General features: G+C 66.1%; 97 protein-coding genes and 1 other RNA gene (1 of these 98 only partly in view). 49 read left to right on the forward strand and 49 right to left on the reverse strand.

Features of this window, described 5'->3' with window-relative positions:
• Positions 1-1,864, reverse strand: partial view of an ATP-dependent helicase gene (locus tag ACQR1I_RS01025; RefSeq protein WP_434865334.1) — the 5' portion only. Its footprint begins 239 nt before the window's first position; only the first 1,864 of its 2,103 coding nucleotides appear in the window; its start codon is at positions 1,862-1,864; its stop codon lies off the left edge, out of view.
• A gap of 154 nt (positions 1,865-2,018) precedes the next feature.
• Between ACQR1I_RS01025 and ACQR1I_RS01030 the strand changes: the two genes are divergently transcribed.
• The 9 genes from ACQR1I_RS01030 to ACQR1I_RS01070 all read left to right on the forward strand — a co-directional run bounded on the left by ACQR1I_RS01030 (position 2,019) and on the right by ACQR1I_RS01070 (position 12,047).
• Positions 2,019-4,334: a Tex family protein gene (locus ACQR1I_RS01030; RefSeq protein WP_434865335.1), complete on the forward strand. Its 2,316-nt coding sequence runs from the start codon at positions 2,019-2,021 to the stop codon at positions 4,332-4,334.
• Positions 4,335-4,465: 131 nt separating this feature from the next.
• Positions 4,466-5,110 carry a nucleoside-diphosphate sugar epimerase gene (locus ACQR1I_RS01035; RefSeq protein ID WP_434865336.1) on the forward strand — a complete coding sequence of 215 codons (645 nt, stop codon included), beginning with the start codon at positions 4,466-4,468 and terminating at the stop codon, positions 5,108-5,110.
• 301 nt (positions 5,111-5,411) lie between these two features.
• Positions 5,412-6,488: a cytochrome-c peroxidase gene (locus ACQR1I_RS01040; protein WP_434865337.1), complete on the forward strand. Its 1,077-nt coding sequence runs from the start codon at positions 5,412-5,414 to the stop codon at positions 6,486-6,488.
• Positions 6,489-6,502: 14 nt separating this feature from the next.
• Complete coding sequence (locus tag ACQR1I_RS01045) at positions 6,503-6,826, forward strand: plastocyanin/azurin family copper-binding protein (RefSeq protein WP_434865338.1); 324 nt, start codon at positions 6,503-6,505, stop codon at positions 6,824-6,826.
• A 19-nt stretch (positions 6,827-6,845) separates the two neighbouring features.
• Positions 6,846-8,504, forward strand: a complete 1,659-nt coding sequence (locus ACQR1I_RS01050) for a methyl-accepting chemotaxis protein (RefSeq protein ID WP_434865339.1) — start codon at positions 6,846-6,848, stop codon at positions 8,502-8,504.
• An 88-nt stretch (positions 8,505-8,592) separates the two neighbouring features.
• On the forward strand, positions 8,593-9,276 hold the full coding sequence (locus tag ACQR1I_RS01055; RefSeq protein ID WP_434865340.1) for an alpha/beta hydrolase family protein: 684 nt from the start codon (positions 8,593-8,595) through the stop codon (positions 9,274-9,276).
• A gap of 136 nt (positions 9,277-9,412) precedes the next feature.
• Positions 9,413-10,414: an ABC transporter substrate-binding protein gene (locus ACQR1I_RS01060; RefSeq protein WP_434865341.1), complete on the forward strand. Its 1,002-nt coding sequence runs from the start codon at positions 9,413-9,415 to the stop codon at positions 10,412-10,414.
• A gap of 36 nt (positions 10,415-10,450) precedes the next feature.
• Positions 10,451-11,224 carry an ABC transporter ATP-binding protein gene (locus tag ACQR1I_RS01065; RefSeq protein ID WP_434865342.1) on the forward strand — a complete coding sequence of 258 codons (774 nt, stop codon included), beginning with the start codon at positions 10,451-10,453 and terminating at the stop codon, positions 11,222-11,224.
• Positions 11,217-12,047 (forward strand): ABC transporter permease, encoded by an 831-nt coding sequence (locus tag ACQR1I_RS01070; RefSeq protein WP_434865343.1) that lies wholly within the window; start codon positions 11,217-11,219, stop codon positions 12,045-12,047. Before ACQR1I_RS01065 ends, ACQR1I_RS01070 begins: the two co-directional genes overlap by 8 nt.
• 5 nt (positions 12,048-12,052) lie before the next feature.
• On the opposite strand, the gene gtdA is transcribed toward ACQR1I_RS01070, so the two are convergent.
• A complete protein-coding gene (gtdA, locus tag ACQR1I_RS01075) occupies positions 12,053-13,090 on the reverse strand; it encodes a gentisate 1,2-dioxygenase (protein ID WP_434865344.1) in 1,038 nt (345 codons plus the stop codon).
• Positions 13,091-13,190: 100 nt separating this feature from the next.
• Here gtdA and maiA point away from each other — a divergent pair, with 100 nt between their 5' ends.
• Together maiA and ACQR1I_RS01085 are read left to right on the forward strand one after the other, a co-directional pair.
• Positions 13,191-13,823 carry a maleylacetoacetate isomerase gene (gene maiA / locus ACQR1I_RS01080; RefSeq protein ID WP_434865877.1) on the forward strand — a complete coding sequence of 211 codons (633 nt, stop codon included), beginning with the start codon at positions 13,191-13,193 and terminating at the stop codon, positions 13,821-13,823.
• Complete coding sequence (locus ACQR1I_RS01085) at positions 13,813-14,322, forward strand: MarR family winged helix-turn-helix transcriptional regulator (protein ID WP_434865345.1); 510 nt, start codon at positions 13,813-13,815, stop codon at positions 14,320-14,322. Before maiA ends, ACQR1I_RS01085 begins: the two co-directional genes overlap by 11 nt.
• A gap of 38 nt (positions 14,323-14,360) precedes the next feature.
• Here the strand turns inward: ACQR1I_RS01085 and ACQR1I_RS01090 are convergent, their stop codons facing one another.
• From ACQR1I_RS01090 to ACQR1I_RS01100, 3 genes are all read right to left on the reverse strand, one after another.
• Entirely contained in the window at positions 14,361-15,974 is a 1,614-nt protein-coding gene (locus tag ACQR1I_RS01090) for a benzoate-CoA ligase family protein (RefSeq protein WP_434865346.1), read from the reverse strand.
• On the reverse strand, positions 15,971-17,110 hold the full coding sequence (locus ACQR1I_RS01095; RefSeq protein WP_434865347.1) for an FAD-dependent monooxygenase: 1,140 nt from the start codon (positions 17,108-17,110) through the stop codon (positions 15,971-15,973). The genes ACQR1I_RS01090 and ACQR1I_RS01095 overlap by 4 nt, the downstream gene beginning before the upstream one ends.
• 83 nt (positions 17,111-17,193) lie before the next feature.
• Positions 17,194-18,177 carry a RimK-like protein gene (locus tag ACQR1I_RS01100; protein ID WP_434865348.1) on the reverse strand — a complete coding sequence of 328 codons (984 nt, stop codon included), beginning with the start codon at positions 18,175-18,177 and terminating at the stop codon, positions 17,194-17,196.
• 288 nt (positions 18,178-18,465) lie between these two features.
• Between ACQR1I_RS01100 and ACQR1I_RS01105 the strand changes: the two genes are divergently transcribed.
• The 6 genes from ACQR1I_RS01105 to ACQR1I_RS01130 all read left to right on the forward strand — a co-directional run bounded on the left by ACQR1I_RS01105 (position 18,466) and on the right by ACQR1I_RS01130 (position 24,614).
• Positions 18,466-19,239, forward strand: coding sequence for a ferredoxin--NADP reductase (locus tag ACQR1I_RS01105; protein ID WP_434865349.1), 774 nt, complete (start codon positions 18,466-18,468; stop codon positions 19,237-19,239).
• Between the two features lie 210 nt (positions 19,240-19,449).
• On the forward strand, positions 19,450-21,015 hold the full coding sequence (locus tag ACQR1I_RS01110; protein ID WP_434865350.1) for an acyl-CoA synthetase: 1,566 nt from the start codon (positions 19,450-19,452) through the stop codon (positions 21,013-21,015).
• 246 nt (positions 21,016-21,261) lie between these two features.
• The gene (locus tag ACQR1I_RS01115) at positions 21,262-22,887 is read left to right on the forward strand and encodes an FMN-binding glutamate synthase family protein (protein ID WP_434865351.1); all 1,626 of its coding nucleotides are present in this window, start codon (positions 21,262-21,264) and stop codon (positions 22,885-22,887) included.
• A gap of 80 nt (positions 22,888-22,967) precedes the next feature.
• Positions 22,968-23,669 (forward strand): RNA polymerase sigma factor, encoded by a 702-nt coding sequence (locus ACQR1I_RS01120; protein ID WP_434865352.1) that lies wholly within the window; start codon positions 22,968-22,970, stop codon positions 23,667-23,669.
• A 96-nt stretch (positions 23,670-23,765) separates the two neighbouring features.
• Positions 23,766-24,287, forward strand: a complete 522-nt coding sequence (locus ACQR1I_RS01125) for a DUF4142 domain-containing protein (RefSeq protein WP_434865353.1) — start codon at positions 23,766-23,768, stop codon at positions 24,285-24,287.
• Positions 24,288-24,296: 9 nt separating this feature from the next.
• Positions 24,297-24,614, forward strand: a complete 318-nt coding sequence (locus ACQR1I_RS01130) for a cupredoxin domain-containing protein (protein ID WP_434865354.1) — start codon at positions 24,297-24,299, stop codon at positions 24,612-24,614.
• A gap of 26 nt (positions 24,615-24,640) precedes the next feature.
• Here ACQR1I_RS01130 and ACQR1I_RS01135 read toward each other — a convergent pair whose 3' ends face one another.
• From ACQR1I_RS01135 to ACQR1I_RS01160, 6 genes are all read right to left on the reverse strand, one after another.
• The gene (locus ACQR1I_RS01135; protein ID WP_434865355.1) at positions 24,641-25,942 is read right to left on the reverse strand and encodes an ABC transporter ATP-binding protein; all 1,302 of its coding nucleotides are present in this window, start codon (positions 25,940-25,942) and stop codon (positions 24,641-24,643) included.
• 14 nt (positions 25,943-25,956) lie between these two features.
• Complete coding sequence (locus tag ACQR1I_RS01140; protein ID WP_434865356.1) at positions 25,957-27,690, reverse strand: ABC transporter permease; 1,734 nt, start codon at positions 27,688-27,690, stop codon at positions 25,957-25,959.
• Positions 27,691-28,726: 1,036 nt separating this feature from the next.
• Complete coding sequence (locus tag ACQR1I_RS01145) at positions 28,727-30,037, reverse strand: hemolysin family protein (RefSeq protein ID WP_434865357.1); 1,311 nt, start codon at positions 30,035-30,037, stop codon at positions 28,727-28,729.
• A 462-nt stretch (positions 30,038-30,499) separates the two neighbouring features.
• On the reverse strand, positions 30,500-32,512 hold the full coding sequence (locus ACQR1I_RS01150) for a carbohydrate porin (protein ID WP_434865358.1): 2,013 nt from the start codon (positions 32,510-32,512) through the stop codon (positions 30,500-30,502).
• A gap of 329 nt (positions 32,513-32,841) precedes the next feature.
• The gene (locus ACQR1I_RS01155) at positions 32,842-33,120 is read right to left on the reverse strand and encodes a hypothetical protein (protein ID WP_434865359.1); all 279 of its coding nucleotides are present in this window, start codon (positions 33,118-33,120) and stop codon (positions 32,842-32,844) included.
• A gap of 147 nt (positions 33,121-33,267) precedes the next feature.
• The gene (locus ACQR1I_RS01160) at positions 33,268-34,083 is read right to left on the reverse strand and encodes a creatininase family protein (RefSeq protein WP_434865360.1); all 816 of its coding nucleotides are present in this window, start codon (positions 34,081-34,083) and stop codon (positions 33,268-33,270) included.
• A 92-nt stretch (positions 34,084-34,175) separates the two neighbouring features.
• On the opposite strand from ACQR1I_RS01160, the gene ACQR1I_RS01165 reads away from it, so the two are divergent.
• The 7 genes from ACQR1I_RS01165 (at position 34,176) to ACQR1I_RS01195 (ending at position 40,737) form a co-directional block, all read left to right on the forward strand.
• Positions 34,176-35,201 carry an ABC transporter substrate-binding protein gene (locus ACQR1I_RS01165; protein WP_434865361.1) on the forward strand — a complete coding sequence of 342 codons (1,026 nt, stop codon included), beginning with the start codon at positions 34,176-34,178 and terminating at the stop codon, positions 35,199-35,201.
• 25 nt (positions 35,202-35,226) lie between these two features.
• Entirely contained in the window at positions 35,227-36,027 is an 801-nt protein-coding gene (locus ACQR1I_RS01170) for an ABC transporter ATP-binding protein (RefSeq protein WP_434865362.1), read from the forward strand.
• An 83-nt stretch (positions 36,028-36,110) separates the two neighbouring features.
• On the forward strand, positions 36,111-36,839 hold the full coding sequence (locus ACQR1I_RS01175; protein WP_434865878.1) for an ABC transporter permease: 729 nt from the start codon (positions 36,111-36,113) through the stop codon (positions 36,837-36,839).
• Positions 36,839-37,822 (forward strand): 2-hydroxyacid dehydrogenase, encoded by a 984-nt coding sequence (locus ACQR1I_RS01180; protein ID WP_434865363.1) that lies wholly within the window; start codon positions 36,839-36,841, stop codon positions 37,820-37,822. Before ACQR1I_RS01175 ends, ACQR1I_RS01180 begins: the two co-directional genes overlap by 1 nt.
• A gap of 92 nt (positions 37,823-37,914) precedes the next feature.
• Entirely contained in the window at positions 37,915-38,514 is a 600-nt protein-coding gene (locus tag ACQR1I_RS01185; protein WP_434865879.1) for an AprI/Inh family metalloprotease inhibitor, read from the forward strand.
• Positions 38,515-38,655: 141 nt separating this feature from the next.
• The gene (locus tag ACQR1I_RS01190; RefSeq protein WP_434865364.1) at positions 38,656-40,308 is read left to right on the forward strand and encodes a PAS-domain containing protein; all 1,653 of its coding nucleotides are present in this window, start codon (positions 38,656-38,658) and stop codon (positions 40,306-40,308) included.
• A gap of 99 nt (positions 40,309-40,407) precedes the next feature.
• On the forward strand, positions 40,408-40,737 hold the full coding sequence (locus tag ACQR1I_RS01195) for a hypothetical protein (RefSeq protein WP_434865365.1): 330 nt from the start codon (positions 40,408-40,410) through the stop codon (positions 40,735-40,737).
• 41 nt (positions 40,738-40,778) lie between these two features.
• On the opposite strand, the gene ACQR1I_RS01200 is transcribed toward ACQR1I_RS01195, so the two are convergent.
• On the reverse strand, positions 40,779-42,149 hold the full coding sequence (locus ACQR1I_RS01200; RefSeq protein ID WP_434865366.1) for a PLP-dependent aminotransferase family protein: 1,371 nt from the start codon (positions 42,147-42,149) through the stop codon (positions 40,779-40,781).
• Between the two features lie 154 nt (positions 42,150-42,303).
• On the opposite strand from ACQR1I_RS01200, the gene ACQR1I_RS01205 reads away from it, so the two are divergent.
• The gene (locus ACQR1I_RS01205) at positions 42,304-43,164 is read left to right on the forward strand and encodes a DMT family transporter (protein WP_434865367.1); all 861 of its coding nucleotides are present in this window, start codon (positions 42,304-42,306) and stop codon (positions 43,162-43,164) included.
• A 45-nt stretch (positions 43,165-43,209) separates the two neighbouring features.
• Here the strand turns inward: ACQR1I_RS01205 and ACQR1I_RS01210 are convergent, their stop codons facing one another.
• The 4 genes from ACQR1I_RS01210 to ACQR1I_RS01225 are packed head-to-tail and all read right to left on the reverse strand — an operon-like array spanning position 43,210 to position 47,167.
• Complete coding sequence (locus ACQR1I_RS01210; protein WP_434865368.1) at positions 43,210-44,238, reverse strand: DUF4261 domain-containing protein; 1,029 nt, start codon at positions 44,236-44,238, stop codon at positions 43,210-43,212.
• A 25-nt stretch (positions 44,239-44,263) separates the two neighbouring features.
• Positions 44,264-44,977: a RadC family protein gene (gene radC / locus ACQR1I_RS01215; RefSeq protein WP_434865880.1), complete on the reverse strand. Its 714-nt coding sequence runs from the start codon at positions 44,975-44,977 to the stop codon at positions 44,264-44,266.
• A 52-nt stretch (positions 44,978-45,029) separates the two neighbouring features.
• Positions 45,030-45,575: an MAPEG family protein gene (locus ACQR1I_RS01220; RefSeq protein WP_434865369.1), complete on the reverse strand. Its 546-nt coding sequence runs from the start codon at positions 45,573-45,575 to the stop codon at positions 45,030-45,032.
• A 44-nt stretch (positions 45,576-45,619) separates the two neighbouring features.
• Positions 45,620-47,167 (reverse strand): alpha/beta fold hydrolase, encoded by a 1,548-nt coding sequence (locus tag ACQR1I_RS01225; RefSeq protein ID WP_434865881.1) that lies wholly within the window; start codon positions 47,165-47,167, stop codon positions 45,620-45,622.
• Between the two features lie 142 nt (positions 47,168-47,309).
• On the opposite strand from ACQR1I_RS01225, the gene mddA reads away from it, so the two are divergent.
• Both mddA and ACQR1I_RS01235 read left to right on the forward strand, forming a co-directional pair.
• Positions 47,310-48,095, forward strand: a complete 786-nt coding sequence (gene mddA / locus ACQR1I_RS01230) for a methanethiol S-methyltransferase (RefSeq protein WP_434865370.1) — start codon at positions 47,310-47,312, stop codon at positions 48,093-48,095.
• Between the two features lie 185 nt (positions 48,096-48,280).
• On the forward strand, positions 48,281-49,471 hold the full coding sequence (locus ACQR1I_RS01235; protein ID WP_434865371.1) for an MFS transporter: 1,191 nt from the start codon (positions 48,281-48,283) through the stop codon (positions 49,469-49,471).
• On the opposite strand, the gene ACQR1I_RS01240 is transcribed toward ACQR1I_RS01235, so the two are convergent.
• From ACQR1I_RS01240 to ACQR1I_RS01250, 3 genes are all read right to left on the reverse strand, one after another.
• On the reverse strand, positions 49,472-50,275 hold the full coding sequence (locus ACQR1I_RS01240; protein ID WP_434865882.1) for an intradiol ring-cleavage dioxygenase: 804 nt from the start codon (positions 50,273-50,275) through the stop codon (positions 49,472-49,474).
• Between the two features lie 96 nt (positions 50,276-50,371).
• Positions 50,372-51,196: a type I methionyl aminopeptidase gene (map, locus tag ACQR1I_RS01245; RefSeq protein ID WP_434865372.1), complete on the reverse strand. Its 825-nt coding sequence runs from the start codon at positions 51,194-51,196 to the stop codon at positions 50,372-50,374.
• 101 nt (positions 51,197-51,297) lie between these two features.
• The gene (locus ACQR1I_RS01250) at positions 51,298-52,617 is read right to left on the reverse strand and encodes a mechanosensitive ion channel family protein (protein ID WP_434865373.1); all 1,320 of its coding nucleotides are present in this window, start codon (positions 52,615-52,617) and stop codon (positions 51,298-51,300) included.
• 209 nt (positions 52,618-52,826) lie between these two features.
• Here ACQR1I_RS01250 and ACQR1I_RS01255 point away from each other — a divergent pair, with 209 nt between their 5' ends.
• The gene (locus ACQR1I_RS01255) at positions 52,827-54,620 is read left to right on the forward strand and encodes a potassium/proton antiporter (RefSeq protein WP_434865374.1); all 1,794 of its coding nucleotides are present in this window, start codon (positions 52,827-52,829) and stop codon (positions 54,618-54,620) included.
• Between the two features lie 3 nt (positions 54,621-54,623).
• On the opposite strand, the gene ACQR1I_RS01260 is transcribed toward ACQR1I_RS01255, so the two are convergent.
• Both ACQR1I_RS01260 and mepA read right to left on the reverse strand, forming a co-directional pair.
• On the reverse strand, positions 54,624-55,139 hold the full coding sequence (locus ACQR1I_RS01260; protein ID WP_434865375.1) for a hypothetical protein: 516 nt from the start codon (positions 55,137-55,139) through the stop codon (positions 54,624-54,626).
• Between the two features lie 167 nt (positions 55,140-55,306).
• Positions 55,307-56,251, reverse strand: coding sequence for a penicillin-insensitive murein endopeptidase (mepA, locus tag ACQR1I_RS01265; protein WP_434865376.1), 945 nt, complete (start codon positions 56,249-56,251; stop codon positions 55,307-55,309).
• A gap of 369 nt (positions 56,252-56,620) precedes the next feature.
• Between mepA and ACQR1I_RS01270 the strand changes: the two genes are divergently transcribed.
• Positions 56,621-58,846, forward strand: coding sequence for a putative bifunctional diguanylate cyclase/phosphodiesterase (locus ACQR1I_RS01270; protein WP_434865377.1), 2,226 nt, complete (start codon positions 56,621-56,623; stop codon positions 58,844-58,846).
• 128 nt (positions 58,847-58,974) lie between these two features.
• On the opposite strand, the gene ftrA is transcribed toward ACQR1I_RS01270, so the two are convergent.
• Complete coding sequence (gene ftrA / locus ACQR1I_RS01275) at positions 58,975-59,961, reverse strand: transcriptional regulator FtrA (protein ID WP_434865378.1); 987 nt, start codon at positions 59,959-59,961, stop codon at positions 58,975-58,977.
• Positions 59,962-60,060: 99 nt separating this feature from the next.
• Between ftrA and ACQR1I_RS01280 the strand changes: the two genes are divergently transcribed.
• A complete protein-coding gene (locus tag ACQR1I_RS01280) occupies positions 60,061-60,459 on the forward strand; it encodes a rhodanese-like domain-containing protein (protein WP_434865379.1) in 399 nt (132 codons plus the stop codon).
• Between the two features lie 189 nt (positions 60,460-60,648).
• Here the strand turns inward: ACQR1I_RS01280 and ACQR1I_RS01285 are convergent, their stop codons facing one another.
• Complete coding sequence (locus ACQR1I_RS01285) at positions 60,649-62,616, reverse strand: methyl-accepting chemotaxis protein (RefSeq protein WP_434865380.1); 1,968 nt, start codon at positions 62,614-62,616, stop codon at positions 60,649-60,651.
• A gap of 308 nt (positions 62,617-62,924) precedes the next feature.
• On the opposite strand from ACQR1I_RS01285, the gene ACQR1I_RS01290 reads away from it, so the two are divergent.
• Positions 62,925-63,494, forward strand: a complete 570-nt coding sequence (locus ACQR1I_RS01290; RefSeq protein WP_434865381.1) for a hypothetical protein — start codon at positions 62,925-62,927, stop codon at positions 63,492-63,494.
• A gap of 39 nt (positions 63,495-63,533) precedes the next feature.
• On the opposite strand, the gene lepA is transcribed toward ACQR1I_RS01290, so the two are convergent.
• Positions 63,534-65,345: a translation elongation factor 4 gene (gene lepA / locus ACQR1I_RS01295; protein ID WP_434865382.1), complete on the reverse strand. Its 1,812-nt coding sequence runs from the start codon at positions 65,343-65,345 to the stop codon at positions 63,534-63,536.
• Positions 65,346-65,461: 116 nt separating this feature from the next.
• On the opposite strand from lepA, the gene ACQR1I_RS01300 reads away from it, so the two are divergent.
• Entirely contained in the window at positions 65,462-67,069 is a 1,608-nt protein-coding gene (locus ACQR1I_RS01300; RefSeq protein ID WP_434865383.1) for a glycosyltransferase family 39 protein, read from the forward strand.
• A gap of 209 nt (positions 67,070-67,278) precedes the next feature.
• On the opposite strand, the gene ACQR1I_RS01305 is transcribed toward ACQR1I_RS01300, so the two are convergent.
• From ACQR1I_RS01305 to ACQR1I_RS01325, 5 genes are all read right to left on the reverse strand, one after another.
• Positions 67,279-67,608: an HPr family phosphocarrier protein gene (locus tag ACQR1I_RS01305; RefSeq protein ID WP_434865384.1), complete on the reverse strand. Its 330-nt coding sequence runs from the start codon at positions 67,606-67,608 to the stop codon at positions 67,279-67,281.
• A complete protein-coding gene (locus tag ACQR1I_RS01310) occupies positions 67,605-68,006 on the reverse strand; it encodes a PTS sugar transporter subunit IIA (RefSeq protein WP_006611446.1) in 402 nt (133 codons plus the stop codon). The genes ACQR1I_RS01305 and ACQR1I_RS01310 overlap by 4 nt, the downstream gene beginning before the upstream one ends.
• A gap of 204 nt (positions 68,007-68,210) precedes the next feature.
• Positions 68,211-68,663 (reverse strand): HPr kinase/phosphorylase, encoded by a 453-nt coding sequence (locus tag ACQR1I_RS01315; protein ID WP_434865385.1) that lies wholly within the window; start codon positions 68,661-68,663, stop codon positions 68,211-68,213.
• Positions 68,660-70,477 (reverse strand): stimulus-sensing domain-containing protein, encoded by a 1,818-nt coding sequence (locus tag ACQR1I_RS01320; RefSeq protein ID WP_434865386.1) that lies wholly within the window; start codon positions 70,475-70,477, stop codon positions 68,660-68,662. The genes ACQR1I_RS01315 and ACQR1I_RS01320 overlap by 4 nt, the downstream gene beginning before the upstream one ends.
• Before the next feature lie 270 nt (positions 70,478-70,747).
• Positions 70,748-71,449 carry a response regulator transcription factor gene (locus tag ACQR1I_RS01325; RefSeq protein ID WP_434865387.1) on the reverse strand — a complete coding sequence of 234 codons (702 nt, stop codon included), beginning with the start codon at positions 71,447-71,449 and terminating at the stop codon, positions 70,748-70,750.
• A gap of 216 nt (positions 71,450-71,665) precedes the next feature.
• On the opposite strand from ACQR1I_RS01325, the gene ACQR1I_RS01330 reads away from it, so the two are divergent.
• From ACQR1I_RS01330 to ACQR1I_RS01340, 3 genes are all read left to right on the forward strand, one after another.
• Positions 71,666-72,394 carry a HugZ family protein gene (locus ACQR1I_RS01330; protein WP_434865388.1) on the forward strand — a complete coding sequence of 243 codons (729 nt, stop codon included), beginning with the start codon at positions 71,666-71,668 and terminating at the stop codon, positions 72,392-72,394.
• 396 nt (positions 72,395-72,790) lie between these two features.
• Positions 72,791-75,373, forward strand: coding sequence for a CHAT domain-containing tetratricopeptide repeat protein (locus ACQR1I_RS01335; protein WP_434865883.1), 2,583 nt, complete (start codon positions 72,791-72,793; stop codon positions 75,371-75,373).
• 257 nt (positions 75,374-75,630) lie between these two features.
• The gene (locus ACQR1I_RS01340; protein WP_434865389.1) at positions 75,631-77,244 is read left to right on the forward strand and encodes a phosphoenolpyruvate carboxykinase; all 1,614 of its coding nucleotides are present in this window, start codon (positions 75,631-75,633) and stop codon (positions 77,242-77,244) included.
• Between the two features lie 257 nt (positions 77,245-77,501).
• Here the strand turns inward: ACQR1I_RS01340 and ACQR1I_RS01345 are convergent, their stop codons facing one another.
• From ACQR1I_RS01345 to ACQR1I_RS01355, 3 genes are all read right to left on the reverse strand, one after another.
• Positions 77,502-78,323 carry an acyl-CoA thioesterase gene (locus tag ACQR1I_RS01345; protein ID WP_434865390.1) on the reverse strand — a complete coding sequence of 274 codons (822 nt, stop codon included), beginning with the start codon at positions 78,321-78,323 and terminating at the stop codon, positions 77,502-77,504.
• 230 nt (positions 78,324-78,553) lie between these two features.
• On the reverse strand, positions 78,554-81,061 hold the full coding sequence (locus tag ACQR1I_RS01350) for a glycogen/starch/alpha-glucan phosphorylase (RefSeq protein WP_434865391.1): 2,508 nt from the start codon (positions 81,059-81,061) through the stop codon (positions 78,554-78,556).
• Positions 81,062-81,287: 226 nt separating this feature from the next.
• A complete protein-coding gene (locus ACQR1I_RS01355) occupies positions 81,288-81,590 on the reverse strand; it encodes a GIY-YIG nuclease family protein (RefSeq protein ID WP_434865884.1) in 303 nt (100 codons plus the stop codon).
• 179 nt (positions 81,591-81,769) lie between these two features.
• Here ACQR1I_RS01355 and ACQR1I_RS01360 point away from each other — a divergent pair, with 179 nt between their 5' ends.
• A complete protein-coding gene (locus tag ACQR1I_RS01360; protein ID WP_434865392.1) occupies positions 81,770-82,201 on the forward strand; it encodes a hypothetical protein in 432 nt (143 codons plus the stop codon).
• Between the two features lie 33 nt (positions 82,202-82,234).
• Here the strand turns inward: ACQR1I_RS01360 and ACQR1I_RS01365 are convergent, their stop codons facing one another.
• On the reverse strand, positions 82,235-83,056 hold the full coding sequence (locus ACQR1I_RS01365; protein WP_434865393.1) for a DUF2865 domain-containing protein: 822 nt from the start codon (positions 83,054-83,056) through the stop codon (positions 82,235-82,237).
• 193 nt (positions 83,057-83,249) lie between these two features.
• Entirely contained in the window at positions 83,250-83,807 is a 558-nt protein-coding gene (pyrE, locus tag ACQR1I_RS01370; protein ID WP_434865394.1) for an orotate phosphoribosyltransferase, read from the reverse strand.
• Between the two features lie 191 nt (positions 83,808-83,998).
• Between pyrE and ACQR1I_RS01375 the strand changes: the two genes are divergently transcribed.
• The gene (locus ACQR1I_RS01375; RefSeq protein WP_434865395.1) at positions 83,999-84,625 is read left to right on the forward strand and encodes a glutathione S-transferase family protein; all 627 of its coding nucleotides are present in this window, start codon (positions 83,999-84,001) and stop codon (positions 84,623-84,625) included.
• 22 nt (positions 84,626-84,647) lie between these two features.
• Here ACQR1I_RS01375 and ACQR1I_RS01380 read toward each other — a convergent pair whose 3' ends face one another.
• The 3 genes from ACQR1I_RS01380 to ACQR1I_RS01390 form a co-directional block, all read right to left on the reverse strand.
• Entirely contained in the window at positions 84,648-85,847 is a 1,200-nt protein-coding gene (locus ACQR1I_RS01380; RefSeq protein ID WP_434865396.1) for a glycosyltransferase family 87 protein, read from the reverse strand.
• Between the two features lie 1,369 nt (positions 85,848-87,216).
• Positions 87,217-90,231, reverse strand: a complete 3,015-nt coding sequence (gene polA, locus ACQR1I_RS01385) for a DNA polymerase I (protein ID WP_434865397.1) — start codon at positions 90,229-90,231, stop codon at positions 87,217-87,219.
• Between the two features lie 282 nt (positions 90,232-90,513).
• A complete protein-coding gene (locus ACQR1I_RS01390) occupies positions 90,514-91,566 on the reverse strand; it encodes an acyltransferase family protein (protein WP_434865398.1) in 1,053 nt (350 codons plus the stop codon).
• A 151-nt stretch (positions 91,567-91,717) separates the two neighbouring features.
• Between ACQR1I_RS01390 and ACQR1I_RS01395 the strand changes: the two genes are divergently transcribed.
• The 4 genes from ACQR1I_RS01395 to ACQR1I_RS01410 all read left to right on the forward strand — a co-directional run bounded on the left by ACQR1I_RS01395 (position 91,718) and on the right by ACQR1I_RS01410 (position 97,982).
• A complete protein-coding gene (locus ACQR1I_RS01395) occupies positions 91,718-93,037 on the forward strand; it encodes a UDP-glucose dehydrogenase family protein (protein WP_434865399.1) in 1,320 nt (439 codons plus the stop codon).
• 131 nt (positions 93,038-93,168) lie between these two features.
• The gene (gene hrpB / locus ACQR1I_RS01400) at positions 93,169-95,643 is read left to right on the forward strand and encodes an ATP-dependent helicase HrpB (protein WP_434865400.1); all 2,475 of its coding nucleotides are present in this window, start codon (positions 93,169-93,171) and stop codon (positions 95,641-95,643) included.
• Positions 95,644-95,803: 160 nt separating this feature from the next.
• The gene (locus ACQR1I_RS01405) at positions 95,804-96,301 is read left to right on the forward strand and encodes a TIGR02281 family clan AA aspartic protease (protein WP_434865885.1); all 498 of its coding nucleotides are present in this window, start codon (positions 95,804-95,806) and stop codon (positions 96,299-96,301) included.
• A 181-nt stretch (positions 96,302-96,482) separates the two neighbouring features.
• Positions 96,483-97,982, forward strand: coding sequence for a phosphomannomutase/phosphoglucomutase (locus tag ACQR1I_RS01410; RefSeq protein WP_434865401.1), 1,500 nt, complete (start codon positions 96,483-96,485; stop codon positions 97,980-97,982).
• Positions 97,983-97,998: 16 nt separating this feature from the next.
• On the opposite strand, the gene ACQR1I_RS01415 is transcribed toward ACQR1I_RS01410, so the two are convergent.
• From ACQR1I_RS01415 to ACQR1I_RS01435, 5 genes are all read right to left on the reverse strand, one after another.
• Entirely contained in the window at positions 97,999-99,468 is a 1,470-nt protein-coding gene (locus tag ACQR1I_RS01415; protein WP_434865402.1) for a methyl-accepting chemotaxis protein, read from the reverse strand.
• On the reverse strand, positions 99,465-99,821 hold the full coding sequence (locus tag ACQR1I_RS01420; protein ID WP_434865403.1) for a hypothetical protein: 357 nt from the start codon (positions 99,819-99,821) through the stop codon (positions 99,465-99,467). The genes ACQR1I_RS01415 and ACQR1I_RS01420 overlap by 4 nt, the downstream gene beginning before the upstream one ends.
• A 153-nt stretch (positions 99,822-99,974) precedes the next feature.
• Complete coding sequence (locus tag ACQR1I_RS01425; RefSeq protein WP_434865404.1) at positions 99,975-100,475, reverse strand: Lrp/AsnC family transcriptional regulator; 501 nt, start codon at positions 100,473-100,475, stop codon at positions 99,975-99,977.
• Between the two features lie 136 nt (positions 100,476-100,611).
• Positions 100,612-101,550 carry an NAD(+) diphosphatase gene (nudC, locus tag ACQR1I_RS01430; protein WP_434865405.1) on the reverse strand — a complete coding sequence of 313 codons (939 nt, stop codon included), beginning with the start codon at positions 101,548-101,550 and terminating at the stop codon, positions 100,612-100,614.
• A 3-nt stretch (positions 101,551-101,553) separates the two neighbouring features.
• On the reverse strand, positions 101,554-101,973 hold the full coding sequence (locus ACQR1I_RS01435) for an HIT family protein (RefSeq protein ID WP_434865406.1): 420 nt from the start codon (positions 101,971-101,973) through the stop codon (positions 101,554-101,556).
• A gap of 147 nt (positions 101,974-102,120) precedes the next feature.
• On the opposite strand from ACQR1I_RS01435, the gene ffs reads away from it, so the two are divergent.
• The 5 genes from ffs (at position 102,121) to ACQR1I_RS01460 (ending at position 105,665) form a co-directional block, all read left to right on the forward strand.
• Positions 102,121-102,217: signal recognition particle sRNA small type (gene ffs, locus ACQR1I_RS01440), an RNA gene on the forward strand.
• Between the two features lie 147 nt (positions 102,218-102,364).
• Positions 102,365-104,200, forward strand: a complete 1,836-nt coding sequence (locus ACQR1I_RS01445) for a DNA polymerase III subunit gamma/tau (RefSeq protein WP_434865407.1) — start codon at positions 102,365-102,367, stop codon at positions 104,198-104,200.
• A gap of 78 nt (positions 104,201-104,278) precedes the next feature.
• Positions 104,279-104,599 (forward strand): YbaB/EbfC family nucleoid-associated protein, encoded by a 321-nt coding sequence (locus tag ACQR1I_RS01450; RefSeq protein ID WP_172111653.1) that lies wholly within the window; start codon positions 104,279-104,281, stop codon positions 104,597-104,599.
• A 20-nt stretch (positions 104,600-104,619) separates the two neighbouring features.
• Positions 104,620-105,219, forward strand: a complete 600-nt coding sequence (gene recR, locus ACQR1I_RS01455) for a recombination mediator RecR (RefSeq protein WP_172111652.1) — start codon at positions 104,620-104,622, stop codon at positions 105,217-105,219.
• A gap of 20 nt (positions 105,220-105,239) precedes the next feature.
• A complete protein-coding gene (locus ACQR1I_RS01460) occupies positions 105,240-105,665 on the forward strand; it encodes a hypothetical protein (protein ID WP_434865886.1) in 426 nt (141 codons plus the stop codon).
• Positions 105,666-105,759: 94 nt separating this feature from the next.
• On the opposite strand, the gene ACQR1I_RS01465 is transcribed toward ACQR1I_RS01460, so the two are convergent.
• The gene (locus tag ACQR1I_RS01465) at positions 105,760-107,142 is read right to left on the reverse strand and encodes an AmpG family muropeptide MFS transporter (RefSeq protein WP_434865408.1); all 1,383 of its coding nucleotides are present in this window, start codon (positions 107,140-107,142) and stop codon (positions 105,760-105,762) included.
• 43 nt (positions 107,143-107,185) lie between these two features.
• The gene (locus ACQR1I_RS01470; RefSeq protein WP_434865409.1) at positions 107,186-108,418 is read right to left on the reverse strand and encodes a DNA recombination protein RmuC; all 1,233 of its coding nucleotides are present in this window, start codon (positions 108,416-108,418) and stop codon (positions 107,186-107,188) included.
• Positions 108,419-108,587: 169 nt separating this feature from the next.
• On the opposite strand from ACQR1I_RS01470, the gene def reads away from it, so the two are divergent.
• The 3 genes from def to truA all read left to right on the forward strand — a co-directional run bounded on the left by def (position 108,588) and on the right by truA (position 111,046).
• Complete coding sequence (def, locus tag ACQR1I_RS01475) at positions 108,588-109,115, forward strand: peptide deformylase (protein ID WP_434865410.1); 528 nt, start codon at positions 108,588-108,590, stop codon at positions 109,113-109,115.
• A 140-nt stretch (positions 109,116-109,255) separates the two neighbouring features.
• Complete coding sequence (gene fmt, locus ACQR1I_RS01480; RefSeq protein ID WP_434865411.1) at positions 109,256-110,191, forward strand: methionyl-tRNA formyltransferase; 936 nt, start codon at positions 109,256-109,258, stop codon at positions 110,189-110,191.
• 117 nt (positions 110,192-110,308) lie between these two features.
• The gene (gene truA, locus ACQR1I_RS01485) at positions 110,309-111,046 is read left to right on the forward strand and encodes a tRNA pseudouridine(38-40) synthase TruA (protein ID WP_434865887.1); all 738 of its coding nucleotides are present in this window, start codon (positions 110,309-110,311) and stop codon (positions 111,044-111,046) included.
• Here the strand turns inward: truA and ACQR1I_RS01490 are convergent, their stop codons facing one another.
• The 5 genes from ACQR1I_RS01490 to ACQR1I_RS01510 all read right to left on the reverse strand — a co-directional run bounded on the left by ACQR1I_RS01490 (position 111,047) and on the right by ACQR1I_RS01510 (position 115,237).
• Complete coding sequence (locus ACQR1I_RS01490; protein WP_434865412.1) at positions 111,047-111,430, reverse strand: RidA family protein; 384 nt, start codon at positions 111,428-111,430, stop codon at positions 111,047-111,049. It lies immediately after the preceding gene.
• 18 nt (positions 111,431-111,448) lie between these two features.
• Positions 111,449-112,603, reverse strand: a complete 1,155-nt coding sequence (gene dapE, locus ACQR1I_RS01495) for a succinyl-diaminopimelate desuccinylase (protein WP_434865413.1) — start codon at positions 112,601-112,603, stop codon at positions 111,449-111,451.
• A 17-nt stretch (positions 112,604-112,620) separates the two neighbouring features.
• A complete protein-coding gene (locus ACQR1I_RS01500; protein ID WP_434865414.1) occupies positions 112,621-113,271 on the reverse strand; it encodes a DUF805 domain-containing protein in 651 nt (216 codons plus the stop codon).
• A 68-nt stretch (positions 113,272-113,339) separates the two neighbouring features.
• Positions 113,340-114,185: a 2,3,4,5-tetrahydropyridine-2,6-dicarboxylate N-succinyltransferase gene (gene dapD / locus ACQR1I_RS01505; RefSeq protein WP_434865415.1), complete on the reverse strand. Its 846-nt coding sequence runs from the start codon at positions 114,183-114,185 to the stop codon at positions 113,340-113,342.
• Between the two features lie 356 nt (positions 114,186-114,541).
• Entirely contained in the window at positions 114,542-115,237 is a 696-nt protein-coding gene (locus tag ACQR1I_RS01510) for a pyrimidine 5'-nucleotidase (RefSeq protein ID WP_434865416.1), read from the reverse strand.
• Positions 115,238-115,343: the final 106 nt, after the last annotated feature.

Raw genomic sequence — 115,343 nt, forward strand, 5'->3', positions numbered from 1 at the left:
CGTAGAGCAGTCGGCGCTCCTCCTCGAGCTCGGCGCTGGAGCCGGCGCCGAGATCGGACGGCATGCAGCCGTCGACGACGTTGAGCACGTGCACCGCGTTCCACTCCATGCCCTTGGCGGAATGGATGGTGGAGAGGATCAGGTAGTCCTCGTCGAGCAGGGGCACGCCGGCCTGGTCGGAGGTGGCATCGGGCGGGTCGAGCGTCAGCTCGGTGAGAAAGCGCTCGCGCGACGGATAGCCGCTGGCGATCTGCTCGAGCTGCAGCAAATCGGCGCTGCGGACCTCGGCGTCCTCGTGGACGCGCTCGAGATGCGGCTGATACCATTGCCTGACGCGCTCGATATCGGCCGGCCAGTCCGAGCTGCGCAACTGCTCGACCGTGCGCACGAACGCCGTCCAATCCTCACCGGCGCGCGCCGGCGCCGGCTGTGCGCACAACGCACCGATCGCATCGGCGCTCTCACTGACAGCATCGAGCAGCCGTTGCGCCGACGCGGGTCCGATGCCGGGAATGAGATGCAGCACGCGAAAGCCGGCGATGCGGTCGCGCGGGTTTTCCACGAAGCGCAGCAGCGCCAGCACATCCTTGACATGCGCGGCATCGAGAAACTTCAGGCCGCCGAACTTCACGAACGGAATGTTCCGCCGTGTCAGCTCGATCTCCAGCGGCCCCGAATGCGACGACGTCCGGAACAGCACGGCCTGCTGCTTCAGCACGATGCCTTCCTCGCGCTTCGCCAGCACCTGTTCGACGATGTAGCGCGCCTGGTCGGCCTCGTCGCGCACCGTCACCAGTTGCGGCTTGCGCGTCGCGGTGCGATCGGTCCACAGATTTTTGGTGAAGCGCTCGCGCGCCAGCCCGATCACGCCGTTGGCGGCGGTCAGGATCGGCTGCGTCGAGCGATAATTACGGTCGAGCGTGACGATGTCGGCGCGCGGGCTGAACTGATCGGGAAATTCCAGGATGTTGCGCACGGTCGCGGCGCGGAAGGCGTAGATCGACTGCGCATCGTCGCCGACGACGGTCAGTCCGATTCCGTTCGGCTTGAGGCCGAGCAGGATCTGCGACTGCAGCCGGTTGGTGTCCTGATATTCGTCGACCAGCACGTGGTCGAAGCGCTCGCCGATCTCGCGCGCGATGGTTTCGTCCGCCATCATCTGCGCCCAGTAGAGCAGCAGATCGTCGTAATCGAGCACCGCGTTGGCCTGCTTGGCCTCGACATAGGCGGCGAACAGTCCTTTCAGCTCGTTGGCCCATTCCGCGCACCACGGAAAGTGCCGCACCAAGGCCTCGTCGAGCGCCATGTCGGCGTTGACGCAGCGCGAGTAGATCGCAAGGCAGGTGCCTTTGGTAGGAAAACGCCGCTGCGTGTTGGACAAGCCCCGTTCGTGCCGCACCAGATTCATCAGGTCGGCGGAATCCTCGCGATCATGGATGGTGAACACGGGATCGAGGCCGATGCGCTCGGCATAGTCGCGCAGCATCCGCGCGCCCAGGCCGTGAAACGTGCCCGCCCAGCTCAGGCCCGCGGTGATCGCCTCGGCCTGGCTGCCGAGCACTTTGCGCGCGATGCGCTCGACGCGCCGGCTCATTTCGCTCGCGGCGCGGCGCGAGAACGTCATCAACAGGATACGGCGCGGATCGGCGCCGTTGACGAGCAGATGTGCGACCCGATGCGCCAGCGTGTTGGTCTTGCCGGAGCCGGCGCCGGCGATGATCAGAAGCGGCGGGCCCGGTGCGGCCGACGCACCGCCATGCTCGACGGCGCGGCGCTGCTCCGGATTGAGGTCGTCGAGATATGTCGCAGCTGTGGCCGGCACGAATCGCTCCCAGGCCGGCAGAATCTGCGATTCCCTTTGCATGTGCAACGAAATGGCCGGCCCGCGACAGCGTTTCGCGTGATTCGCAACCGGTCTTTTTTGCCACGGTTGCCCACAGAGCCTCCGCCACCCGCTTGCGCTGGCGCGCGTGCACTCCTATCCCTTCAGCCCCCGTCACGAATCTCGGAAGAACACCGTGTCGAATTTCGCCTCCATCATCGCCGCTGAGCTCTCCGTCCGCGATGCCCAGGTTCAAGCCGCAATCGATCTGCTCGACGGTGGCGCGACCGTTCCGTTCATCGCGCGCTACCGCAAGGAAGCCACCGGCATGCTGGACGATACGCAGCTGCGTAACCTGGAGGAGCGGCTGCGCTACCTGCGCGAGATGGATGCACGGCGCACCGCGATCATCGAGAGCATCAAGTCGCAGGGCAAGATGACGCCGGAGATCGAGCTCGCGCTGGCGACCGCCGACACCAAGGCGCGCCTCGAAGACATCTACCTGCCGTTCAAGGAGAAGCGCCGCACCAAGGCGCAGATCGCCAAGGAGGCCGGGCTCGAGCCGCTCGCCGACATGCTGATCGGCGATCCGATGAAGGCGCCGGAGGTCGAGGCCAAGGCGTTCATCAAGAAGGACGGCGACAATCCGGTCAAGGACGTCAAGGCCGCGCTCGAAGGCGCTCGCGCGATCCTGGTCGAGCGCTTCGCCGAGCATGCCGACTTGGTCGGCTCGCTGCGCGAGGAGATGTGGACCCGCGGCGCCGTCAAATCTTCGGTGCGCCATGGCAAGAAGACCGAGGGCGCCAAGTTCGCCGATTATTTCGACTTCTCCGAGCCGTTCAGCAAGCTGCCCTCGCACCGCATCCTGGCGATGCTGCGCGGCGAGAAGGAAGAGGTGCTGCAGCTCGATTTCGGTGATGGCGAGCCGGAGGATTCGAAGGATCCGTCGCTGTACGAGAACCGCATCGCCGTGACCTTCGGCATCTCGCGGCAGGGGCGCCCGGCCGATCAGTTCCTGTCGGACTCCGTGCGCTGGGCCTGGCGCACCCGCATCAAGACCTCGCTGGCGCTCGATATCCGCATGCGCCTGTGGCAGGAGGCGGAGAAGGAGGCGGTGCGCGTGTTCGCGGCGAACCTGCGCGATCTCCTGCTCGCCGCGCCCGCCGGCGGCCGTGCCACGCTCGGTCTCGATCCGGGCTTCCGCACCGGCGTCAAGGTCGCGGTCATCGACCGCACCGGCAAGTTCGTCGATCACGCCACGATCTATCCGCACGAGCCGCAGCGGCAGTGGAACGAGAGCATGCTGACGCTCGCGCAGCTCTGCATCAAGCACCGCATCGATCTGGTCGCGATCGGCAACGGCACGGCGTCGCGCGAGACCGAGAAGCTGGTCAACGATCTGATGAAGCTGAAGCCGGATCTGAAGCTGACTAAGGCGATCGTGTCGGAAGCCGGCGCGTCGGTCTATTCGGCCTCGGAGTTCGCCGCGAAGGAATTTCCCAACCTCGACGTCTCCATTCGCGGTGCGGTCTCGATCGCACGCCGCCTGCAGGATCCGCTCGGCGAGCTGGTGAAAGTGCCGCCGGCCTCGATCGGCGTCGGCCAGTATCAGCACGACCTCAATCAATACGAGCTGGCGCGCGCGCTCGATGCCACCGTCGAGGACTGCGTGAACGCCGTCGGCGTCGATCTCAACACGGCCTCCGCCCCGCTGCTGGCGCGCGTGTCCGGCATCGGCGAGACCCTGGCGCAGAACATCGTCGCGCATCGTGACGCCAACGGCCCGTTCCCGACGCGCGACAAGCTCAAGGACGTGCCGCGTCTCGGTCCCAAGGCGTTCGAGCAGTGCGCCGGCTTCCTGCGCATCCGCGACGGCGACAACCCGCTCGACGCCTCCGGCGTGCATCCGGAAGCCTATCCAGTCGTGAAGAAGATCCTCGAAGCGACCAAGAGCGACATCAAGGTGCTGATCGGCGAGACCAAGACGTTGAAGGCGCTGAACCCGGCGAAGTTCGCCGACGAGCGCTTCGGCGTGCCGACCGTGACCGACATCATCAAGGAGCTTGAGAAGCCCGGCCGCGATCCGCGTCCCGAGTTCAAGACCGCCACCTTCCAGGAAGGCGTCGAGAAGATCACCCATCTCAAGCCCGGCATGATCCTCGAGGCGACCGTCACCAACGTCGCTGCCTTCGGCGCCTTCGCCGACATCGGCGTGCACCAGGACGGCCTGATCCACATCTCGGCGATGTCCGAGAAGCGCATCAACGATCCGCGCGAGGTGGTGAAGCCGGGACAGGTCGTGAAGGTGAAGGTGCTCGACGTCGACGTGCCGCGCAACCGCATCTCGCTGACGCTCCGGCTGTCCGATCCGTTGCCGGAGAAGGGTGAGAAGCGAACCAGCGCCCGGCCGCCGGCGGGGGCGCGCATGACCACGCGCGAAGAGAAGCCGTCGGGCGGCGGCGCGTTCGCCGCGGCGATGGCCAAGGCCGCGGAGCGGCGCAAGGGCGCCTGATCCCGTCCACAGCGACCTCCAGCCGCGGAATCGATGAAGTTCCGCGGCCGGAACCAAAAAACGTCCCGGCGTCTTCCGGATCGACCTCTTGATGCCTACTTGTCTCATCAGGCGCTGCGTGGGGACTGGGGATGGCAAGCCGCACCGTGATCATCGCTGGAGCAACAGGCCTTGTCGGCCGCGAGCTTCTTCGCGGCCTGCTCGCCGATCCCTCCGTTGATCATGTTCACGCCGTGGGCCGCCGGGCGCCGCCGGTCGAGTCACCCAAGCTGACGGCCCATGTCGTCAACTTCGCCGCGCTGCCGTCGCTCCCTGCGGCCGATGAGCTTTATCTGGCGCTCGGCACCACCATCAAGGTCGCTGGCAGCCAGGCCGCTTTCCGCGCCATCGATCACGATGCCAATCTCGCCATCGCCAAGGCCGCGCTGGCATCCGGCACAAGGCGTGTCGGGCTGGTCAGCGCGATGGGCGCCGATGCCAAGTCGAGCATCTTCTACAGCCGCGTGAAGGGCGAGCTCGAGGATGAGCTGACAGCGCTGCCGTTTGCGGGACTGGTCATCGCGCGGCCGTCTTTGCTCGTGGGCACCCGGGCGGAGCTCGGCCAGCCGACCCGACCCGGCGAGGAATGGGGCACCGTGCTCAGCAACCTCCTCGGCTTCCTGATCCCCGCGAACTACAAGCCGATCAAGGCCGCCGACGTTGCGCAAGCGCTGCTCTCGGGAGTTCCCCGTGCCGCGGGGGCGACCGTGCTGCTCTCCGGGACGATGCGCAAATAGTCCAGATCCGCACCTTGCGGACCAAGTCATTGCTGCTCATTTTCTGAAAATCGAAATCTACGCTTCGGCGGGTTCCTTGTGCCCTGCAATTTTCTGCGCCTAGCCGAGCATCACGGTTCCTGCATCGAAATCGGAGTTCCACCTACGTGTGCGAACTCATTAGTTTCATTAATCCCGTAGTTTTCCGGCGGTACAACGTCGAGGTCGATCAAGTTTTCCTTAATTCGAAGCAGGTGTCATCGCTGAAGCTCAACCGAATGATTCCAGCGTTCGCAGTCGCAAAGAAATCTCAGGAAAACCGATGATGCCGCGCAGCCTCACAGCTCGTTCTCTCTCGCTCGGCTCTGCCCTTGCCCTCATCGTCGGATTCACCAGCGCGGGGCTCGGCGCCGCCCTGGTCGGCGAAACCAAGCAGGTCACGTTGCAGCAGAAGGGACCGTCCAGCACGGATTCGCTGAAGGCGCTGTATCGCCGTCCGTCGACCATCCCCTTCCCGAAGGACAACGCCTACACGCCGGAAAAGGCGGCCCTCGGCAAGAAGCTGTATTTCGACCCGCGGCTGTCGATCTCCATGTCGCAGTCCTGCGCGAGCTGCCACAGCCCGAGCTATGGCTGGGGCGACGGCATGGCGGTCGGCATCGGTAACGGAATGCACAAGCTCGGCCGGCATTCGCCGACCATCGTCAATGCGGCCTGGGGTGCGATCTTCATGTGGGACGGCCGGCTGGCAAACCTGGAGGAGCAGGCGCTCGGGCCGATCCAGGCGGCCGGCGAGATGAACATGCCGCTCGATCAGTTGATGGAGCGGCTGAACACCATACCTGAATACAAGCCGCTGTTCGAAGCGGCCTTCGCCAAGGAAGGCATGACGCCGAAGACGCTGGCCAAGGCGATCGCGACCTACGAACGGACCGTCGTGTCGGATCGGGCGCCGTTCGACGCCTGGATCGAAGGTGACGAAAAGGCGATTTCGGAAGACGCAAAGCGCGGGTTTGCGCTGTTCAACGGCAAGGCCCAGTGCGTCACCTGTCACGAAGGCTGGAACTTTACCAATGACGGCTTCCAGGACATCGGGCTCCCGAGCAAGGACGTTGGCCGTGGCGAATACGCCCCCGGCGTCATCAAGATGCAGCACGCGTTCAAGACGCCGGGGCTGCGTGAGATCACGCGCCGCGCGCCGTTCATGCACGACGGCTCGCTGGCGACGCTCGAGCAGGTCGTCGATCACTACGACAGCGGCGGCGTCGAGCGGCCGAGCCGCTCGGACCTGATGCGCCCGCTCGGGCTGACCGCGCAGGACAAGTCCGACCTCGTTGCGTTCCTGAAGACCCTCTCCAGCAATCTCACCCCGACGGCCGCCCCGGTGCTGCCGCGCTAACAAGGGAATTGAACATGTATCAAGCACGAGCCGCCATCGCCCTCGCCGTCGTCGCCGGCCTGTCCACCGGCGCGCTGGCCGCGACCGAAGTGATCCATCAGCAGGGCCGCGTCTTCTCGTCCGAGAGCGTCACCGTGAAGAAGGGCGATGCCCTGACCTTCTTGAACGACGACACGATTCCGCACAACATCATGTCCGCCAGCAAGGGCAACGAGTTCAATCTCGGCTCCCAGGCGCCTGGCGCGTCCACCGACGTCACCTTCAAGGAATCCGGCGACGTTGCCGTCATCTGCGCGATTCACCCGCGCATGAAGATGATGGTCAAGGTCGTCGACTAAGCTTTCGGAGTAGCTCAAAATGTCGATCCGGTTGAGGATCCTCGCGGTCCTGAGCATCATGCTCACATTGGCTGGTGGCCTGGCGCTCTATGGTCTGCGCGGGATCACCTCGGCCGGCGATCTCGTGGTCCGCCTCTATGACGGGCCCCTGATGGCGATCAATCACGCGCGTTCGATCCACTCCGATCTGAATGCTGCGCTGCTGGTGCTGAGCCGTGCGGAGACGGTGGGAACCTCCAAGACGACGGCCGCCAAGTTCGAAAAGCTCGCCAAGGCGATGTCGGAAAACCTCGACATCGTCCGCGAGCGGGTCAAATCGAGCAGCGTCGATGCCGCGCGCGAACAGGCGGCGAAGAAGCTGGCCGACTGGTCCGATGCTGCGCTCAAGATCCTGAAGCCTGCGCCGGAGGGCGTCACCGAGATTCCAACGGCTTTTCTGCTCAGCAAGCTGGGCAACGAGGCGCTCGCGAGCGTCGACGACCTGGTCGAGCTGGTCGCGGCCTACGGTTACGAGTATCGCGTCCAGGCAGAAGCTCACGTCGCGGATTCCCGCACGATGATGATGACGGCGTCGGGTGCGACGCTGGTGCTAGGCATCCTGCTCGCGCTCGGCTTCGCCTACTCGCTGAGTCGCCCGATCATCTCGCTGGAGAAGGCGATGATCCGGCTGGCCGACGGCGATTTCGACGTCGTTCTCCCGGGCGTGCGGCGCAAGGACGAGATCGGCCACGTGGCGCGCGCCGTCGAGCGCTTCAAGCGGCTCGCCGCCGAGCGCGCGCAGCGTGAGGCGGAGGAGAAGCTCGAGCAGGACCATCGCACGTCCGAGCTGCGCAAGGCTGACATGCGTCGCTTGGCCGATACGTTCGAGCAGGCCATCGGGGAAATCGTCAGGACGGTTTCGGCGACATCGGACACGCTGGAATCCTCGGCGACCAATCTGACGGGGACCGCGGACCGCGGCCGCGAGCTCGCCGAAGTCGTCGCCGGCGCCTCGGAGCAGGCGTCCAGCAACGTCCAATCCGTGGCTTCCGCTACGGAGGAGCTGTCATCGTCGGTGAACGAGATCAGCCGTCAGGTGCAGGAGTCTGCGCGCATGGCTGGCGAAGCCGTCGATCAGGCACGCACCACCACCGATCGTGTGGGTGAGCTGTCGAAGGCCGCCAACCGCATCGGCGACGTGGTCGAGCTGATCAACGCCATTGCCGGCCAGACCAACCTGCTTGCGCTCAACGCGACCATCGAGGCGGCGCGGGCCGGCGAGGCCGGCCGCGGCTTTGCCGTCGTGGCGTCCGAAGTGAAGGCGCTCGCCGAGCAGACGGCGAAGGCGACCGGCGAGATCGGCCAGCAGGTCGCGGGCATCCAGGCCGCGACCCACGAGTCGGTGAGTGCGATCAGTCAGATCAGCACGACGATCGAGCGGCTGTCGGAAGTGTCCTCGACCATCGCTTCGGCGGTGGAAGAGCAGGGCGCGGCGACCCAGGAGATCTCGCGCAACATTCAGCATGCCGCGCAGGGCACCCAGCAGGTGTCGTCGAACATCACGGACGTCAAGCGTGGCGCTGCTGATACGGGGCAGGCTTCGTCCAACCTGCTGTCGGCAGCCAAGTCGCTGGCCAATGACAGCAAGCGGCTGCGAACCGAGGTCGATCGCTTCCTCGCGACGGTCAGGGCCGCTTGATCGGGATGCTGCGCTGCCGGTTCGGCGGCGCTGCAGCGGACCGGGCAGATCTGTTGACGGGACGGGAGACGTGGCCCAAAAGCCGGGCATGACCGAGCACCAGCCGCGTTCCCTCGTCATCCCGTTCGACGGCGCCGGCACCGTATCCGCGCTGCTGATCGTGCCTGCTCGCCCGCGCGCCTGCTTCGTGTTCGCCCACGGCGCGGGCGCCGGCATGACGCACGCGTTCATGACCCGGATGGCTGACGGCCTGGCCGGGCACGGCATCGCAACGCTGCGCTTCCAGTTTCCCTACATGGAAAAAGCCAGCAAGCGCCCCGACCCACCCGCGCTCGCCCAGGCCACGGTGCGCGCCGCGGTCGCGGAGGCCGCGCGGCTCTGTCCGGGGATACCGTTGATCGCCGGTGGCAAATCGTTCGGCGGCCGCATGACGTCGCAGGCGCAGAGCGTGCAGCCGCTGCCGGATGTCGTCGGGCTGGCATTTGTCGGTTTTCCGCTGCATCCCGCCGGAAAGCCCTCCGCGGCGCGCGCCGACCATCTCGACGTGATCGAGGTCCCGATGCTGTTTCTCCAGGGCACGCGCGACAAGCTGGCGGAGATGGAGCTGCTCGAACCGGTCGTGAAGCGGCTGGGACGACGCGCGACGCTGCACTGCATCGCACAGGCCGATCATGCCTTCCACGTGCCTGCGCGCTCGGGCAGGGATGATCGGGCGGTCATCGGCGAATTGGGGCAGGCTTTTGCGTCGTGGCTGGACGCCGCTGGCGTCTGAGCGAAGCCTCGGGAGAGCACGTCGCTTGGCTGCCGATCTCCTGGAAAATTTGCCGCGACATTGGCCTGGAAATATTGCAACAAGTCCGCAGCCCCTTGGAGGGAAGTCTCCGGGCGGCCGGATCTTGGAGAGTTCGATGTTGCGATACGTAAGCGTCATGTTCGCGGCCATTCTGGCGTTGGTGCCGATGTCCACCGCTCAGGCCGATGACGCCAAGCTGCGGATCGGCGTTCTCAGGCTGTCCTCGTCGGCGCCTGTCTTCATTGCGCTCGACAAGGGGTATTTCCGCGAAGCCGGCCTGGACGTAGAGCTGAAGTTCTTCGATGCGGCGCAGCCGATCGCGGTGGCGACCGCGACGGGCGATGTCGATGTCGGCGCCACCGCGTTCACGGCGGGACTGTATAATCTCGCCGGCAAGGGCGCGCTGAAGATCATTGCCGGCATGAGCCGCGATCGGCCGGGCTTTCCGCTGATCGGCTATTTCGCGAGCAACAAGGCCTATGAGGCCGGCCTCAAGACGCCGAAGGACATCGCGGGCAAGCGCGTCGCCATGACTCAGGTGGGGTCGAGCTTCCACTATTCGGTCGGGCTGCTCGCTGACAAATACGGTTTCAAGCTGTCCGACGTGAAGATCGTGCCGCTGCAGTCGATGTCCAACATGGCCGCTGCGATCAAGGGCGAGACCGTGGATGCGGCGCTGATGCCGATCTCCGTTGCGCGCAAGCTGATGGAGGAGGGTGCAATCAAGCATCTCGGCTGGGTCGGTGACGAGACGCCGTGGCAGGTGACAGGCGTGTTCGCCGGCCCGAAGACCCTGGCCAACGCCGCAGCGGTCACGAAACTGCTCGCATCGCTGCAGCGCGCTGAGCGCGAATACCACGACGTCGTACTTGCCAAGGTAAAGGATGGCAACGCTGCCGTCGACGACAAGACGAAGCCGCTGCTCGAGATCATCGGCAAGTACACCAACCTGCCGGTCGAGCAGGTGGCCGGCAACTGCGCCTACATCGATCCCGACGGCAAGCTCGACGTGAAGGACATCGACAGCCAGATCAAATGGCTGCAGGCGCAGGGTTTCGCGGACCAGGGCTACGACGCGGCGGCGATCATCGCGAAGGACTATGTGAAGCCGGACTGATCACGAGAGCCAGCGGAATTCAGTGGTGCGTTCGACATGGACCTGATCGCCGACACCATCAGCCATCGCTTCGATGCGCTTGACGTGCTGCATGAGGTCTCGTTCTCCGTCGGCTCCGGCGAGGTGGTCGCGATCGTCGGGCCCTCCGGTTGCGGCAAGAGCACGCTGTTGTCGATTCTCGGCGGGCTGCTGCAGCCGACGGCCGGACAGGCGCAACTGCGTGGCGCACCACCGGACGGCTGCCTCAATCCCCTGACCTTCGTGTTCCAGGATTTCGCGTTGCTGCCCTGGGCGAGCGTCGAAGACAATGTCGGCTTCCCGCTGCTGCACACCGCGCTATCAACGCAACAGCGCCGCGCCGCGGTCGATGACGCCTTGCGGCGCACCGGACTGATCGATTTCCGCGCCGTCTATCCCAGGCAATTGTCGGGCGGCATGCGCCAGCGGGTCGGCATTGCGCGGGCGCTCGCCGTCCGGCCGGCGATCCTGCTGATGGACGAGCCGCTGTCGGCGTTGGACTCGCAGACGCGCGAGCTGCTGATGGAGGACTTCGTCGATCTGCTCGCGGATGGGACGATGGGCGCTGTCTACGTGACGCATAATCTCGAGGAGGCGGTGCGGCTCGCCGACCGCATCGTCGTGCTGTCACGCCGTCCCGGCCGCATTCGCAAGGTCGTCAGCATTTCGATCGGCCGCCGGGACCGCGGCAACCCAGCAGCCCGCGCGCAACTGCTGGAGCTGCAGAACGAGCTCTGGGCGCTGATCCGGACCGAAGCGATCGATGCGGAGCGCGAGGTCCAGCATGCTTGATCGCGCACCCAAGGTCGCACCACCGGCGACCAACGCGGCCGCGGCGCGGCCGGTCCGCTTCCGCGGCGGCGGCTTCACGCCGGCTGCGAGCCGCTGGGCGGGCCTGCTCGCGCTCGCCGCGGCGCTCGGGCTGTGGCAGCTCATCGGCAGCCTTGCCCTGGTCAATCCGCTGTTCCTCCCGACGCCGCTCGGGATCTTGCGCGCGCTGTATCGGCTCGCCGAGACCGGCGCGCTATGGCAGCACGTCTCGGCATCGCTGCTGCGCATCCTCTCCGGGTGGGCGCTCGGGACGGCCTCGGGCATCGCCGTGGGCTTTGCGATCGGTCTGTGGCGCGTCGCGCGCAGCGTCGGCATCACGTTCGTGTCGGCGCTGTTTCCGATCCCGAAGATCGCGGTGTTGCCCTTGCTGATCCTTTGGCTCGGGATCGGCGAGCAGCCGAAGATTGCGACCATCGCGCTCGGCGTGTTCTTCTCGACGACGATCTCGGTCTACAGCGGCGTCGACGCGGTGCCACGCAACCTGATCCGGATGGCCCAGAGCTTCGACGTGCCGTTCCCGCTGATCGTCCGCAAGGTGATCTGGCCTGGCGCCTTGCCGTCGATCCTCGCCGGCTTCCGCATCACGGCTTCGGTGGCCTTGATGCTGGTGGTCTCGGCGGAGATGATCGGCGCCGAGACCGGCATCGGCACGTTCGTGCTGCAGGCCGGCAACCTGATGCAGACGGACCAGCTGATGGCGGGGATCCTGCTGCTGTCACTGTTCGGCCTCGCGGTCGGCCGGCTGATCAGCCTGCTCGAGGCGCGCCTGTTGCACTGGCGCTGAAGCCCTTAGGCATTGCCGCGATCTTCCCGGAACAGATCGAGCTTCTCCTGCACCGGGCGGTCCGAGAACGAGAACAGCACGGCCTCCTCGTCGGCCTCGTGGCTGACCCACTGCCAGCTCGGGACGACGAACAGATCGCGCGGCCCCCATTCGAAGACCTGGTCGCCGATGCGGCTGCGGCCCTTGCCTTCGATCGCGGTGAACACCGTCGCGTCGGTCGATCGATAGCGGGCAGTCTTGAAGCCCTTCGGCAGCAGCTGGATGAAGGTGCCGATCGTCGGCATCGCAAAGTCGCCGCTCTCCGGATTGGAGAACTTCAGCTTCAACCCATGGCATGCATCCCACTCCTCGCTGCGCTTGGCGCTCTCCAGCGCTTCGCGCGTGTAAGAATACGGATAGCTGAAGATCGGCGACGTCCGCGATTTGCGCTTGGCATCGACCGGCAGCAGATTGTGGCCGTAGCGCGCGAAGCTGTCGCCCGAGGGGCGTGCGACCTTCTGCTGATCTTCCTGGGATCCTTGCGCAAACGAGGCATCGAGGAATTGCACCAGGGGAATGTCGAGGCCGTCGAGCCAGAACATCGGCTCGGAGGTTTCGTTACCGTGATCGTGCCACGTCATCGATGGCGTGATGATGAAGTCACCCGGCTCCATCAGGGTGCGCTCGCCTTCGACGGTCGTGAAGGCGCCTTTGCCTTCGAGCACGAAGCGCAGCGCCGACTGGCTGTGGCGATGGGCCGGCGCGATGTCGCCCGGGATCACCATCTGGATTCCGGCATAGAGCGAGGTCGTGACCTTGGATTGCCCGCGCAGGCCCGGATTTTCCAGGATCAGCACGCGGCGCTCGGCCTCCTTGGCCGTGATCAGCCGTCCGGCCTCGATCATGTAGTCGCGGATCGCCGCGAACTGCCACAGATGCGGACGGCAGGCGCTCTTCGGCTCGGGCGTGATGAGGTCGCTCATCACTGTCCACAGCGCGGTCATGTTCTCGCCGTCGATCTTCTTGTAGAACGCCTCGCGTTCCGGGGTCGAAACTGCGGCCATGCGCGCCTCCCGATCAGATGTCGTTATTAATTGACAGTATACTGTCAATTCGATTACCGTCAATCGTAACCAGAGCTGTCATTTCGGGAGGAGAGCCATGATGAAGCTGCACGGCTATTTCCGCAGCAGCGCATCCTATCGCGTCAGGATCGCGTTGAACCTCAAAGGGCTCAAGGCTGAGCATCTGCCGCATCATCTCCGCAAGGGCGAGCAGCGCGCGCCCGCCTATCTCGCCCTCAATCCGCAAGGCTTCGTGCCGGCGCTGGAGGACGACAGCGGCACAACGCTGATCCAGTCGCTCGCCATCATCGAATGGCTCGACGAGACTCACCCCGAGCCGCCACTGCTGCCCAAGGATGCCTTGCGCCGTGCCCAGGTCCGCGCGTTCGCGCAGGTGCTGGCCTGCGATACGCATCCGGTCCAGAACCTGAAGGTGCTGGCGCGGCTGCGCGAGCTCGGCCTGCCCGAGGACAAGGTCACGGCCTGGGCCGGCTGGGCCAATCGCGACGGCCTCGCGGCCTGTGAGGCGCTCATCAAGCATGAGCCGGGCCCATTCTGTTTCGGCGCCACGCCGACCCTGGCCGATCTCTGCCTGGTGCCGCAGCTCGGCAATGCGCGTCGCTTCGGCGTCGACGTCGCGGCCTTTCCGCGTCTCCTGCAAGCAGAAGCCGCGGCCAAGGCGATGCCGGCCTTCGCGGATGCAGCCCCGGAGCGCCAGCCCGATGCCGAGTAGGCCGCCCGAAATCACGATGGACGCGGTCTATACCAAGCCCGGCTATCTGTTCCGGCGCATGCAGCAGATCGCGGTTTCCATCTTCGTCGAGGAATGCCGGGAGTTCGATCTGACGCCGGTGCAATACGCCGCGCTGGTCGCGATCCAGAATCATCCAGGCATCGATGCGACCCGGCTCTCGGCCGTGATCGCCTTCGACCGCTCCACGCTCGGCAGCGTGATCGAGCGGCTCGAGGCCAAGGGCCATGTCGAGCGCAAGCCGTCGGCCGAGGACAAGCGCGTCAAGCTGCTCTATCTGACGAAGGCCGGTGCTGCGCTGCTGCGCGCCATCATGCCCTCGGTCGACCGTGCGCAGGCGCGCATGCTGGCGCCGCTCAAGGCCGCGGACAGGAAGGCGCTGATGGCGTTGCTGTCGCAGCTCGTCGATCTCAACAACGAGGTCTCGCGCGTGCCGCTGCGTGCCGAGGATGCGCTGGAGCATCTCGGCAAAACCGGCTGATCGCCGGCTGTTGCGGACGAATGGCGGGGCGCTCGTCCTCACAGCCGCATCACCGCCTGACGGTCGATCTTGCCGGTGCCGGTCTTGGGCAATTCGTCGATGAAGACGATCTCGCGCGGATATTTGTAGGGCAGCAGCTTGGCCTTGACGTAGTCTTGCAGGGCCTTGGTCATGGCCGGTTCGTCATGCGACGCGCCATTGGTTACGACGACCGCCTTGAGGCTCATGCGTCGATCGGACAGCTCATGCGCGAATACGGCGCATTCCCGGATGTCCGGGTGTTCGGCAAGGCAGAGTTCGACCTCCAGCGGATAGACCCACTGTCCGGAGATCTTGATCAGGTCATCGGCCCGGCCGCGGAAGAAATGAAAGCCGTCGATGTCGCGGACGAAGCGGTCGCCGGTGTAGATCCATCCGCCGTCGCGGATCGTCTCCGCGGTCTTGTCCGGCCGGTTCCAGTACAACGGCGTGTTGGAGTCGCCGCGAACCCAGAGGATGCCTTCTTCACCGGTCGCGACGTCATGACCGTCCTTGTCACGCAGGGCGATCTCGTAGCCGGGCACGCGCAGGCCGGCCGCGCCGAGCTTTTTCCGATCCTCCCGGTTGGAGAGGTAGACATGCAGCACCTCGGTCGAACCGAGTCCCTCGACGATCTCCAACCCCGTCAGACTCTTCCAGTCGTTGAAGACCTCGGCCGACAGCACCTCGGCTGCGGAGACCGACAAACGCAGTGATGAGAGGTCGGTCTCTCTCGCGCCGTCGGCCTTGGTCAGAGACGTGTAGAGCGTCGGCAGGCCGAAGAACACGGTGGGCCGGAAGCGGGTGATGGCATCGAAGATCACAGCAGGCTTCGGCTGGCCCGGCACCAGCAAAGTCGTCGCGCCCGCGGTGAACGGGAAGGTGATGGCGTTGCCAAAGCCGTAGGCGAAGAAGATCTTCGGCACCGAGAAGCAGATGTCGTCGGGCTTCAGCCGCAGCACGTTCCGCGCGAACGCCTGCTCGCTATAGGCCATGTCGTGCTGCAGATGGACGATGCCTTTCGGACGGCCGGTCGAGCCCGAGGAGTACATCCAGAACGCCATCTCGTTGCGATGAGTGTCGGCTTCGTCCAATTGATCGGCGAAGCCATGCAGCCACTCAGCGCCTGCATGCGTCGCCGGCGCGGCCGTTCCCGGCACCGTGCCGTTGACGACGATGAGCGTCTGCAGCGCCGTATCCGCGCAAGCCTGCGCGTCGAATCGTCCGGCGAACTCGGCATCCGCGACCGCGACCTTGGCGCCGGAATCCGCGAGATAGAACTGCAGCAGGTCCGGCGGTGTCAGCGTGTTGATGAGCAACGGCACGAAGCCGGCGCGGACCGCGCCGAAGAACGCTGCCGGATAGGCCGGTGTGTCGTCGAGGAATAGTAAGACACGGTCGCCGCGGGCAACACCGAGCGAGGCGAAGCCGTTGCCCCAGCGGCAGGCATCGGCGCACAGCTCCGCATAACTGCGTTGACCGGCCGGGCCGATCAGCGCCGGCTTGTTCGCGTTACCCCTGGCGAGGTTGTCGAACAGCACGCAGCTGGCATTGTAGCGCTCAGGGATCGCGAAGCCGATCTCGCGGGCGCCGGCGCTGTCGGGTGGCACGTGATCGGCAATCTCGCTTGTCATGCCTGACTTCCCTGGTCGCGCGATGCCGCGTAGCGCGCCATGAATTGCGGCGCCATCATCCGCAGCCTGTTGTCGTCGATCCGGCCGGAGCGCGTGATGTAGCTGTAGGCGAAGTCCATCAGGTTGAGCTTCATATGTGACGGAAATTGCTCATACCAGTCGGCGCTGGTGCGCGCCGCCGTCACCAGCTTCTTGACGATCGGCTGCCGCTCCGCCTGGTAGCGGGCGAGACCGTCCGACAGATTGCTTTCGGTATCGAGCGCCTTGGCGAGCGCAATCGCGTCCTCGATCGCCAGCCGTGTTCCGGAACCGATGGAAAAGTGCGCAGTGTGAAGTGCGTCACCGATCAGCACCATGTTCCGGTGCCACCAATGCTCGTTCCAGACCCAGGGGAAATTGCGCCACACCGACCGGTTGGACACCAGAGGGTGGCCATCGAGCGTATCGGCAAACACCTGCTCACAGATGCGCTGGGAGTCGTCGACCGACATTTCGGCGAAGCCATAGGCCTGCCACGTCGCGCGGTCGCATTCGACCAGAAACGTGCTCATGTCGGGCGCGTAGCGGTAATGGTGCGCGTTGAAGGTGCCGCGTTCGGTCGCGACGAAGGTCTGCGACAGCGTCGGAAAAGTCTTGCTCGTGCCGTACCAGGCGAACTTGTTGCTGGAGTAGGACACGGAGAAGCCGAAATCGCCTTCGAAGCTGCGCCGGACCAGCGAGTTCAGACCATCCGCGGCGACGATGAGGTCGTAGCCCTGGAGTTGGTCCAGCGACTGGATGGTCGTGCCGTAGCGAGCCATGACGCCGACGCTCTCGGCGCGGGCCTGCAGCAGCTTCAGCAGTTCGAGCCGGCCGATCGCGGAGAAGCCGACGCCATCGATCTCGACGCTTTCGCCACGCAGATTGAGCGTGATGTTGCGCCAGCTTTCCATCCGCGGCGCGATCGCATCGACCGTGTCGGGATCGTCGGCGCGCAGGAATTCCAGCGCCTGGTCGGAGAACACGACGCCAAAGCCCCAGGTCGCGCCGGCCGGGTTCTGCTCGAACAGGTCGACCGTTGCGGCCGGATGCCGCTTCTTCCAGAGATAGGCGAAATACAGCCCGCCAGGGCCGCCGCCGAGCACGGCGATACGCAAGGACGCTCTCCCGATTGACAGTATACTGTTTAATTTGGATCGGAGCCTAATCCCTCATTGTGATCGAGGCCAGAGAAATTTTATTACCGATTCTGATCGGATGAGTTTCGTGTCGGGTAGCCGGGCGGCTCTCCGAAGACCGCGTCCAGCGCGGCGACGTAGGCGCGCTCGACCAGCTCGGGCTCATGCCGGCCAAGCGTCTCCATCTTCACGCCGGAATTGATTTCGAGCACCTGCCAGCTGCCGTCGACCAGCACCACGTCCACCGACGCATAGCGGATGCCGATCGCGCGTGCCGCCGCGGCGGCCAACGCGGCGCAGTCGCTTCGCGGCGCGCCCTCGCCGAGCAGGACCGGGTGGGCGCCGAATTCGAGATTGTGCCGCCAGCTCAGGAGGCGCTGCTCGCCCTCGGGGACCACCGCATCCAACGCCTGCGCATCGATCTCCTCTGCGTGACGCCGCAGCAGCTGCGCATGTTGCCGGGTTGGCACCGTTGCGAGCGCGAGGTCGCGCAGCGATCGAACGCCGTCTCCGATCACGACCGGTCGCTGCTTGCGATAGACGATCAGCGGCGCCTCATCGAGCAGGATGACCCGGACCTCATCCGCGATCTCCAGAAGCGGCGCGATCGCGACGCTGGCGCCGGTCTCGACAATGGAGCTGATGGCTTGTCGTAGTTGAGCAGGAGTCGTCGCTCGCGTCACGCCACGGCCCGAGGTCCCTTCATTGGGCTTCACGACCAAGCCGTTCGGATGCTCATCCAGTAGAGGCAGAATGGTTGCCCAGGCAGGCATGCCTTCGCCTGTCAGCGCCGGCGCGAGGACGAACGAATGCGGGACCACGGGAACCGCGGCGGCCTTCAGCAGGGCTGCAGTGGCGGCCTTGTCGCAGGCAATTCTGTGCGCCACCGCACTGTTCAGGCCGAGGTCGTAACCGAAGATGAGGTGACGCCGGGTGGCATCCTCGAGCACCAGCAGCCAGCCGTCCTCCCGGATGTCGAGGCGAATGCCGCGTCGGCTGCAGTAGCGGCTGACGGCGGCGAGCTGGAGGCGTGGATGGTTAATCATTGCTCAAGAATTGGGCCGATGGCTGTGGAATTAAAGTGCTTCAAGATGAGATCTTGGGCAAGTAAATTACCCGAACCGTTTGTATACGAACGATTGGCGGATCGATGCCGCCGAGCGCGGGTTTGGCATGCGTTTGATCGTGATCAATGGTGCATCCATGCGGGTTGATTATTTGCTGGTTTCACGTACATCAGGCGCGAAAATCGCTGGATCCATAGGGTTTTTGCGATCCCTGCCTCGTCACGACTTGTTTCTTCCATTCTCAGCCCACGTGAAAAAACAAACGACATGAGCGCGTTCTATAAAGAGAAAGTTCTTTCCGTTCAGCACTGGACGGACACGTTGTTCTCCTTCCGGGCGACCCGCGATGCGGGCTTCCGCTTCCAGAATGGCCAGTTCGCGATGATCGGCCTCGAGGTCGAGGGCCGCCCGCTGCTGCGCGCCTACAGCATGGCGAGCGCCAATCACGAGGAGGAGCTGGAGTTCTTCAGCATCAAGGTGCAGGACGGTCCGCTGACCTCCCGGCTGCAGCAGATCAAGGAAGGTGATACCATCCTGGTCGGCCGCAAGGCCACGGGTACGCTGATCCCCGACAACCTGCTGCCCGGCAGCCGGCTGCTGCTGCTGTCGACTGGCACTGGCCTGGCGCCGTTCGCCAGCCTGATCAAGGACCCCGACGTCTACGAGCGCTTCGAGAGCATCGTGCTGGTCCATGGCTGCCGTCAGGTCGCCGAGCTCGCTTATGGCGAGAGCGTCGTCGCCAAGCTGCGCGAGGACGAGCTGTTCGGTGAGCTGCTCGAAGGCAAGCTGCACTACTACCCGACCGTTACCCGCGAGCCGTTCCGCAACCGCGGCCGCATCACCGACCTGATCACGTCGCAGCAGCTGTTCGACGATCTCGGCCAGCATGCGCTCGACATCGCCAAGGACCGCATCATGATGTGCGGCAGCCCGGCAATGCTGGACGAGCTCAAGACCATGTTCGAGTCGCGCGGCTTCCTCGAGGGCAGCGGCAACCAGCCGGGCCACTTCGTGATCGAGAAGGCGTTCGTCGAGCGCTGAGCCGCCGATCATTTGGATCCGAGATTTGTGAAGGAGCGCCTCGACGCAATCGGGGCGCTCTTTTCGTTGGCAATATCCTCCTTGCACGCGTCCTTGCGGCTGTGCGATTTTCGGCCGCAACATCGGACCGCCAGACGTCCGGCACGAAGCAGGGAGGGGACATGGACAGCCGGCAAGGCGGCCATCCCCGTGACAACAAGGGGAACGGCCATGGATTCCATCGTTCGCAGGCAGACGCTCGGTGACCTCCTGCGCCGGAGCGCGGCGCGCACCCCTGGCAAGGCCGCGGTGATCTGCGGCGAAATCAGCTGGACCTACGCCGAATTCAACGCCGTCGTCGACCGCCTCGCGGCCGGACTGGCCGGCCGTGGCGTCGGCAAGGGCGAGCGCGTCGCCATCCTCGCCCGCAACTCGCATGCCTTCGCCGCCCTGCGCTTCGCGCTGGCGCGGCTCGGCGCGGTGCTGGTGCCGATCAACTTCATGCTCAAGCCGGAGGAGGTCGCCTACATCCTCAAGCATGCCGGCGCGCGGCTGCTCGCGACCGACAGCGGCTTTGCCGGTGTCGCGCGCGCCGCCAAGGCGCTGGTGCCGGCGGTCGAGCAACTGATCTGGCTGCCGTCGGAAGGCCCGAGCGAGCAGCAGACCGACATGATCGATTTCGCCGAACTGGCAGCCTCGACCGCCGCGGTGCCTGCGGTCGAGATTGCCGGAAGCGACGTGGCGCAGATCGTCTACACCTCTGGCACGGAGTCGCTGCCGAAGGGCGCGATGCTGACGCATGATGCCGTGATCTGGCAATATGTCAGCTGCGTGGTCGACGCCGGCATCGCGGCAGAGGACGTCACCTTGCACGCGCTTCCGCTGTATCACTGCGCGCAGCTCGACGTGTTCTTCGGTCCATCGATCTATGTCGGCGCGACCAACATCATCACCGCGTTTCCGACGCCGGACAATCTGCTGCCGCTGATTGCAAAGTATCGCATCACCTCGTTCTTCGCGCCGCCGACGGTGTGGATCTCGATCCTGCGCTCGCCGCTGTTCGAAACCATGGACGTGTCGACCTTGCGCAAGGGCTATTACGGCGCCTCGATCATGCCGGTCGAGGTGCTGCGCGAGCTGGCGCAGCGGCTGCCCAAGGTGCAGCTGTGGAACCTCTACGGCCAGACCGAGATCGCGCCGCTGGCGACGATGCTGGGGCCCGACGACCAGCTGCGCAAGCCCGGCTCTTGCGGCCGCGCCGTGCTCAACGTCGAGACCCGCGTCGTCGATGACGACATGAAGGACGTCGCGCCGGGCGAGGTCGGCGAGGTCGTGCACCGCTCGCCGCATCTGATGCTCGGCTATTTCCACGACGACGAGCGCACCGCCGCGGCCTTCCAGGGCGACTGGTTCCACTCCGGCGATCTCGCGACCATCGACGAGGAAGGCTACATCACCATCGTCGACCGCAAGAAGGACATGATCAAGACCGGTGGCGAAAACGTCGCCAGCCGCGAGGTCGAGGAGGCGCTGTATCTGATCCCGGAGGTGTCCGAGGTCGCCGTCGTGGGCCTGCCGCATCCGCGCTGGGTCGAGGCGGTCGTGGCGATGGTGGTCGTCAAGTCCGGCTGCGAGCTCACCGAGGAGGCGCTGCTCAAGCAGGCGTCGAGCCGGCTGGCCTCGTTCAAGACGCCGAAGCGCGTCGTGTTCGTTGATGCGCTGCCGAAGAACCCGAGCGGCAAGCTGTTGAAGCGGCAGCTGCGCGAGGCGCATTCCGGCCTGTTCGCGGAGGGCTGACGCATCGCGGAACCGCCGGGTCAAGTACCCACCCGGGTAGGGCCGACGGCTCGCGGATCCGCTAGAATGTGACGTCGCGGCCGCGCGGCGAGCCCACGGACCTTGTGGCATCGGGGTCGATAGCCGAAGGCTATCGACGATGCGACAGGCGTCGATGGTCAATCGCGCGGGCTTGTGTAACGATTGTTTCGTGATGCGCGTAGTACCTTCATCGTCGACCGTCCACGATCCGCCCCGGGGCTTTACATGGATAAGCTGCTGCTTCCGTTCTCGCCGCGCTACATCGTGCTGACGATGTGCGCCACGGCGACCGCCTTGCTGCTCATCCTCGGCATCTTCGACCGCAAGATCTTCGATATCATTCTCGTTCCGCTGCTGATCCTCGGCGCGCTGACCCTGCTCGGCGTTCGCGACCTGCTGCAGAAGAGCCACGCGGTGCTGCGCAACTACCCGATCTCCGCGCATCTGCGCTTCATTCTCGAGGAGATCCGGCCGGAGATGCGGCAGTATTTCTTCGAGAGCGAGAAGGACGGCATGCCGTTCTCGCGCGATACCCGCGCGGTGGTCTATCAGCGCGCCAAGATGGTGCTCGACAAACGCCCGTTCGGCACCCAGGAGGACGTCTACCGCGAGGGCTATGAGTGGATGCACCATTCGGTCTCGCCCAAGCCGCATGCCGAGGAGAAATTCCGGATTCAGATCGGCGGCCCCGACTGCGCCAAGCCGTACTCGGCGTCGGTGTTTAATATCTCGGCGATGAGTTTCGGGGCGCTCAGCCCGAACGCAGTGCGTGCGCTCAACGGCGGCGCCAAGCGCGGCCACTTTGCGCATGATACCGGCGAAGGCGGCTTCAGCCCGTATCATGCCGAGATGGGCGGCGACATCATCTGGGAGATCGGCTCCGGCTATTTCGGCTGCCGCCATCGTGACGGCAGCTTCGATCCCGACGCGTTCGCGCGCGTGGCGGCGACGGAGCAGATCAAGATGGTCGAGCTCAAGATCAGCCAGGGCGCCAAGCCGGGCCATGGCGGCGTGCTGCCGGCGGCGAAGGTGTCCGAGGAGATCTCCAAGATCCGCGGCGTTGCGATGGGCGAGGACTGCATCTCGCCGCCGGCGCATCGCGCGTTCTCGACGCCTGTTGGCATGATGCAGTTCATCGGCGAGATGCGCCGGCTGTCGGGCGGCAAGCCGGCCGGCTTCAAGCTGTGCATCGGCCATCCCTGGGAGTTCCTGGCGATCTGCAAGGCGATGCTGGAAACCGGCATCTATCCCGATTTCATCGTCGTCGACGGAAATGAAGGCGGCACGGGTGCTGCGCCGCTGGAGTTCATGGACCATCTGGGCATGCCGATGCGCGAGGGCGTCAACTTCGTGCACAATGCGCTGGTCGGAATGAACATCCGCGACCGCGTGAAGATCGGCGCCTCCGGCAAGATCGCCACCGCCTTCGACATGGCGCGCGCGATGTCGATCGGCGCCGACTGGTGCAATTCCGCCCGCGGCTTCATGTTCGCGCTCGGCTGCATCCAGTCGCTGAGTTGCCATACCGACCGCTGCCCGACCGGCGTCGCCACCCAGGATCCGACCCGTGCCCGCGCGCTGGTGGTTCCGCACAAGATCGACCGCGTCTACAACTACCATCACGCCACCCTGCATGCGCTGACCGAGCTGCTCGCGGCCGCCGGCCTGGAGCATCCGCAGGACCTGCGTCCGATCCACTTCTCGCAGCGGACGTCGACCACCGACGTGTCCTCCTTCGCAAAACTCTATCCGTCGCTGCGGCCGGGCGAATTGCTCGAGGGCACCCAGGACGTCCGCTTCCGCGACGCCTGGGCAATGGCGCGCCCGGATACGTTCGCGGCGGTGCAGTAAGGCGCCAGCGCAATCTTTTTTGGGAACCTCTGCGCCCGAATTCCATCTAAGCCATGCGTGCTCAGTTGGGATGATCGACGATGTCTTGGACGACGACGAATTGGACCACGGCGAACGCAGCGTCCGCGGCGGCCGGCCCGGAGGATGACCTGATCCAGCGGGCGAAGGCTCGCGACGAGATGGCCATCCGCGCCATCCTGCAGGCCAACAACCGCCGCCTGTTCCGGATCGCCCGCGGCATCCTGCGCAACGACAGCGAGGCGGAGGACGTCGTGCAGGAGACCTATGTGCGCGCGCTCAGCCATCTGGATGAGTTTCGTGGCCAGTCCAGCCTGTCGACCTGGCTCGTCCGCATTGCGATGAACGAGGCGATGGGACGGCTGCGTGGACAGCGCCCGGCGCTCCCATTGGATGACCAGCGAGAGGACAGGCCAGCGGCCGAGGTGATCCAGTTTCCCTCCACGGCCAGTGATCCGGAGAAGTCCGTGGCGCAGCGTCAGATCCAGTCCGTCGTCGAGCGGGCCATCGATGAATTGTCCGAGCCGTTTCGCTTGGTGTTCATCGCCCGCGTGATCGAGGAGATGAGCATCGAGGAGACGGCGGATCTGCTCGGGCTGAAGCCCGAGACCGTCAAGACGCGCCTGCATCGCGCCCGCGGCATGTTGCGCGAGAATGTCGAGAAGGAGATCGGCCCCGTGCTGCTGGACGCGTTTCCCTTCGCAGGGCCCCGCTGCGAGCGCCTCACCGACGCGGTGCTCGCGCGTCTCGGAATTCCGAACTGAAAATTTCCGGGAACGTCGGCCCCGGTTTTTCATCCAATCCCTGTGCAGCCATTCACGCGCCGGCGACGAGATCCGGCGACACAGGAGATGAAAGCTATGTTCAAGCAACTCGGCACGACGATCGCCGTGCTCTGCCTCACCAGCAGCGTCGCGCTGTCGCAAGGCGCCAAGCTCAGCGACCCGCAGATCGCGCATATCGCCTACACGGCCGGCGAGATCGACATCAAGGCGGCGAAGCAGGCGTTGGACAAAGCCAGCAACAAGGAAGTCAAGGAGTTCGCGCAAGGCATGGTGCGCGACCACGAGGCGGTCAACAAGCAGGCGCTCGATCTCGTCAAGAAGCTGAAGGTCACGCCTGAAGATAACGACACCAGTCGCGCGCTGTCGAAGCAGGCGAGCGAGAAGCTCACCGAGCTCGGCAAGCTGAAGGGGGCCGCGTTCGACAAGGCGTATATCGCCAACGAGGTTGCCTACCACAAGACGGTGAACGGCGCGCTGGAAACGCAGCTCATTCCGTCGGCGAGCAATTCCGAACTGAAGGAGCTGCTGCAGACGGGGCTGAAGCTGTTCCAGGGCCACGAGCAGCACGCCGAGCATGTCGCGGCCGATCTGAAGTAGGGCGCGACGATGCTGCCGGGACGTCTCGCTCTCGTGACTGTGGCCGTGCTTGCGACGGTGAGCGTTCCGGCGCGCGCGGCCACGATCCGCGTTACGATCGACAAGCTCGCGTTTTCGCCGGCCTCGGTCTCGGCCAAGGTCGGCGACAGCGTCGAATGGGTCAACAAGGATGCGCTGGCGCATACGGCCACCGCGCGCAATGGCGACTTCGATGTCGCGCTGCCGCCAAGCAAGACGGTGAGCACGGTGCTCAAGAAGGCGGGCACGGTCGAGTACTATTGTCGCTTTCATCCGAACATGAAGGCGACCCTGACAATCGCGCCGTGATGCCCGCAGGCTCGATGCCCGAAGGCTCAATGCGGGTTCTCCAGGCTGAACGTCTCCGACTGCTCGTCATAGGCGAACAGCTCGGCGTAGCGGCCCCATGACACGATGGTGTGCAGCGTCTCGTCGGCGTAGTGCTCGGACATGTAGTCCTCGAGCTCGATGCGGAAGCGCGCGGCCGGCGCCGCGTGCGAGGGCCGGTCATCGAGCACGCGGCGGATCAGTCCCATTAACGGAACGTTCTCCATCAGATGCTGCGCGAACAGCTTCTTGCGCTCGTCGGTCTCCAGATGGGCGAACCGCCGTCCGGCCTCGGTCAAGGTGAGATCGCCTTCGCTGAGCTGGGCAAAGCGCAGCAGCTGCAGCGCCTCGGCCAGTGGAAAGATCTCGTCGACCTCGAGCTGCAGATGGCCTGCCAGCACCGGCAGGTCGGCATGCCCATTATAGGGTTCGCCGGCGAGCGTCTCGATCAGGCCCGAGATCGAGTTCGACGACACATGGTTGAGCACCATGCCGACGCCGGCGCTCGCCGTGCTCGGCAGCTTCGGCTCCGGCCGCTGTGTCATCCGCGCGTAGAGGCTGTCGACCAGGAGACGGAAAGCCGGATCGAGCCGGTTGCGCGGATGGGCTAAGTCGATCCTGAACTCGGCGGCGACGCGGCCCGGATTGGAGGAGAACACCAGGACGCGATCGCACATCAGCACCGCCTCCTCGATGTTGTGCGTCACCATCAGCACCGACTTGATCGGCAGCCGTCCATCGGTCCAGAGGTCGACGAGGTCGGTGCGCAGCGTTTCCGCGGTGAGCACGTCGAGCGCCGAGAACGGCTCGTCCATCAGCAAGAGATCGGGATGCACCACCAGCGCGCGGGCGAAGCCGACGCGCTGGCACATGCCGCCGGACAGCTCCTTTGGAAACGCGGATTCGAAGCCGTCGAGGCCGATCAGGTCGATCGCAGCCAGCGCGCGCTGGCGCCGCTCGGCGCTGTCGATGCCGAGGGCCTCCAGGCCGAGCTCGACGTTCTGCAGCACCGTGAGCCAGGGAAACAGCGCGAACGACTGGAACACCATCGCGACGCCACGCGGCGGACCGGCGATGATCTCGCCGCGGCAGCGCGCTTCGCCCGATGACGGCGACACCAGCCCGGCAATGATCCGCAGCAGCGTCGACTTGCCGGAGCCGGAGCGGCCGAGCAGGCCGACGATCTCGCCAGCGCGGATGGTGAGGTCGACCTTCTCCAGCACGAGGAGATCCTCGCCACTGCCCTTCGGAAACAGCCGGCTGACGCTCTTGATCTCGATCAGCGAGGTGTCCTTGACCTGGTCGCGCATGACAATTCTCCCGGTCAGCCGAGCCGCAGCCGGCGTTCGCCGAAGGCATAGAGCGGCCGCCACAGCAGCCGGTTGAACAACGTGACGAGAATGCACATCACGGCGATGCCGAGCACGACGCGCGGGAAATCGCCGCGCTCGGTCGCCGCCGCAATGTAGGCGCCGAGGCCGGACGCGGTCAGATGCGTGTCGCCCCAGCTCGCGACCTCGGCGACGATCGCCGCATTCCACGAGCCGCCGGAGGCGGTGATCGCGCCCGTGATGTAGTAGGGGAACACGCCGGGCAGCACGACCTTGAACCACCAGCGCCAGCCGGTCAGCTGCAGGCTGGCCGCCGCCTCGCGCAGATCGGTCGGGAACGCGCTCGCCCCGGCGATGACGTTGAACAGGATGTACCACTGCGTGCCCAGGATCATCAGCGGGCTCAGCCAGACATTGGCGTCGAGGCCGTAGCGCACGATCAGCACGACGAACACGGGGAAGGCGAGGTTGGCCGGGAATGCCGCGAGGAATTGCGCCAGCGGCTGGATGCGCTCGGCGAGCTTCGGCCGCAGCCCGATCCAGACGCCGATGGGGACCCAGATCAGCGAGGCCAGCGCGATCAGCACGGCGACGCGGATCAGCGTGATCAGGCCGTAGCCGATCGCAGTGAGGACATCGGCAGGTGCGAGGGTCGCGGAGAGATAGAGGTAGGTCTTCCAGCCGGCATAACCGCAGCCGAGAATGACCACGGCGCCCCAGAGGCCGTCGACGAGTTGCGAGGGCGGCGCGTGGCGCGCAGCAGGGGCCAGTGCAGCCGGCCAGTTGATGCGCAGGTTCGAGAACGTGCGGTTGATGGCCGCGAACGGAACGGACAGCGAGCGCAGCGCGCGGGTGCGCCGGAACAGGTCGAGCATCCACGAATCAGGCGGCGTGCCTGACGCGGTCTGCTCGAAGCGGAATTTGTCGGCCCAGGCGACGATCGGGCGGAACAGCAACTGGTCATACGCCGTGATCACCAGCAGCATGGTCAGCAGTGCGGCGCCGATCGCGGCGAGATCCTGCTGCTGGATCGCCAACGCAACAAAGGAGCCGATGCCGGGCAGGGTGACGGTAGTGTTGCCGACGGTGATCGCTTCCGACGCCACGACGAAGAACCAGCCGCCGGACATCGACATCATCGCATTCCAGATCAGGCCGGGCATCGCATAGGGCACGTCGAGCCGCCAGAACCGCTGCCAGCCGGAGAGGTGGAAGCTGCGCGTCGCCTCCTCCAGGTCCTTCGGCACGTTGCGCATCGACTGGTACATGCTGAAGGTCATGTTCCAGGCCTGGCTGGTGAAGATCGCGAACACGCAGGCGAGCTCGGCCCCCAGCACCTTGCCCGGGAACAGGTTCATGAAGAACACGACCGTGAAGGTGAGGAAGCCGAGGATCGGCACCGACTGCAGGATGTCGAGCAGCGGGATCAGCACGATCTCGGCGCGGCGGCTCTTTGCGGCTAGCGCCGCGTAGACGAAGGTGAACACGAGCGAGCAGACGATCGCGAGCAGCATGCGCAGGGTTGTGCGCAGCGCGTACAGCGGCAGGTTGGACGGATCGAGCGACACCGGCGGCGAGTCGAGCGTCGACAGCGGCAGTGTGGTCTGCTCGCCGCCATAGACGATCAGCACCATCGCGCCGACCACGATCATCAGCGCGACCACGTCCCAGATGTTGGGGCGCACGGCGTCGCGCAGCACGGCGGTCCTGATATCCCGAAGCAGCATCGGCGTGTCTCGTCTGGTCGGCCGCAGCGGATGGCTGCGGACGGGTCCTTGTCATGGCCTTGAGGGGCTGGTCGCACCGGCCGGGCTGCCGGCCGAATCCGCACCCTAAGTGCCCTCTGTGATGGTTTGGTATCGAGCGGCGGGGGACCGGACTCCGGCTCCGCATGTCGGCCTATCAAAGGATACGCGGCCCGCGTCTTCACGTTCCCGCGACATGGCTGTCCGGGGTCTGCGGTTCGGTCGGCTCTCGTGGAATGTGAGGGCGCAGGGAAGGCCGGACCTCGACTGAGGCCCGTGGCCCGCCTGCGAGAAAAATGCAGGCGGCAGAACCACAGGTACAGCCGAGAACGCCCGGCCCTCCCTGCGCGATCGGTTTTAACGGCTTATACGTGCTCTCCCCGGCGTCCGGCTCGTAGCCGCCGTGGCGGCAACGCATGTCAGCGCGCTGCCGTGGACCTCAGCATCGGGAGGTCAGGACCACACGATTTCACCGTCCGTGACCACGGCGCTCGTCCAGCGCCACCATCACGTCCATCGCATTGCCGGCCCAACGTTCGTGACGACGCGTACGCCCCTCATCAGGACCGGAATGGCGGGAGGATAGAACGGTAATTATGATTTCCGGAAGTCATTTATTTTTGGCTGTGGCTCTTGAAACGGGCCTTCGTGTTGAGCGCGCTGGAGAAATGAGTGTTTCGGCGCAGGCGTTGCGCGCGGCATATCTGCCGCTCTCGGACGCGTAGGAGACCCCCACTCTGCCCGACGGGCGAATCGGTGATCAGAAAGTCATTTGTGGCACATCGAGCGCGACGCGCACGCTGCAACCTCTCCGCGCGCTTTGCGGGGAGAGGTCGGATTGCGCAGCAATCCGGGTGAGGGGCATGGCACAAGCGGAGCTACATTGCAGCTCCATCGGACGCGTACGTCGTTGCTTGATAGTAGCACCGCTCGTGTGGCTGCCCCTCACCCCGACCCTCTCCCCGTGAAGAACGGGGAGAGGGAGTCTACCGTTCGCCGGGTAACAGCTGATGCCCAACTACCCCACGTTCGGCTCGCCGCCATCGGCTGCGAGCTTCGTGGCCAGAATCTTGTCGATGCGGCGGCCGTCGAGGTCGAGGATTTCGAAGCGCCAGCCTTGCAGTTCGAAGCTCTGGCCGATCTCGGGCACGCTGCCGAAATGCTGCAACACGAGGCCGGCGACGGTGTGGTAGCCGCGATGCGGCGGGACGTCGATGGCGAGCAGGTCGGCGAACTCGTCGAGCGGCATCCAGCCGGAAACCAGCAGCGAGCCGTCGTCGCGGCGGACGCAGGCGGGCTCCGGCGGACCCTCCTCGGAGGAGAACGCGCCGACGATCGATTCGAGAATATCGGCCGCGGTCACGACGCCTTCGAACGCGCCGTATTCGTCATGCACCAACCCCATGTGCACCGGCGCGACTTTCAGGATCGCGATGACGTCGCGCGCGTCGACGGTGGAGGGAATGATCGGCACCTCGCGCACCAGGCTGCGCAGATCCGGTGTCTCGTCGCGCAAATAGGCCGCCAGCAGGTCCTTGGCCTGCAGCACGCCGATCGGCCGGTCGCGCTCGCCGTCGGAGACCGGCAGGCGCGAATGCGGGCTCTTGGCCAGGAGCTCGCGGATCACTTTGGGATCGTCGTTGAGGTCGACGACGTCGACCTCGGGCCGCGGCGTCATGATGGCGCCGACCGGGCGGTCGCCGAGCCGCATCACGCCGGCGATCATCTCCTTCTCGCCGGGCTCGAGTACGCCGGCGGTCTCGGCCTCGCGGACGAGATGATGGATCTCCTCCTCGGACACCTTCTCCTCGGCGTCGCCGGAGCGGCCGAGCAGCGCCAGGATCAGCTTGCCGGACACGTCCAGCAGCACCACCAGCGGCAGCGACACCTTGGCCAGCAACTGCATGGCCGGGGCGACGCGCACGGCAATCGCCTCGGGATCACGCAGCGCGACCTGCTTCGGCACCAGCTCGCCGACGATCAGGGTGGCATAGGTGATGATCGTGACGACCAGGCCGACGCCGACGATGTCGGCAACCGAGGCCGATAGGCCGAGCTCGAGCAGCGATTGCGTCAGGCGCTGGCCGAGCGTGGCGCCGGAGAAGGCGCCGGAGAGCACGCCGACCAGGGTGATGCCGATCTGGACCGTCGACAGGAACCGGCCGGGATCCGACGCCAGGGTCAGCGCGCGACGGGCACCGGTGACGCCTTTCTCAGCGAGCAGCGCCAGCCGGGCGGGCCGCGACGACACGATCGCGAGTTCGGACATCGACAACAGCCCGTTGACGACGATGAGGACGACGATGATCGACAGTTCGACGGACAGCATTGCGACCTGATGTGGCGCCCGGAACGGGCGGAATGGATCCAGGTCCTAGCATATGGGGACGGCAACCGCCCATTGCCGCGTTGCGGTGGTTGCATGGCTGGATGCGGCTGGGAGGCAGGTGGTCGGCGGGGCAATCGAAGCACTGGCCGCGCGTCCCCCTCCGCTGTCGTCCCGGGCAAGCCCCGGCGGCGCGTCAGCGCGGCCGGGGCGCCGACCCGGGACCCATACCGCGGAATCTATCGAGGAAGCTCGCGGGCCGTCGCTTGCTTGATGACAATCGCCCGCCTGCTTGGTGACGAGGATGTTCGTCTTCCTTCCGAACGCCTTCGAGAGATCACGAGGTATGGGTCCCCGGTCGGCGCTTTGCCAGCGCTTGCCCGGACCACACCGCTTGTGGAGCGCGACTTATCGCTCTCTCACTCGCGTCAGGACGCAGCCGGCAACGCCGGCTCAGCCCGCCCCTCAGAAATCCCCGTGCAGGCGGCCGGAGAAGATCGAGATCGGGCCGCGGTCGGCGTTGTAGGCGGGGTTGTTGACGAACTGATAGTCGGCCGTGAAGGTCAGGTATTTGTTGATCGAATAGGCGTAGTAGGCCTCGATGATGTTCTCGCGGCGGTAGTTCAGCGCACCGTCGCCGATCAGCGGGCCGAGGCCGCCGGCGGCGAGGAAGTCGCGATGATCGCGCGACAGGCCGTTGGTGACGCCGGCGAGGCCGATGGTGTCGTCGGGACGGCCCCAGCGATTGCCCTTGATCGAGGTGCCGAACGACAGGCTCGAGTCGATGTCGGTGAACGCCATGATCTCGGTCTTGCCGTTGTTCCAGCTCCAGCGCCCGAACAGGCCGACGTCGTCCGACAGCGCCTGGTCGAAGCTCACCACGTAACCGTATTTGGGTCGTCCGCGGCGGGTCTGGCTGATGTCGAGATTGAGCGCGGGATTGTCGAGCGTCTCGCGATAGCTGCCGGAGAAGGTGTTGTTGAAGAAGCCGATGGTGCGCAAATGGCCCGGCTGCGAGAACAGCTGGTAGCGCGTCTCCAGCTCGACGACGTAGCTGCCGCGGCGGAAAACCCGCGTGTCGAAACTGTTCGAGTTCGAGGTGGCGTCGACCAGGAAGTAGCCGGTACGCAACGCCCAGTTCTTCTGGTTCAGCTCGGCGGTCGCGCCATAGGTCAGGCCGAGCTTGTCGGCGGCGTAGTCGAACGCACCGGGCGCCCAGATCGACCAGTTCATGAAGTCCTTGCGGGCGTCCTTGGCGTAGGCATTGCCATCGAACACGTCGAGCACCGGGAATTTGCCGATCTGGAAGGTGAGCCGCGAGATGTCCTGCTTGCCGGAGAGCTGCAGCTGGCCGCTTCCGATCTGCTCCTGCTCGCCGCCGAAGCCGAACGTCTGGCGCAGGAACAGCCGCGAGGTGTTGTAATGCGGGTAGGGGAAGTCCGACTTCTGCGCCTCGCCATTGGAGAAGCCGCCGAGCCCGACCGTGTTGCTGAGGCCGAAGCCCTGCAGCAGCTCGGGATTGTAGTAGACCTCGCCGCCGTCCCACAGCCGCGCATTGATGAACAGGCTGTTGCTCCAGGTCTCCTGGAATTGCCGCGCCGGCGTCATGCTATTGGGGCCGGTATAGGCGGCGCGGAACGCCGGATAGCCCTGGCCGATCACGGTGGCCTGGCCGTGGATCTCCCAGCGGTCCGACTCGGTGTCCGACGGATCATGCTTCAGCTTGAGGCCGGGACCGGCTTCGAAATCGAGCTTGCGATTGAGCCCGACCCGCAGCGTCTGGAATTCGAGCGCGGAGTTGTAGCTGGCGCCGTTGGAGAAGCGGACGCCGCCATTCTCCAAGTGGTCGTAGAGATATTCGAGCCGCCAGCTCCAATGCGGCGCGAAGGCGCGCTCGATGCCGGCTCCGGCGACCCAGCCGAGCCGGGTCGCGAGCTGCTTCTCGTCGTTGCCGGCGGCATCGGTGTTGATGAAGCGCCCGCCGGTCCAGGCGAGACCGCCGGTGGCGTAGATCAGCCAGTCGCCGTTGGCGTAGCCGACCCGTCCCCGCGCGGTGGCGACATAGTCCCACAGCTCGGACACGTTGGAGCCTGGCGTGCCGAGCATCGCCACCGTGTGGTTGGAGGTCAGATAATTCGGGAAGCTGAAATCGCCTTCGAGGCCGAGCAGCAGCCCGGAGCGGGTGACCCAATTGTAGCCGGCCTGCACGCCGCCGGTGAGCCCATTGAACCGGCTGTCGGCGTTCGCCACGCCGGTCGGATCGACCAGAGACGCCGAGGCCCGGTCGCGGGTGTAGCCGGCATGGACACCCACATAGAGTCCGGTCCAGTCGAACACCCTCTGCGCCATCCTGGCCTTCACCGGCAGATCGGCTGCTGCCGCCGGCACCACGACGGATCCGAGCGCCGCCGCGGCCATGGTGCCGCCAAGGATGGCGCCGGCAACGATCATCTCCCTGGTGCAGTTCGAACGAATCATGATGGCAAAGTCCCAGGCAAGCAGACGCGACGCAGACCTTAGTCAGAACCTCATTGCCTGCACACAGTCACGCGAAGATTACAGAACGGCCCATCTTCGATCACAGCTGTGGGTCTCCTGCGGCGGAATGTGGATAAGCTTTATTGCAAATAATTTGCAACAGCAAGACATGACGCCGCGTCGTCGGAGTGTTCCGACGGCCACCTGTGGCGCGCTTGCAACAAACAAAAACCCGCCCGGGGGCGGCCGGGCGGGGGAGATATCGGATGGGGCGAGTGGAGCAGACGGTGGACTTGGCAGAGACGCCAGGCGGGGCGAGCGCCTCAGCATCAATAGCCGCACGTCCGGACGCGGCCGACATACTGGCCATACACGTTGTACTGCGGCACCCAGTGGCAATAGCGATATCCGTTGCTGTAGTAGTAGCCATCGTTGCTCGCGGCGATGGCGCTGCCGACGACGGCGGCTCCGACGATGCCGGCACCGACGCCCCAGCCCCAGCGGTGATGGAAGCCGTGGGCTTCGGCAGGCGTGGAGGTCGCGGCAATGCTGCCGGTGACGGCGAGCGCGGCAAGCGCGACGGCGGCAATCTTGGTCTTGATCGACATGGTCTTGGCTCCTGTTGTCTGTTGCGGCGGCCCGGTGCTGGCCGCTTGACAGATTGGACGGGGTCTTCGCGAAAGCGGTTCGATTCGTCCTGTCGCGGTCAGGGCGAGATCGAAATTCCTCAGTTGGTTTCGTGGCTTGCGCCGGATTTAGCGGTCCGCGAGAGGGCCTCCGCCGAGGCTGTTCACGTCGAAGTTATCGACGTCCTCGAGCAGGGTGCAGAACGCAAGCGCGCCGTGATCGAGCAAGCGCTCGCCGTTCTCGGCAGACGCCTGCGTCGCATCGCCGACCGCCCCGCTCGCATTGAGATCCTGCGTCTGCCAGGCCATCGGCGCCGGCCGCTGGGTCGACAGCACGCGATTCTTCTGCTCCATCGCAGCGCCGGACGAGACGAAATCGGCGATCGCATCGCCGCGCACCAGCGTGGGGTGGCGTGCGAGCATGATCGAGGTCTCGACCGCGCCGCCATGGATGCCGTGACGCAGCTCGTGCTCGGAAAACAGGCCGTCGGGCGCGCCGAAGCGCGACCACGACGTCGTCACCACCAGCATGCGATGCGCCGCGCGCAGATCCTGCGCGACCAGGCTCATCGCGGCGCTGTTGCCGCCATGGCTGGTGACGATGACGAGCTTGCGGATGCCGGCGCGCGCGACGCTGTCGCCGAGCGCCCGCCAGCTCCGCAAGCCGACCTCGGTCGGCAAGGTCAGCGTGCCCGGATAGTCGATATGCTCGGTCGAGATGCCGACCGGCTGCACCGGCAGGAAGGTCACCGGGAGGGTCGCCGGCAGCAGCGCCCGGACACGGGCGAGATAGGCGTCCGCGATGTAGACGTCGGTGCCGAGCGGCAGATGAGGGCCATGCTGCTCGGTCGCCGCGAGCGGCAGCACCGCGATCCAGCGCGCCGTCTCGGGCGTTTCCAGAACGGGCCATCTCAACTCGGTCCAATCGCGGGGCGGGGCGGTCATCGCGCGGGTAGTTTCCTTCGTGCGTCGGGCAGGGTAATTATCACCCAATCAATCTTAACATGTTCAGCCAGAAAGAACCGGGGAGACCAGACATGGCGCAATCGCTTCTGTCGCGAACGTTAATGGCGGCATGGCTGGTGGCAGGTGCGATGATTTCCGCCGCCCAGGTCCAGGCCCAGACCCTGGACAAGGTCTCGTTCGGCACCAATTGGGTCGCCGAGGCCGAGCATGGCGGCTTCTTCCAGGCGGTGGCCGACGGTACCTACAAGCGCTACGGCCTCGACGTGACGATCGTGCCGGGCGGTCCGAACGAGAACAACCGCATGCTGCTGATCTCCGGCAAGATCGAGTTCTTCATGACGGCCAACACCCTGATGGCGTTCGACGCGGTCGCCAACAACGTGCCGGTGGTCTCGATCGCGGCGATGTTCCAGAAGGACCCGCAGGTGTTCCTGACGCATCCGGAGTCCAAGGTCACCAAGCTCGAAGAGCTCAAGCCGCTGACTTTGTTCGTGTCCAAGGAGGGCATCTCCAGCTACTATCAATGGCTGAAATCCGAATACGGCTTCTCGGAGAAGAACGTCCGGCCCTATACGTTCAATCCGCAGCCCTTCATTGCCGCGCCGCAGAGCGCGATGCAGGGCTACGTGACGTCAGAGCCGTTCGCGGTCGAACGCGCCGCTGGCTTCAAGCCCGGCGTGATCCTGCTCGCCGACAACGGCTTCAACACCTATTCGACCCTGATCGAGACCCGGAAAGACCTGATCGATAGCAAGCCGGATCTCGTCCAGCGCTTCGTCGATGCTTCCATCATCGGCTGGTACAATTACATCTATGGCGACAACTCCGCCGGCAATGCGCTGATCAAGAAGATGAACCCGGAGATGACCGACGACCTCCTGGCCTATTCGGTAGCCAAGATGAAGGAGTACGGCATCGTCGATTCCGGCGACAGCATGGACAAGGGCATCGGCGCCATGACCGAGGAGCGCATCACCAGCTTCTTCGACAAGATGGTGCGCGCCGGTGTCGTCAAGCCGACGGTCGACTACCGCAAGTCCTACACGCTGCGCTTCGTCAATAAGGGCGTCGGCGTCGATCTCCGGCCGAAGAAGTAGGGCGCGTGAGCGGCCCTGGCAGCAGATGAACTCGCCTCCAGCATCGGAGCGTACCGCCGACATCGCGGTGCGCCTGCGCGGCGTGACCAAGGTCTACGATAGCGGCGTCGCCGCGCTCGGGCCGATCGATCTCGCCATCGGCAAAGGAGAGTTCGTCTCGCTGCTCGGCCCCTCCGGCTGCGGCAAGTCGACCGCGCTGCGCCTGATCGCCGGCCTGATCGGGCCAAGCACCGGGGCGATCGAGATCGCGGCGGTGTCGTCGCAGACCCATCCCGGTCATCGCATCGGCTTCGTGTTCCAGGAGCCGACCTTGATGCCCTGGACCAGCGTGCGCGCCAATGTCGGCCTGCCGCTCAAGCTCGCGCACGTGCCGGACGCGGAGGCGCGGCCGCGCATCGATGCGGCGCTGGCGCAGGTGGGGCTCGCCGATTTCGCCGACGCGTTCCCGCGCGAATTGTCCGGCGGCATGAAGATGCGGGCGTCGCTGGCGCGCGCGCTGGTGACGCGGCCGGACATCCTGCTGATGGACGAGCCGTTCGCGGCGCTCGACGAGATCACGCGCTTCCGGCTCAACAACGATCTCCTGGCGCTGTGGCGCAGCCTGAACATGACCGTCCTGTTCGTCACCCATTCGGTATTCGAATCGGTCTATCTGTCGCAGCGCGTGCTGGTGATGACGGCCCGGCCTGGCCGCCTCAGCGACGAGCTCCGGATCGAGACCGATGCGCGCGACGATGCGTTCCGTGCCTCGCCGGTCTACGCGGAGTATTGCCGCCGCGTGTCGGATGCGCTGGCGCCGGCCTATACCGGGGTGCATGCGCTGTGAGCGAGGTGGGGGTGAAAGCCACATCCGGCGCCGGCGCACGGCTGGCGAGCTTTGCCTTTCCGGCCGTGGTTTTCTTGGGCGCGATGACGGCGTGGGAGCTGGTGGTGCGCATCAACGGCATCCAGCCTTATGTGCTGCCGGGGCCGCTCCTGGTGCTGAAGACGCTCGTCGCCGACTGGGACATCCTGGCGCAATCGCTGCTGACGACGCTTGTCACCACGCTCGAAGGATTCATGGCCGCCGCGCTCGGCGGCATCGCGCTGGCGCTGCTGTTCAACCAGTCGAAATGGCTGGAATGGGCGCTGTTTCCCTATGCCGTGGTGCTGCAGGTGACGCCGGTGATCGCGATCGCGCCGCTGCTTCTGATCTATCTGCCGCAGCAGACCGCGGTCGTCACCTGCGCCTGGATCGTCGGCTTCTTTCCGGTGCTGTCCAACACCGCGCTCGGGCTCAATTCGGTCGATCGCAATCTCGCCGGACTGTTCCAGCTCTACGGCGCCTCGCGCTGGCAGACGCTGCGTCATCTGAAGCTGCCGGCGGCGCTGCCCTTCATTCTCGGCGGCCTGCGCATCGCCGGCGGCCTGTCGTTGATCGGCGCCGTGGTCGCCGAGATCGCGGCCGGCAGCGCCGGCGCCGGCTCGGGCCTCGCTTATCGCATCGCGGAATCCGGCTATCGACTCAACATACCCCGCATGTTCGCAGCGCTGGTGCTGCTGTCGGTGGCCGGGATTGTCATCTATGGCTTGCTGGCGCTAGTTTCGCACCTCGTTTTGCGGCGCTGGCATGAGAGCGCGCTTGGAAAGGATAGCTGATGGCGGCCACTTCGTCTGACAAGGTCGATGTTCTGATCTATGGGCCGCTGCGGCCGATCCTGGAAAAAGGGTTTCCGGACAGCTTCAATGTGCACCATGCGACGACGCAGGCCGATCTCGAAGCGCTGCCGGCGGACGTGAAGGGACGGATCCGCGGCATCGCGGTGACCTTCCACACCGTCAAGACCGACGCCGCCGTGATGGCGATGCTGCCGAAGCTCGAGATGATCGCAAGCTTCGGCGTGGGTTACGACCACATCGCAGCCGCCCATGCCGGCCAGCACGGCATCATCGTCACCAACACGCCCGACGTGCTGACCGAGGAGGTTGCCGACGTCGCGCTGGGCCTGCTGATTTCCACCTGCCGCGAGTTCATCAAGGCCGACCGCTTCGTGCGCTCCGGCGAGTGGAGCGCGAAGGCCTATCCGCTCAGCGTCGGCTCGCTACGCGACCGCACCGTCGGCATGGTCGGCATGGGCCGCATCGGCCAGGCGATCGCGCGCCGGCTCGAGGCGTCGCTGGTGCCGGTCGTCTATCATTCGCGCAATCCGGCGCCGGGCGTCAGCAACAAGCACTATCCCGACCTGTTGCAGATGGCCAAGGACGTCGACACGCTGGTCGTCATCGTGCCCGGCGGCGCCGGCACCAACAAGATCGTCAACGCCGAGGTGCTGAAGGCGCTGGGACCGCGCGGTGTGGTCGTCAACGTCGCCCGCGGCTCGGTCATCGATGAGGCGGCGCTGGTGGATGCTCTGCAGTCCGGCACGATTCTCGGGGCCGGCCTCGACGTGTTCGAGAAGGAGCCGGCGGTGCCCGACGCGCTCAAGGCGATGGACAATGTCGTGCTGCTGCCACACATCGGCTCGGCTGCCATCGTAACCCGCAACGCGATGGATCAGCTGGTGATCGACAACCTCAAGGTCTGGTTTGCCGGCAAGCCACCGCTGACGCCCGTTCCGGAAACGCCGGTGAAAGGCCGCTGATGAAAAGCTTGCTCCCATTGCTGGTCGTGCTGCTGTCGTGTTTCGCCAGCGCCGCGGCCGTCGCCCAGGATGCGACCAGCCTGAAGAAGGCGATGATCGGGCAGTGGGAGCTCGCGACCACCGAGCGCAGCAAGACCTGCGTGGTCACCCTCAAGCCCGACGCCGCGCCGCGCGGGCAGAAGCTGGAGCTGGAGCCGAGCTGCGCCACCGCGCTGCCCTTCACCAAGGACATCGCCGGCTGGAACGTGAAGGGGCTCGGCGACATCGTCAGCCTGCAGTCCGCCAATGGTGAAGCCGTGATCGACTTCACCGAGGTCGAGGCCGGCATCTTCGAGGGCCTGCGCCAGGGCGAGGGCGTCTACATCCTGCAGAACCTGGCGGCGGCGCGCTCGCTCGCCAAGTCGATGGACCAGATGATCGGCGACTGGGCCATGGTCCGCAACAACGGCGCGACGATCTGCAGCCTCGTGCTGACCAACAACGACGCCGGCAACGACAATTTCCAGGTGTTCGTGAAGCCGAAATGCGATCCCACCGTCGCAGCCTTCGCGCCGACGCAGTGGCGGCTCGAGCACGGCCAGATGATGCTGATGTCCGACCGCGGCGAGACCTGGCGGTTCGAGGCCGATGACAATGCGCAGTGGCGGCTGGTGCCGGACAGCGCCAATCCGCTGATCATGTTGCGGCAGTAAGGCCGGGCGCGGCGGCCTCAGGCGGCGCAGTTAACGAATTCTCAATCCGCGTTAACGCTTCGTTGCGAGTTGCTCCTGCGATTTGAACGTGTCGTTTACGGATCTTGCGTCTGATGGTTGTCCCTGAGCCGGGAGCCAGCCATGCAGACGTCGTTGCGCAGGTTCATCTCGTCGCTGCCGTCGTTCAGCCTCAACGACAAGATCTCCGCGGCCGCCGCCGCCTTCGCCGTGCTGGTCGTGCTGTCGACGCTGGGGGGCCTGTCGGCTCTCCGCGAACAGCGTGTGTTCTATGACCGGCTCGAACAGCTCTCCGCCGCAGCGCGTAACATCGAGCGCACCAATGCACTGATCTACGCCGTGGTGATGGAGTCGCGCGGCATCTACATGTCGCTGGATCGCAACGTCGCGCGGCGCTACGCCGACTCGCAGCTCGCCAAGATTGCGCAGCTCGCCAAGGTCGTCGAGGAATGGGAAGCCCAAGTCCGCGATGAGGACGCCGCGCTGTTCGCCCCGTTTCGCAAGCGGGTCGATCAGTTCATCGCCTTCCGCACCGAGATGGCACGCCGCACGATCTCGGTCGGATCGTCGGCGGCGCGCGAACTCGGCGACAATGACGAGAACCGCGCGGTGCGCACGGCGCTCAACGAGGACCTCGAGAAGCTGTCGCGGCTCTATGACGGCCGCATGCGCGAGCTAGGCGAAGTCGTCGATGCGCGCGGCATCGCCTCGTTCTATCTCGCCGGTCTCGGCCTGCTCCTCGTCGGGCTGATCGCGGCTGCGGCGTTGGCCCTGCGATGGGGCGTGCTGATTCCGCTGCGGGAAATCGCTGATGTCACCGACCGCATCGCCGCGGGCCGCATCAAGCTGATGATTCCGCATGCGCGGCGGCGCGACGAGATCGGGCATGTCGCGCACGCCGTCGAGACCTATCAGAACGGCGCGTTCCGTCTGCAGGAACTCGAGGAGCACGAGATCGAGATCGAACGCCAGTACACCGACATTCTGCGCGACCACGAGCGGCTGGAGCAGGGCGCGCTCAGCAGCCAGCAGCGCCTGGACGCGGCGGTCGCCAACATGGCCCAGGGCCTGATCATGCTCGACAGCTTCGGCTACGTGCTGATGGTCAACGATCAGTACCGCAAGCTGTACAGCGTTCCGGCCTCGATCGCGAAGCCCGGCGCGCATCTGCGCGAGATCCTCGCCCATCGTGCCAAGCTCGGTCTGCTGCGCGAGAAGCCGTCGGAATTCCTTGCCGCCCTGCGCGAGCGCATGAAGCAGGGCAAAGCCGAGATCGTCGAGGTCGAGCTCGCCGACGGCCGCATCATCCGCATCTCGGAGCGCCCGATCGCCGGCGGCGGCTGGATCGCCACCCATGAGGATTTCACGGCGCAACGCCGCAATGAGCGCGTGCTGGCGCGGGCGGAGTATTTCCTTGCTGCGCTGCTGGAGAACATTCCGCAGGCCGTGGTGGCAAAGGATGCGCAGTCGTTGCGTTACGTGTTCGTCAACCGCGCCACCGAAACCCTGTTCGGCCTGCCTCGCTCCGAGATCATCGGTCGCGCCGCGCGCGAGTTGTTTCCCGAGCCCACCGGCGAGCTGCTCGAAAGCTTCGATCGCGAGCATCTCGACGATGCCGCCGACCAGACGCCGAAGGCGCACAGCATCGAGACGCCGGGCAACGGCAGGCGCGACGTGGTCGTCCGCCGACTACCGGTGTCGGTCGGCGAAGGCGAGCCGAAATACCTGCTCAGCATCGTCGAGGACCGCACTCTGCAGCAGCGCGCTGCAGCATGACGGCCCGACGGTACCCGGAGTTCTCCTGCCTTGACTGCGCCTTGATCCCCATCAAGAACGGCCTGATCGGGCGAACGAGCCCGTAACGGAGACTTTTTCATGATCCGACGTCCGGGGATTTCCTTTTTCACCCGCTTCAGCGCCGCTGCGCTGCTGACGCTGGCGACCGTCGCGCCGCTGCATCAGGCTGCCGCGCAGGACGTGCTTGGTGGTGCGATTCTCGGTGGCGCCGGCGGAGCCATCCTCGGCGGTGCGATCGGCGGCGGGCGCGGGGCGGCGATCGGCGCCGTGATCGGCGCGGGCACCGGCGCTGCGATCGCGGCCGACGGCGAGCGTCGCCGCGGCGGCTATTATGCCTATCGCAACGGCTGCTACCTGCAGCGTGGCGACGGCGCCTATGTCCGCGTGCATCCGCGCTACTGCTACTGAGCCTGGACTGATCAGCGCGCGCTTGCGGCAGGCCGCGCCGGTCAGCGCGCGGCTTGGTGCTTCAGCGCGCGTTCCAGCGCGGTGAAGACGCGCCCATCCTCGCAATGCGCGATGTTGAAGCGCATCATCGTCGCCGCGGATCGTGCGGCGCTGAACACGTCACCCGGCGCCAGCACCATGTCATCCGCAAGCGCAGCCTGAGCGACATTGGTGGCCGTGCATCCGCTTGGCAGCCGGCACCACAGCTGAAAGCCGCCGCGCGGCATCAGCCAGGGCGTGATGCCGAGGCGCTGCAGCCGTGCGGCCACGCGCGGCCTGGTCCGTGCCAGTCGCGCCCGCAATTCGTCCATGTGCTTGCGGTAGCTGCCGCCTGTCAGCACCTGCGCCAGCGTCTCCGCCGCAAATTGTCCGGGGCCGCCGAAGCCGGTGGCGATCTGCAGATCGATCAGCGGCTCGATCCAGTCCGGTCGCGCCGCGATGTAGCCCGACCGCACCGAGGCTGACAGCGTCTTCGAGAAGCTGCCGATCAGGATCACCCGCTGCAATCCGTCGAGCGCGGCGAGACGTGGCGACGGCTCCAGCTCGAAATCGCCGTAGATGTCGTCCTCGATGATGATCATGTCGTGCGCGGCGGCGGCGTTGAGCAGCCGATGCGCCGTCTGCAGCGACAGCGTCGCGCCGGTCGGATTGTGCACGCCCGAATTGGTGATGTAGAGCCGCGGCCGCTCGGCTACGAGCACTGTTTCGAGTTGCGCGATATCGGGACCGGTCGGCGTCATGGCGACGCTGACGATCCGCGCCTGATGCGCCTGCAGGAGCGCCAGGAAATTGAAGTAGCAGGGATCGTCGACCAGCACCGTGTCGCCGGGACGCAGCAGCATGCGACAGATCAGGTCGATCGCCTGCGTGCCCGACGCGGTCAGCAGGATTTGCTCGCTGAACGCGTCGATGCCGAGCCCGGCAAGCCGGCCCTGCAGCACGCGCCGCAACGCTGGCGATCCGCGTGCCGCGCCATAATCGGTCAGGGCGGAGCCGCCGCCGCGCGCCAGCCCGCGGAGCGCGCGCCGTAACGCGTCCTGCGGCAGCCAGTCGGACGGCAGCCAGCCGCAGCCCGGTGTCGGCGTTGCCGGATCGGCATCGAGCGACTGCCGCGTCACCCAGAACGGATCGACCGCGCGCGACCGGCGCGGCTCCCGATCGGACAGCAGCAGTGGCGACGGCGCCGCGTCGACGACATAGAATCCCGATCCCCGCCGCGCGCGAATCACGCCCTCCGCCGCCAGGCGGTCGTAGGCTTCGACCACGGTCGCCGGCGCCACGCCCATGGTCGTCGCAAGGGCGCGGATCGACGGCAGGCGCTGCCCGGGCCCGAGCGCGCGCGTCGCCAGCCGCTGCCGGATGGCATCGATCACGGCTGCGGTTCGGGCGCCGGCTCGGCGCGGATCGGAGGGCTCTGGACGCAATTGTATCGCTTTGAGTATCAGTACAGTTTGGCTGAATTGTATTGATTTGTGGCTATCCGGGCAAGGCGTCCCGCGGTAAGCCGAACCCGCACGGAGGGTAGCGATGAAGGGTTCGGTCGAGGGCTGGGGCAGCGGCGCCATCGGGATGACGATCTTCAGCGGCTCGCTGCCGGCGACGCGGGCGGCGCTCGAAGGTTTTGCGCCGCTTTTCCTGACCGGCGCGCGAGCCACGCTCGCGGCGCTGCTGGCAGCCTTGTGCCTCGCCTGGCTGCGCCAGCCGCGTCCGGCTCGGCAGGATTTCGCTTCACTGGGGATCGTCGCGCTCGGGGTGGTCGTTGGCTTTCCGCTGCTGACGGCGCTGGCGCTGCAGCACATCACCTCGGCGCATGCGATCGTCTTCCTCGGGCTGCTGCCGTTGTCGACCGCGCTGTTCGGCGTGCTGCGCGGCGGCGAGCGGCCGCGGCCGCTGTTCTGGCTGTTCGCCGGTCTCGGCGCCGCGGCGGTGTCGGGATTTGCCTTGTCACGCGACGGCGCCGCATCGCCGGTCGGGGATCTCGCGATGATCGCCGCGGTCCTCGTCTGCGGTCTCGGCTACGCCGAAGGCGCGATGCTGACGCGACGGCTCGGCGGTTGGCAGGTGATCTCCTGGGCGCTGCTGCTGGCGTCGCCGGTCATGCTGCTGCTGACGCTGATCACCCTGCCGGACATCTCGCAACCCGTCACGACGGCGGCGTGGCTCGGCCTCGCCTATGTCTCGGTTTTCAGCATGTTCGTCGGCTTTGCCTTCTGGTACCGCGGCCTGGCGCGCGGCGGCACGGCGACCGTGGGACAGCTGCAGCTGCTGCAGCCGTTTCTCGGCCTCGCTCTGGCGAGCCTGCTGCTGCACGAGCCGGTGTCAGCCGCGATGGTTGTTGCCGCTGCCGTGGTGGTCCTTTGCGTCGCCATGGCACGCCGCTGGGCGTGAGCCGTGGCGAGGCGCGAGGTGGCGGAACTCACCGCCTGGCCGGTTCTACCACTGCCACCATCGCTTCTTGCCGGAGATGGCGTTGAGGCGCGCCACCGGAAACGGGACGAACACGCCGTCCCGCGCATAGGACACCTTGAATGCGGGACTCTCGCCTTCAACGCCGATTGTTTCCCCATCGAGCAGGGACTTGCCTGAGCCAAGCAGATATTCAGCCGTCGCGTAGGCATGCTGCATGAGAAGGCGCGGCTCAAGGCTGCATGCGGGATATTCCAGATCCAAGAGGCCGAAGAAGTGCAGCCCGAGAGTTCCCCCGATGATGCGCGGCTGGTCGCTCTTGGACTTGTCCGGATACATCAGGATGCGAATCCAAAACGGGACGGCATTCGCATCCTGTCTGCCGATGGTCTCGGTTGCTCTGATGAAGCCTGCCGCACTGATCGAGTTCGTTCCCTCCACCCACTGAACCCCGATAAACGAAATGAGACGGGCGATAGCGGCCGTCGCTAATGTCACTGCCCTTGCTTGAGCGAGAGCAGGCTCGCGTTGGGAAACATCACGGGTCGCAGCGACGATGATGTGCGCGCTCTGCCTGGCCGTATCGGCTTCGAACGACGGCCAGATGTGATTGGCGTAGTGCTCTCGTTCGACCACCTGCAACTCGGCCGGCGCGGGGATGGATGTAACGGAGATCGGCTCATCGTTGATGTTGATGATGATGTCAGCGCCGACCGCCGAAGCCGCCGTTGATCCCATCGGAAGGTGGATCTTGGTCCCGGGGGCGAGTTGCTCGAGCTGAGCTTGGATCTGAGACGCCGAAACGGACTGGGGATGTTCGAGCAAAAGACGGGCGGAAAACTGCATTTTAAATGACCTGGGCCGACGAATGGCCTTTTCTGAGCATTGGTTGTATTTGTGAGGGGTGTTCGCGCAGGCGTTGGTCAACGTTGCGCCGGTGGCGTGTTGGTAGTCTGCTTCATCTTGGCGAGCGTGACAGGCAATAACCAGGGATTTTGTCGCTCGATTGTCCGAGTTGTCGAGGGCCAGCCGCTTGGCATGTCGATGATGCCCCACCCAGCATTTGCCGAAAACGACAGCCTCACATCAGCCCTGAGCCCTTCAGGCTCGTATGTCCGTTCTTGCCGACGATGATGTGGTCGTGAACGGTGATGCCGAGCGGCTTGGCGATGTCCACGATCGTCTTGGTCATGCGGATGTCGGCCTGCGACGGCGTCGGATCGCCGGAGGGATGGTTGTGCACCAGGATGATCGCGGTGGCTGACAGTTCCAGCGCGCGCTTGATGACCTCGCGCGGATAGACCGGGGTGTGGTCGACGGTGCCGGTCTGCTGCACCTCGTCGGCAATCAGCTGGTTGCGCTTGTCGAGGAACAGCAGCCTGAACTGCTCCTTGTCGGCGAACGCCATGCTGGTGCGGCAATAGGTGATGACGTCCTGCCACGACGCCAGCGCGTGCTTCTGCCGGACCTGGCCGCGCGCGATCCGATGCGCGGCGGCCGCGATCAGCTTGAGCTGCGTGATCGACGCATCGCCCAAGCCTTCGATCTCGCGCAGGCGCGGCTCGGGCGCATGGACGACTTCGGCAAACGATCCGAAGGTCTTGATCAGCGCCTTTGCCAGCGGCTTGACGTCGCGGCGCGGCAGCGCCGGAAACAGCGCCATCTCCAAGAGTTCGTAGTCGTTGAGCGCGTCGGGACCGGCGCTGTGGAAGCGCTCGCGCAGCCGTTGCCGGTGGCCGTGATAGTGCGGCGTCTCCGGCGGCGTATCGGTGGAGGGAAGGGCTTTCTCGGGCATCGGCATCAGCATGCCCTTGCTCGGCGTTTTTGCAACCTCGAAGTGTTCGGGCTCAGGCGGTGTGCCCCGTCAGCACCAGAACGATGCCTGCGATCAGCGAGAAGGCTGTCGGGTAGAACGTCAGCGCAAAGCCCAGGGCGCGGCCCGCCGCGCCGCCGGCATAGCCGACCCAGAACAGCAGCCGTCCCAGCCCGAACAGCACCACGAGCGTGATCAACAGCGGCGCCGGGTTCGGCAGCGTGGCCGCCAGCCCGAGATGGACCCCGACCGCCAGCACCGCCTGCTCCAGCGTGTTCTGCAGGATCGCATTGCCGCGCCGGACGGCATCGCTCGCCGCGGTGCTGGCACTGCCGGCGATGTCCTGCGCCGAGAAGAAGCGCAACCGGGCGACGTTGCCGATCGATGCGAGCAGCCAGACGACCACGAACAGATCGAGCTTCAAGGCGAGTGCGAGCCGCTCGGCCGCCGGTTGTGCCGGGCCTTCGGCCTTCCACAACGCAAATGCGATCGCGGCGATCGCGATCAGAGCGGCGACGGCCATGCCGGCGGCGACCTGTCTCTGCTCGCGCCGGAATGCTGCATCGTCTGGTAGGGCCATCGAGTCCCTTTCTTGTTTGGACGACATCGGTCGCGCCGTCCCGGTTAGGCCGGGAGGCGGCTGATGAACGCCTGGATACTGGCAAGCACCGGCTGCTGATCGCCAGCGAACATCCAATGATCAGCGCCGTCGAGTTCGACGAAGCTCGCCTGCGGAATGTGGGCGGCGAGATCACGGCCGGCACCGACCAGCACGGCGCGGTCGCGGCGGCGGTGCAGCACCAGGGTCGGCGCTGCGATCCGGCCGAGCAGATCGCGGACATCCATGTCCCGCAACGCCTCGAGCAGGCCCTTGATGGCGCCCGGGCTGGAGGATGCGCGCAGCAGGCCCGCCCACCAGGCGCGCGCCTGCGGATCTCTGGCGAGGCTCGGCGCGAACGTCTCGATGCCGGCCGGTCCGCCCCATTCCGCGACGAGCTGTTGCAGCCAGATGTCGTATTGGGCGGCCTGCAGCGCGTGCGGATAGTCCGGCGTGGCGCTGCCCTTGGCGAGCGAGGCGAACAGGATCAGGCCGGCGACCCGCTCGGGATGATCGGCGGCGAAGGCGATGCAGGCCGGGCCGGCCTCGGAGGCGCCGAGCAGCAGCGTGCGCCGGCTGCCGGCAGCATCCAGCACGGTCGCAATGTCGCGCGCGGTGGCCGCCACACTCGGGCTGAAGCCGACCCGGTCGGAGAGCCCGATGCCGCGGCGGTCGAACAGGATCAGCCGGCCCATTCCCGCGAGCGAGGAGAGCAGGGCCCGGCCGCGCGGCTCCTCCCAGATGCGTTCGACATGCGACACGAAGCCGGGCAGCAGCAGGATGTCCGGCGGGCCCTGGCCAAAGGTCTGGTAGGCGAGGTGGACGCTGCCGCCGCGAACATAGCGGGTCGGTGGAACGGTCTCGCCTCCGGCTGCGTCAGGCTTCAGCAGCGCCAGCGTGTCGGCCTCGGGAGCGACGCCGAGTTCGTCGCGCAGACGCTGCGTCAACGCCTCAAGCTGACGCTCGGCCGCCGCGCGGTCGCCAGCCAGCAGCAGGCTGCGGATCAAGGCGCGGCCATAGACCTCGCTGAGCGGATCGAGCGCGACGAGGCGGTGCGCATGGGCGGCTGCCGCAGCGTGGTCGCCGGCGGCGCTGCGGTCCTGCACCACGCGCTCCAGAGCCTGCACCGCCCGTCCGCGCAGCGCCTCGCGGCGGAAGAAGGCCCATTCGTCGAACTGCGGGCTGTCGCCGGGACTGAAGCCATCGAGGAAATCCCCGGTGTAGAGCCGGCAGGCCAGCTCGAACTCCCCGCGATCGCAGGCGGCTTCGAACAGCGCGGAGTCGACCTCCAATGCGACCGTCGCCGCCCATCGAATGGTCGACCGGTCGATCGTCAGGCATCCGTCGCCGAGCGTCAGCTGGATCCGGTGCAGCAGCCGGCGCAGCCGCGCCCGCGCGACGTCCTCGGCGCTGTCAGGCCAGAGCATCGCGACTACGGTGTCGCGCGCAATTGGGCCCTTGGACTCGGCCAGATAGACCAGCAGGGCAAGGCCCTTGCGCAGCGACAGCGGACAGGTTTGGCCATCGCGCTGCAACTCGGGGAAGCCGAATGTCCGGACGTGGAGCGGAACCATCATGGGACCTGCATGAGCGCGTCCGGGGGACGCTTGGGGGACGGTCGTTTGCTACGGCTCAGGCTGGCGAACGACGCACGCGATCGACCGATCGGGCGCGGCGATTTCGGTCAGGCCGTCCTCGATCAACAAGGAAATCAACATGTCCGGTCGTCTCCTCATCCTATTCTACGCCGTTACCAGCTATGCGCTTTTTCTTGTGTCATTCGTGTGGGCTGTCGGTTTCGTCGGAAATATCAACTATCTGACCCCCAAATCGATCGACGTCGGCGTGTCCAGCCCTGTCGCTGAGGCCGTCATCATCGACATGCTGCTGCTCACGCTGTTCGCGGTCCAGCACAGCGTGATGGCCCGTCCGGCCTTCAAGCGCGCATGGACGCGCATCATTCCGCCGGCCTGCGAGCGCAGTACCTATGTCTTGCTGTCGAGCCTGGTCCTGCTGCTGCTGCTGTGGCAGTGGCGGCCGATCCCCACGCTTATGTGGCGCGTCGACGGGGCGGCGGCGATCGCGCTGACGGCCCTGCAGTGGCTCGGCTGGCTGATCGCGCTCACCTCGACCTACCTGATCGATCATTTCGATCTGTTCGGGCTGCGCCAGGCGATCTTCGCCCTGCGCGGGACTGAACCGCCGGCGCATCCGTTCAAGACGCCGCTGCTGTATCGCCTGGTGCGCCATCCGCTGATGCTCGGCTTCCTGATCGCCTTCTGGGCCACGCCGGAGATGTCGGTCGGCCATGTGCTGTTCGCGGCGCTCAGCACCGCCTACATCCTGGTGGGCGTGCAGCTCGAGGAGCGCGACCTCATGGCCCAGTTCGGCGACAATTATGAACGCTACCGCCGCCGGGTTCCGATGCTGCTGCCGCGGATCGTCGGAGGCCGGGGGAGCGCGGACGGCGAGCCATCGCCGGCGCCGCGCGCGAACCCTTGAGGCGAGAGCGATCGCCTCCGTGCAGGGCAGGCCATGCGTCTCCGCATGGCCACGCAGACGTGAATTGGTGCTGTCGATCTCAGGACCTATGTGCGCCTTGAATGTTGCGATGCAAAATCGCGTCTCGACAGCTCCCGTTCTCGCGGGCCCAATGGCCCGCCGCCCCTGCCTGAGAGAGATCTGCGTTGACCACCCTGACGTCCGAGTCCGCCGATCCGTTGTCGGCCTGGATCACGCTGCTGCTGGCCTTCTCCTGCGGGCTGATCGTCGCCAACATCTATTATGCGCAGCCGCTGATCGGGCCGATCAGTGCCGAGCTCGGGCTGCGGCCGCAGCTCGCCGGCTTGCTGGTGACCATGAGCCAGATCGGCTATGGCGCCGGGCTCCTGTTCGTGGTGCCGCTCGGCGATCTCATCGAGAACCGCAAGCTCGTTATTGCAACGATTGTGGTCGGCGCTGCCGCGTTGGCGGCGGCTTCGCTGTCGACGCAGCCGTCGACCTTCCTGTTGTCGGCGCTCCTGATCGGCTTCGGGTCGGTCGCGGTGCAGATCCTGATCCCCTATGCCGGGCACATGGCGCCGGAGGCGATCCGCGGCCGCACGGTCGGCAACGTCACCACGGGACTGATGCTTGGCATCATGCTGGCGCGCCCGCTCGCGAGCTTCGTCGCGGCCCATGCATCCTGGCACGTGATCTACGCGGCGTCGGCGGCCGGCATGCTGATGCTCGCCGTGCTGCTGCGGGTGGCGCTGCCGCCGCGCGAGCCGCGGGCGCGGCTGAGCTACGGCCAACTGCTCGGCTCCATAGTCCAGCTCTACCGCGACACGCCGGCGCTGCGCCGCCGGGCGCTGTACCAGGCGGCGCTGTTCGGCGGCTTCAGCGTGTTCTGGACCACCGCGCCGCTCCTGCTCGCAGGGCCGGATTTCCGGATGTCGCAGACCGGCATTGCGCTGTTCGCGCTCGCGGGCGTGGCCGGGGCGATCATGGCGCCGGTGGCCGGACGCATTGCCGATCGCGGCTGGACGCGGCCGGCGACGATCGCCTCGATGCTGATGTGTGCGCTGGGCTTCGCGCTGACGCTCGTGGTTCCCCTGGGGACGACATGGTCGCTAGCGGCGCTGGTGACCGCCGCGATCGCGATCGATTGTGGCGCGCAGCTCAGCCTGATCCTCGGCTATCGCGTCCTGTTCATGCTCGGCGCGGGCCAGCGCAGCCGGCTCAACGGCCTCTATATGACGACCTTCTTCGTCGCGGGCGCTGCCGGCTCCGGCCTCGGCGCGTTCGCCTATGCGCATGGCGGCTGGACGCTCGCGGCCACGCTCGGCACGGCGCTGCCGCTGGCCGCCTTGACCTATCAGTTCACCGAGCGCAGCTGATCAGAATGGGTTGCGCTTGAGGCCGGGCACCAGCGCGGCCAGACGGTCCTTGATCCAGGGCACTGGCGGCAGCTTTCCCGTGGGCATCTCGACCGCCGCGGCCGGCTTGCGGCTCACTGCCAGCGTCAGTGTCGCGAGATAATGGTCGCGCTCTTCCTTGATCGCGCAATACGCCCGGTGATCGGGATCGGCCTCGGTGGCGACGCGATCGTTGGCATTGATGACGAGCCGCTGCTTCGGCCGTCCCGTGTAGTCGGGCACGTTGGTGTAGATGAACTCGTTGAGTGCTTCGGGGAAGAACGTCTGCCCGGTCAGCACCTTGGCCTCGTCGAGGAACACCCGGAAGTGGATGTGCGTGGCGCGCCCCGCATACCAGCCGGGATAGATGGTCCTGAAGCCGGCCCAGCCCGCGGCATCGGCCATCTGCGTGCCGCGCAGATAAGTCTTGCCGCTCTCGTCGAGCTTGTGGCTGTCGCTCTGGCCCGGATAGCCCGAATAGACGCCGCGGGCATCGCAATGCCAGACGTCGACGCGCGCGCCCGCGATGGCCGTGCAGGACCCGGCCTCGATGACGCGCAGGCGCAACGCCAGCGGCACGCCGGGACGGCCTTCGGTGATATCGGCGCGCAGCAGCTTGGGATCGAGGTAATAAGGCCCGGATTCGGATTGCGGCGTCAGCAGACAGGCGTCATCGGCTGCGGTCGCTGAGACCTGTGTCTCCGACGCCGCGCGGGCCGCTGGCGCGAGCAGCGCCGCGCCGGACGAGAGCAGGCCGAGGACGCCCCGGCGCGTTGCATTGGTCAGAGCGGCCTCCCGCGATCGCCTTGCGATGGAGCGGCAGTCGAGCAAGCCCCGATGGCAACAATCGGACGCGCGGCGGCGACGTCGGCTGGCGGCCGCTCACACCTGCGTCAGCGGCCTCTCGCCATGGCGCTCGGACAGCGTGAAGATCTCGACGCCGTCATTGGTGACACCGACCGAGTGCTCGAACTGCGCCGACAGCGAGCGGTCGCGCGTCACTGCTGTCCAGCCGTCGGACAGGATCTTCACATGCGGCTTGCCGAGATTGATCATCGGCTCGATGGTGAAGAACATGCCGGGCTTGAGCAGCACGCCCTCGCCGGGACGGCCGACATGGATGATGTTCGGCTCGTCATGGAACAGCCGGCCGAGACCGTGGCCGCAGAAGTCGCGCACCACGCTCATCCCCTGCGGCTCGACGAAGCTCTGGATCGCATGGCCGATGTCGCCCGTGGTGGCGCCGGGTCTGACCGCTGCGATGCCGCGCATCATCGATTCGTAGGTGACCTCGATCAGCCGCTCCGCCTTGCGCGAGATCGGGCCGATCGCATACATCCGGCTCGAATCGCCGTACCAGCCGTCGACGATGAAAGTGACGTCGATATTGATGATGTCGCCCTCTTTCATCGGCCGGTCGTTCGGCATGCCGTGGCAGACGACGTGGTTGATCGAGGTGCAGGTCGAGTAGCGGTAGCCGCGGTACATCAGCGTCGCCGGATAGGCGCCATGGCTGAAAGCGAACTCGCGCACGAGATCGTCGATCCGCGAGGTCGGCACGCCCGGCTTGACGACGTCGGTGAGTGCATCGAGGCACTTCGACACCAGCGCGCCGGCCTTGCGCATGCCGGCAAAGCCGCTTGGGCCATGCAGCTTGATCTGGCCATTCTTGCGCGCAGCGGTGTCGGTGGCTTCGATATAGCTCATGGACCTGTTTCGTTCCCGAGGATGTCGTGGGGTGATCGCCTAATTTAATGATCGTGCCGGCCGGTGCAAGCCGGGTCTGCACGGCCGGATCGGCCGGGCGCCTAGCCGGTCGGGACCTCGACGGTGGTTTCCACCGGCAGTGCGCCGCCGCGAACGCGAAGCTCTCGCACCGGATAGGGCACCCGGATGCCTTCGCGCTTGAACGCCTCCCACAGCGCCAGCATCACCTCGCTCTTGACGCTGTCCATATAGCTGGGGTCGGCGATCCACGTGGTCAGCGAGAACTTCATGCCCGCCTCGGTGAACTCGGTCAAAAGGCAGTTCGGCGCCTTGGATTTCAGCGTGCGCGGCATCTCGCCGGCGATCTCGGTGGCGAGCTTGCAGACGACGCGCGGGTCGGCGTCGTAATTGGTGCCGAAATTGACCTTCACCAGCGTGTTCTTGTCGGTATAGGTCCAGTTGGTGACCTTCTGCGTCACCAAATCCTCGTTCGGGATCAGGAACTCGCGGCCGTCACCGGCGGCGACCGAGATGTAGCGCGTGTTCATCGCGCTGATGCGCCCCGAGCTGTCGCCGATGGTCACGAGATCGCCCGGCTTCACCGATTTGTCGGCGAGCAGGATGATGCCGGCGACGAAATTGGCGACGATGCGCTGCAGGCCTAGACCGATACCGACGCCGGCGGCGCCGGAGAAGATCGCCAGCGCCGACAGGTTGATGCCCACGGCGCTGATCGCGATCGCGACGCCCAGAATCATCAGGCCCATGCGGACCATCTTGATCAGCAGCACCTGGATCGACGGCGTCAGGTCGGTGGAGCGCGTGATCCGGCTCTCGACGAAGTTGCTGGCGACGTTGGTCAGCCAGAGCACCGCGAGCAGCAGCACGCCGAGCTTGATGACCAGGAGCGGCGTCAGCCTGAGGCCGCCGAGCACGACCGAGACAGAGTCCAGCGCGTCGACGACGTTGTCGAGCTGGCCGATGATGCTGAGCGCGGCGACCAGCCAGGCCGAGATCGACACGATCTGCACGATGAAGTGGCTTCGGATCACCGAGGTGATCAGGCGGATGACGAGCCAGGCCAGCGCCAGCTTGAGCGCGACGGCCAGCAGGTAGCTGCGGCTCGGCCACGTCCACAGCATCATGCCGGTGCGCGCGATCCGCATCAGGATCACGAACACGACCGTGGTGACGCTCTCCAGCAGCACCCGCAGCAGCTGCCGCAGCGGGCCCGGCCAGCCCATCGCCAGCGACGTCAGGTCGATGCGCGCGCGCACCGCCGCGCTCGCGGCGAACGCGATGCCGGCGCCGCTCAGCACGAGGCCGAGCTGAAGATAGAACCAGGGCGAGGTGACCTCGGCGCCGATCGAGCGGGCAATGGTCTGCAGGAATTCGAGAACGTCTTTGAGGTCGAGGTCCATCAGCGGGGTCTCGGAGAGGAACAGGGGCGCGGGCAGGCGCGGTCGGCGGGATTTAGTTCGTTTTCGTTACAAGCGATTGCCCTGAAATATACCCCGAACGCGGTCAAGGATGGAAAAATGGGCAAATCGCCGCGATATGAGCAAATCCGGTTGGCGTGCAAGTGTGGCGACGATAAGGATGTAAAAGTCGGATTCATCAACGTTTTTTCATGACATCACTCGACGCCGTCAGCATTGCCATCCTCCTCGGGGCGGTCCTGGTCATGGCCGGGATCCTGTCCAGCCTGCTGGCGCTCCGTTTCGGTGCACCGCTGCTGCTGGTGTTCCTGGTGATCGGCATGCTGGCAGGTGATTCCGGTCCGGGTCATATCGAATTCCAGGACGTCCGTACGACTTATCTGGTCGGATCGGTCGCCTTGGCGCTGATCCTGTTCGACGGCGGGCTGCGCACGCGATTCCAGAGCATCCGCACCGTGCTGGCGCCATCGACAGTGCTGGCGACCGTCGGCGTGCTGTTGACGGCGTTCCTCACCGCGCCGGTTGCGAAATATGCGCTCGATCTCGGCTGGACCGAGGCCATGCTGGTCGGAGCGGTCATCGCCTCGACCGACGCAGCGGCGGTGTTCCTGCTGGTGCATGCGCAAGGATTGCGCCTGCGCCCCCGCGTCGGCGCGACCCTCGAGGCGGAATCCGGCAGCAACGATCCGTTCGCCGTCTTCCTCACCCTGATGCTGGTCGAGCTGATCTCGGTCGGGCACGGTTCGTTCGGGCATTTCGTGTTCGAGCTGGTCAGCGAGGCGGTGCTCGGCACGCTGTTCGGCATCGTCGGCGGCCGGCTGGTCGTCATCGGCCTCAACAAGGTGGCACTGCCGCAAGGCCTGCATGCGCCGTTCGTCACCACGGCCGCGCTGGTCATCTTCGGCATGGCGCAGATCGCGCATGGCTCCGGGTTCCTCGCTGTCTATCTCGCCGGCCTCATCGTCGGCAACCGACCGACGCGCGCGCATAACTCGGTCGTCACCTTCCTCGACGCGGCGACTTGGCTCGCACAAATCGTGATGTTCGTGCTGCTCGGGCTCCTGGTGTCACCGCATCGGCTGCTCGACAGCCTGCTGCCGGCGATTGCCGTGGCCCTGATGCTGATGCTGGTGGCGCGGCCGGCGGCGGTGTTTCTGTGTCTCTATCCGTTCCGTTTCAACTGGCGGGAGAAGGCGTTCATCGCCTGGACCGGCCTGCGCGGCGCGGTCGCGATCTTCCTCGCCTCGATCCCGATGCTGGTCGGCCTGTCAAAGGCGTATCTCTATTTCGACGTCGCCTTCGTGGTCGTGATCATCTCGCTGCTGGCGCAGGGCTGGACGCTCGGCGTCGCCGCGCGCAAGCTGCACGTCGCGCTGCCGCGCACCGACCGCGGCCCGCGCCGCATCGAGCTCGATCTGCCCGGACAGCTGGAGCAGCAATTGGTCGGCTATTCGATCCGCTCCAAGAGCCTGTATTTCCGCCGCGGCCTGATCCCGTCCTGGTCGAAGCCGACGCTCGTGATCCGCAACCAGCAGATCCTGTCGCCCGTCGAGGCCGAGCCGATCGCACCGGGCGACTATCTCTATCTGCTGGCGCCGCCGGAGAAGGCCGAGTCGCTCGATCGTTTTTTCGTCGACATGCCGCCGTCGTCGGCGCCCGATCCGCATCTGCTCGGCGACTTCATGGTTTCGGCCGAGCACACGCTCGACGAGGTCGCTGGCATCTATGGCGTGAAGCTCGGCGAAGGCGAGGACAAGCTGACGCTGGCCGATTACTTCGACATCCACCTCGACAACGCACCGAAGGAAGGCGCCACGGTCGCGCTCGACACCATCGTGCTGGTCGCACGCTCGATCTCCGGCGGCCGCGTCAACGTCGTCGGCCTGCGCCTGCCTGAGGACGAGGAGGACGTGCCGGTGCTGACGCGCAAGGAGCAGGTCAAGCGCAAGCTTGCCGATGTCTGGTCGTCGTTGGTGGGCGTGTGAGTCTTACTCCGCCGACAGGATCGCGACCGAGATCGAAGGGTCCGGAGCGCCGCTGATCTGTAGCAGGATCGGCTGGGCGCCGAGCTCGTATTTCACAGTCTTGCGGATGCCGTCGCAATCGGTGGCGCCGCTGAAGGCGATCGGTTTGAGGATCTTGCCGTCCTGCACGACATCGATCCAGGCCGCGGCTGACAGGCTCACGGTGTAGATGCCCGCTTTTGGGGCGGTCACGAGCCGCACGAAGCCGGCGAAGGTGCCGTCCTTCGGCGTGCGTTCCGGCGGGGTCGGCAGCTTGGCGTCGACGGGCGGACGCAAGCTGAGCGACAGGCTCGATGCAGGAAGTGCTGCGATCTCCGCGCCCGAATCCAGCTTTGAAGCGTTGCTCGCGGTCAACGTCGCCCGCTCACGCCCGATGTCCCATTTGAACTTGTCGCAGCCGCTGGGCTCAGCCGCGAGCGTGGCCGTGGTCGCGAACAGGGTGAGGAGGAGGGCGGCGGCGCCCAACGAACGGGTTGGCATGATGACGGTCTCGCACGCAGATGCGCTGCGGTTCGAGCCGGACGCAGCGGATCCATGAGGACGTGGGACCGTCGTCCCGATGTGAAATGATCGCGCTTACGGCGCGATGTCGTCAGCTTAGCCGATCAGCGGACCTGGCCGCGAGGCTGAAGTATGTGCCTTGCGACTCAATTCCTGGCATCCGGCGCATGCAGCACGGCGCGGCAGCTCGGCGGCAGTTGAGCCATGGTGATCGGCTGCGGCGGCTTCGGTGGTTCCTTCGGCGGCGGCGGATGCAGCACCGCGTCGGAGAACCAGTAGTCGAGGTCGCCGCAGCCGTCGCCGCCGTCCTGGTCGGTCTGGCCGTGGCAGTCCGGATTGCCGGACGGACAGACCATGCGGATGTGGAAGTGGTAGTCGTGGCCCCACCACGGCCGCACCTTGGTGAGCCAGCTGCGGTCGCCCCGGGCGTCGCGGCACAGCGCCTTCTTGATCGCGGCGTTGACGAAGATGCGCTGTACCGAGGGCTCCTTCGCCGCGGCGCGGATCACGGCGAGATGTCCCGGCGTGAACACGCGCGGATCGACGTCGAGGCGGTCGGGGCGCACCATCATGACCGCCGACATCTCCTCGCGCTCGTTGCGCGACAGCCGGTGCTCGGGCATCGGCGTCAGCCAGATGTCGGCATCGAGACCGATCTGGTGGCTGGCATGGCCGCTCAACGCAGGGCCGCCGCGCGGCTGGCCGATGTCGCCGACCAGGATGCCGGGCCAGCCGGCATCCTTGTGCGCACGGACCGCAAGCCGCTTGAGCAGCGCGATCATCAGCGGGTGACCGAAATTGCGGTTCCTCGACAGCCGCATCACCTGCCAGTCGTCGCCATTGATCGGCATCCGCTCGGCGCCGGCGATGCAGCCGCGATTGTAGGTGCCAAGGACCTTGGTCGGCTGCGCCGAGGGCAGCAGCCGGCGGGCGAATAGCTCCTTGGCCGGCGTGTCCGGTGCGTCCGGATGGGCCAGCGGCGGCAGCGCCTTCGGCTCCACGCTGCCCTTGTCCTGGGCCCAAAGCGGCGCGGCCCCGGCCAGGGCGGCCATTCCGACGACGGCTGCGAGCAGAATCAGGCGAGCTTGCATGCGTTGCAGTGTAGCGGTTGTAAGCGGGCAGGGAAGGGCGCGCGGATTCATGGCGATCTTAACCGGCCCGTAACCCTGCTGTCGGTTTGGCGGAACCGGCCCAACAAGGTTCAATTGCCTGATTTCGTTCGACAGTTGAACGGTGTCTTGATGGTCCGTACCCGGTATGCGAGTATTTTTGCCGGGCGGCTCGCCGCTGCTGCCTATTCCAGGTTGTATCGACTGAACTTCGCAGGAGCGGGCTCGCGGGAATACGTGAGCAAATAGATCATTTTGTGCCGCCTCTCGCCGTTGGGGGCCTGCATCAAGATACCATTCCTTAGACACTTGGCGGAACACTGCCTCTCACGAAGGAGAGAGAGGCACGCGATGCGGCCCGTTCGGCCAACCAAGTCCAAGAAGCCGGCCCGCGCGCCCCGCGCCCGTGGTTCCCGACTGCCGGCCAAGCCATTCCCGAAGCTCGGGCGGCTGAACGTGCGGATGACCGCCAAGGCGCGCGACGTCGCGGATCCACGCGCCGCGGCGGACGCCGCGATTGCCGAGGCAAAGAAGGCGCATGACCGCCTGATGGAGGCGATCGACATTCTTCCCGAGGGAATCGTGTTCCTTGATTCCGACGGCCGCTACATCCTCTGGAACAAGAAATACTCTGAGATCTACAACCGCAGCTCGGATCTGTTCGCGCCGGGAGCGCGGCTGCAGGACACGATCCGGGTCGGCGTGGCGCGCGGCGATTATCCCGAAGCGGCCGGTCGCGAGGACGAGTGGATCGAGCAGCGGCTGCAGAAGCTGTTTCAGCCCAGCGGACGTCACGAGCAGCGACTGGCCGACGGCCGGACCATCCTGATCGAGGAGCGGTTGACCCGCGACGGCGGCGTCATCGGCCTGCGCGTGGACATCACCGAGCTGAAGCAGCGCGAGGAATCGTTCCGGCTGCTGTTCGACGGCAATCCGGTGCCGATGATCGTCTGCGCCAGGGACGATGGCCGTGTGCTGAGCGTCAACGAAGCCGCCGCGCAGCATTATGGCTACGGCCGCGCGGCGTTCGAGCGTCTCAGCATCCGCAATCTTCAAGCCTATGAGAGCGAGCCACCCTGGGCCGGCGAACTATCAGATGAAGAGCGGGCGGCGCGCACCTGGAAGCATGTCCGCGCCGACGGCACTCTGATCGATCTCGCCATCTATTCGCGTGACCTCGTTCACAACGACCAGCGGGCGGTGCTGCTGGCGCTGATGGACATCACCGAGCGCAAGCGCGCCGAGGCGCGGCTCGCCTTCCTGGCTCAGCACGATGCACTGACCGGCCTGCCGAGCCGCAACCTGCTGCGCCAGCAGATCGACGACAAGCTTCTGCAGATGCGGCGCGGCTCCGAGAAGATCGCCGTGCTGGTGCTCGGTCTCGACAACTTCAAGTCGGTCAACGACACGCTGGGCCATGCCGTCGGCGACCGGCTGCTGCGCGGCGTCGGCAAGCGGCTGCGGTCGATCCTGCGCCAGGAGGACATCGTCGCGCGCCTCAACTCGGATGAGTTCGCGATCGTGCAGGGCGGTCTGGCGCGCCCCGAGGATGCCGCTCAGCTCTGCGGCCGCCTGCTGCAGGCGATCGCCGATCCCTATCTCATCGACGGCAGCGCCGTGACGATCGCTGCGACGATCGGCATCGCGATGGCGCCGAACGACGGCGACGATGCCGAGAAGCTGTTGAAGAACGCCGACATGGCGCTGTCGCGCGCCAAGACCGAGACGCGTGGCACCTTCAGCTATTTCGAAGCCGGCATGGATGCACGGGCACAGCGTCGGCGCCGGCTGGAGAGCGAGTTGCGCGACGCCATCCAGCACGACGCGCTGCAGCCGCACTATCAGCCGCTGATCGATCTCGCGACCGGGCGCATCACAGGCTTCGAGGCGCTGGTGCGCTGGCCGCATCCGGAGCGCGGCATGATCCCGCCGTCCGAGTTCATTCCGATTGCGGAGGAGACCGGGCTGATCTCGGCGCTGGGACGCGCGATGCTGCGCCGCGCCTGCAGCGATGCGGCGAACTGGCCCGACGATGTTCGCGTCGCCGTGAACATGTCGCCGCTGCAGTTCCGTGCCGGCAACGTGCTGTCGATGGTGATGGATGTGCTGAAACAGTCGGGCCTGCCGGCGAGCCGGCTCGAACTCGAGATCACCGAGACCCTGGTGCTGGAGAAGAGCGGACAGGTGCTGGCGACGCTGCATGCGCTGCGCGCGCTCGGCGTGCGCATCTCGATGGATGATTTCGGCACCGGCTATTCGAGCCTGAGCTATCTGCGCAGCTTTCCGTTCGACAAGATCAAGGTCGATCAGTCCTTCATCCGCGACCTCGCCGCCAATCGCGAGGCCCAGGCGATCGTTCGCTCGATCGTCAGCCTCGGCAAGGGCCTCGGCGTCACCATCACCGCCGAGGGCGTCGAGACCGAGGCCGAGCTGCGCTGCCTGCGCGCCGAAGGCTGCGACGAGGCGCAGGGCTATCTGTTCAGCCGCCCGCGGCCCAATGCCGAGATTATAGGCCTACTGCAGGCGCAGCGCGATGCGGCCGATGGGTCATCGTCGGGCAAAGCCTTGGTGGCTTAGTCAACCTAAGCGGTGATCGCTCCCGAGAACCTCCGTGTTGCCGGATCTCTCTCCGCCGTCATGGCCGGGCAAAGCCCGGGCATGACGAGCAACTAATTGGCGGTTCGCTCGTGGGGTGATCGCCAACATCAGGACGCGCTTCGTCTGAACCGCGCGCGATACGCCGCCGGCGAGGTGCCGAGGTTGCGGCGGAAGGCGGCGCGGAAGGTTTCAAGCGACTGGTAGCCGCACTGCGCCGAGATGTCCGCAAGCGACATCGCCCCGCTCTCCAGCAATTCGCGTGCGCGTGACATGCGTTCCTGCTGCAGCCAGGCGCCGGGACGCGCTCCCGTGCTTTCGTGGAAGCGGCGCAGGAAGGTTCGCTCGCTCATCCGGGCTCGCTTGGCCATGGCGCTGATCGCGATCGGTCGTGACAGCCGCGCACGCGCCCAGTCCATGACCTCGCCGATCGTCGCACCCGGGCGCACTTGAACCGGTGCGACGACATATTGCGCCTGGCCGCCGTCGCGATGCGGCGGCATCACCAGCCGGCGCGCAACCGAGTTGGCAACCTTGGCTCCGAAGTCGCGCCGCACGAGATGCAGGCAGGCGTCGATCCCGGCGGCGCTGCCCGCGGAGGTGATGACATTGCCCTCGTCGACATAGAGCGTGTCCTCCTCGACGCGGATGTCCGGGTACTGCCGCTTCAGGTCGGGCATGTGCCGCCAATGCGTGGTCGCGCGCTTGCCGTCGAGCAGCCCCGCCGCCGCCAGTACGAACACGCCGGAGCAGATCGAGAGGCAGCGCGCACCCCGCGCGGAGGCTTGCGCGATCGCCCGCAGCAGCCTGTCCGGCGGACGTTCATTGCGATCACGCCAGCCCGGTACGACGATCGTCCTGGCGTCCTTGAGGCGGGCAAGCGGCGCGCCGGCCTCGACGACGATGCCGCCGATCGCACGCGAGCGCTGTCCTTCGGCTGAGACGACCTTGAACTCATACCAGGGAAAGTCGAATTCCGGCCGGGGCAGTCCGAACACTTCGACGGCGATGCCGAATTCGAACGTGCACAGCCCGTCATAGGTGATGACGGCAACGAGGCCTGGATCGGACCGATGGCTGGTTGCGGCTGATGACATTGGCGGAAACTTACCGGACTTTGTCCGATCCGTCACTTGGGACGCGGAGCGCTGCGCGCGAGACTAGGCCACCTCGCGCAACACAGCAGGAGAGAGACGATGACCACCCATGTCACCGAAGTGCCCGCAGCGTCGTCGGCCCAGGCGCTCGCTCATTTCGAGGCCATGCTGGAATTCGAAACCGACTGCTGGGACGTTCACGAGAGCCTGAAGAGCGTCGACCCCGATTTCATTCTCGTCGACGTCCGCGGACCAGCCTCGTTTGCCAAGGGGCGCGTCGCCGGCGCGATCAACATCCCGCACCGGACCATGACGGCAGAGCGCATGGCCGCGTATCCGAACGACAAGCTGTTCGTGGTCTACTGCGCCGGCCCGCACTGCAACGGCGCCAACCGCGCCGCCATCCGCCTCGCCCGGCTCGGGCTGCCGGTGAAGATGATGATCGGCGGCATCACCGGCTGGCTCGACGAGGGCTTTGCGCTGACTGCGGGCGTATGAACGCGAGAGCCCGGCTCTCACGCCATCATCAGTGTCGTCCCGGCGAACGCCGGGACCCATACTCCGTGCTGCCTGCGGTGATGCGCCGCTGTGGCTCCAGCTCACTCCACTCCAGCTTCGGTGGCTATGGGTCCCGGCTCGAGGCCGGGACGACAGCGTTTTTTTGGCGGGCTGTGTTGGCACCCATGACTACGCCGCCTGGCGCAGGCCGGCGAGGAACGTGTCGACGCTCCTGAACAGTTCGCCTGCGCGCTTGCCGAGGTCGCGGGTGGCGACCATGACGTGGTCGGCGAGCTGGCGCGACTGTTCGGCGGCATCGCTGGCGCCGACGACGTTCCGCGACACGTCGTTGGTGCCCGAGGCCGCCTGCTGGACACTGCGCGCGATCTCGCGGGTCGCCGAGTCCTGCTGCTCGACCGCCGCCGCAATGGTCGCGGCAACGCCGCTGATCTCCTGGATCGTGGCGCTGATGCCGCCGATCGCGGTCACGCAAGCCGACGTCGCGGCCTGGATCGAGCTGACCTGGCCGGCGATCTCCTCGGTCGCCTTCGCGGTCTGCCCCGCCAGCTCCTTGACTTCGGCGGCCACGACCGCAAAGCCGCGGCCGGCGTCCCCGGCGCGTGCGGCCTCGATCGTGGCGTTGAGCGCGAGCAGGTTGGTCTGGCTGGCGATGGCGTCGATCAGGCGCAGCACGTCGCCGATCTTCTCGGCGGCCGCCGCGAGGCTGCTGACCATCTCGGTGGTCTGCCGTGCCTTGATGACGGCACCGTCGGCCACCTTGCTGGAATGCGCGACCTGACGGCCGATCTCGGTCACCGAGGAGGCGAGCTCTTCCGAGGCGGCTGCGACGGTCGACACGCCGTTCGAGGCTTCTTCCGACGCGGCCGCAGCGGCTGCCGTCCGCTGCGAGGTGCCGTTGACGCTGACAGTGATCTCCTGGACCACGCGCTCCATGTCGGCGGTGGCCGTGGCGACGGCGGAGACGACGCCCTTGACGTCCGCTTCGAAGCGGTCGGCCATCTGCCGCTGCAGCGCCTGCTTGTCGCGCTCGGCCTGCTGCTGCGTCGCTTCCTGGGCCTCGCGCAGGCTGCTGGTCTCGATCATGTTGCGGCGGAATACGTCGACCGCCTGCGCCATGGTGCCGAGCTCGTCCTTGCGCTGGCCGCCGGGGATCACGACCTCGGTGTCGCCGCTCGACAGCCGGTGCATGACGGCGGTGATCGCAATCAGCGGACGGGAGATGCCGCGGGCCACGAACAGCGCGACGATGACGGCGAGCAGCAGGATCACCAGTGTGCCGGCGATCAGCTGCTGCTGCGCGCTGGCGGCGGCCGCTTCATAGGCAGTGGTGTCCTTGATCAGCTCGAGCACCGCGACCGGATCGCCGGCATAGTTGCGGATCTGGCCGACATAGAGCGCTGCCGGGCGGCCGGACAGCGTCGCGTCACGCTGCAGCGGCGCGCCCTTGAACACCGCGAGCACCTCGTCGGGCGTGGCGACGACGTCGTCGCCGAACGTCGACGACAGCCGCTTCGGCTGGCCGTCGTTGATCCAGTAGACGGCGAGGTCGATGCCGAAGCGCTGCTTGGCGCGCTCGACGAATTCCTTGCCGAACGCGGCGCCGACGTCGACGGTCGCGATCACCTTGCCGTCGCGCATGATCGGCGTCATGCCGAAAATCCCGAGCGACAGCCGGCTCTGCTCGACGCCGGCGATCTGCTTTCCGGTCTGGTTGGCCTGCACGACCGTGATGCGGCGCTTGGACGTGTCGTCGCCGAACACCTTGGGTTCATGCACGCGGTAGAAGTTGGTGGCGGGCGGCGCCCACACGTTCACCAGCGGGATGCCCTGTGCCTTCAGCAAGGGCATGGCGCCGCCGAGCAGCGTGCCCAGCGCATCGCGGTCGCCCTTCAGATAAGCGTCCGCGATCGGCGGCAGCGCAGCCAGTGTCGAACTCACCGCCAGCGCCGCGCGGCCCTCGTAGTCAATGCCGGCCGACACGCTGTCGAACTGCAGCTTGAGCTGCTGCTCCAGCGCCAGCCGCGTCAGCGCGCGCTGCTGGATGACGGAAAAGGTGCCGAGCACGGCACAGGCGATGGCGACGGTCAGCGAGAGCGCGATGATGAGGCGGGCGGAGATCGAGCGGAGACGGGACATTCGGGGGCATTCCTTGCTTTACAGCAAGGTCTCAGAATACCGTTAAGGAACGGATACCGTGATTCTACGGTAGTTTAGATTTGTCGATGGAACGCACGAGCGTAGCCTCGTGCGACGCAAGCCACTCGCGGCGGCAGAGCGCCTCGCGCCCGGTGCAGGCCGGTTGAATGAGTGCCGAGGCTGCATCAATGCGTTGACGCCCGCAGAGATCGAACGTTACTGCTGTCGGCGGGGAGCTCCGGATTTCTACGGGTTGGGGGCAGGCTGTGCTGGTGTGGTGTCCGCCAATTCGGAAGCCTTGGCCGATCGTGGTCGTCGCGATGTTGCTCGGGTCGATGTTGTCGGGCTGCGCCGGGCAGGGCAGCAGTCCGTCGGAGCAGGCCGCCGGCGCGAATGCGGCTCCAACCACCGATCCGCTCGACGACGACGTCGCACGTCTGGAGGCGCGGGAGAAGACACTCGCTCCAGCCCATCTGCAACGCCGCCGTCAGCTCATTGCCGAGTTGCTGGAGAAGAACGCGGCCTTGGCTTCCGGGCGCAAGGTGGCGCTCCTCAATGCCGAGCTGGCCGGACCAAAGGTCATCAAGCTCCGCGAGTGGCAGAATTGGCTGAAGCCCACGACGGCCGCGGTCACCATCTATTGCGTGCGGGCCAAGATCGACTCTGCGCTGGACATGTACGTTCGGAGAACTGCTTTGATCGTCATCCAGACGGCAGCGGACGGAACCGAGACGCTGCGGGCTGGCGTCCAGACCAGCCGCGGCATCAACCTCACTGGCGACGACGGCACGCCGCTCGCGTGCTACAAGATGGAAGGCTATGCGGCCTTCCCCGAGCTTGAACAGGCTCGCGCGTCGAAACTCGCAGGCCGTGTCTAATGAGGGCGCCGGTGGCCGCGCTCGGACCGAGATCCGTCCTCAGCTATCCACCTTGAGCGCGGCGATGAAGGCTTCCTGCGGGATGTCGACCTTGCCGAACTGCCGCATCTTCTTCTTGCCTTCCTTCTGCTTCTCCAGAAGCTTTCGCTTACGCGTGATGTCGCCGCCGTAGCACTTCGCGGTGACGTCCTTGCGCAGCGCGCGCACGGTCTCGCGCGCGATCACCTTGCCGCCGATCGCCGCCTGGATCGGGATCTGGAACATGTGCGGCGGGATCAGGTCCTTCATCTTCTCGACCATCGCACGTCCCCGGCCTTCGGCGCGGGTCCGGTGCACCAGCATCGACAGGGCATCGACCGGCTCGTTGTTGACGAGGATCTGCATCTTCACGAGGTCGGCCGGCTTGTAGTCGGTCAGATGATAGTCGAACGAGGCATAGCCCTTGGAGACCGACTTCAGCCGGTCGTAGAAGTCGAAGACGACTTCGTTGAGCGGCAGGTCGTATTTGACCATCGCGCGGCTGCCCACGTAGGTGAGCTCCTTCTGATTGCCGCGGCGGTCCTGGCAGAGCTTGAGCACGCTGCCGAGATATTCGTCCGGCGTCAGGATGGTGGCCTCGATCCATGGCTCCTGGATCTCGGCGATCTTGACCACGTCAGGCATGTCGACGGGATTGTGGATCTCGATCTCCTCGCCGTCGGTCAGCTTCATCTTGTAGATGACGGATGGCGCGGTCGCGATCAGGTTGAGATCGAACTCGCGCGACAGCCGCTCCTGGATGATCTCCAGGTGCAACAGGCCGAGGAAGCCGCAGCGGAAGCCGAAGCCGAGCGCGGCTGAGGTTTCCATCTCGAACGAGAAGCTGGCGTCGTTGAGCCTGAGCTTGCCCATCGCCGCGCGAAGAGTCTCGAAATCGTCGGCGTCGACCGGGAACAGGCCGCAGAACACCACCGGAATCGCCGGCTTGAAGCCCGGCAGCATCTCGGTGACCGGCTTGCGGTCGTCGGTGATGGTGTCGCCGACGCGGGTGTCGGCCACTTCCTTGATCGCGGCGGTGATGAAGCCGATCTCGCCGGGGCCGAGCTCGTCAACCTGGGTCATCTTCGGCGTGAAGAAACCGACGCGCTCGACGTCGTAGGCCGCGCCCGTGCCCATCATCCGGACCCGCTGGCCCTTCTTCATCACGCCGTCGACGACGCGGATCAGCACCACGACGCCGAGATAGACGTCGTACCAGCTGTCGACCAGCAGCGCCTTCAAGGTCGCCTCGCGGTCGCCCTTCGGCGGCGGCAACCGGGTGACGATCGCCTCCAGCACGTCTGGAATGCCGAGGCCGGTCTTGGCCGAGATCATCACTGCGTCGGATGCGTCGATGCCGATGACGTCCTCGATCTGCTGCTTGATCTTCTCCGGCTCGGCGGCCGGCAGGTCGATCTTGTTGAGGACCGGAACGATCTCGTGGTTGTTGTCGAGCGCCTGGTAGACGTTGGCGAGCGTCTGCGCCTCGACGCCCTGGCTCGCGTCGACCACCAGTAGCGAGCCCTCGCAGGCGGCCAGCGACCGCGACACCTCGTAGGCGAAGTCGACGTGGCCGGGCGTGTCCATCAGGTTGAAGATGTAATCCTTGCCGTCCTTGGCGCGGTATTGCAGGCGCACGGTCTGCGCCTTGATGGTGATGCCGCGCTCGCGCTCGATGTCCATCGAATCGAGCACCTGCTCCTTGCCCGCCATCTCGCGGTCCGACAGGCCGCCGGTCATCTGGATCAGGCGATCGGCGAGTGTGGACTTTCCATGGTCGATATGGGCGACGATGGAGAAGTTGCGGATGTTGGGAATGGGGGCGGTCGTCATGGGTCGCGCAGATAGCACCTGGAGCCCCCGACCAGCAACCATATTGCTGAATTTCCAGGGCCTTTCTTCACGCCAAGCTGATTCCCCGTGGCCTGAAAACAGGCTACCGAAGGCCCATGTCGAGTACCACCCTTCCGCACGCTCCGGCCCGCCTGCGCAGCCGCCTCGGATTGCAGAGAATCGCTGCCTGGCTGGTGGCGCGCGCGACCGCGCCGGCGGCCTCGCCCTGGGTCGTGGTCGCCTTCGTCCTCGCCCATGTGGTGCTGTGGACCGCGATCCTGACCAATCTGAAGGCGGCCCAGGACGTCCACATGGACGTCGCCGAGGCCTATGCCTGGGGCAGCCGGCTTCTGCTCGGCTACGGCAAGCACCCTCCATTGTCGGGCTGGATCGCCGGGCTGTGGTTCACCGTGTTTCCGGTCAAGGATTGGGCGACCTATGCGCTGGCGATGGCGGTCAACGGCAGTGGCCTCGTCGCGATCTGGTTCGCCAGCCTGAAGGTCGTCGACCGGCGCCGGGCGTTCTTCGTCGTGGTGATGGTCGCGCTGTACCCGATCTTCAATTTCAAGGGCTTCAAGTACAACGCCGATCTGGTTCAGATCCTGACGCTGCCGCTGCTGGTGCTGGCCTATCTGCATGCCTTCGAGAAGCGCACCGTCGCGTCGGGCGTTTGGCTCGGCCTTGCCGGCGCCGCGGCGCTGATGACCAAATATTGGGTGCTGACCATGATCGGCGCGATCGGTCTGGCGGCGCTGCTGCACCCGGACCGGCTGCGCTTCCTGGCGTCGCCCGCGCCCTGGGTCGCGATCGCCACGATGCTGGTCGCGATGATCCCGCATCTGGTCTGGCTGTGGCAGGTCGATTTCGTGCCGCTGACCTATGCCGGCGACGTCTATTCGCTGTCCGATCGCGGCCGGGCCGCCGAGCTCGTGCTCGGCTATGTCGGTCATAATCTGGCGCTGCTCGCCGTGCCGGTGGTGCTGGCCGCCCTGGTCCTCGCCTGGCCGCCGCGATTCGCGTTTGCGAACTGGCGGCGTGGCTCCAATCCCGGCGTCAATGTGGGCCAAGCCCTCAACGTCTGGCTGGTGCAGGCGATCGTTGCCGTCGGGCCGCCGCTCGGCGGCCTCGCTTTCACGGTCTACATGAAGACCGATTGGGGCATCTCGCTGTTCTTCCTGGTGCCGCTGGCGCTGGTCGCAATCCCCGCGCTACGGCTGCGATCGGTGATGCTGCCGCGGCTGGCCGCCGTCTGGCTGGTGCTTTCGCTGCTCACGCTCGCCGCCTCGCCGTGGATCGCGCGGCGCGAAATGGCCGCCAATCCGAACGGCGCCACCGGCTATGGCGGGCGATCGGAACTGGCACGGGAGCTGACCAAGGCCTGGCACGCCCGGTTCGGCTCGCCCTGGCCGCATGTCGCCGGCTACTCCGAGATGAACGCGCCGATGACCTTCTACAGCCCGGATCACCCGCGGCCGTTCACAGTGCCCTTTCTGGCGGACGAGACCTGGGGCTCGGGGCTGAGCACCCTCGATGACCTCAAGCGCGACGGCTTCATCGGCGTCTGCGACACCACCGACAACCGGATCGCCGCCTGCGAGGCCTGGATGGCCAAGGAAGCGCCCAGGGCCGAGCCTGTCGTGATGACCACCCAGCGCTTCTTCCACGGCCAGGCGGGCCCTGCAATCGTTTGGAAGGTGTATGTTCAGGGGCCGGCGGCGAGGTAGCGAATCTCGCTGCAGTCCGGAGCCTGCGGCCCCAAAGGAGGTCGTCATTCCGGGGCAGCCCGAAGGGCTGAGCCCCGGAATCCATAACCACAGGCCCGTGTTTTTGGCCGGGTCGTCCGAGACTGAGCCGAACACAACGGCCTGTGGTTATGGATTCCGCGCCCGCGCCTCTGACGAGGCACGTCCCGGAATGACAGCGCAGCGAAACCTCACACGCCTTCTTCTTGGAACTTGTCGTTCACCAGGTCGGTGATCGCCTGCAGCGCGGCCTCGGCTTCGGAGCCCTTCGCGGACACCAGGATCTTGGTGCCGGGCGCGGCGGCCAGCATCATCAGGCCCATGATCGAGCGGCCGCCGACGGTCTCGCCGCCGCGGGTGACCCAGACTTCGGCCTGGAACTTCTCGACCATCTGCACGAACTTGGCAGAGGCCCGCGCATGCAGGCCACGCTTGTTGGTGATCAGGAGCTCCCGCGAAATCGCGTCGGCGGGCACGGAGGGCCCGGCGATATTGTCCTGCGGCGCGTCCTCGTCGCTCATTTGCCGGCGAGCACCCGGCTGGCGATGGTGACGTATTTGCGTCCCGCCTCCTGCGCCATCGCGATAGCGTCGGGCAGCGAGCGCTCCTCGCGCACCTTGGCGAGCTTCACCAGCATCGGCAGGTTGATGCCCGCGAGCACCTCGACCTTGGGCCGGCTCATGCAGGAGATGGCAAGGTTCGACGGGGTGCCGCCGAACATGTCGGTCAGGATGGCGACGCCGTCGCCGGTGTCCACGCGGTTCACGGCTTCGATGATGTCGCTGCGACAGAGGTCGGAATCATCGTCGGCGCCAATCGTGACCGCTTCAATTTGCTTTTGAGGACCCATGACGTGTTCGAGCGCCGCTCTGAACTCGTCGGCGAGGCGCCCATGGGTCACCAGTACCAGGCCAATCATCGGATACTCCTCGCGGGCGCCTTGGGTGCACCGCACGAACGCGCCACTTTGACCATCCGGAGCCCCCGCGCAAGAGGGCATGTTCGCGAATCTCCCGGCTTGAGGATGAGGGGAGGGGGAGCTGGCGACGGTCTATCGGGGCGCCATAGTGGGGGTGATATGGTTACCAATTCGCTTCACACAATTGGCCGAAAGATTACCGGGTCATGAACTCTTGGTCGTGGTCAGGGCGGCCACAACCAGCAGCAGGGGCGGGTAGCCACGGCCGACCGGTATTCGCGGCAATTCAATACCGTTTTCGTTCCAACGCAGCGCTTCCGGCGGCGGAAGGCGCTGCCCATCCTCTGCCATCAAATCGACCACGAGACCGATTGGCGCGTCGGACACGAAGTCGCAGGAGCGGATGCCGAGCCCCCGAATCTCGATCAGGCCGGCGAGGGCCGGGGCGGGGCTGACCCACATTTCTCCGCCACGTGTGGCGAGATGAACACGGTCGTCGCCGACCAGGACGGTTGGCGGGATCTGTCCGGCGCGTCCGGCCAGGATCAGGTCGAAGGCGAGACGTGACTTGCCGGAGCCAGAGGGGCCGCGAATCAGCACCGCCCGCTCCCCGACCCTGACGGCGGATGCGTGGATGCTGGCGGAGCCTACGGTCAAGATGCCGGCAGCCGGACGATGAAACGGGCGCCGGCGGAGGTCGGATGGCCGTCCTCGTCCACCGGGCCGGGCCGGTTCTCGGCCCAGATGCGTCCGCCATGGGCGTCGATGATCTGCTTGGAGATCGACAGGCCGAGGCCGGAATTCTGGCCAAAACCCTGGTGCGGCCGGTCGGTGTAGAAGCGCTCGAAGATGCGCTGCAGGGCGTCCTCGCGGATGCCGGGACCGTCATCGTCGACCATGATCTCGATCTCGGAGCGGACGCGCCGGCAGGTGATTCGCACCTTGCCGCCCGCGGCCGAGAACGACTGGGCATTCGACAAGAGGTTGGAGATGACCTGGCCGAGCCGCGAATCATGGCCCGGTACCGAGAACGTATCGCTGGAGCCGCGGCCCTCGAATCGGACCTCGGCGGCGACGTCGGTGCCGATCTTGGTCTCGTTGGCGACCGAGGTCAGCGTGGTCAGCAGCCGGCGCAGATCGACCAGGGTCATGTCCTGGCGCTGCAGCTCGGCATCGAGCCGGCTGGCGTCGGAGATGTCCGAGATCAGGCGGTCGAGCCGCCTCACGTCGTGCTCGATCACCGCGAGCAGCCGAGCGCGGCTGTTGTCGTTGCGCGCCAGCGGCAGGGTCTCGACCGCCGAGCGCAAGGAGGTCAGCGGATTTTTGAGCTCGTGGGCGACGTCGGCGGCGAACATCTCGATCGCCTCGATGCGGTTGTAGAGCGCATCCGTCATGTCGCGCAGCGCCCCGGAGAGATGGCCGATCTCGTCGCGGCGGCGGGTGAAATCGGGAATCTCGACGCGGGTCTTGATGCGGCGGCGGACGCGTTCGGCGCTGTCGGCGAGCCGGCGCACCGGGCCTGCAATGGTGCTGGCGAGCAGGAGCGACAGCACGATCATGACCGCGGAGGCGACGCCGCCGACCTTGAGAATCGCGAGGCGCTCGGCGGTGACCATCTGGTCGATGTCGTCGCCCTGCGTCGACAGCATCAAGGCGCCGTGGATGGTGCGCGAGCGTTGGACCGACACGGCGACCGAGACGATCACCTCGCCGCGCGAATTGACCCGGACCATGCTGCGCTTCTGGCCCTTCAGCGCGTCGGTGACCTCTTCGTAGCCGTTGCCGTTCTCGGGGCCGTATTCGCGATACAGCGGCAGGTCGCCGCGGTTGAGCCAGGTGCGCACCGAGATCAGCGCGCGCTCGACGAAGCCGGGCTTCTCGTTCGACGGCGGCGGCAGGTCGAGGCGCAGCACGTTCTCGAGATTGCGGCTGTCGAGCAGCAGCCCGCCATTCGGGTCGTAGATGCGCGCGCGCGTCTTGGTCGGTGAGATCAGCGTGCGCAGCACCGGCGCGACGCGCTCCGGATTGATCGGGAAATCGAGCGGCGAATACTCGTCCGGCGCGCCGTAGCTCTCGCCGGGCTTGAGGTCGAGCAGGCGCTCGGGGTCGATGGTGATCGCATTGGTCTGCACCGTCGCGGAGGCCGCGATGGCGCCGGCGATGATCTCGGCCTGCACCAGCAGGCTCTGCGCGCGGGCGTCGATCAGGCCGGCGCGGAACTGCGACAGGTACAGCACGCTGGCCACCAGCGCGAGCAGACCGGCGATGTTGAGCGAAACGATGCGGCGGGTGAGGCTCGAGAACGACAGCGCGAACAGGAACTGCCCGGCGCGGCGCAGCCAGCTTGCCGGACGCTGCCAAGCCGAGACCTTCGGGGTCTCGTCGACGACACCGTCGGTCACGTCGGAGACCACGGATGGCGGGGGGGCGTCAGCGTGCTGGCCGGGGTCAGGATGCGTTCGATCGAGCAATGTGAGCGCTCCGACTCCGAAGTTCGAAAGGCGTGTCCGGCGGGCTCCTGGGCGAACTCCGGAGGCAGAGGAGCCGTCGTCATCGTCAAGCGGGCGCGACCTTCATGGGAAGTTCCGACAGAAAGCGCGCCAGCAGCGGCATCGCAACTTCGATTCGTGGACCTATGGCCCTTTCCGTCAGCGCCGGTGGCTCCGCCGGCACCGAGATGTTACCCCATGTCGTCCGCGACGTCAGCGCGCAAATTCGCCCGACGCCGCCGATACAAGGCTTCAGGTTTCCTTGAAGCGATAGCCGACGCCGTAGAGCGTCTCGATCATCTCGAACTCGTCGTCGACCATCTTGAACTTCTTGCGCAGCCGCTTGATGTGGCTGTCGATGGTGCGGTCGTCGACATAGACCTGGTCGTCATAGGCCGCGTCCATCAGCGCGTTGCGGCTCTTGACCACGCCCGGACGCTGCGCCAGCGCCTGCAGGATCAGGAACTCGGTGACCGTCAGGGTGACCGGCTCGTTCTTCCAGGTGCAGGTGTGACGCTCGGGGTCCATGCGCAGCAGGCCGCGGTCCAGCGCCTTGGCGTCGTTCTCCTTCGGCAGCGCCGTCGGATCCTTCGGCTGCGAGCGGCGCAGCACGGCCTTGACGCGCTCGACCAGCAGGCGCTGCGAGAACGGTTTGCGGATGAAGTCGTCCGCGCCCATCTTGAGGCCGAACAGTTCGTCGATCTCCTCGTCCTTGGAGGTGAGGAAGATCACCGGCAGGTCGGACTTCTGCCGCAGCCGCCGCAACGTCTCCATGCCGTCCATGCGCGGCATCTTGATGTCGAGAATGGCCAGATCAGGCTGGCTGGTCCGGAAACCGTCGAGGGCCGATGCACCATCGGTATAGGTCATGATGCGATAGCCTTCCGCCTCGAGCGCGATGGAGACGGATGTCAGAATGTTACGGTCGTCATCGACCAAGGCGATTGTGGGCATGAGCCTGCTTTCAGAGTCTGGTTAGCCGAGACTACGATAATCCAGATAAGGGCCGCGTATTTGGGCTTCGAACATGGTCAACGAGCAATGCAAGCTGGGCTGAAGTGTGACCGAGTTCCACAAATACCATGGCAAAGTCTTGTGCTGCGCCCAAGTTTGTGGCCCGTTTAGCCGAAAAAAGGCCCTCATTGCAACTGGATGGACGAGGCAAAGACGATGCAGCCGAGCTTTAACCCTAACCGCGCCACCCGGTCTCTGCTGCGAAGAAGCCGACAGGGCGCGCTCGCGACCCTGATGACGGGGTCAGGCGATCCCTATTGTTCCCTCGTCAACGTTGCGACCGCCGCCGACGGCGCGCCGATCATCCTGATTTCGCGCTTAGCAGTGCACACGAAAAACATTCTCTCCGATCAGCGCGTGTCGCTGATGCTTGACGAGCGCGCGCCCGGCGATCCGCTCGAAGGCTCACGCATCATGCTGTCCGGCAAGGCCGAGCAGGCAACTGATGAGAACAGCCATTCGCTGCGTCGTCGGTATCTCAATGCGCATCCGTCGGCGAGCGACTATGCCGATTTTGCCGACTTCTCTTTCTTCGTGATTCGCCCGGCCGGCACGCATCTCGTCGCCGGCTTCGGCCGCATCGTCGACCTCAAGCCCGAGCAGTTTCTGACCGACATCTCCGATGCCGCCGAGCTGCTCGCCGCGGAGCAGGGCGCCGTCGATCACATGAACGAAGATCACCGCGACGCGCTCGGGCTCTACGCGACGAAGCTTTGCGGCGCCGACGCCGCGGAATGGCGCTGCAGCGGCTGCGATCCCGACGGGCTCGATCTGATGGCCGATGGCCGGACGCTGCGGCTGGATTTCCCCGAGCGCGTCACCACGCCCGGAGCCCTGCGCAAGATGCTGGTGCGGCTCGCGGACGAGGCGCGGGCGAAGGACTGATAGTGAGTTCGAACGAAACCTGATCAAGCCGGACGCGCGCCATACAGGCGGTCTGCTCCCTCTCCCCGTTCTTCACGGGGAGAGGGGCGGGGTGAGTGGCAGCCGCACGGGCGGTGCGGCTTCTGTGCTGCGAACTAATCCTGTCCGCTCCGCATACGGTGGTGAGGACTCCTTCGACGTTTCCATCGTCGCGCACGCCTTGTGCCCGTCCGTTGACTTCGGCCTGGGCCCCGTTCGTGCCATGCCCTCACGCGGATTGCTGCGCAATCCGACCCCTCAGCGCGAGCGAAGCTCGTCGCGCCCCCGCAAAGAGCGGGGAGAGGTTGCAGCATCCGCCGTCTTGAACGCCATCGATAGACGCCGCGACCTATCTCCGTCCTTGGCGGAGATCTGATGATGCGTATCTGCAAGCGGGTGGCAATCGCGATGGGCGCTGCGCTGATCACGAGCGCGCTGGTAGCTCCATGCCTCGCCCAGAAGACCGATCTCGCGGCGGACAGCGGCCGCATCATCGCGCTCAGCCGCGCCGGCAAATACCGCGAGGCCTTGCCGCTGGCGCAGGCGATGGTGGCGAGCCTCGAAGCGGCCTCCAACAAGCGCGAGCTGGCGGCGGCGCTCACCAATCTCGGTCAGGTTCTCGCCTCGCTCGGCCGCGATGCCGAAGCCGAGCCGATCTACAAGCGCGCCATCTCGCTCTACGAGGGCGCGCTCGGGCTCGACAGCGTCGAGATCGCGTCGGCGCTGAACAACCTCGCGGCGCTGTATCAGCGCCAGCAGCGCTATGCGGAGGCGGAGGCGCTGTTCACGCGGGCGCTGGCGATCCGCGAGAAGGCGCTCGGACCCGGGCATCCCGACGTCGGGCAGGCGCTGAACAACCTCGCCACGCTGTACGAGCGACAGGACCGCCACGGCCAGGCCGAGCCGCTGTTCAAGCGCGCGCTCGCGATCTACCGCAAGGCCGCGGGCAACGAGAGCGCGCCGGTGGCGACCTTGCTCAACAATCTCGGCCAGCTGACCAAGGGCGACGGCCGGTTCGACGAAGCCGAGCCGTTGGTCCGGCAATCCCTGGCCATCCGCGAAAAGCTGCTCGGTGCTGACCATCCCGATGTCGCGCGTTCGCTCAACAACCTCGCCGATCTCGCGCAGCGCCGGCAGCGCTTCGGCGAAGCCGAGCCGTTGTTCGTCCGTGCGCTGTCGATCCGCGAGCGGGCGCTGGGGCCGGATCATCCGGACGCGGTGACGGCGCTCAACAATCTGGCTGGGCTGTACCAGGCGGCGGGTCGTATTCCGGATGCGCTGCCGCTGGTCGAGCGCACCGTCCAGCGCGGCCAGGCGCAGGCGAAGGTGGCCCTGCCGGTGCTGTTTGCGGCCGCGCGTGACGGCAGCCTGCCGGCGACGAAGGGGTTCGATGAGGCCATCGACGTGATCCAACGCGGCACGCAGTTGCAGGCCGCGGCCGCCGTCGACAAGCTCGCCGTCCGGCTCGCCGCGGGCACAGACCGGTTGGCCGAGCTGGTGCGCAAGGATCAGGATCTCGCAGCCGAGAGCGAGGCGCTCGACAAGAGTCTCGTTGCGGCGGTGTCGCGTCCCCGCGGGCAGCGCGACCTCGCCGCCGAGCAGCGCGACAGGGCGCGGCTTGCCACTGTTGCGGCCGAGCGCGCGGCGCTGCGCGGCACGCTCGCGCGCGAGTTTCCAGACTACACGGCGCTCTCGAATCCGCTGCCGCTGAGACTGGGCGAGATCCAGCCGCTGCTGGCCGAGAACGAGGCGCTGGTGGCATTTGCGCTCGTCGACCAGGCGTCCTTTGTGCTGGCGATCACTCGCGAGGGCTACGACTGGAAGCAGATCCCGCGCGGCGCCGACGCACTTGCGCGCGACGTCATGCGTTTCCGGCGCGGCCTCGCGCCGGGCGGAGCGGGCGACGGCGGTGCGAACGCCGCGTTCGATCTCACGGTCGCCAACGAGCTCTACTCTCTGCTGCTGGCGCCGGTGGAGGAGCTGACGAAGACCAAGCGCAGCCTGCTGGTCGTGCCGTCGGGCGCGTTGACGGCGTTGCCGTTTCACCTGCTGCTGACGGCGCCGCCGGCGCAGGCAGTGCCCGACAGCGTGGCCGGCTATCGCGACGCCCCCTGGCTGCTGCGGCGTCAGGCGGTCTCGGTGCTGCCCTCGCTCGCCAGCCTCAAGGCGCTGCGCAGCGCGGCGCGCGGCGATCGCGGCGGCAAGCCGATGATCGGCTTCGGTGATCCGGTGTTCGATCCGTCACGCGCGAGTGGCACCCGTGGCGCCGGCAAGCTGGCGGCACGGAGCATTGCCAGTCTGGCCTACACGGACTTCTGGCGCGGCGCCGGTGTCGATCCCACGCAGCTTGCGCGTGCTTTGCCGCAGCTCCCCGACACCGCCGACGAACTCAATGCTGTCGCGGCCGATCTCGGCGTCGCCGCGTCCGATCTTCATCTCGGCCGTGACGCCAGCGAGGCCACCGTCAAGCGCGCGGCGCTGGCCGATTACAAGATCGTCTATTTTGCAACCCACGGCCTCGTGGCCGGCGACGTGAAAGGCATTGCCGAGCCGTCGCTGGCCTTGAGCATTCCCAGCGTATCGTCGCCGCTCGACGACGGTCTTCTCACCGCCAGCGAAGTCGCGCAGTTGAAGCTCAACGCCGATTTCGTCGTGCTGTCGGCCTGCAATACCATTGCCGGTGACAAGCCCGGCGCCGAGGCGCTGTCGGGTCTGGCGCGGGCGTTCTTCTACGCCGGTGCGCGCGCGCTGTTGGTCACGCATTGGGCTGTGGATTCGGCGGCCGCGACGCGGTTGATGACCGATACGTTTCACCGGCTCAAGGAGCATCCGACCCTAGGTCGCAGCGAGGCGCTGCGGCAGGCCATGCTTGCGCTGCTCGACGATCGAGCTTCACCGGACAGCGCGCATCCTTCGGTTTGGGCGCCATTCGTGCTGCTCGGCGAAACCGATTCGCGCTGATATATTTGTTGCGCCGCAATATGCTTGGCGCTGCATCAAGCTGCTGATCCGATGGGCAATTTCGCAGCGAAGATGAGCTACGTACATCAGCCGATAGCAATAACCAATTCATCCGGATCGTCTTGGCAAGACCAGCGTTGATCAGTATTAGGTCGGCGACCGCGCTTGATAAGGCGATGTAAACGGTAACGGTCACCGCGCACCGCGCGTCCACGTTTTCGCGCGCAAACGGCTGCGGGTTCTCAGGAGGGATTTTCGTGCAAGAAACGGGTATTCGCAACGGTGCCTTCGGTGCCGACAAGTTCGGCTTAAAGAACCTCAAGCAGGTGCATTGGAATCTCGGCGCGCCCCAGCTCTATCAGTATTCGCTGGCGGCGGGCGAGGCGGTGCTGTCTGCCGACGGGGCGCTGTGCGCGGATACTGGCGAGTTCACCGGTCGTAGCCCGAAGGACAAGTTCACGGTGCGCGATGCCTCCACCGAGAAGATGTGGTGGGCAGGCAATCAGGCGATCACGCCCGAGCAGTTCGAGGCGCTGTATCAGGACTTCCTCAAGCACGCCGAAGGCAAGAGCCTGTTTGCTCAGGATCTCTATGGCGGCGCCGATCCGGCTTTCCGGATCAAGACGCGCGTGTTCACCGAGCTCGCCTGGCACTCGCTGTTCATCCGCACGCTGCTGATTCGCCCCGAGACAATCGAGCTCGACACCTTCGTGCCCGAACTCACCATCATCGACATGCCGAGCTTCCGCGCCGACCCGATGCGGCACGGCGTGCGCTCGCAGAACGTCGTCGCGATCGATTTCTCCCGCAAGATCGTCCTGATCGGCGGGTCCTACTATGCCGGCGAGATGAAGAAGAGCGTGTTCACGACGCTCAACTACTATCTGCCCGAGCGCGGCGTGATGCCGATGCACTGCTCGGCCAATGTCGGCCCGAAGGGCGACACCGCGATCTTCTTCGGCCTGTCCGGCACCGGCAAGACCACGCTGTCGGCCGATCCGAACCGCACCCTGATCGGCGACGACGAGCACGGCTGGGGTCCGTCCGGCGTGTTCAACTTCGAAGGCGGCTGCTACGCCAAGTGCATCAAGCTGTCGCGGGACGCCGAGCCGCAGATCTATGCGGCGTCGACCCGCTTCGGTGCCGTGCTCGAGAACGTCGTGCTCGACGAGGACAACCGCGTTCCGGATTTCGACGACGGCTCCAAGACCGAGAACACCCGCTCGGCCTATCCGCTCGACTACATCCCGAATGCCTCGCGCACCGGACGCGCGCCGCATCCGAAGAACGTGGTGATGCTCGCCGCCGACGCCTTCGGCGTGCTGCCGCCGATCGCCAAGCTGTCGCCGGCCCAGGCGATGTATCACTTCCTGTCCGGCTACACCGCCAAGGTCGCCGGCACCGAGCGCGGGCTCGGCAACGAGCCGCAGCCGGAGTTCTCGACCTGCTTCGGCTCGCCGTTCCTGCCGCTCGACCCGTCCGTGTACGGCAACATGCTGCGGCAGTTGATCGCCGACCACAATGTCGACTGCTGGCTGGTCAACACCGGCTGGACCGGCGGCAAGTATGGCACCGGCTCGCGCATGCCGATCAAGGTGACGCGCGCGCTTCTGACCGCGGCGCTCGACGGCAGCTTGCGCAACGTCGAGTTCCGCACCGACAAGTATTTCGGCTTCGCGGTGCCGACGGCGCTGCCGGGCGTGCCGAGCGAGATCCTCGATCCGGTCAACACCTGGAAGGACAAGGCCGAGTTCGACAAGACCGCCCGCGCCCTGGTCGGCATGTTCCAGAAGAACTTCGCCAAGTTCGAAGCCCAGGTCGACGCCGACGTCCGCGCCGCCGCGCCGGACGTGAAGCTCGCGGCGGAGTAGGGCTGCAAACGCAAAAGGGCCAGCCGCATTGCGGCTGGCCCATATTTTTTTTCCGCTCCGTCTCCGCCGATGCATGAGATGGAGCGAAGTCGAGCCACACCCACCGCCGTCGTCCCGGCGAACGCCGGGACCCATAACCACAGGGCGGTGTGATCCGGCATGCTGGCCGCTCCAGCCTTCGCCAAATTGCGTGCGGTGGTTATGGGTCCCGGCTCAAGGCCGGGACGACACCAATTGTGTGGCGACGTTCATCGCAGTTACGCCTTGAAATACGCGATCTGCGTCGTCGTCGCGAGCAGGCGGCCGGAGGGCGACCACAGCTCGCCGTGCTGGTCCTGATAGCTGCGGTTGAAGATCTTGGCGTCGGCCGTCGCCAGCACATGCGTGATGTCCTCGGCCGCGAGTTCCTCGCGGCTGACGTGGAAATAGGTCGTCAGCGACACCGTGCCGAACGGCACCAGTTCGCCGCGGGCATGGAAGATGCGGCCGAAGAACGCATCCGACATCGACAGCAGCGACAAATGATCGAGCTTGCGCGGCTTGCGATCGGAGATCCACAGCCGCGAATAGCTGCTGTGCGGCGCGCCCGTGGCCGAGGCGCCGAACGCCGGGCGCCCTTCGACGAAGCGGAAGTCATACTGCTTGGTCCACGACATGTTCGTGTCGGGGTGACGCTTGACCTGATCGAACGGCGGCGCCTCGGGGCTGATGGCCGGCTGGTGCGACCAGGACGGCCGCCGCTCGGCGAACACGGCAGTGGCCAGCGTCGCTGCATCGGCATCGCCCTGGCTCAGCTCGACGCACCAATGCTGCGAGGAGCGATTGGCCTTCACGAGCCGCACGTCGAGATCGAACGGGCCCTCCGCGATCGGCGCGCAGTAGTTCACCGTCACCGCCAGCGGATCGCCCGCGATCTGCGGATGCTCGACCAGCGCGCGCAGCACGGTGGCCGCCGTCACGCCGCCGAACGGGCCGACGAAGGCCCAGTAGTCCGGGCTGGTCCGGCCCTGCCAGCGGCTGTCGCCCGCCGTGACGCGGGTGGCCTCGTCGAACAGGTGCAGTGGCGGCAGTTCGGTCATGCGTTTCTCCTGACGCTCATCGTATGATGGCCATCAGCTAATAATCAATCGCAGGCGCCGGCAATGACGTCACAGGTTATTGCTGAGAGCTGTTGCGACGAGCAACCGCGTGAGTTAGTTACTCCGTCATGCCCGGGCTCGTCCCGGGCATCCACGCGGTTCCCAGTATGCCGAGCGACGTGGATGGCCGGGACAGGCCCGGCCATGACGGCGCAGCTAAGTTCTCCGCCTCACGCCCGTTGTGCCCGCGGCGGTGCTGCGCTCGTTCCGACCGGCACGTTCCAGATGTCGTCGGCGTATTCGCGGATGGTGCGGTCTGAGGAGAACCAGGCCATGCGCGCGACGTTGAGGATCGAGGCGCGGGTCCAGGCCGGCGTCGTCTGCCAGCGTGCGTCGACGCCGCGCTGGGCCTCGTAGTACGAATCGAAATCGGCCGAGACCATGTAATGGTCGAGATGGCGCAGCGCATGTGCGATCGGCTCGAAGCGGCCGGGCTCGCCGGGCGAGAATGCGCCGTTCGCGATCGCGTCGATGGCCCGCGCCAGCCGCGGCGAGCGGCGGATGATATCGGTCGCGTCGAGGCCCTGCTTGCGGCGGAGCATCACGTCGCCGGCCTCCATGCCGAAGATCGCGATGTTCTCGATGCCGACATTGTCGCGGATCTCGATATTGGCGCCATCGAGCGTGCCGATGGTGATGGCGCCGTTCAGCGCCAGCTTCATGTTGCCAGTGCCGGACGCCTCCATGCCGGCGGTCGAGATCTGCTCGGAGAGATCGGCCGCGGGAATGATCGTTTCAGCCAGACTGACATTGTAGTCGGCCATGAACACGACCTTCAGCTTGCCGCCGATCGCGGGATCGTTGTTGACCACCTCCGCAACGTCGTTGATCAGCTTGATGATCAGCTTGGCGTAGCGATAACTCGCCGCCGCCTTGCCGGCGAAGATCTTCACCCGCGGCACCCAGTCGGCTTGCGGATCGTCCTTGATGTCCAGATACAGCGCCACCGCCTCGAGGATGTTCAGGAGCTGCCGCTTGTATTCGTGGATGCGCTTGATCTGCACGTCGAACAGCGCGCTCGGATCGAGCCGCACGTTCATGCGCTCGACGATCAGGCGCGCAAGCTGCACCTTGTTGTGATGCTTCACGGCGCGGAATTTCTGGTGGAAGCCGGAGTCCGCGACGTAGCTTTCGAGGCTGGTCAACAGGGTCGGGTCGTCGACGACGGCGTCGCCGCAGGCCTCGCGCAGCAGGCTGGTCAGCTTCGGGTTGGCGAGCGTCAGCCAGCGGCGGAAGGTGATGCCGTTGGTCTTGTTGGTGATGCGGCCGGGATAGAGATGGTTGAGATCGTGGAACACGGTCTCCTTCATCAGGTCCGAATGCATCCCCGAAACACCGTTGATGCGGTGCGAGCCGACGAAGGCGAGCTGGCCCATGCGCACGCGGCGGCCGCTCTTCTCGTCGATCAGCGACACCGAGGCGCGGTAGTCGATGTCGCCGGGCGCACGCTGCTCGGCGAGCGCCAGATGCTGCGCGTTGATGCGGTAGATGATTTCGAGATGCCGCGGCAGCAGCCGCTCGAACAGTTCGACCGGCCAGGTCTCGAGCGCCTCGGGCAGCAGCGTGTGGTTGGTGTAGGACAAGGTCGCGACGGTGACCTTCCAGGCCTCGTCCCAGCGGAAATTGTGCAGGTCGACCAGGATGCGCATCAGCTCGGCGACGGCGAGCGAGGGGTGGGTGTCGTTGAGCTGCACCGCGGCCTTCTGCGCGAGACTCCGCAGCTGGCCCTCGGAGCCGAGATGGCGCTTGACGAGGTCCTGCAGCGAGGCCGAGACGAAGAAATATTCCTGCCGCAGCCGCAACTCGCGCCCCGCGGGGCTCTCGTCGTTCGGATACAGGAACTTGCAGATCGCTTCCGCGCGCGCCTCTTCGGCAGATGCGCCGAGATAGTCGCCGGAGTTGAACACGTCGAGCTTGAGCGGATCGGGCGAACGCGCCGACCACAGCCGGAGCGCATTGACGTGCTGGCCGCGCCAGCCGACGATCGGCGTGTCGTAGGCGACCGCCTGCACGGTCTCGCCGGGATGCCAGATCGCGCGGTCGCGGCCCTTGTCGTCGACATGCTCGACGCCGCCGCCGAAATGAACGTGATAGACGACTTCAGGACGCTGGAATTCCCATGGGTTGCCGAACGACAGCCAGACGTCGGGATATTCGTGCTGCCAGCCGTCGACGATGACCTGGCGGAACAGGCCGAAATCATAGCGGATGCCGTAGCCGATCGCCGGGATCTGCAGGGTCGACATGCTCTCCATAAAGCAGGCGGCGAGCCGGCCGAGGCCGCCATTGCCGAGCGCGGCATCCGGCTCGCATTTGCGCAGGTCCTGTAGGCCGACGCCGAGATCGCCGAGCGCGGTCTCGAACACCTTCATCAGGCCCATGTTGTTGAGCGCGTCCGTGAACAGGCGGCCGATCAGGAACTCGAGGCTGAGATAATAGACCCGCTTGCGCCCGGCATCGTAGCTCTCCTTGTCGGCGGTGAGCCAGCGATGCACGATGCGGTCGCGCAGCGTCAGCGCCGCGGCATGGTACCAGTCCTGCTGCGTCGCCTGGCTCGCCTCCTTGCCGATCGCCAGCCGAAGCTTGGCCAGGATGTCGCTCTTGATCTCGGCGACGGCCAATTCGTCGACGGGCTGGCCGGTGCTTACGAAGCTGCGCTGGGACGGCTGATCTGTCACCTTGAAAACCTGTGATGCTACGAGGAACCGGTAAAAGCATACGATGGTTGCGCGCGGACCGAAACCCGGGGAAAGGCTGGTCCGCACAGCAAGGTGATTGAAAAAGATGCAAAGTTCGGGCCGGAGTTCCCGAGGGGGAACGCAGCCGGTCTCGCCGCGGGGGCCGTCTTGGAGAGGATTGGAGATATCCCCACGTCGTCATCCCGGCGAACGCCGGGATCCAGACTCACCGTTCTAAAATAAGGCCCGAGAGATCGGCCCAATCCAGATTATCCCGCTCGATCAGCTCGACCCTCCAATCGCGATGCCAATTCTTCAGCTGCTTTTCGCGGGCGATGGCCTCGATGGGACTCGCAAAGCGCTCGACGTGAACCAGTCGAAGAACCCTGTACCGGCTGACGAACTTGGAGCCTCGCCCAGCGCGATGGTCTTGGAGACGCCGGCTCAGATCATTGGTCACGCCCACGTAAAGCGTGCCGTGGTGGCCGCTGGCGAGGATGTAGACCGTCCATGCGGCCCCAGTGATCATCGCTTGTGCCAAACAATTGGCTGCGGTGGGTCTGGGTCCCGGCTCGGAGGCCGGGACGACGAAAATTGACTTCCTTTTCCAATCAGAACAAATTAAGAACAATTTAGCAACCGATCGTTTATCCTGATTGCGATTCGATCCGCTCACACCCCGGCATCAGTGCATCACGCGAGCACACCATGTCCACCATCGCCTTCGATCCCCTGGCCCTGACCCGCATTGCCGATTTTGCGCGCAGCCTGACGCGGCTGCACAAGACGGCGCGGCGCCGGGCCGTCGATGACGACCAGATCGACCGCGCCTTCAACGCGGTCTGCATGTCGGTCTGGGGCTACACCACCGACGATATTTCGGACGACCTGTTCTCGGCCACCGACCACACCTTCCTCGACGGGCTCGACGAGGCGCGGGCGCGCATCTTCGCCGCCGAGCAGGGCTACGACCTGGTCGACGACGAGGGCATGCTGACCGACTGGTGGGGCTTCTGCTGGATGATCCTGGCCGAGAAGCGCGGCCTGCTGACGCCGGACAATCGTGCCGCCACACGCGCGGCGATCGAGGAGAAATATCTGGAGGCGCCGAACGTCATCGGCGTGATCGTGGGGCGCTGACGCCGTCGTGCTCGCAACGACGCCAGCCCAGGCTCAATCGACGCCCGCTCGCTTGGCGCGGCTCGCAGCCGGCTTCGGCGCGATCGTCAGCGGCGGCGCGACGCTGACATTGCCGGCATTGGCCTCCGGCGGCGGCATTGCGGCCAATGCATCCGCCGCCAGCATCTCGGCGCGCACCGGCGCGACCTTCATCTCGCTCAGCCGCGCCCGCGTATCAGAGTTCAGCCCGGGATAGGACGCGACCGGCTTGAAGTCGGCCGGCTGGCCGCCGCTGCCGCGCACACCCGAATAGGCGACCAGCCCATCGCTGGTGGCGACAACGTCGCCGGGGCGCAGCGAGGTGTCGAGCGAGAGGTCGACCGGTGAGAGCCCGGCGGGATCGCGGCCGTTGCAGGTGCAGTCCGCGCGCAGCGCCTGCCGGTAGGCGAACGCGTTCTCGCTGTCGGCATAGCGCTCGCCATTGGCCGCGGTGGCGTAGTCGATGTTGGAGCCGAAATACACCTTGGTGGGGCTGGCCGGGCAGAACGCCTGGCACATCTGCACGGGCGAGGCGAGGCCGCGGGTCAGCGGAAAATAGCGCCCGTCACAGCTGCGCACGCAGAACGCCGCGCCCGAGCCGCTTGAGGCCGCGCGCGGCTGCACCGGCGCCTGCGGGTTGGTGCCGAACGGATCGGCAAAGAAGCCGCCCGGTGCGGGCCGCTGCGACGCCGGCTTGTTGAAGCCGCCGAACAGAAGATCGAACAAGCCCTGGGCCGACGCAATCTGCGGCACCAGCGCAGCCGACGTGGCCACGCCGACCGTGATTGCGACCGCCACCCCTCGGGCCATCCGCGCAACCGACAACACGCACCGCAACGCCCGCACTCCCGCCGCCACCATCGTCACCGCAAAGCCCTGACAGACGCGGCAAATCCGCGTCGCATCGATCAAGAGCGATCGATCGGGCCACACGCAAGGCGAGGCCCCATCAGCTTTGCGGTAACCTTAACGAGCGTTGGTAAATGAGCGGTGTGCGCGGTGCCGAAATGTGCCGCGCTACGCGAGAAAGTCAGAGGAACTCGCGGGCCTTGTAGAGCGCCTGGAACGGCAGGCCGGCGGCGGCGAACGTCTCCGCAGCGCCTTCCTCGCGGTCGACCATCGTGAACACCAGCGACACCTCGGCACCGGCCTCGCGCAGGGCCTCCACGGCCTTCATCGCCGAGCCGCCGGTCGTGGTGACGTCCTCGACGACGACGATGCGTTTTCCCGCCAAGGTCTCGTCGCGGGTCAGGCCCTCGATCGCGAGCCTGGCGCCGTGCTCCTTCGGCTTCTTGCGCACGAAGAACGCCGCGATCGGGTGGCCCTTGATCCACGAGATCTGCGCGATCGCGCCGGCCAGCGGCACCGCGCCCATCTCCAGTCCGCCGATAAAGTCGTAGCCATCGTCCTTCAACGCCTCATAGGTGAGCTCGGCGAGCAGCGTCGCACCCTCCGGGTCCATCATGGTCGGCTTGAGGTTGAAGTAGAAATCGCTCTTGCGGCCGGAGGCCAGGGTGATCTCGCCACGGCCGAACGAGCGCCTGCGGATGATCTCGAGAAGGCGGGCGCGGGAGGCGGATTTGGACACGGCGGTTTCCCCTGGGGGTCGGTTCGTCGGCGATTTCGGGTGGCGCAATCTATCGGGGTCGGCCGGCCGAGGCCAGCCGCCAGGATGTCCCATCAACAACGGTACGTTTGGAACGCCGCGCAGTTTCGAGCTAATGGGAAGCCAAAGGCCAAGCAAGGACATTTGGCAAGGACATCGGAAGGACCCCCGCCATGACCATCGAGCTGCACACCTGGAACACGCCCAACGGCCGCAAGATCTCGGTCGCGCTCGAGGAGATGGGATTACCTTACCGCGTCGTCCCGGTCGACATCACCAAGGGCGCCCAGATGGCCCCCGACTTCCTCGCCATCAGCCCCAACAACAAGATCCCGGCGATCGTCGATCCCGACGGCCCCGATGGCAAGCCGGTCAGCGTGTTCGAATCCGGCGCGATCCTGCTCTATCTGGGCGAAAAGACCGGGCGATTCCTGCCGAAATCGCTGGCCGAGCGGATCCCGGTCTATGAGTGGCTGATGTGGCAGATGGGCGGCTTCGGCCCGATGCCGGGGCAAGTGCACCATTTCATCGCACTGACCAACGAACAGGACCGCGCCTATGGCCTGAAGCGCTACATGGCCGAGACCGTCCGCCTCTATGGCGTGCTCGACCGTCGGCTGGCGAGCCACGAATTCGTCGCCGGCGCGCTCTCGATCGCCGATTTCGCCATCCTCGGCTGGGCCTGGCGCCACCCCCGCCACAAGGTCGACCTCGCCGACTTCCCCCACGTCAAGCGCTGGTACGACACGTTGATGGCCCGCCCCGCCGTGAAACGCGGCATGGAGGCGAAGCTGGATTGAGGGCGCTGTCGCGCGAGCGCAATCAGCCCGCTGCCGGCGGCGCCACCTTCAGCGCTGGGATCGACTGCTCCGCCCGGCTGAAGATGCCGGCGACGCTGAGGAACAGCAGGCAGAGCAGCGCGGCGGCGACGAACGGTAGCGAATGACCGATCATCGCGAGCAGGCAGGCGGACAACGCGATGGCGACGCCGATCTCCGCTGCCGCGATCGGCTCGCCGGCCTCGCTCCGCGCCTTCCAATGGATCAGCAATCCCGCCGCCACCATCGGCAAGTCGTAGATCATCGCATAGGGCGTGACGATGACGCTGCCGATCGCGACCAGCGCGATCGTCCGGTCGGTGATGCCGCGCCGGCAGGCCCGCCAGGTCAGCACGGCGACGGCGCCGGACAGAATGAGCTGCAGCGCGTGGCCGACCGCCGCGGGGGAGCCGATCGCATGCACGCCGGCGATCACCGTCGGCATCATGTGGTCGAGGCTGCCCTGGTTGTCCTGCAGCAGCGCCTGGTAGGTCGGGAAGCCCTTGACCCATTGCAGCCAGATCGACCAGTCGAGGACGGCGCTGGTGACGATGACGATGAGCAGCGTCGTCGCAACCGCGGCGCCAACGGTTCTCCAGCTCTGCGACGCCAGCAGCACGACCGGCATCAGCAGCACGAATTGCGGCTTGTACGCGAGCAGGCCGAGCAGCACGCCGGCGATGACAGGCCGGCCCGGGACGAGGCGCAGTCCGCCGATCAGCAGCGCGGCCGACAGGAAACCGTTCTGGCCGGTGATGACGCTGATCAGCGTCGTCGGCGCGGCGAGCAGCGCCAGGCCGATCAGCCAGCGCCATTGTCGCCCGAGGGTCGCCCATCCATAGAGAGCGAAGGTGATCCCGATCCAGCACAGATAGGCCGTTGGCAACGTCAGCATGCCGAGCGGGATCAGGGCCAGCAGGAAGGTCGGCGGGTACGGATACGGAAAGCCGCCGCCATCGAGCGTCGACATCAGCGTCTGCTGATAGTTGATCAGCGCGAATGGATCGTAGATGCCTGCGCCCGCGAGCGCTGCGAACTTGCCGAACGACCACAGGCCGAAGAAGTCGCCAAAACCCGGCTGTGGCGATGTCGGCCACCAGCGCACCAGATAGAGGCCGTTATACAGGCACAGCTCCGCCAGCAGAATCAGGAGCGCGCGGCGATCGCGCGTCTGGCTCGAGGCTGCGGAGATGGTCGTGGTCATCGGATGAATCAATTCGGCCTGTTCGGTGCGATCGGCGCGGGCGTGGGTCGTCAGGACACGTCGCGCGGTCGGCTCGCGCGGCATCCCGCCCGCGATCTTGCCCGGGCACGCTGCACGTCGTGTTACCGGCACTGATCTCAGCCCGGGTGCGATCGCATCATGCCTAACGAGCGGTGAAGCCGCGTTCGTCCGATTTCGCGCTGGGCGGCTGTGAACCGCCTATCCGTCCTCTCACCCCGCTGTCGTCCCGGACAAGCCGTGACGCGCGACAGCGCGGCACGGCGCCGATCCGGGATCCATACCCCCAGGGAGCGGTTTGAGGCACGCTGGTCATTGGCTCTTTGCTCATCACAACTGCTGCGGGGTATGGGTCCGGGGTCAGCGCCCGAGCAATGGGCCGCATTCTGATAAAAATACATCTCTTGCGCTTTTACAGAAATCGTGATTGTATCAGCGCATCCCGCCTCACCGCAGAGGGGCGTCAGCGCGCGATCGTCACGACACGCGAGGTGGGGATGCGATGGCCGCGAGAGCTCGCAGCATGTCCTTGTGGCGTGCGGACGAACGGGCGCTTGCGGACGGTCAAGTCGCGTGGTCCTGGCCTCCCGACGCTGAGGTCCGCGCAATGCGCGCAAGCGCATTGTCGCGATACGGTGGCCAACGAGCCGGCGCACCGGGGAGATCGCGAAGCAGCCGTAAGCCCATCGCGCAGGGAATGCCGGCGTGTTCGGCTTTGCCTGTGGTACCTGCCGCCTGCATTTTTTTTCGCAGGCGGGCCATGGGTGAGGCCCTCACCCGGCATTCCCTGCGCCCTCTACACTTATAGGAGGGGCAAACTGATCGCAGACCTCGGGCGTGCTACGCCGCGAGAACGCGCTCCTATGTTGATCGCTGTTTGAGATGTAAATCGGAATCCGAGCACCGCTGCCGCAGGGGTGGGCAAAGCAGCCGCCCGCAGGGCGGTCGCGTGCCCACCGTGCATCCACGCCTGCAGTGGCATTGATGGGCACGGCGCGCGATGGATCAGCGCAACAGACGCTCAGTTGGGCGCGCCTTTTCCCACCCTTGAAGCTGAGCCGTTTGAAAGGCGATCGCGCCCCCCCCCCCCCCACCGCTGTCGTCCCGGACAAGCCTCGACGCGCGATAGCGCGGCGCGGCGCTGATCCGGGACCCATACGCCGCAGCAGTCGTGTTGGGCAAAATGCCAATGACCAGCGCGCCTCAAACCTGGGGGTATGGGTCCCGGGTCGGCGCCCTGAGCATCGCTTCGCGCCGCTCAGGGCTTGCCCGGGACGACACTGGTGATCGTTGATTGCGATGCGCGATCATGAGCCAGTTCGCGGTGATGAACGAGCTCATCGTCTGCCGTTCAATGCGCCTCGTCCCAATTGTTGGCTGCGCGGGCGTCGACGTGCAGCGGCACCGAGAGCAGGACGGCGGGGAACGGTGCGTCCTGCATGACGTGCTGCACCACCGGCAAGGTCGCGGCGACTTCGTCGTCGGGCACCTCGAAGATCAGTTCGTCATGCACCTGAAGCAGCATCTGCGCCGACAGCTTCTTTTGCGCCAGCGCCTCCTCCACCCGCGTCATGGCGCGGCGGATGATGTCGGCGGCAGTGCCCTGCAATCGCGCGTTGATCGCGGCGCGCTCGTTGAAGGCGCGCACCGAGGCGTTCGACGCCTTGATCTCCGGGTAGTGGCACTTGCGCCCGAACAGCGTGACGACATAGCCGTTCTTGCGGCAGAACTCGCGGGTCTCGTCCATGTAGGCGCGGATGCCCGGGAAGCGCTCGAAATAGCGCTTGATGTAGGCCGAGGCCTCCTCGCGGGCGATACCGAGCTGGTTGGCGAGGCCGAAGGCGGAGATGCCGTAGATGATGCCGAAATTGATCGCCTTGGCGCGGCGGCGGACCTCGCTCGGCATGTCCTTGATCGGCACGCCGAACATTTCCGACGCGGTCATCGCGTGAATGTCGAGCTCGTCCTTGAACGCCTGCTTCAGCACCGGGATGTCGGCGATCTCCGCCAGCAGCCGCAGCTCGATCTGCGAGTAGTCTGCCGATACGAGCTTGTGGCCGGGCGTCGCGATGAAGGCGCGGCGGATCTTGCGACCATCCTCGGTGCGCACCGGGATGTTCTGCAGGTTCGGCTCGTTCGACGACAGCCGGCCCGTGGTGGTCGCTGCCAGCGCGTAGGTGGTGTGCACGCGATGCGTCTGCGGATTGACGTAGGTCGGCAGCGCGTCGGTGTAGGTCGATTTCAGCTTCGAGACCTGGCGCCATTCCAGGATCTTGCGCGCGAAATCGTTGCCCTGCTCGGCGAGATCATCGAGGATCGACGCGGAGGTCGACCACGCGCCGGTCTTGGTCTTGGTGCCGCCCGACAGCCCCATCTTGCCGAACAGGATGTCGCCGATCTGTTTCGGACTGCCGACATTGATCGGCTCGCCGGCCAGTTCCTGCAGCTCGGCCTCGACGCGCGCCGCGGTCTGGGCGAAATCGCCGGACAGCCGCGACAGCACCTGCCGGTCGATCGAGATGCCGCGCCGCTCCATCCGCGCCAGCACCGACACCAGCGGCCGCTCCAGGGTCTCATACACGCCGGTCATGCGCTCGGCGACGAGGCGTGGTTTCAGCACGCGCCAGACCCGATGGATGACATCGGCCGCCTCGGCCGAATGCGTCGTGGCGCGGTCGATCGCGACCTGCTCGAACGTCAGCTTGTTCTTGCCGCTGCCGATCAGCTCGCTTTCGCCGAGGACGGCGTGGCCAAGCACGTGCTCGGCCAGCGAGTCGAGCTTGTGCGAGCCGCGCCCGGCGTCGAGCGCGTAGCTCATCAGCAGGATGTCGTCGACATTCCGGAGCGTGATGCCGTGTTGCGCCAGCAGCACGGCGACGAACTTGATGTTGTAGCCGATCTTCAGCAGTCCGGCGGATTCGAGGATCGGCTGCAGCGCGGCGAGCGCATCGCTCTCCTTGATCTGGTCGGGGGCCAGCCCGGCATCGAACAGGCCGCCGCCATCGCCGGCCTGGCGATGCGCCAGCGGGATGTAGCAGGAATCGTTCGGCGCCAGCGCAAGGGCAATTCCGCAGACGCTTGCCTGCATCGGATCGATCGAGCTGGCCTTGACCTCGAGGGTGATCCGGCCGAATTCATGCGCACGGGCCAGCCAGGCTTTCAGCTCGGGCAGGGTCCGCAGCGTCTGGTACTTGTCGCGATCGATGCGTGCGCTCTTTGCCGCTTCCGCCCTGGACTCGGCGAGACCAGCGGGCGTGCCCTTGCTCATCGCGGATTTGTCGATGCGCGGATCGCCGCTGCGAGGAGCCGCCGCCGGCTTGCTCGGTGCGCTCGCTCCGCCGCTCGCGGGCGGGGGCGGGGGCGCGGCCGTTGCAGCGCCGCTCTTCAGCTGGGCATCCGCCGTCACATCCGAAGGATCGATCTGCGAATAGTCAGCGACGCGGCGCGTCAGCGTGGAGAACTCCATCGCCTTCAAGAACGCGATCAGCTTGCGCGGATCTGGCTCGTGGACGGCCAGATCGTCCAGCGGCACCTCGAGCGCGACCTTGTCGTCGAGCAGCACCAGCTGCCGCGAGATTCGCGCCTTCTCGGCATTCTCGATCAGCGCCTCGCGCCGCTTCGGCTGCTTGATCTCGGCCGCGCGGGTCAGCAGGCTTTCGAGGTCGCCATAATCGTTGATGAGCTGCGCGGCGGTCTTGATGCCGATGCCGGGCACGCCCGGCACGTTGTCGGTGGAATCGCCGGCCAGCGCCTGCACCTCGACGACCTTCTCCGGCGGCACGCCGAACTTCTCGACCACCTCGGCGATGCCGATGCGGCGGTCCTTCATCGTGTCGTACATCGTGACGCAATCATTGACGAGCTGCATCAGGTCCTTGTCGGAGGACACGATGGTGGTGGTGGCGCCGCGCTCGCAGGCGAGCCGCGCATAGGTCGCGATCAGATCGTCGGCCTCGAAGCCGCCCTGCTCCAGGCAGGGCAGGTCGAAGGCACGCACGGCCTCGCGGATCAGCGCGAATTGCGGGATGAGGTCATCAGGCGCCGGCGGCCGGTGCGCCTTGTAGTCGGCATAGATCCTGTTGCGGAACGTGACCTCGGACTTGTCGAACACGATCGCCAGATGCGTCGGCCGGTCGGTCTCGGGCATGTCGCGGAGCAGCTTCCACAGCATGTTGCAGAAGCCGAGCACGGCATTGACATTCAAGCCGTCGGATTTGCGGTTGAGCGGCGGCAGCGCGTGATAGGCGCGGAAGATGTAGGACGAGCCGTCGACCAGGAACACATGGTCGCCCTTGGCCGCTGCTTTGGAGGCGGCAGGCGCAGGAGCGGCGGGCGTGACGGCGGCTTTCTGGGGAGCTTTGGGCATGGCCGCAATGTAGGGAATTCGGACCGGATTGACACCCTCGGAACGGCAGATTCCGGCGCGTTCCCCACGCAATTCGGTGGCCCTGTTGCGCTGAGCCGGAGCCACAAATTCCGCCGTCGTCCCGGGCAAGGCCCGACGGCGCGAAGCGCTGGCGGGGCGCCGACCCGGGACCCATACTCCGCAGCGGTGGTGAGGCGGCAGGCTGGACCCACAGAGTGCCTTACACGGAGGACGGTGGTTATGGGTCCCGGGTCTTCGCCCGGGACGACACCGAGGGTGGGGCTACTCTGCCGGCTGAATCGCAACACGCGCCTTCGGCGGCGCGATCCAGAATGCGATCGGGCGTTCGAACAGGAAGCGCGCGCCGGCAAGGAGTGCGAGGCGCCAGATCGCGAGCGCGCCGAGCACGCCGGCGACCGTCACCAGCAGCGAGATGGTGCCGATGTCGGTGATGATCCCCGTCTTCAGCAGCAGAGCGCGGGTCGCCGCCATCGGCAGGAAGAAGGCGAGATAGATCACGATCGAATGCTCGCCACAGAACTTCAGCGCGTTGAGCAGTTGCGCGCGGGCGAGCAACGTGCCGGCGATGATGATGGCGACCGCGCCGGCATAGCCGAGCGTCAGCGACACGATCGGCCACTCGCTGACGCCGAGGTTCACCAGCGACTGGTTGATGGCGGCCCAGGCGAGCAGGCCTGCGATGGCGAGCAGGGGCTGCACCCTCGCGCGATCAGACAGCGCGAAGATGTAGGTCGCGAACAGATAGCCGGAGTAGATGTAGACGAAGCGGGCGCAGAACTCGTCGATGACAGTCCAGCCGGTGACGATGTGCGCCATCTCCAGGCCCGCGGCCATGCCCCAGATCACCGGCGCCGGCGCCTTTCGCGTCAGCTTGATGACCACGAAGAAGATCGGGAGCAGATAGATGAACCACAGCGTGCCGAACGGCTCGATGAAGGATTCCAGATACAGGTAGCCGGCATGCGGCCAGCTGCTCGCCGCGGCGAAGCCGGGCGCCTTGAAGCCGAACTGGATCGTCACCCAGAGCACGTAGAAATAGGCGAAGTGGACGACCTTGCGGTCGAGATAGGTACGCCAGTCACGATTGATCACCAGTGGCAGAAACAAGCCCGAAATCAGGAAGAAATCGGGCATCCGAAACGGCTTGGCGAAGGCGACGACAGCGTGCATGAAGCCGGTCTCGCCGGCGGCGAGCTCGACGCCGAGCACCGAGTGCATCATCACGACCATGATGATGCAGATACCCTTGGCGTAGTCGACCCAGTCGATACGCGCATCGGTTCCGGCCGCTGTCGGCGTGCCATTCGCGGTCATGATATCCCTCTCTGGCGCGGAGCTGCCGCATTATCGAGCAGAGCCGTTAATACTCCTTGCTGTCATCCAAACGTCATGCCGTTTTCTAAATTCCCCTTGGACCACAAATGGTTTAAGACGCGAAAGTATTAACCACGAAGGATGGATTTCGATGCGAATTGCGATGATCGGCACGGGCTATGTGGGGCTGGTGTCCGGTGCCTGCTTTGCCGATTTCGGCCATCAGGTCACTTGTGTCGACAAGGACGAAAGCAAGATCGCCGCGCTTCATCGCGGAGAAATCCCGATCTTCGAGCCCGGGCTGGATGCGCTGGTCGCGACTAATGTGAAGGCCAAGCGACTCGACTTCACCACCGATCTCAAGCAGCCGGTCGCCGAAGCCGATGCCGTCTTCATCGCCGTCGGCACGCCGTCGCGGCGCGGCGATGGCCATGCCGACCTGTCCTACGTCTATGCTGCCGCCCGCGAGATCGCGGCGTCGCTGACCGGCTTCACCGTGGTCGTCACCAAATCGACGGTGCCGGTCGGCACCGGCGACGAGGTCGAGCGCATCATCCGCGAGACCAATCCGGCGGCCGATGTCGTGGTCGCCTCCAACCCGGAATTCCTGCGCGAAGGTGCCGCGATCCGCGACTTCAAATGGCCGGACCGCATCGTCGTCGGCACGGGGGATGAGCGCGGCCGCAAGGCGCTCGGCGACATCTACCGGCCGCTGTCGCTGAACCAGGCGCCGATCATGTACACCGAGCGGCGCACCGCCGAGCTGATCAAGTACGCTGCCAACGCATTCCTTGCCACCAAGATCACCTTCATCAACGAGGTCGCGGATCTTGCCGAGAAGGTCGGCGCCGATGTGCAGGAAGTAGCGCGCGGCATCGGCCTCGACAACCGCATCGGCTCGAAGTTCCTGCATGCGGGCCCCGGCTTCGGCGGCTCGTGCTTCCCGAAGGATACGCGCGCGCTGATCAAGATCGCGCAGGACTACGACACGCAGCTGCGCATCGTCGAATCCGTGCTGGCGGTCAATGACAACCGCAAGCGCGCAATGGCGCGCAAGGTGGCGCATGCCGTCGGCGGCAATCTGCGCGGCAAGACGGTCGCGGTGCTCGGCCTCACTTTCAAGCCTGAGACCGACGACATGCGCGAGGCGCCGTCGATCCCGCTGGTGACGGGCCTGCTCGACATGGGCGCCAAGGTCCGCGCGCATGATCCTGTCGGCATCGAGCAGGCCAAGAAGGAGCTGCCCGAAATCGCCTATTATGATGATCCCTATGAATGCGCGACGGGCGCCGACGCCATCGTGCTGGTCACCGAATGGGTGCAGTACCGCGCCATGGACCTCGATCGCCTCAAGGAGGTGATGGCCACTCCCGTCGTCGTCGACCTGCGCAACGTCTATCGTCCCGACGAAATGGCCGCCCACGGCTTCGTCTACGAGAGCGTCGGCAGGCCGTCGGTGAAGGGCGCGTGATCCAACGGAGAACGACATGACATTGTCATACCCCGCCCAGGCGGGGTATCCAGGACGCCCGATCTTCGTCATCTGCGAGATCTGCGTTTACTGGATTGCCCGCCTTCGCGGGCAATGACGGGTTACTGGTCTTGCCCCTCCGCTTCGATACGCCGCTGCCGATCGATGCCGTGCTGGACGAACTGTCCGGCACGCTCGCGCGCAGCAACACCGCCGTGCTGGTGGCGTCGCCCGGCGCCGGCAAGACCACGCGCGTGCCGCTGGCGTTGCGCGACGCGCCATGGGTCGGGACTAAGAAGATCATCGTGCTGGAGCCGCGGCGGATCGCGGCCCGCGCCAGCGCCGAGCGGATGGCGAAGTCGCTCGGTGAGCGCGCCGGCGAGACCGTCGGCTATCGCGTCCGGTTCGGCTCGAAGGTGTCGCGCGCGACCCGTATCGAGGTCGTCACCGAAGGCATCTTCACGCGCCAGATCCTCGATGATCCCGAGCTGACCGGCGTCGCCGCCGTGCTGTTCGACGAATTCCACGAGCGCTCGCTCGATGCCGATCTGGGCCTCGCGCTGGCGCGCGATGCGCAGCAGGGCCTGCGCGAGGACCTCCGCATTCTCGTGATGTCGGCGACGCTGGACGGCGCCCGCGTGGCGAGCCTGCTCGGCGATGCGCCGGTGGTCGAAAGCGAGGGCCGCGCTTTTCCGGTCGAGACCCGTTATGTCGGCCGCAAGCCGGATGCGCCGGTCGAGCGCCAGATGGCCGAGACGATCGCGAGCGCGTTGCGGGCCGATGCCGGCTCGGTGCTGGCGTTCCTGCCCGGAGCCGCCGAGATCCGGCGTACACAAACCATGCTGGCCGAGCGCGTCCATGACGCTGCGATCGAGATCGTGCCGCTGTTCGGCGCGCTCGACGCCGCGGTTCAGGATCGCGCCATCTCGCCGGCGCCCAAGGGGCAGCGCAAGGTGGTGCTGGCCACCTCGATCGCGGAGACATCGCTGACCATCGAAGGCGTCCGCATCGTGGTCGATTCCGGCCTCGCCCGGGTGCCGCGCTACGAGCCGGACATCGGCCTGACCCGGCTCGAGACGGTGCGGGCCTCGCGCGCCGCCGTCGATCAGCGCCGCGGCCGCGCCGGCCGCACCGAGCCGGGCGTCTGCTACCGGCTGTGGGACGAGCCGCAGACGGCCTCGCTCGCGGCCTACACCCAGCCGGAAATTCTGAGCGCCGATCTGTCCTCGCTGGTGCTCGACCTCGCGCAATGGGGTGTCAGTGATCCCGCGACGCTAAGCTTCCTCGATCTGCCGCCACAGCCCGCCTGGAAAGAGGCGCGGGACCTGCTGAACGAGCTCGGCGCCCTCGATTGCGATGGCCGCCTGACCGACGAGGGCCGGCGGCTGCGGGCGCTGGCGCTGCCGCCGCGGCTCGCCCGCATGATCGTCGATGCCGCCGATCACGGCGCGGCCGCGCAGGCAGCCGACATCGCAGCGATCCTCACGGAGAGGGGCCTGGGCGGCGACAGCGTCGATCTCGAGGTCCGGCTGGATCAGTTTCGCCGTGACCGCTCGCCGCGGGCGCAGAGTGCGCGCGACCTGGCGCGGCGCTGGGCGCAGCAGGTCAGCGCCTCCTCACCGCCGCCAGGGGCAGGGGAGCTGACGACCGGCCTGATGCTGGCCTTCGCCTTCCCTGATCGCGTCGCCCGCAATCGCGGCAATGGCAGCTTCGTGCTCGCCAATGGCCGCGGTGCGGCGGTCGAGCAGACCTCGTCGCTGGCCCGCGTGCCCTATATTGCCGTCGGAGAACTCACCGGCACGGCGGCGAACGGCCGCATCCTGCTGGCGGCACCGCTCGCGATCGAGGACATCGAGCGTCATTTCGCGGCTCACATCGAAGCCGGGGACGAGGTCAGCTTCGATCGGGATGCGCTGGCACTGAGGGGGCGGCGCCGGCGCAGGCTGCACGCGATCGTCATGGCCGACGCGCCGGTGGCGCTCACGCCGTCAGAAGACACCGCGCGCATCTTTGCAGACGGCATCTGCGCTGCCGGGCTCGACCGCCTGCCGTGGTCGAAGGCCGCCAGGCAGTGGCGCGACCGTGTGACCTTCCTGCGCAAGGCGGAGGGCGACAGCTGGCCGGACCTGTCCGATGCCGGCCTGATCGCGCGGCGCGAGGATTGGCTGGTGCCGCTGCTTGCCGACAAGACCTCGCTCAAGGAGGTCTCGCCCGGCGACGTCTCCGACGCCGTGATGGCGCTGCTGCCCTGGGACCTCCGCGCCCGGCTCGACAAGGAGGCGCCGACGCATTTCGAGGCGCCGACCGGCACCATGCTGGCGATCGACTACGAGGCCGAGCAGGGACCGACCATTGCCGTGCGGCTGCAGGAGCTGTTCGGGCTGAATGTCCACCCCTCGATTGCCCGGGGCGCGGTGCCGCTGGTGCTGGAGCTGCTGTCGCCGGCGCAGCGGCCGGTGCAGGTGACGCGCGATCTGCCGGGCTTCTGGCGCGGCTCCTATGCCGCCGTCCGCACCGATTTGCGCGGCCGCTATCCCCGCCATCCCTGGCCTGACGATCCGGCCAACGCGCAGCCGACCCGGCGGGCCAAGCCGCGCGGGACGTAACCCGTGCAAATTATACCGTCCGCATCGCCATCGTTAACGCTTCGCTCATCGTTTTCGCCAAAATGACAGCGGCAGCCGCTCCGCTTCAGTCGCCCGTCAGCGGCTTTCATGGTCAAGTCGGTTGCGGGGTAAAGTCGGGCGTTGTGTAATGCGTAGCATAATGATCTTCGCGGCCGTTCTCGTCGGCCTCGGCACCTTCATGGCACAGCTTGCCGATCGCCTGACGCCCGCGCCGGCCTCCGCCACGCCCGCGGCACGCGCCGCCACCTTGGACGCGGCTTCAGCTCAGCGCAGCCTCAGCATTTCGACCGACCGGCGCGGCCATTTCCGGGCCGACGGCCGCATCGACGGCCAGCGCATCAGCTTCATGGTCGATACCGGCGCCTCGATGGTCGCGCTCAACGAAAGCTCCGCCGCCCGCTTCGGCCTGCGCCCCGCTCGCAGCGACTACACCGCCAACGTGACGACGGCGAACGGCACCGTGAAGGCCGCGCGCGCCCGGCTCGCGATGGTCGAGCTCGGCGAGCTCACCGTGCGCGACGTCGATGCGCTGGTGCTGCCGGATACGGCCCTGTCGGAGAATCTGCTCGGACTGTCGTTCCTGTCCAAGCTGAAGCGCTTCGCCTATGCCAACGGCCAGATGGTGCTGGAGCAGTAATCACCATCGCCCGCATCTTGGCTGATGCGCCGACGGCCCCCACATACCGGCAGGTCAGATGGTTCCGAGAACGGGGCCACGCTGCCTGATTGTTGCCTGCATTCATCTGCCTTTGTTGTATGACGTCGTGCCAGGCACGACCCTATTCTTCCATTGATGTGATTTTTTGAGGCCCCTGCTGATGTTTCCCAAGCCGAAAGCCGTGCTGGTTCCCAACACCTACGCCTTTGAATCCGAGCCGATGGTGAAGCCGACGGGCTTCCGCGAATATGACGCGCGCTGGCTGTTCAACAAGGAAATCAACCTGATGGGGGTTCAGGCGCTCGGCATGGGGCTGGGCGCGCTGATCGCGGAACGCGGTGTCAGCCGAGAGATCGTCACCGGCCACGACTTCCGCGGCTACTCCGCCTCGATCAAATACGCGCTGATCTCGGGCCTGATGGCCGCCGGCTGCAAGGTGCACGACATCGGCCTCGCGGTGACGCCGATGGCCTATTTCGCGCAGTTCGATCTCGACGTGCCGTGCGTCGCCATGGTGACCGCCTCGCACAACGACAATGGCTGGACCGGAGTGAAGATGGGCGCCAACCGGCCGCTCACCTTCGGCCCCGAGGAGATGACCCGGCTGAAGGAGATCGTGCTCAACGCCGAGTTCAAGAATGCCGGCGGCGGCTCCTATCAGTTCCACGAGAATTATCCGGCGCGCTACATCGCCGATCTCACCAGCCGTCCCAAGCTGAAGCGCAAGCTGAAGGTCGTCGCCGCCTGCGGCAACGGCACGGCGGGCGCGTTCGCGCCGCAAGTGCTGGAGGCGATCGGCTGCGAGGTGATCCCGCTCGACACCGAGCTCGATCACACCTTCCCGAAATACAATCCCAATCCCGAAGACATGGAGATGCTGCACGCCATCCGTGACGCCGTGCTGGCGCACAAGGCCGATGTCGGCCTCGGCTTCGATGGCGACGGCGACCGCTGCGGCGTGGTCGACAACACCGGCGAGGAGATCTTCGCCGACAAGGTCGGCGTGATGCTGGCGCGCGACATGTCGGCGATCCACAAGGACGCGCAGTTCGTCGTCGATGTGAAGTCGACCGGCCTGTTCATGACGGATCCGGTGCTGCAGGCGCAGGGTGCCAAGACCGCCTATTGGAAGACGGGACATTCCTACATGAAGCGCCGGACCAACGAGCTCGGTGCGCTCGCCGGCTTCGAGAAATCAGGCCACTTCTTTTTCAACCGACCGTTCGGCCGCGGCTATGACGACGGCCTGGTGTCGGCGATCGCGATCTGCGAGATGCTCGACCGTGCGCCGGGCAAGTCGATGGCGGACCTCAAGGAGGCGCTGCCGAAGACGTGGTCGTCGCCGACGATGTCGCCGCATTGTGGTGACGAGGTCAAATACGGCGTCGTCGACGCGGTGGTGAAGCATTTCCAGGCGCTGCAGCAGCAGGGCGGCAAGGTCGCGGGGCAGCCGATCCGCGATCTCGTCACCGTCAACGGTGTCCGCGTCACCGTCGAGGACGGCAGCTGGGGCCTGGTGCGGGCGTCATCCAACAAGCCGGAACTCGTCGTTGTGGTGGAGAGCCCGGTCTCGGACCGGCGCATGCACGACATGTTCGAGGCCGTCAACGAGGTGCTGCGCACGCACCCCGAGGTCGGTGCCTACAACCAGACGATCTGAGAGCGCCCGATCGGCATCACGCCGCGCTGAGTGAGCGCAAGAACTGGTCGACCTCCGATTTCAGCCGGTCGGACTGCGATGTCAGTCCGTTGGCGGCGCCAAGCAGCTTCGTCGCCGCGGTGCCGGTCTCGTCGGAGGCGTGCGCCACGTTCTGGATGTTGAGGTGTGCCTCACGCGTGCCGTCAGCGGCCTGGTGCACGTTGCCCGAGATGGCGCGCGTCGCCTCGCCCTGCTGCTCCACGGCGCTCGCGATGCCCTTGGAGATTCCGTCGATCTCGGCGATCGTTCCGCCGATCAGCTGAATGGCGCTGACCGCATCCGCCGTGGCGTTCTGAATCGACTGGACCTGGCTGGAAATTTCCTCCGTCGCCTTGGCCGTCTGATTGGCGAGCGCCTTGACCTCGCTTGCCACGACCGCGAAGCCCTTGCCGTGCTCGCCGGCGCGAGCGGCTTCGATGGTGGCGTTGAGCGCGAGCAGATTGGTCTGGCTGGCAATCGTCTGAATCAGCGTCACGACCTCGCCGATCTTCTGCGTGCCGGAGGCGAGTCCCTCCACGACCGTGTTGGTGCGGCGCGCCTCGTCGGCAGCTTTCGCTGCGATTTCGGCGGAGCGTGTGACCTGCTGGGAAATCGCATTGATGGACGCCGACAGCTCTTCGGCCGCGGCAGCAACCGTTCCGACATTGCTCGAGGCCTGCTGCGAGGCGTGGGCGGCGGCCGTGGTCTGCCGCGCAGCTTCCGAGCTGCTGCGGCTCATCGAGGTCGACAGGCCCTGCATCTCGTTCGCGGCGACGGCGACCGCTTCGACGATGCCTCCGATCCGGCGCTCGAAGCCGGTCGCAAGCTCGCGACGCGCCGCATCGCCCTCCAGCTTCCTGCGTCGTTCGATTTCAGCGTGCTCGGCATTGGCGCGCGCCTCGGCCGCACCGGCGGCCGCCGCCTCGGCCGTCTTCCGGGCGGTGGTCTCGAACAATTGCGACAGCTTGTGGCCGAGCGCGATCAGGACCCCGGCCTCGATCAGCAGGATCACCGCATGCAGCACGACGCGGGCGAAGTCGCTGCCGCCCGGATAGACCGCCGCCGGCAGGACGAAATTGAGCACCAGGTGATGCAGCGCGACCGTGATCGTGCCGGCGAGGATCGGCCTGAAATCACAATAGGCCATGAGGCAGGCCAGCATCGCGAAGAAGTACATGTGCATGTCGGTCTGCCATGCATGGCCCGACATCTGGTAGACGAGCACGGACACCGTGACCATCAGCGCGATGGCGACGGTGAGACGGGTGGACAATCCGCTTCCGGTCGCCCGCCAGGAGATCGTCGCGATCGCGGCGAGAATCGCGATCGTCATCGTCGGCATCAACCACTCGCTCCCGCGCGCCAGGCCCACGACGAGAACGATCGGAACATGGAGCCAAAGCAGCGTGATCAGAGCCTTGCTGGTGATCTCGCGAAGCTCGGCGAGATCTGCGTTCGTGTCCGTCATTTTCGTTCCCCCTGCGTCCCGATCGATTCCGTGAAACAGGCGGCAGCCGCCTGTGGATCAATGGCAAACCAAGCTCCTGCTGCGCGCAGCCGCGTCCAGCCCGCAACCGGGCCGGGACGCAACACCAGGAGTGTAGGAAGAGACGTCGTGCGTACGATGGCCGCATCGGCGGATGCTGCGGCGTTCATCGCATCCTCCGCGCTCCACCATGGCGGGAATGCCACGGCGACGATCTCATTGCCTGGACGTACCTGCAGCGTCAGCCAGGCGACCGCGACGAAGCTCCCAAGCAGCAGAACGATGGCGTTGAGCCATGCGAAGCGAGCCGAGGGAGCGGGTGAACGCGGCGCCATCGGAGGTATGATAGGCGGCGCCGCCTAAGTTATGGTAAACGATCCCCGGAAATTTGTTGCGGCCGTCGAGATCTTTCGCCGCCGCGGCCTTTGCCGGTGAACCGCGATCACGACGGCTGATGAGGTGCGAGGAGCCTAGCGATCAAGGGCCGATCAGACCGGCGGCACCGGCAGCACGGTGATCGACTTGATCTTCTCCATCGCGAAGCGAGACGTGACGTTCTTCAACGGCACCGCGCTGATCAGCTTCTTATAGAACACGTCGTAGCTCTGCATGTCCGCAACCACCACGCGCAGCATGTAGTCGACGTCGCCGGCCATGCGGTAGAACTCCATCACCTCTGGCATGGAGCTGACCGCCTCGGCGAATTTGCGCAGCCAGGCCTCGGAATGGTCGGCGCTCTCCACCGAGACGAACACGGAGATCCCGAGCCCGATCTTGTTCTGATCGACCAGCGCGACCCGGCGCAGGATCACGCCATCGGCCTCCAGCCGCTGGATACGCTTCCAGCACGGCGTCGACGACAGCCCGACCCTGTCGCCGATCTCGGCGACGGACAGGGATGCATCCTCCTGCAGGACCATCAGGATCTTGCGGTCGATGGCGTCGAGCCGGCGGTTGGCTTCGGGGCCCTGGGCGGATACGTCGGTCATGGAGAAATTTGTTCCATATGAAGGTCGAGAAACCCTCATATAGAGAAAATCGTTCCAAGGCAAGAATCAGCCGTTCAGGACGGCCGAGCCGCCCAGTGCCGCCCCGCCGACCGGGTGTGGAGGTCTTGAATTACCTTTAGGCTTCGTCCTTCAGCCAGCGCCCGACCAGATGATGGGCAATGGCAAACGGGTGCGGCCCAGCCAGCCCGTCCGGGTGTTGCCGCTGGAGCATCAGCCGGGCCTCGTCGCGGCTGAACCAGCGGACGTCCTCGAGCTCGGCGCGGTCGATGACGATGTCCTCGTTCAGCGCCCGGGCGCTGCAGCCGATCATCAGCGACGACGGATATGGCCACGGCTGGGTCATGTAGTAGGCGACATCGGTGCAGCGGATGCCGGATTCCTCGAACACCTCGCGGCGGACCGCGTCCTCGATCGTCTCGGCCGCCTCGACGAAGCCGGCGAGGCAGGAATACATGCCCGCCGGAAACTGCTTCTGCCGGCCGAGCAGGCACTTGTCGCCCGAGGCGACCAGCGAGATCACGACCGGGTCGGTGCGGGGGAAATGCTCGGTCTTGCAAGCAGGGCATTCGCGCTTCCAGCCGCCCTCGCGCATCGCGGTCTTGGTGCCGCAATTGGCGCAGAAGCCGTGGCGCTGATGCCAGGACACCATCGACTTGGCCATCGCGATCGTCGCCAGCTGGTCGACCGGGATCGCGCCCTGCATCGCGATGCCGCGCAGTTCGGTGACCGACACATCGTCGCGCCCGGCGAGCTTCTCGACCGCGGCCGGCGAGATACCCATGCCGAACACCGCCGCACCGTCCTGCAGCCCGAGAAAGATCGTGCCCGGATTGGCGCCGAAGCCGAGCGCCTCGTCGATCGAGAGCAGCGGGCGCAACTGGTCGCCGTCCCGCTTCAGCACCAGCGAATCGCGATGCACGACATAGGCCCGCGTCGACGGCTGGCCCTCGAAGGCGAGCAGCTTGTCGTCATGGAATCGCAAATGCGCGGCGCGCTCGATCGGATGGCCGACGAAGGCCGGCTTGCCCAGCGGAAACAGGTCGAATGGCGACATCTCTCACCCTAGCCAGATCTTGCGCCGGATCGCGCTGATGAATTGCTGCACCTCCTGCGCGTCGTGCGGCACAGGCGGTGCGACGCCCCAGACCGGGCGCGGCCACGCCACGTCACTGGTGCGGCGGGCGATGACATGGACATGCAGCTGCGGCACCATGTTGCCGAGTGCTGCGACATTGAGCTTGTCGCATTTGGTGATTTCCTTCAGCGCACGCGACACCCGCGTGATCTCGGTCATCAGCTGCGCCTGGGCGACCTCGTCGAGATCGATGATCTCGACCGCGCCCTCGCGCCGCGGCACCAGCAGCAGCCAGGGGAAATTGGCGTCCTTGATCACCAGCACGCGCGACAGCGGCAGGTCGCCAATATCGATCGTATCCTTCGCAAGTTGCGGATGCAGCGACCAGGCTGATTCGGGCATGCGGCGGGGTTCCTGGCAGTCGGGCTGGCGGGAGGTTTGACGGCACCTAAAGCCTTTCCCAGCTGTGGCACAAGCCCGCAGGGCGGGGGAGCGGACCGGCGAAGCTCGCGCTTGCTTTCCGGGCCGTTTGGCCCCAAATAGGCAGCGGGAGATTGGCGGTGGACGAGCCACTCGCCAACCGGGTCAGGTCCGGAAGGAAGCAGCCCTAACGAGGTCCGGATCGGGTCGCTCGTCAGTCTCCTACCTTTTTTCTCGAGCGAATCGCGCATGGATTGCGGGGACCCCGCGCAGGGCGGGCGCTCGACCGCGCTCCGGTTGATTGCGTCGAGGCTTATTGCGTCGACGACCGCGATCGATGCCGGCCTGGAATGTTTCACTTGCGGATCGCTCGATGACTGACGCCGGCGCCCCATCCGTTTCGCCCGACAGCGCCGGCGCTCCCGCCAAGCCATACCGGGTTCTGGCGCGCAAATACCGTCCCTCCAGCTTCGCGGATCTGATCGGCCAGGAAGCCGTTGTGCGCACGGTCTCGAACGCGTTCGAGACCGGCCGCATTCCGCAGGCCTGGATCCTCACCGGCGTGCGCGGCGTCGGCAAGACGACCACCGCCCGCATCCTCGCCCGCGCCCTGAATTACGAGCTGCCCGACGGCTCGGTGAAAGGGCCGACCATCCACATGCCGGTGCTTGGCACCCATTGCCAGGCGATCATGGAAAGCCGGCACATGGACATCCTCGAGATGGACGCGGCGTCGCATACCGGCGTCGACGACGTCCGCCAGATCAATGACAGCGTGCGCTATGCGCCGGCCAGCGCGCGCTACAAGGTCTACATCATCGACGAAGTCCACATGCTGTCGACGGCGGCGTTCAACGCCTTCCTGAAGACCTTGGAGGAGCCGCCCGAGCACGCCAAGTTTGTGTTCGCGACCACCGAGATTAGGAAAGTGCCGGTGACGGTGCTGTCGCGCTGCCAGCGCTTCGATCTGCGCCGGGTCGAGGCCGACGTGCTGATGAAGCATCTCGCTGGGATAGCGACCAAGGAAGGCGTGACGATCGAGGCCGAGGCGCTCGGCATCATCGCCCGCGCCGCCGAAGGCTCGGTGCGCGATTCGTTGTCGCTGCTCGACCAGGCGATTGCGCACAGTGCCGGCGAGGTGCGCGCCGATGACGTCCGGCAGATGCTGGGGCTCGCTGACCGTACCCGCGTCATCGACCTGTTTCATCATCTCGCCAGCGGCGACATTGCCGCCGCGTTCAAGGAATTCCGCGAGCAATACGATGTCGGCGCCGATCCCGTCGTCGTGCTGTCGGACCTCGCCGAGTTCGTGAACTTCGTCACCCGCGTGAAGGCGGTGCCGGTCACCGCCGACAATGTCGCCTTCAGCGAGACCGAGCGGCTGCGCGCGCGGGATTTCGCGACCAAGCTGTCGATGCGGGTGCTGTCGCGGATGTGGCAGATGCTGCTCAAGGGCATTGCGGAGACGCAGAGCGCGACGCGTCCGGCGGCCGCGGCCGAGATGGTGCTGGTGCGCATCGCCTACGCAGCCGATCTGCCGACGCCCGACGAAGCCATTCGCATGATCGATCAGAATGGCGGCGGGTCGCCGGTTGTCACGAATGGCGGCGGAGCGCCGCGTCCTGCAACCAGCATGAGTGCCGGAGCGCCGCCGGTGATGAGTTCGTCGCCGATGCAGGCGTCGCGTCCGCAAGGCCCGACGCTCGCCGCCGTCGGTGGCGGGATGCGCCCTCAGGCGATGTCATCGCAGCCGTCACCGTCACAGCAGGATCAGCCTGCGCTGCGGATCGCGAGCTTCCAGGAGCTCGTCGCTCTTGCTGGCAAGAATCGCGACCTGATCACCAAGAGCGCGCTCGAGATGGACGTTCGGCTCGTCCGCTTCGAGGAGGGGCGTCTGGAGATTGCGCTGGAACGCACGGCGCAGCGATCGCTTGTCTCCGACCTCGGCCGCAAGCTGGAGGACTGGACGGGGCGGCGCTGGACCGTGATCGTCTCAAACGAGCAGGGCCAAGCGACCCTGCGCGAGCAGAACCTGCGCGCCAAGAGCGAGCGCGAGGCGGCGGCGGAGGCTGACCCACGCGTGCAGGAGATCCTGGCGCGGTTCCCGGGTACCAAGGTGATCGAAGTACGCCGGCTCGCCCCCGAGCCGCCCGAATCCGACGCCAGTGCTGTCGAGCCGCCGGACGAATCGGACGATGATGATTTCTAGGGCATGATCCGGAAAAGTGGGAACCGGTTTTCCGAAAGATCATGCTCAATAAAAAAAGACAGATGACGAGGTGCTCCGATGGCTGACTTTCTCGGCATGATGAAACAGGCGGCGCAGCTGCAGACGAAGATGCAGGAGATGCAGGCGGAGCTCGGCAACGTCGAGGTCGAGGGCATCTCCGGCGGCGGCCTCGTCGCCGTGCGCATGACCGCGAAAATGGACGTGAAGTCCGTCAAGATCGATCCGTCGCTGCTGAAGCCGGAGGAGGCCGAGATCCTCGAGGATCTCCTGGTCACCGCACATGGCGATGCGCGCCGCAAGGCGGAAGCCGCGATGCAGGAGAAGATGCAGGCCATCACCGGCAAGCTCGGCCTGCCGCCGGGCTTCGGCTTCGGTTAGTTCATGATCGTCGTGATCTGATGGCCGTCGCCGGTCCTGAAATCGAGCGCCTGATCCAGCTGCTTGCGCGCCTGCCCGGTCTCGGGCCGCGTTCGGCGCGGCGTGCCGCGCTGCATCTGATCAAGAAGCGCGAGGCGCTGATGGTGCCGCTCGCCTCGGCGCTGCAGGTGGCGATCGAGCGCATCCAGGTGTGCAAGACCTGCGGCAACATCGACACGCAGAGCCCCTGCACGGTGTGCACTGACCCGCGGCGGGATCCCGCGATGATCGTCGTCGTCGCCGATGTCGCCGACCTCTGGGCGCTCGAGCGCGCAAAAGCCTCAAACGGACGCTATCACGTGCTCGGCGGCACCTTGTCGCCGCTCGACGGCGTCGGCCCGCAGGACCTCACCATCGACGCGCTGGTGCAGCGGGCGCATGCGCCCGAGGTGCAGGAGATCATCCTGGCCTTGAACGCGACGGTCGATGGTCAGACCACCGCGCACTACATCACCGACCTCCTGCAGGAGGCGAACGTCAAGGTCACGCGGCTGGCGCACGGCGTGCCGGTCGGCGGCGAACTCGACTATCTCGATGAAGGCACGCTCTCGGCCGCGATGCGGCAGCGGACCTTGTTCTAAGCACAGACGAAAGTGAGATGATGACGAAGCGTGGATTCGGCAAACGGCTGGCTTTGGGCGCGATTCTTGTGGTGCTCGCGGCGCCATCCGTCCTGGCGCAGCAGGGCGAGACGCCGCTGAAGGCGGGCAAGCCGCTCAACGCCGGCGACGTGCTGTCGGGTGAGCTGAGCGCGCTGAAGGTCAAGGGCGCCAAGCCTGGCCAGCCGTCATCGGCCTATCAGATCACCAGCGAGCCCCGCCGCCTGCCGCCGCCGGGCGGGCTGTGCAATCTCGAGACCGGCCCGGAGACGTTCCAACTGATCACCGCCAGTCCCGCGCAGGCCTCGCAGTTGAAAGGATTCCTGGGCAAGCAGATTGCCGTGAAAGTCGACGAGATCGCCTGCGCCCAGGATGCCGGGCAGATCAGCGAGGCGGTCGTGACCAAGTGGAGCCTGGTGAAGCGCTGAGAACCGCTATCGGTGTTCACGCGAATGCAGCGCCATGATTTCCGCTGTCATCGCCCGGCTCGCGGGTGATGACGGCCTTATACGAGGTGAGAAGCTATACCTTCACTGGCCCCAGCCCGTCGAAATGCCCGCGCCGTTGCAGCCAGGCGAGCAGCACGAGGCTCGGGATCGCGACCAGCACGCAGATGATGAAGAACAGCGGCCAGCCGGTCGCCTTCGCCACGTAGCCGGCGCCTGACGACAGATAGGTGCGGCCGACGGCGGCGAGCGCCGTCAGCAGCGCGTATTGGGTCGCGGTGTGCAGCGGGTTCTTGCAGAGCGCGGAGAGGTAGGCGACGAAGATCACGGTGCCGATCGCGCTGGTGAAGTTTTCCGCCGAGATCGCCAACGCCAGCGCCCATTGATTGACGCCGACGACTGCAAGCCACGAGAACGACAGGTTGGCCAGCCCCTGTACGACACCGCCGATCCACAGGCTCGTGGCGAGCGAATAGCGCCGCGCGACGAAGCCGCCGGCAAAGCCGCCGGCGAGCGTGGCGGCGAGGCCGACGCCCTTCACGATCGCGGCGTAGTCGACCTTGGTGAAGCCGAGATCGATCACGAAGGGCGCGGTCATGGTGCCGGAGAAGGCGTCAGTGAACTTGAACAGAACGACGAAGGCGAGCGCGGCCAGCGCATCGCGCCGTCCCAGGAATTCGAGGAACGCGCCGCTGGCCGCATGCATCACACGGGTGAGCGCGGTGTCGGCGCTCATCTCGGCTTCGGCCTGCTTCGACTGCGCCGGCTCGGTTGCGGCGAGTGCCGTGATCGTGCCGATCAGCACCAGGCCCGCCATCACGACGTAGCCCCACATCCAGGACGACGAACGAGGCAGCCCCGAGCTCTCGAACGCGCTGACCACGACGAGCGCGCCGGCCGTCGAGACCAGCATGCCGATGCGGTAGGCCGCGACATAGGACGCCATGCCAGCAGCCTGCTCGCTCTCCGGCAGGCTCTCGACGCGGAAGGCATCGACCACGATGTCCTGGGTCGACGACGTCGCGGCGACCAGCAGCGCGGCCAACGCCACCATGAACGGCGCATGCGCCGGGTCGGTCGACGCCAGCAGCAGGATTGCGGCGATCAGCAGCAGCTGTGCGAACACCAGCCAGCCGCGGCGCCGTCCGAACGCGCGCGTGAGCAGCGGGACATGCAGCGCGTCGACCAGTGGCGCCCACAGGAACTTCAAGGTGTAGGGCGTGCCGACCAGCGCAAACAGCCCAATGGTGCCGAGATCGACGCCGAGCTCGCGCATCCAGATCTGCAAGGTCGAGCCGGACAGCGCCAGCGGCAGGCCCGAGGAGAAGCCGAGGAACAGCACGATCAACACGCGTGGCTGCAGGTACACGGCCATGCTCTCGCGCCAGGTCGGGGCGGGCTTGGGCCCAGGCTCTGCAGCGCTCGCTACGAGGTCGGATGTCGCGTCGGGTGCGGTCATGACCGGGTGGTAGCAGATTTGGGCGGCTGTCGCGACGCCACCCTCACTCCCCCGCCTGCATCCCGCCCGCCAGCGGAAATAGATCCGGAGTCGTGCCGCCAGCTGGCGCAATCCGCGGCGAGTCGACCGGCGTGTCCTGCCTGCTGAAATCCAGCTCCTCGATGCGCGCGGCGCGCTTTTCGATTTTGTCGGCGGAGATGAGGATCTGGCGGATGTCCTCGCCGACGTCGCCGAAATGTTTCTGCAGCTTCAGCACACGCTCGCGCAGGCGGCCGAGATCGTCGCCGAGATGGATCACCTCGTTGCGGATCTGGTCGGCAGCGTCGCGGATGCGCGCGTCCTTCATGATCTGCTGCATGACCTGGATGGCAAGCATCAGGAGCGACGGCGACACGAGCACGACACGGGCGCGATAGGCCTTCTGGATGACGTCGTCGAAGCCATCGTGGATTTCGGCATAGACCGATTCCGACGGCACGAACATCAGGGCCGTATCCTGAGTCTCGCCGACGACCAGATATTTCTCGGCGATGTCGTTGACGTGGCGCAGCACGTCGGTGCGCAGGCGCTGCGCAGCGGCGCGCTTCTCCTCCTCGGTCTCGGCGTCATGCAGCGCGGTGACCGCCTCCAGCGGAAACTTGGCGTCGATGCACAGCGGCCTGGTGTCGGGCAGGAACACGACGCAGTCCGGCCGCTTGCCGCTGGCGAGCGTGTACTGGAATGCGAAACTGCCCTTCGGCAGCCCGTCCTGCACGATCGCCTCCATCCGCGCCTGTCCGAACGCGCCGCGCGACTGCTTGTTGGCAAGCACGTCGCGCAGGGTCGTCACCTGCGTGGTGAGCTCGCTCAGATCACGGTGCGCATTGTCGATGATGCCGAGTCGCTCGTGCAGCACGCGCAGCGAATCCATGGTGTGGCGCGTGCTTTGCTCCATCGACTGGCCGACGCGGTGAGTGACCGCATCGAGCCGCTCGTTGACGCTGCGGGCCAGGTCGACCTGGCGCCCGGCCAGCAGCTGTGCCATCGCGTCGACCCGGCCGGAGGCCTCGCTCTGGACGCGGATCATGTCGCCGAACCGTTGTTCGAGCTCGTCGGCCCGCATCGCCTGCTGGGCGGCAAGCTCGGTGCCGCGCCGGCTGGAGCGGGCGACCGCCGCCACGATCATCACGAGCAGCAGCAGCACCAGCACGCCGAATCCGATCAGCGCATCGCTGGCCCGGATCGGCAGATCGCCGATCATGACGACGACAGGATTGAGGCTCTGGCTGGCGGTCATCACCCCCGTCTATCCGATTCGCGCAAGCTCGCGAACGAAGAGAGAACATTTATGGTTAAGGCCGGGTTAAGAAGCATGGTTAACGGATCGTTGAAATTCATGGTTAGCGATGTCTTAACCGCACGCCATTAGATTGACCCGGTCAGTTCCGCGGCTTAAATCGCGCGCCATGTCCCTAAAAGAAATCATCATCCTGCCGGATCGGCAGCTGCGGCTGGTCTCCAGGCCTGTCGAGAAGGTCACGCCGGAGATCCGGCAGCTGGTCGACGACATGTTCCAGACCATGTACGACGCGCCCGGCATCGGGCTCGCGGCGATCCAGGTTGCGCAGCCCTTGCGCCTGATCACCATGGATCTGGCGAAGCCGGATTCCGGCGGCGAGACCAAGCGCGAGCCGCGGGTCTTCATCAATCCGGAGATCGTCGCCAAGTCGGACGAGCTATCGGTCTACGAGGAAGGCTGCCTGTCGATTCCCGAATATTACGAGGAGGTCGAGCGACCGGCGCGCGTCCGCGTCCGCTTCACCGATATCGACGGCGTGGTCCGCGAGGAGGATGCCGAGGGCCTCTACGCCACCTGCATCCAGCACGAGATCGACCATCTCAACGGCGTGCTGTTCATCGACTATCTGTCGAAGCTCAAGCGCGACCGCGTAATGAAGAAGTTCACCAAGGCCGCCAAGCGCGCGGGCGACTAATCGACGAACTCTTTCCTCCGTCATGCCCGGGCCTGACCCGGGCATCCACGTCTTGCCTCTCGCGTTGGCTTTGCGACGTGGATGACCGGGACAAGCCCGGCCATGACGCGGAGGATCGGCTATGCAGGATCTTCCACCAGATGCCGCTTCGCCTGATCTTCATGGGCACGCCGGACTTCGCCGTGCCGACCCTGCTCGAGCTCGCCGGCCATGGCCACGAGATCGTGGCCGTCTACACCCGCGCGCCGAAGCCCGGCGGCCGCCGTGGCCTCGCGCTGGTGCCGACCCCGATCGAGACCGAGGCGCGCCGGCTCGGCATCCCCGTGCTCACGCCGAAGACGCTGAAAACCGAGGAAGCGCTGGCCGAGTTCCGCGCCCATGACGCCGATGCCGCCGTCGTCGTCGCCTACGGCATGATCCTGCCGCAGGCGATCCTCGATGCGCCCAGGCTCGGCTGCTACAATCTTCACGCCTCGCTGCTGCCGCGCTGGCGTGGCGCCGCGCCGATCAATCGCGCCATCATGGCGGGTGATGCCGAGTCCGGCGTCATGGTGATGAAGATGGATGTCGGTCTCGACACCGGCGACGTCGCGATGGCCGAGCGCCTTGGTATCACCGACGCCATGACGGCCTCCGATCTGCATGATCGCCTGTCGCGGATCGGCGCCGACCTGATGGTGCGCGCGATGGCTGCGCTGGAGCGCGGCGGGCTGACGCTGACGAAGCAGGCCGAGGACGGCGTCACCTACGCCGCCAAGATCGAGAAGGCCGAGGCGCGGATCGACTGGAGCAGGCCGGCGCATGCCGTGCTGCGCCACATCCACGGCCTGTCGCCGTTCCCCGGCGCCTGGAGCGAGATCGTGCTCGATGGCGAGGCCGTGCGGCTGAAGATCCTGCGCTGCGCGCTCGCCAGTGGCGCGGGCGAGCCGGGCACCGTGCTTGACGAGCAGCTCACCATCGCCTGCGCCGACGGCGCCATCCACATCACCGAGCTGCAGCGCGCGGGCAAGGGCCCGATGAAGGCCGCGGATTTTCTGCGCGGCACGGCTGTCGCGCCGGGCCTGCGCTTCGGCTGACCATTTCAGCCCGTCATGCGCGGGCTTGACCCGCGCATCCATCTCGCGAACAAGCTTCGCCCATGGATGGATTGCCGGGTCAAGCCCGGCAATGACGGCCCAGACGTGATCGAGGCGATGCCCCGCTACAAGCTCACCATCGAATATGACGGCACCCCGTTCTGTGGCTGGCAGCTGCAGGAGACGCTGCCGTCGGTGCAGGGCGCCCTGGAGGCGGCGGTGCAGGCGACCTGCGGCGTGCCGACCCGCGTGCACGGCTCCGGCCGCACCGATGCCGGCGTCCATGCCACCGGGCAGGTCGCGCATTGCGACATCGAGAAGGCGTTTCGCCCCGACAAGCTGCGCGATGCGCTCAACGCGCATCTGCGCCCCAACCCGGTCGCCGTGCTCGACGCGGAGATCGTGCCGGAGACATTCGAGGCTCGCTTCTCCGCCCGCAAGCGGCACTACCGCTATCGCATCGTCAATCGCCGCTCGAATCTCGCGCTGGAGGTCGGCCGCGTCTGGCGCGTGCCGCAGCGACTCGATTCGGATGCGATGCACGTCGCTGCGCAACGTCTGATCGGCAAGCACGACTTCACCACGTTCCGTGACACCGAGTGCCAGGCAAAATCACCGGAGAAGACGCTCGATCAGCTCGACGTCGTCAGGGACGGCGATGCCATCACCGTCGTCACCTCGGCGCGCTCCTACCTCCACAGCCAGGTCCGCTCGATGGTCGGCTCGCTGGTGTGGGTCGGGCAGGGCCGCTGGAGCGCCGATGATCTGGCGGCAGCGCTCGCCGCGCGCAGCCGCGCCGCCTGCGGCGTCGTCGCGCCGCCCGAAGGGCTGTATCTCGTGAAGGTCGACTACTGATCAGGCGGCGGCGACTGCTTCGATTTCGAGTAGCCAGGCGCTGTCAAAGATTTCAGCAATGATCACCGTCAATGCAGGCGCCAGGTCGCCCAGGACTTCGTTGCGAACGTCGCGGTTTTCGACGCTGTACTTCCGATCCGAGAGATACGTGGTGACCTTGACGATGTTGCCGAGCGTCATATCCGCGGCCCGAAGCTGCGCTTCTACATTGCGCCACACGAGACGGGCTTGGCTCGTGAAATCGCCAGGCACCGCGCCATCTGCATCTTGCGGAATCTGACCGCTCACGAATGCCCATCGCGTCGGGTGCGAGACCTCGCAGACTTGGCTGTAGCCGCCCGAGGGCTGGGGCGCGTCCTTGGCGCTAAGAGCTCGTCGGTCCATCCGCGCCACCCTTGCAGCTCAGGCGAAATATCTGTCGAGAATGCCGCGATAGATCTTCGTCAGCGTCGCGATATCGGCGACCGAGGCGCGCTCGTCGATCTGGTGCATGGTCTGGCCGACCAGGCCGAACTCGATCACCGGGCAGTAGCTCGAAATGAAGCGTGCATCCGACGTGCCGCCGGTGGTCGACAGATCCGGCTTGCGGCCGGTGACCTCTTCGATCGCCGCGACCGCGAGGTCGGTGAACGGACCCGGCTTGGTCAGGAACACGTTGGAGTTCGACGGCAGCCAGTCGATGTGGGCGCGGATGCGGTTGCCGCAGGCCTTGGCGAGCCGCTCCTCGACCAGCGCGCGCAGCGACTGCTGAGTATGGCAGTCGTTGTAGCGGATGTTGAACTTCGCTCGTGCGATGCCAGCGATGACGTTGGTGGCGGTGTTGCCGACATCCACGGTGGTGAATTCGAGGTTCGACGGCTGGAATTGCGCGCTGCCGTGATCGAGCGGCTCGTCGGAAAGTGCCACGATTAGGCGCGAGATGTCAGGCACCGGGTTGGAGGCGCGGTGCGGGTAGGCGACGTGGCCCTGCTTGCCTTCGACGATCAGGGTGCCGGACTGTGAGCCGCGGCGGCCGATCTTGATGCAGTCGCCCATGACTTCCTGATTGGACGGCTCGCCAAGCACGCAATGATCGAAGCGCTCGCCGCGCTCGGCCGCCCACTGCAACAGCTTGATGGTGCCGTTGATCGAGACGTCCTCCTCGTCGCCGGTGATCAGGAACGAGATCGAGCCCTTGGGCTGGCCACCGCGCTCGCGCAGATAATCGAGCGCCGCCGCGACGCTGCAGGCGATGCCGCCCTTCATGTCGACCGCGCCGCGGCCATAGATGTAGCCGTCCTTCACCTCACCCGAGAATGCGCCGAGGCTCCAGGCCTTTTCGTCGCCAGGCGGCACGACGTCGGTGTGGCCGGCGAAGGTGATGTGCGGTCCCTCGCTGCCGATGCGGGCGTAGAGGTTGTCGATGTCGGCGGTGCCCGCCTCCGAGAAGGTCACGCGATGCGTCGTGAAGCCCGCTTGCGCCAGCAGGGCTTCGAGCACGCCAAGCGCGCCGGCATCGGCTGGCGTCACGGAAGGACAGCGGATCAGGTCTCGGGTGATGGTGAGGGCGTCGGTCATGCCCTCGGCTTATCATGCTAGTTTGGCGGCGGGCTAGTGCTGCCGATTGCCGCTCCGTTGAGCGGTGGGCTCGCGACGTGCGGCGTGAATTCCAGTTCCTTGTCCTGATCCCAGGCCGGCGGGTGGCTGGTCTGCCAGCCGCCGCGTTCGGCCGATACGACCTGCGGGAGCGGGCTGGGTCCGAAGCGATTGCGCTCGGGATCGCCGGCCAGGCAGTACAGTTCGATGAAGCCCCAGAGCGAGAGCAGGGCGCCGAGACCTCCGAGGATCGTGGGAAGCAGCGTGCCGGGCAGCAGGTCGACATATTGGTTGACGAGCCCGGGCATGGCGAACAACGGAACCGTCCACCAGCCGCTCTTGCCGCGGTCGTGCAGCCGCTTGACGGCGCCCGCGGCGAACACCCAGGCGAACAACGGGGTGACGACGATGTGGATCGCCGCGGACAGGAGATCGGCCCGCGTCAGGCCGCGAAAGGTGTCGGGGTCGAAGACCACGAAAATATCGGTGAGACGGAAGCTAGCGGCGGCCGGGCCGCCGAGCAGCTTGCTGAAGCCGGCCGTCAGAGCAGTGGCGACCACCATCCAGCCAAAGATCACCAGCAGCGACAGCCACAGCTTGGCGCGATTGATGCGGCCGTGGAAGCGGAACAGAAACCAGATCCAGTCCATGGGCGATCTCCGGACGAGCGGTAGGGCCGGTCCGGAGATTCGTCGCTGCCGCCGCAGCGGCGGTTCGATCAGTCGCGCAGCAGCTCGTTGATCGAGGTCTTGGAGCGGGTGCGCTCGTCGACGCGCTTGACGATGACGGCGCAGGCCGTGGACGGTCCCATCTGTCCGTTCTTCATCGGCTTGCCCGGCAGTGCGCCCGGCACGACGACCGAGTATTCCGGCACCTCGCCGATGAACGTCTCGCCGGTTTCGCGGTCGATGATCTTGGTCGAGGCACTCAGGAACACACCCATCGCCAGCACCGCGCCCTTGCGCACGATGACGCCTTCGGCGACCTCCGAGCGGGCGCCGATGAAGCAGTCATCCTCGATGATCACGGGACCGGCCTGCAGCGGCTCCAGCACGCCGCCAATGCCGACGCCGCCGGAGATGTGCACGCGCTTGCCGATCTGGGCGCAGGAGCCGACCGTCGACCAGGTGTCGACCATGGTGGCCTCGTCGACATAGGCGCCGAGATTGACGAACGACGGCATCAGCACGACGTTCTTGGCGATGAAGGCGGAACGGCGCACGATGGCGCCCGGCACGGCGCGGAAGCCGGCATCGCGAAAACGGTTCTCGCCCCAGCCCTCGAACTTCGACGGCACCTTGTCCCACCACGACGCCTGGCCGGGGCCGCCGGGGATGACGCTCATGTCGTTGAGCCGGAACGACAGCAGCACGGCCTTCTTCAGCCACTGGTTGACGCTCCACTTGCCGTCGGCGGCACGCTCGGCGACGCGGGTCTCGCCCTTGTCGAGCAGCTCCAGCGCGCTCTCCACGGCGTCGCGGACCTCGCCCTTGGTCGCGGTCGAGACGCCGTCACGGGCATCGAAGGCGCTGTTGATGGTGGATTCCAGGGCGGACAAAGACATCGGTCGATCCTCGCTTGGTCCCGGGCGCGCCGCCTGGGATCGGTCATGTACGAGCTTGATGGGCAGGCAGGCTTTTTCGGAGTTTGGGGCAGGGGAGTCAAGGCACCCTCACCGTCGTCCCGGACAAGCGGAGCGCCACGCCGTCCGTTCACGCGAAGACTCTCTCGCGCGAGCGCCGATCCGGGACCCATAACCACAAGGAGGTGTGCTGGCACATCCTGATCCTCTTGCGTGCCTCACACATCCGCCTGTGGTTATGGGTCCCGGGTCAAGCCCGGGACGACACCGAATTTGGCGGACCGCGGTCGCGAGTCATGACCAGCCAGCCGGTCGCGTGTCCGGGACGACGTCGAGGGTTACGCAGCCACCAGCCGCTGCAAGAACCCCGTCAGGTCATCCGTGACATGATCGACATGCGGATCGTCGCGGCCCGACAGCTCCCAATCCTCGCGGACCACCTCCTTGGTGCCGTCGGGCACCACCAGCACCGTGGTCATGCCGAGGTCGTGCGGCACGGCGAGGTTGCGGGCGAGGTCCTCGAACATCGCGGCCCGGGTCGGATCGACATCGTGCAGCTTGAGGAACTTGTCGTAGGTCTCGCGCGCCGGCTTCGGCGTCAGCTCGGCGGCGATGATGTCGAACACGCCATGGAAATGACCGGCGATGCCGAGCCGCGCCAGCACCGCATCGACATGGTCGACCGAACCATTGGTCAGGATCAGCTTGCGTCCCGGCAACTGCTCGATCGCAGACCCCATCGCCGGGTTCGGCTCCAGCGGCGAATGGTCGATCTTGTGCACGTAGGCCAGGAAGTCGTCAGCGTGCACGCCATGCTCTGTCATCATGCCGCGCATCGTCGTGCCGTAGCGCCGGTAGTAGTCCTTCTGGATTCGGCGCGCCTCGTCGGCATCGACCTTGAGCCAGTTGGAGACGAACTCGCCAATCCGCGCATCCACCTGCTGCCACAGATTGACGTGATGCGGATACAGCGTGTTGTCGAGATCGAACACCCAGGTGTCGACGTGACCGAAGCTGCGGGGGGATTTTGTCATGGGTGCCTGGGTCCTGAGTGATCATGCCCAGCTGGCACGGCATATTCCGCCGTCGTCCCGGCGAACGCCGGGACCCATACCGCGTGATCTGTCTTGAGGCAGAATA

It is taken from the genome of Bradyrhizobium sp. HKCCYLS2038 (assembly GCF_051167655.1).
Classification (GTDB): domain Bacteria; phylum Pseudomonadota; class Alphaproteobacteria; order Rhizobiales; family Xanthobacteraceae; genus Bradyrhizobium.

Coding starts and splice junctions, on each gene's coding strand:
- ACQR1I_RS01035 (WP_434865336.1), top strand. CDS start 4,466: ATGGCAAGCCGCACCGTGATCATCGCTGGAGCAACAGGCCTTGTCGGC.
- ACQR1I_RS01040 (WP_434865337.1), top strand. CDS start 5,412: ATGATGCCGCGCAGCCTCACAGCTCGTTCTCTCTCGCTCGGCTCTGCC.
- ACQR1I_RS01045 (WP_434865338.1), top strand. CDS start 6,503: ATGTATCAAGCACGAGCCGCCATCGCCCTCGCCGTCGTCGCCGGCCTG.
- ACQR1I_RS01050 (WP_434865339.1), top strand. CDS start 6,846: ATGTCGATCCGGTTGAGGATCCTCGCGGTCCTGAGCATCATGCTCACA.
- ACQR1I_RS01055 (WP_434865340.1), top strand. CDS start 8,593: ATGACCGAGCACCAGCCGCGTTCCCTCGTCATCCCGTTCGACGGCGCC.
- ACQR1I_RS01060 (WP_434865341.1), top strand. CDS start 9,413: ATGTTGCGATACGTAAGCGTCATGTTCGCGGCCATTCTGGCGTTGGTG.
- ACQR1I_RS01065 (WP_434865342.1), top strand. CDS start 10,451: ATGGACCTGATCGCCGACACCATCAGCCATCGCTTCGATGCGCTTGAC.
- ACQR1I_RS01070 (WP_434865343.1), top strand. CDS start 11,217: ATGCTTGATCGCGCACCCAAGGTCGCACCACCGGCGACCAACGCGGCC.
- gtdA (WP_434865344.1), bottom strand. CDS start 13,090: ATGGCCGCAGTTTCGACCCCGGAACGCGAGGCGTTCTACAAGAAGATC.
- maiA (WP_434865877.1), top strand. CDS start 13,191: ATGAAGCTGCACGGCTATTTCCGCAGCAGCGCATCCTATCGCGTCAGG.
- ACQR1I_RS01085 (WP_434865345.1), top strand. CDS start 13,813: ATGCCGAGTAGGCCGCCCGAAATCACGATGGACGCGGTCTATACCAAG.
- ACQR1I_RS01090 (WP_434865346.1), bottom strand. CDS start 15,974: ATGACAAGCGAGATTGCCGATCACGTGCCACCCGACAGCGCCGGCGCC.
- ACQR1I_RS01100 (WP_434865348.1), bottom strand. CDS start 18,177: ATGATTAACCATCCACGCCTCCAGCTCGCCGCCGTCAGCCGCTACTGC.
- ACQR1I_RS01105 (WP_434865349.1), top strand. CDS start 18,466: ATGAGCGCGTTCTATAAAGAGAAAGTTCTTTCCGTTCAGCACTGGACG.
- ACQR1I_RS01110 (WP_434865350.1), top strand. CDS start 19,450: ATGGATTCCATCGTTCGCAGGCAGACGCTCGGTGACCTCCTGCGCCGG.
- ACQR1I_RS01115 (WP_434865351.1), top strand. CDS start 21,262: ATGGATAAGCTGCTGCTTCCGTTCTCGCCGCGCTACATCGTGCTGACG.
- ACQR1I_RS01120 (WP_434865352.1), top strand. CDS start 22,968: ATGTCTTGGACGACGACGAATTGGACCACGGCGAACGCAGCGTCCGCG.
- ACQR1I_RS01125 (WP_434865353.1), top strand. CDS start 23,766: ATGTTCAAGCAACTCGGCACGACGATCGCCGTGCTCTGCCTCACCAGC.
- ACQR1I_RS01130 (WP_434865354.1), top strand. CDS start 24,297: ATGCTGCCGGGACGTCTCGCTCTCGTGACTGTGGCCGTGCTTGCGACG.
- ACQR1I_RS01135 (WP_434865355.1), bottom strand. CDS start 25,942: ATGCGCGACCAGGTCAAGGACACCTCGCTGATCGAGATCAAGAGCGTC.
- ACQR1I_RS01140 (WP_434865356.1), bottom strand. CDS start 27,690: ATGCTGCTTCGGGATATCAGGACCGCCGTGCTGCGCGACGCCGTGCGC.
- ACQR1I_RS01145 (WP_434865357.1), bottom strand. CDS start 30,037: ATGCTGTCCGTCGAACTGTCGATCATCGTCGTCCTCATCGTCGTCAAC.
- ACQR1I_RS01150 (WP_434865358.1), bottom strand. CDS start 32,512: ATGATTCGTTCGAACTGCACCAGGGAGATGATCGTTGCCGGCGCCATC.
- ACQR1I_RS01155 (WP_434865359.1), bottom strand. CDS start 33,120: ATGTCGATCAAGACCAAGATTGCCGCCGTCGCGCTTGCCGCGCTCGCC.
- ACQR1I_RS01160 (WP_434865360.1), bottom strand. CDS start 34,083: ATGACCGCCCCGCCCCGCGATTGGACCGAGTTGAGATGGCCCGTTCTG.
- ACQR1I_RS01165 (WP_434865361.1), top strand. CDS start 34,176: ATGGCGCAATCGCTTCTGTCGCGAACGTTAATGGCGGCATGGCTGGTG.
- ACQR1I_RS01170 (WP_434865362.1), top strand. CDS start 35,227: ATGAACTCGCCTCCAGCATCGGAGCGTACCGCCGACATCGCGGTGCGC.
- ACQR1I_RS01175 (WP_434865878.1), top strand. CDS start 36,111: ATGACGGCGTGGGAGCTGGTGGTGCGCATCAACGGCATCCAGCCTTAT.
- ACQR1I_RS01180 (WP_434865363.1), top strand. CDS start 36,839: ATGGCGGCCACTTCGTCTGACAAGGTCGATGTTCTGATCTATGGGCCG.
- ACQR1I_RS01185 (WP_434865879.1), top strand. CDS start 37,915: ATGATCGGGCAGTGGGAGCTCGCGACCACCGAGCGCAGCAAGACCTGC.
- ACQR1I_RS01190 (WP_434865364.1), top strand. CDS start 38,656: ATGCAGACGTCGTTGCGCAGGTTCATCTCGTCGCTGCCGTCGTTCAGC.
- ACQR1I_RS01195 (WP_434865365.1), top strand. CDS start 40,408: ATGATCCGACGTCCGGGGATTTCCTTTTTCACCCGCTTCAGCGCCGCT.
- ACQR1I_RS01205 (WP_434865367.1), top strand. CDS start 42,304: ATGAAGGGTTCGGTCGAGGGCTGGGGCAGCGGCGCCATCGGGATGACG.
- radC (WP_434865880.1), bottom strand. CDS start 44,977: ATGCCCGAGAAAGCCCTTCCCTCCACCGATACGCCGCCGGAGACGCCG.
- ACQR1I_RS01220 (WP_434865369.1), bottom strand. CDS start 45,575: ATGGCCCTACCAGACGATGCAGCATTCCGGCGCGAGCAGAGACAGGTC.
- ACQR1I_RS01225 (WP_434865881.1), bottom strand. CDS start 47,167: ATGGTTCCGCTCCACGTCCGGACATTCGGCTTCCCCGAGTTGCAGCGC.
- mddA (WP_434865370.1), top strand. CDS start 47,310: ATGTCCGGTCGTCTCCTCATCCTATTCTACGCCGTTACCAGCTATGCG.
- map (WP_434865372.1), bottom strand. CDS start 51,196: ATGAGCTATATCGAAGCCACCGACACCGCTGCGCGCAAGAATGGCCAG.
- ACQR1I_RS01250 (WP_434865373.1), bottom strand. CDS start 52,617: ATGGACCTCGACCTCAAAGACGTTCTCGAATTCCTGCAGACCATTGCC.
- ACQR1I_RS01255 (WP_434865374.1), top strand. CDS start 52,827: ATGACATCACTCGACGCCGTCAGCATTGCCATCCTCCTCGGGGCGGTC.
- ACQR1I_RS01260 (WP_434865375.1), bottom strand. CDS start 55,139: ATGCCAACCCGTTCGTTGGGCGCCGCCGCCCTCCTCCTCACCCTGTTC.
- mepA (WP_434865376.1), bottom strand. CDS start 56,251: ATGCAAGCTCGCCTGATTCTGCTCGCAGCCGTCGTCGGAATGGCCGCC.
- ACQR1I_RS01270 (WP_434865377.1), top strand. CDS start 56,621: ATGCGGCCCGTTCGGCCAACCAAGTCCAAGAAGCCGGCCCGCGCGCCC.
- ftrA (WP_434865378.1), bottom strand. CDS start 59,961: ATGTCATCAGCCGCAACCAGCCATCGGTCCGATCCAGGCCTCGTTGCC.
- ACQR1I_RS01280 (WP_434865379.1), top strand. CDS start 60,061: ATGACCACCCATGTCACCGAAGTGCCCGCAGCGTCGTCGGCCCAGGCG.
- ACQR1I_RS01285 (WP_434865380.1), bottom strand. CDS start 62,616: ATGTCCCGTCTCCGCTCGATCTCCGCCCGCCTCATCATCGCGCTCTCG.
- lepA (WP_434865382.1), bottom strand. CDS start 65,345: ATGACGACCGCCCCCATTCCCAACATCCGCAACTTCTCCATCGTCGCC.
- ACQR1I_RS01300 (WP_434865383.1), top strand. CDS start 65,462: ATGTCGAGTACCACCCTTCCGCACGCTCCGGCCCGCCTGCGCAGCCGC.
- ACQR1I_RS01305 (WP_434865384.1), bottom strand. CDS start 67,608: ATGAGCGACGAGGACGCGCCGCAGGACAATATCGCCGGGCCCTCCGTG.
- ACQR1I_RS01310 (WP_006611446.1), bottom strand. CDS start 68,006: ATGATTGGCCTGGTACTGGTGACCCATGGGCGCCTCGCCGACGAGTTC.
- ACQR1I_RS01325 (WP_434865387.1), bottom strand. CDS start 71,449: ATGCCCACAATCGCCTTGGTCGATGACGACCGTAACATTCTGACATCC.
- ACQR1I_RS01330 (WP_434865388.1), top strand. CDS start 71,666: ATGCAGCCGAGCTTTAACCCTAACCGCGCCACCCGGTCTCTGCTGCGA.
- ACQR1I_RS01335 (WP_434865883.1), top strand. CDS start 72,791: ATGCGTATCTGCAAGCGGGTGGCAATCGCGATGGGCGCTGCGCTGATC.
- ACQR1I_RS01345 (WP_434865390.1), bottom strand. CDS start 78,323: ATGACCGAACTGCCGCCACTGCACCTGTTCGACGAGGCCACCCGCGTC.
- ACQR1I_RS01355 (WP_434865884.1), bottom strand. CDS start 81,590: ATGATCACTGGGGCCGCATGGACGGTCTACATCCTCGCCAGCGGCCAC.
- ACQR1I_RS01360 (WP_434865392.1), top strand. CDS start 81,770: ATGTCCACCATCGCCTTCGATCCCCTGGCCCTGACCCGCATTGCCGAT.
- ACQR1I_RS01375 (WP_434865395.1), top strand. CDS start 83,999: ATGACCATCGAGCTGCACACCTGGAACACGCCCAACGGCCGCAAGATC.
- ACQR1I_RS01380 (WP_434865396.1), bottom strand. CDS start 85,847: ATGACCACGACCATCTCCGCAGCCTCGAGCCAGACGCGCGATCGCCGC.
- polA (WP_434865397.1), bottom strand. CDS start 90,231: ATGCCCAAAGCTCCCCAGAAAGCCGCCGTCACGCCCGCCGCTCCTGCG.
- ACQR1I_RS01390 (WP_434865398.1), bottom strand. CDS start 91,566: ATGACCGCGAATGGCACGCCGACAGCGGCCGGAACCGATGCGCGTATC.
- ACQR1I_RS01395 (WP_434865399.1), top strand. CDS start 91,718: ATGCGAATTGCGATGATCGGCACGGGCTATGTGGGGCTGGTGTCCGGT.
- ACQR1I_RS01405 (WP_434865885.1), top strand. CDS start 95,804: ATGATCTTCGCGGCCGTTCTCGTCGGCCTCGGCACCTTCATGGCACAG.
- ACQR1I_RS01410 (WP_434865401.1), top strand. CDS start 96,483: ATGTTTCCCAAGCCGAAAGCCGTGCTGGTTCCCAACACCTACGCCTTT.
- ACQR1I_RS01415 (WP_434865402.1), bottom strand. CDS start 99,468: ATGACGGACACGAACGCAGATCTCGCCGAGCTTCGCGAGATCACCAGC.
- ACQR1I_RS01420 (WP_434865403.1), bottom strand. CDS start 99,821: ATGGCGCCGCGTTCACCCGCTCCCTCGGCTCGCTTCGCATGGCTCAAC.
- ACQR1I_RS01425 (WP_434865404.1), bottom strand. CDS start 100,475: ATGACCGACGTATCCGCCCAGGGCCCCGAAGCCAACCGCCGGCTCGAC.
- nudC (WP_434865405.1), bottom strand. CDS start 101,550: ATGTCGCCATTCGACCTGTTTCCGCTGGGCAAGCCGGCCTTCGTCGGC.
- ACQR1I_RS01435 (WP_434865406.1), bottom strand. CDS start 101,973: ATGCCCGAATCAGCCTGGTCGCTGCATCCGCAACTTGCGAAGGATACG.
- ACQR1I_RS01445 (WP_434865407.1), top strand. CDS start 102,365: ATGACTGACGCCGGCGCCCCATCCGTTTCGCCCGACAGCGCCGGCGCT.
- ACQR1I_RS01450 (WP_172111653.1), top strand. CDS start 104,279: ATGGCTGACTTTCTCGGCATGATGAAACAGGCGGCGCAGCTGCAGACG.
- recR (WP_172111652.1), top strand. CDS start 104,620: ATGGCCGTCGCCGGTCCTGAAATCGAGCGCCTGATCCAGCTGCTTGCG.
- ACQR1I_RS01460 (WP_434865886.1), top strand. CDS start 105,240: ATGACGAAGCGTGGATTCGGCAAACGGCTGGCTTTGGGCGCGATTCTT.
- ACQR1I_RS01465 (WP_434865408.1), bottom strand. CDS start 107,142: ATGACCGCACCCGACGCGACATCCGACCTCGTAGCGAGCGCTGCAGAG.
- ACQR1I_RS01470 (WP_434865409.1), bottom strand. CDS start 108,418: ATGACCGCCAGCCAGAGCCTCAATCCTGTCGTCGTCATGATCGGCGAT.
- def (WP_434865410.1), top strand. CDS start 108,588: ATGTCCCTAAAAGAAATCATCATCCTGCCGGATCGGCAGCTGCGGCTG.
- fmt (WP_434865411.1), top strand. CDS start 109,256: ATGCCGCTTCGCCTGATCTTCATGGGCACGCCGGACTTCGCCGTGCCG.
- truA (WP_434865887.1), top strand. CDS start 110,309: ATGCCCCGCTACAAGCTCACCATCGAATATGACGGCACCCCGTTCTGT.
- ACQR1I_RS01490 (WP_434865412.1), bottom strand. CDS start 111,430: ATGGACCGACGAGCTCTTAGCGCCAAGGACGCGCCCCAGCCCTCGGGC.
- dapE (WP_434865413.1), bottom strand. CDS start 112,603: ATGACCGACGCCCTCACCATCACCCGAGACCTGATCCGCTGTCCTTCC.
- ACQR1I_RS01500 (WP_434865414.1), bottom strand. CDS start 113,271: ATGGACTGGATCTGGTTTCTGTTCCGCTTCCACGGCCGCATCAATCGC.
- dapD (WP_434865415.1), bottom strand. CDS start 114,185: ATGTCTTTGTCCGCCCTGGAATCCACCATCAACAGCGCCTTCGATGCC.
- ACQR1I_RS01510 (WP_434865416.1), bottom strand. CDS start 115,237: ATGACAAAATCCCCCCGCAGCTTCGGTCACGTCGACACCTGGGTGTTC.